Origin of the sequence: uncultured Campylobacter sp., assembly GCF_944323605.1 — a bacterium.
In the GTDB taxonomy this organism is placed as follows: Bacteria; Campylobacterota; Campylobacteria; order Campylobacterales; family Campylobacteraceae; genus Campylobacter_D.
Genome location: NZ_CALUTC010000001.1, coordinates 230,143 through 317,905, shown reverse-complemented (window position 1 = coordinate 317,905; position 87,763 = coordinate 230,143). Strand labels below are relative to the sequence as shown.

Here is an 87,763-nt window from a genome sequence, read left to right as displayed (position 1 = left end):
GTGTTTGAGAGTGTTTGAGAGTGTTTGAGAGTGTTTGAGAGTGTTTGAGAGTGTTTGAGAGTGTTTGAGAGTGTTTGAGAGCGAAAGGCTGTATTTGCTTTGAGTGTCCTAAGCTTTTGCGGGAGTGAAAGGCTTAAATCTCTTTTAAATGCGGTGGTGTTTTTAAACTTGTTTTGAAAAAACCTTTTGAAAGCAGTGTGAAAGCAGTGAAAGTAAGGCTTAAATCTCTTTTAAATGCGGTAGTGTTTTAAACTTGTTTTGAAAAAACCTTTTGAAAGCAGTGTGAAAGTGTGGAAAAAGATCTGTGATATAGTCTTGAAAATGCTTTTGCAAATGCTTGTCTATCTCGTTTTTTTGGGTTTCATTCTAAAAAGCTGTTTTCAAAAGCTTATTTCTAAAAAAAACTATTTAGCTATCGTTTTCAGGCGTAAAAAGATCTGTGATATAGTCTTGAAAATGCTTTTGCAAATGCTTGTCTATCTCGTTTTTTTGGGTTTCATTCTCAAAGGGTATTTCCAAAAAGCCCTCATTTTGACTATCTTGCAAAAATTTCTCAAGGCTCTTATCTTCTAAGTCGCTAATGTGTTCCTTGTTTTCAAGGATAAAATACTTAGGATTTTTAAGGTCCTTGTTTTTTTCACTCGCTCTAAAAGTTGCACCCACTGATGAACTCTCGATAAAGTGCTCACTCTTTGTTGTATCGTATATTTGCACTTCTACATCGTTTAAGATTTCGGTTTTTTCATATATAAGAACAAGCCCCATATCCTTATAAATATGCTTATAATATTTTTTTATCCTAAGCCCACCACTAAAAGTTTTTACCAAGTCTATCAGGCTTTTTGCATTTGGTATGAGAGTTAAAAGCCTTTCCTTGCTTATCTCATCGTAATCACACTTATTTAAGGTAAAAAAGTTATGATAGTATTTTAAATTTGGATTTACTTGATATGCTTGATCAATGTAGTAGGCATAACTGTGATTTGCTTTTATATCATCACTATAAAAAAAATGATAAGCCTTACTAATATTCCAAGGTTTATCATACATCGCACTTCTATCCGCCACAAAGCACTTATCAGAAAAAAACACACCCTCAAATACTCTAGTCATCGTATCCATATAAAACATAGCCTTTTCATCATCGCTAATTTTCGTATTCAAAAGATCTTTTAAGTCCTTATGCATCGTTAGATAAGGATTATCATCGTGCTTTATATCCACATCAGGCGTTTTAAAATGATGCATTTCTTGCGTAAAAAAGTCTCTCATTAACCCTTTTTGATAAGCCTTATTCTTGTCTAAAAAGTCAATATCGCATTTATTAGACTGAAAGGGCTTTATTGTCGCTTTATCTAAAAGCTTCCAAGTATTATCAAAGGTATTAGGATCGCCAACACCTAAGCCATATCCTTGTTCTAGTAGTTTTTGGTAGCCTTTTGAAGTCTTTATAACTCTTGATTTGTAGCACTCATCTATTATCAAGCCTTGCCTTTGCGTATCCATTCCACTTGCTAAAGGCAAATCGCTATTTAAGGTTGTGCTCATATATTGTATGTTTCCAGCATCTTTTTTTTGATACCTATTGTAGCTCATCTCTTCTGCTTCATTTTGTGCTTTATACTCACTATTAATGCCTTTCATCGCATCGTAAGGCTCTGTGTATCTAAAATTTGTGTTTTGTCCGCCTAGTTGATTGTCTTCATAAATAGCACCCTTTGGATAAATTTCATACGGTGCGTAAATCATTGTATTTGTTAGAGTATCTGATTTTGCCTTTGCAACTTCTGCACTTTCTATTGATTGCACTAATGAGCCACCTGCTATCTCGCCGTAAGCTGAAATGTTTTCGATTAAAAGCTTGTTTTGTCTGTGTGCTGAAGTGATTAAAGTCGCCGCATTTAAAGCTATATTTGTAGCCGTTAAAGCAGTTTGCGTAACAGCTAAAGATGTGCCTATCATGCTTGAAAGCCAATTTGCAAAAGATGCAGTGCTAACTACATTTAAACCGGGGATAGAACTTGCTACTATATAAACCGCTGCGATTATTACATTTACGGGATTTGTAATGATATTTACAATAGCACCCCAAAGCCCTCTTTGTGCCATTGCATACCCGTAATCCTCCGCTTCGCTATCAAATACATTAACATTTATTCTTAAATCGTATTCTTTTATGGTTTGTGCCCATTTTTCTAAGGCTTGTTTTTTGAATTTCTTAATCCTCTTTTTTAAAAGGCTCTTTTTTAAACCCATTTAAAATTCTTAAATTCTTGTAAAAGTATCGTCTTTATCATCAAAGATAGATCCTACCATATCAACATTTGCTTGTAAATTTTTCTTGTTTTCGTTGTATCTTTGATTTTCAAGTCTTGCTTGATCCTTTTGAAAGTTTAGATTATCCTTTGCTATATCTAAAGCCTTTTTGCCTGATCCAAAAGCTTGATCTAAAGCACCAAATAAACTTCCCGCTCCACCGATTAAGGTTCCAATTCCTGTTAAATCCATACCATCACCTTTCTTTAAGGTTCCAATTCCTGTTAAATCCATACCATCACCTTTCTTTTTAGCACACTACCACATTAAAAAGCTCTGTATTTTGTGCTTGATTTAAGCTTGCTGTGTATCTGTTATGCCAAACCGTTCTCCACCCTCTCAAACCTGCTATATACCTTTCTTTTTCTCGGTAGTGATAAGCGTGTTTAATCTCTATCTTAAAATAAGTATTTGCTGGTATATCAATATAAGCACTAAGTGTTCTTAAAGTCGTGTTTTTTTGCAAGTTATCCACCTCTTTACTACTTGTTAAAGGGATAAAATTTGCATTTTTGCTTAAGCTTAAAAAAAGTGCAGGATAAGTCCTTTCATTTACGCTTGTAAAATAAGTGCTATTGTAATACGCACTTGTGGGGCGGTATTCGTAGTAAATACGCACCGCCGTTGGAAATTTCATAGCTTGTGAAGTTTGCTTACTTTGCGTGTTTATGCTAAAATTTCCTGCTAGATAAGACATTTTTACCTCCTTAAGATCTGACAAGCCTTATAGCTCCATTTATAATGGCATATGAAAAAAGCTCCCAGCTTCCAAAGCCACTTTGTGCTATCCTAAAGTTAAAAGGGGCCCCAAAAGAAGTGATAAAATTCGCACCTTGTATATAAATAAGCCCCGTTTTGCCCTCGCACCCTTCAACAGAAACAGAACTTATCACTTTATTTGCAGTAGTTAAGGTAAGCTTAAAATTATTTGCTGTTCTAAAATCAATCGCCACCGCATTTGTAGCAAGACTTTTATAAGCATAATCGTGCTTAGTTGCAAGTGCGTTGATATTTGTTTGCAAGGTAGTGTTTTCGTTTGTATGCTTTAAATCAAGGGCTTGTAAATTCGCATTTAAATCCTTTTCAAGCTTCAAAATACGGTAATCCACCTTTTTAACTCTTACAAAAAGATCTTTAAGTAAAGAGTTATACCACCAAAAAGGCTTTATCTCTCTTTCTAAAAGCTCTTCATTTATCATTTCTTTATATTCTAAATTTATACCTTTTTTTGTGAAAATTAAAGGATTTTCATCATTTTCGCTCGTAAAATAAACACTTCCTAAATTTGCATCTTGCCTGTCTTCTTCTGTGCTTGTGTGTAAAAAGCTTGGCGTTTTAACATCTATTTCTTTCCATTCAAAGATAGAATTTGCTTCTGTGCTTTTTGGCAAAAATATAAATACCTTATCCTCTTTTTCTTTATACCAAATATCGTAAGCTCTAGCGTATTTTGTGCTTATTTCAAAGGTATCATTATCGTTAAAATGTGCGTTTTTCTTAAGATATGAAAGCCTTAACCACTTATCCTCGTAGTTTTGTGGCTTATAAGCATAAACCACGCCTTTATAAAAGCCGTCCTCGTTTTCATCATCGCTTTCATTTTTAAAGACTAAAACATTTTCTTTTAAAGGCTTAGGTTCCGTGCTTTGTTTGTATTTAGCCTCCTCTTTTGCAAGGCTTACTTTTTTGAAAAACTTGGTCCCGTTTTCGTCTAAACAAATGTAAATTTCACTTTCATCACATTTAAAATACAAATCCCGCATTAAAGCCTTGTTTGCCACGTCCTCACTTTCATCATTTGCTATTTCTGGAAAATCAGGTCCTTTAAACTTAGTGTAGTTAAAAACTTGTCCTAATTGTATCCATTCTTTTGTATCGCCTTCTTCTTTGCTAATGTTTGCGTAGATATAAAATAGATTATTTGTTGTATTTTGCCAAATATCATTTATCTCTATCACATTGCTTTCACTTGCAATAGGTTCGCTTTCTTGCTTAAATCTTACTAATTTTTGGTGAATTTGCACCCAAGATTTATTTTCAAGGTAATACACCTCAAAAGGTTGGCATTTAAACCAAATATCTCCTAAACTCGCTTCACTTAAATCAGGCTCGGCATTTTGCTTAAATTTAGCTTCCAAAGCCACCTCATTTACCTTTAAAAAGTCTAGGTTTAAATCCAAATCCTCTCGCAAACAAAAAAGCTCATTTAAGTCATTTACCCACAAATCGCTTCTTTTAGCCAAAAAGTCAGGATAAGTTGTGCCAAAATGTGAGAATAAAGGATTTTTCACAAAGGTTCTAAGTATGCCATTTTTGGTATCAAGCCAAATATCATTTAGCCTCGTTGCGTTATCTTGCGGCTCATCAGGGCTTAAATACTTTATGCTTGTGTATTTTTTATCAAAAGAATTTATCTTTTCATCTATCAAGCTTAAAGCCTCGTTTTGCTTGTTTTCAATATCGCTTTTTAAAAGGTTTAAATCCTCATTAATCTCGCTTTGCTTTTGCAAAAACTCATCTCTTGCCGTGTTTATTTCATTAAAAAAGCTTTCTTTTAGCTCGGTTGCCTTTTGCAAAGCCTCACTTGCTAGTGTTTTAAAGCTATTTATCGTTTCTTCTTTTTTGCTTTCAAAAAGTGCATTTATCTCATCTGTTTTAGAATTTATATCATCTAAAAGCCCCTCAATCTTTGGCAACTCCACTTCTGAAACTTGTTTTAAAAACTCTAGTTGAGTTTCAAACTCTAAGGCTTTTTTTGTTATTTCACGCAAAATCTCTTCACACTCTGTGCGTAAAGTTTTACTTTGTTCTAAATTTTGTGTGCTTAACTCGGTATTTTGTGTATTTTGCTCGTTTAAAAGCCTTGCATTTTCTAAAAGCGTTTTAAACTCGTTTAAATACTCATTTGCTTTTGCATCTAAAGAGCCCTTTTTACTTTCAAGCTCATTTAAAAGCGCGCCACACTCCTCAATCAAAAAGGCGTAATTCTCCTCTAAAAGCTTGTGGGAGTGCAAAATTTCATTTAAAGCCAAGAGGCTAAGCCTTATTTGCTCGGTAAAATTCGCATTTGTATTTAAGGCTACTTCTATCTTTTGCAAAAGACTTTCATTTGTTACTTCATCTTGTGCGTTATCTTGTGCTGTATCATTTACAGTATCCGCTAGGCTTGTGTTTTCTATCAAATGGATTGTATCTTTGCTCTTTTTCATCTCAAAACCTTTCTTTACTATTTTTTATCTTTTTGCAAAAGCTCACCAATTCTACGGAGGCCTTGCCCTTGCATTGAATTTGACTTAGCACCTTGCAAAATGGCATCAAACTCGCTTTGTTTGAAGTCTGATTTTTTGCTTTGCAAATACATGTGTGCATCGTAGTTTCTTTGGTATTCATTCACACTTGTGCCCATTCCTTGAAAGATTGCTTCAGGGGCATAACCCTTTGCAGCTAGATTGTTTAAGAGTATGTTTTGTCTTCTTATCATCTCTTTGCCTAAATCAGATGCCTTGTGCCTTGTATCCTCTGCATTCATCGCACCAAAATCAATCGCACGTGATATTTGGTTTCTTTCATTTACTGTGCCGCCGCTTCGTAAAGAAACAGCGTTTAAGTAGTTTGCTTTCAAGCTACTTTCCGCATTTGTCCTTAAAATGTTTTTCTCACTCGGTGTTAAAAAATTTCCCGTAAGATAGCCAAGCCCTCTATCGATTGCATTTATCGTCCCGCTTGTATCATCACTTAAGCTTATTATCGTGTTTAGGTTGCCAAGTGCGTTATTTACAGCTTTTAGCTCTTGAAATTCTTTATCGCCACTTAGTTTTTTAAGATTTAAACCCAAACTTGCTTCTTGTCCTTGAGAATACGCAAGTTCAGGGTATTTTTCATTAAAATACCCGTATTTTTTAGCGTGATAAATTTCAAAAGCACTCGCCTCTTTTTTTGAATTTTCTTGCAAGATATTTTCTTGTATTTTTTCTTGCTTGTTTTGGTTTTTTTCATCTAACTCCGCATAATTTTCTTTCATAAAGCTGGTTAAATCAAGCTCTTTGTTTTCTTGCGTAGGATCTTTAGAATTTGCGTTTTTTTCCAAAAGCAAACTTTTGCTTAATTCTTGCAGCATTTCGTTTTGATTATCTGTTTTGCTTAAGTTATTGTCTAAAAATTGATTATCTTGCATTTTTATACTACCTTAAATACTTTTTTTCGCTTTTTGTTTATGAAATTTGGCTTTTCTTGCGTTAGGCTTTCATCTTTTGAAAAATGCTTGTCTAGCTGCTTTGAAACTTCAGTTAAGGCGTTTGATAAAGATACGCTCATTAAGATTGCATTTGATATAAATTTATGCTTTTGCAAATAAACAGATGAAAAAAAGGCATCGCTTATCTTTGCATTCATTTGTAAAAGTATCTCTTCAATATCAGCCTTAAAAGTGCTTGTATTAACAAGAGTAACTATGCTTTGCAAGGCTATTTCTTTATAAGTTTTTTTAAAATCCTCATCTTTTAAAATATCCTCTTTCAAAAAATCAAGCTTAAAAGGCTTGAAAAGTTCTGCTTTATGTTCGTTTATATACTCTTTTACTATCTCTTTGCTTTGATCTTTTAGACTTTGCAAATAAAGTAAAAATCTCTCATCTATCTTTTTATCTAATTCTTTTAAATTTTTATTTATCTCTTTATCAAGTTCTAAAATGCCTTCTTGTGTTTTTTGGCTTAAAGCTTGTCTTTTTTCATTTAAAATCGCAAAAAATTCATCACCTTTTAAGGCTTGATTTAAAAGCTCTTTTAAATTTTCTAAATTTTCATCTAAAAAGCTTTGTGCGGTTTTTTGGCTTAAATCATCTAAATTTATACTACTTGCAATAAAGCTTTTTATTGCTTCTTTTTTGCTTTCAAAAAGCTCTAAAAAATTTGTTTTTATACTTTCGTTTAGAGTTTTGTTTAACTCATCTTTTATCTGTGCTTCTTTGCTTTGCAAAAACTCTTGCAACTGTGTTTTTGCTTCGTTTAATTCTGCGTTTATTTTGCTTTCTAAATTTTCTTGTGAAAAATCTGTTTGCAAAGCACTTAAAAGCTCTTTGCTTTGCTTTAATTTCTCTTCTATCGCATTTAAAGCCTCGTTCGTGTAATTCATCTTTGCCGCCTGTTTTAGTAAATAAGGCTTAAAAAAGCCTTATTCTTTTGAAGAAAAGATACCTATTACTGAAAAGTCTTGGTTATCATAAGGTGTCTTTTGTCCTTGTGGGCTTTGAAATCTAGCCTTAGAAATAGCCATTAATCTATCAACACCGCACACTATCTTTCTACCTGCATCTTGCGTATCATCTATGTAAAATTTAGTGCTTTCTGCACCTACCATTAGCAAAGAGGACGCACCGATCAAAAAACCTATGCTTAAAGGTTGTGTATCCGTGTAATAAGAAGGAGGCGTTATCTTACCACCAAAATTTACTTTCAAAATGTTGTTTTCGTAGTCTGCATCGCTTACTTCGCTATTTAAAAGCCCACTTTGCATCTTAGTCCAAACACCCATATCCAAAACAGGGCATTCATCTATTAAGCCGATTATACCCGTGAAAATGTTATTTTTATCGCCTCTTAATCCTACTTTTTGCATAGCTACCCATTCAGGGTCGTTTTTGAGTTGATTTGCTTGGTAAGAATCAAGAAGGATTATATAAGAGTAGTTTTGCAAGGTAACTCCACCAACTGTGTGGCTTGTAGCGCGTATCGGTTTTAAAGGAAAGGCTTCCTTGCCATTGTATTTAAGTCCCGTTCTTGCCATAAAAATAGCTCTTCTTAAAGCCTTTACATTACAAACATCACCCTTAACTACTTTTCTACTTGCACTTTGCACGCTTCTATCTGCTAAAGTATCTTTAAAGCCCGTTGTAGCATCGCAAACCACACAATTTGTAAGATCGTTGCTTAAAGCAGTTATAAAATATCTATCCCTTCTATCTACTATCCAATCTGTTAAAATAGGCGTTGCTTCCTTGATAAAATCAATCTGTGCTATTGCAGAGTATTGTTTAATAGGGCTTTTTAAAGAGTTGCCCACAACATCGGGATAAACTGTTTGACTTAGAATTTCCATATTGTCAAAATTTGTATCAAAGTCCGCATTTCCTTTTACGCCATCGCCTGTTAATTGTGCTTTCAGTCTCGGGCGGTAAGGTTGTGCCGTATCCACCTTATAGGTTCTAATCCCTCTATCGCTTCCGCTTCCGACAAGAGGTTCAAAAACGGATTTTTTCCAAGAGGCTTTTTCTATTACCTTGCCAATATTCACAGCAACATTAGGATCGTTTTTCCACTGGTTCATATCGATTAAATTAAGTTCGTTTAACATACTTACTCCTTGTTTTAGTATTCAGTTTTTATTAAAGATGGAAGAAAATAATGCACTCTTAAAACTACAATTCCATCGGCATTATCTAAACTTCTGCTAACGGTAACAAAGCTATTTTGTTTTGCTCTTGTAACAACCGCGCTTAATTCGCTTTTTTGCGTATCAAGTCCTAAACTTGCGATAAAAAAGCTCTTTTCATCATTTAAACCTACATCTAAGGTATTGCCTTGAGTATCTGCTTGTGTTATTTCAACACTTAAATGCAGTATCTCCGCACCTTTTGGCAAGGCGATAGCCTTAAAATTCTCTTTTTCTATCTCGTTTAATCTTATTTCCGCCCTTGTCAAATAAGAAACATTATTTACATATTGAACTGTTGCCATTTTCGCTCCTTAAATTCTTGTCATCGGTAAGTCTTCATTTGCATTAAATGCGCCTTTTTCTACGTCAGACCCATTAGCTTGTAATTGCTTTGGTAAGCCTTGCTTTTGCTCTGTTGCACCGCCTCTTGCACTTTGAAAAATCTGATATAAGTATTCAAAAAAGTCATTTGGCTGCAATTTACTTAACTCGTTTTTGTATTTGTTGCCAAGATCCTCATTGTAAAATTCTGTGAGTTCTTGCATATCTGCTTCAGGGTGTTTTTGCAAAAACTCTTCTTGTGCCTTTGCTATACCTTGTAAGCTTTCCTTGTCTCTTATGTTTTGCTCTAAGCTAACAAGTTCTTGTTGCTTATTGCCTACCTTTTCTTTGTAGTATTGATTTTGCATTTGCAAAATTTGAGTGAAAAAGGCTTTTTTGTCGTCAAAAAACAAATCCTCGCTTTTTTCATCTAAATTAGCCACTAAGTATTCTACAAAGTCGTTTTCTAAGCTTTGTTCTGCTTGTGCTAACTCATCTTTTAAAGCCTGTGCCCTTACCTTGTCTTGCGAAGTATCGTAAGGATTTGCGCTTAAATCCTCGTTGCTTTGAATGTCTTGCATTATTTTTCCTTTTTTTAAAAGTTTAAGGCTTATTTTAAAGACTTTAAAATTTAAAAAAAAGGGTTAAAATATTTTTAATTTTCTTGCAAGGCTTTAATTTTTTCAAGCTTCATTTGGCATTGTTTATAATGCAAAAAGAGGATAGAATAAGCATTGATTATATCTAAATCGCTTTTAACCTCTGGCTTTTCAAGCTTTTCAAGGCTTAGCAAGTCTTGCGGTATTTCTTGTTTTATCACTTTAGCTTCAGTTACCGTGTGTTTGCCACAGCCTAGAAAGCACATCATTAAAAAGCTTAGTGAGATTGTTTTCATTGCTTTTATAAACATATTCTTTTACCTTTATGATTTTTTCTTTTATCTTGTTTTCATCTTGCTTTAACTCGCTTAAAACCTGTAATTCCTTTTTATGCCTCTTGTTTTCCTCCTCTAAAGCTAAATTTAGGCTCTTGTTTGCGTTTATAACTTGCATTAATTCGCTTTGCAATCTTTCATTTTCGCTTTGCAAAAATCTTACATAAAAAAAGCAAGAAAGCAAGAGGCTAAAAAGCACAAAGGCTAAAATAACTTTTAGCTTCATTTTCAAAAACCTCCTTTTATCTTAAATCAATGCCCTTTTTTTGCATTGATTGATTTTTGCTTTCTTGACTAATATCGTGTGCTAAAAGCCCTTGTGCTGTGTATTTAGCTGCCTTTGCCTTTGTCTCATCGATTTGTGCTTTTTCCTTTTCTAAGGCTAGTTGAATTTGCATTTCTTGCAATTTTGCTTGAGTGCTATTTTGTGCTAATTCTTGTGCTTCTTTTGCCTTTGCATCTAGTAGTTTTTGCACTTCCAAAGCCACGGGCGAATCACTGTCTTTTAAAATGAGAGGTAAAAGCCCTGCTATTAAATCAGGTTGCGTATTTGCGATAACCTTCATCATTTCAGACCAATACATAAACCTCTCTTCGCTTCCTTGCATTTTTAGTTGGCTTTTGTATTCTAAGTCAAAACGCCCGATTTTTATGATATTATCCTCTTTTGTGTTTATCTCAAAATATCTTATATGTCTATCCTCATCTACTATCTTAAACACTTGCTCTTTTGTAAAATAATGTTGCATTAAATCAAGCACTTTTTTAAAAATCAGCTTATCCATATCATCAGCTCTGTTTAAAAAGTCTTGCAAGCCCATTAAGCCCGTTTCTCTACGGTGCGCTATGGCTTCAGCCGATAATCTTGAGTTACCAACTCCTAAAAATTCATCATTTAAACCGGCTAAAATCTTTGCTAATTGCCTTTTTTCGTTTGCTTTTTGTGAAAGGGCTTGAATATCAGCGTGATGTTGTATAACTTGTAGCTTTCCGTCCCTTAATGCTCCGGGCTTTACCTTTGTAATGCTGTTATCAAGTCCAAAACTTTCAATGAATTCATCAGCATTATCCACTGCATCGCTTTCAAAAAGGGCTTTAAATGATCCTAGCATATTTCCCATTTTGTTTTCTGCATAGTTTATATAATCTTGCATAGGCTTAATATCCCTAAAAAGCCCATACCAAATATTATTATCGTCGATTTGATACTTTGCGATTACAAAAGGGTGTTCTTTTGTTTTTAGTGGCGAAATTTCATAATCTAAAATGCTATTATCCTGCCAAAAGTAGCGGTTCCAAGTGCCGTCCTCTAAAAGCCAAGTTTCATAAATTATCGCTCTTGTATCGCTTAAGCCACTGCTATTTTCAAGCCTTTGAATTTCCTTGTCTTTGAAAATCTCTTTTGCTTGAAAATAATCCATATTAAGCTTTTTGTGAAAACGTCTCGCATCAGATGCGTTAAAATCTCTACTAAATTTATCTATCAAAAAGCTTGTTGTATCTAGGCTTTTAAAGTCAATGTATCTGTTTTGTTCCTCGTCCTCTTTGACCCAAAGCTCAACTACACTAAGTCCAAAAATCAGATCCCTATCTCTTTTCATTATCTCTTTATTATAAAAATCACTATGCGAAAAAACCTTTAGCAAGTCGTTTAAAAGATGTGCTAAAAGCTCATCTTGCTTTTGTCTCCCGCTCACTCGTATTTCACTTATGCTTTGTGCCTTGTATCCTAAAATTTTATTAATAATCATCTTATAAATATTTTCAATAACGGGGCTTTGTCCCCTTTCTAAAATAATGCTTAAGATATTTGATGCTAACTGATTTGCGTGATAGTAACTAACTGCTTCTTTATACTCTTTTAAAGCACTTGCATTAAAATTCAAATCGTTTTTATAAATTTCTTTCAAATAAGCTAAACTTTTCATTTCACGCTCTTATTTAAGTGGATTTATAGAAATTAATTTGCCATTTTTGCCTCGTTGTGTAATAAGCCCTGTTTGCATAAAATATTGTTCGTATCCTGGCAAACCACCCATTCCTGCGTTATAAATAGTTTCAACAGGGCTGTTCTTTACTAAGAATACGTTTTCTGCGTTTTGTATAGCATTTTGCATGTGTTGGCCTTGTTTCTGTTTTCTTATAAGTTCAGCTCTATTATAATTTAAATTAGTGCCTGACTTTGTGTTTTTTATATTTGCTTCAAGTTCTTCTTCATATAATGTTTTCTTATTAGGATCTATAGGATTTGCATTCTCATCTAAGCCATATTTTATTTCATTTTCTTTTTGAATTCTGAAATTTTGCAATTTTTGCTCTCTTGCGTTCTCTTTTGTAAGCTCTTTTTGCGCACCCATTAAATCCCTTTGACTTTGACTAGTCTTAAACTTATCATCAATCAAAGCGTAATTTATAATCCCCTCACCTAAAGACTTTAAATTATCACTTATTGCCTTGCTTCTTGTGTGATAGCTTTCTATTAAGGTTGTAGCCGCCGCATTTACGCCGTTTGAATTTCCTGTTCTTATATCTAAAATAGGCATTTTATCTCCTTCATTTGTCTTTTTCTTTTGCTAAAAGCTCTAAAATTTCGCTTTCGCTTAGTTTTTCAAACTCTAAACTTTCATCATTTAAGCTATTTAGTTTTAAATAACTTTCCTTTTCACTATAAAAACTCTTTTGCAAGTCTTGCAAAATGCTTACAAATTTTTCAGCACAAGCTATTATTACAGGATCGGATCTGTTTGCCTGTCTAAGCTCTATCATTCTTAAAAGCTCGTCTTTTGCTATCAACGCACCTAAAGCCATATTTTTTTGCAAAAAAGAAATTCCCATCGCCTTAAGCAAAAGCTCATCACTAACGCTATCAAGCGTGTTTTTTCTCACAATCTCACTCACATCGTATAAGCTTTCACCTAGATTATTTGCGATTTTTTCTTTTATTTTATTACTTGTAGCATCGATAACCGTGCCAAATTCTTTTTTCACAAGCTCTTTTTTAATATCGCTTTGCAAAATATCCTTAAGCCCCTTTGCTCTTTGCCATTTTTCTTTTTTGACCCAATTAAGCACCGTGCGGTATTGCAAATCAAACTCTTTGCTAAGCTCTTTTATGCCAATATCGTGTGTTTCATAAAAAAGCCTAACCTTTGCTTTAAAATCTTTATCAAACATTAAAAAAAGCCTCAAGCGAAATTTTAAGCTCCTTAAAATCTGCAAAAACATTTTTCAAGGAATATTTAAACAAGGCTTTATTCTCCTCCTCTAAAAGCGGATAAAGCAAAAAGACAAGGCCATAACAAAAGATTGCGAAAAGTGCAGATGCAAAAAGTAGCCAATAAACGCAAATTACCTTCATCATTCTTTTCATATCGCACCACCTTTTACATCAAGTCCAAGCCTTGTTCCGTATGCTTGTGTTACGGTGCTAAATTCATTCACACTTGATGCTAAAAGCTCATCTTTATCATTAAATAAAGAAATCTTAAAATAAGGCGTAAAATCTCTATTTTTTACATGAGTGTGCGGATTTACTCTTACTCCGCTGATTTGCACCGCATTTTCAAAGGTAAAATCAAAATCATACACCGCATTTGCAGTCGTAGCAGTTGAAAAATAAGATGAAGTTGTTTTAGTCGCATCGTTTTTAAAGCGATCAGTTAAAGCGTTTTCGATATTCCAATTTTTACCATTTGCGTGGTTTTTCAAAGGTGCTTTAATGCTAATAGCTACATTATTTAAATCTTTGTATCTTAGATCATCAAGTGCATTTACAAAGATTTCTTTACCATCTTGCAAAACAAGTCCTAAGCCTTGAAAAACGACCGGGTTCATATAGGTTTTGATGTTTTTTCTACCTAAACTTAATCTTATCTTTTTCACAAAATCCACAGGCAAAGCCGCCGCTGCCTCTTGTGCGTTATCTTGTGCGTTATCTTGTGCGTTATCTTGTGCTGTGTTTTCACTTGTGCTTTCGCCATTTGTTAAATCAGCAGGAGGCTTTGTGTTGCTTTGGTATTTTTCTAAAAGCTTTTTAAGCTCATCTAAAATTTCAGCCTTTAAATTTTGCTTGAAATTCTCTAACAATAAAGACAAATCAGGGGCTTTAAAAGGCTTTTCGTTTAAAGTGCTTAAAAAGTCCGTAACTTCTTTACTTTGCGTGTGCAAAAGGCTTAAGTCTTGCCATTTTGTGTAAATTTCTTGCAAATCCTCGCCACTTTGTGCCTTTGTTTTTAAGTCGTTTAACTCTTTTAAACTTAGCAAATTTAAAGCTCTTTGCTTTTGTGTTTGACTTAAAATTTCATTTGCAAAGCTTTGCAAGTCCTCTTTTTGCAAAATTAAAGCAAGTCCTTTAAGTGTGGGACTAAAACTCTCATCTTTTAAACAAAGATAAAGCTTAGCTTCGCTTTCAAGTGCAAAGGCATTAATCCTTTTTAAGCTTAAAATATCAAAATCAAGGTTTTGTAAAAGCTCCTCTTTTGCGGGAGTGTATTTTTGTGTAACATTTTCACTAACCACGGGGTTTTGCTCTATTTGCACTCTTTTTAAATTTAGCTCTTGCAACTGCTCATCGTTTAATTCATTCAAAAAAAACGCCTCATTATTGACAAAATACAAATCCTGCGTAAAAGTGAAGTTATTTACAGTATCTAAGTAATAATATTGCATTTTCTTCCTTTTTTATTTGCATAATACTTCAAAACAGCATTTTAAAAAAGGGTTAAATTTTCTTTAAAAGGCTACAAGCTAAATCTATTCTCTTTTTAAGGCTTCTTTTAATTCTGGCTTTTCTTTTAAAAGCTTAAAGCCCTTTGATACTGCTAGACTACCCGCACTGCCTCCCAAAAAGCCCAGTGCAAACTTTTGCGGATCAAAGCCTATTACATTTCCCTCTTCATCTGTTTCAAGCCCTGCAAGAGTGCCACTTGCTAAGCCTATGTGTTGGTTAGCTTGTAAATTTCTTTTAAATTTGCTATGATTAAAAGATAGTTTGTGTCAAGGGTGGAATAATGAGCCAAAAAGAACGCATTAAAGCCGAAATAGATGTGTTAAAAGCGTTAATATTAGCCTTTTTAACTGCTATCTTTGGAATTTTTGGCTTCACACTTATAAATTATCAAAAAATCAATTTATTACAAGGTATAGGCATTATTATCGGCTTATTCTTTCTTTTAGCTGTTTTATATCTTATTGCAAAGAGGATAATAAAAAATCTAAATAAACTTGAGGATTTACAATGATAGGAATGATTTGTGCAAGTTTTGCTTTAATCACTTTTTGTGCTGCGGGCTTTATGATTGTTAAAATGCTTGAAAACAACGATAAAAGCCTATCTTAATTTCAAGCACAAAGACAAATATCACACAAATTCACAGATTAAGACTTTGAAATTGCTTAAATACATAGTGTTTAAATAGTGGCTTGTATTTTGTTTATGCCTTTTTCAATTAAAATGGATAGGAATAATCTTTTTTGATAAGATCTAAATTTTGAAGTCTATGAAATACCGCCTGTTTGGAAACCTCAAATTTTGAAGAAATTAAAAGGATAGCTTCTTTGGCTGTTAATTTTGGATTGTCTTTCCTGCATTCTTGGATAAAATCCTCTAATGGCTTTAGTGGCATAAGTAACATTGCTGCAAATTGATTGGCTTTTGTTTCGATGCCACCATAAGCATTGCTTCTGTAAAGTGTTTCATACCTATCAATGATAGGGTCATCTAAGCTCGGTAAAATATCATTTGCCAAATGTCCTAATTCGTGTGCTAAAGTAAATCTTTGCCTCTCTTCGCTTTTTATCGGATTAATCCAAATAATAGGTTCTCCACTTTCATTAACACTTATTTGTCCCTCTGTATCTAGCTTATCATAATCTAATGTAGTTTCTACTCGGATATTTAATTTTCTTGCCACTTCAAAAGGATTAAAAGGTGCCTCTTTCATTTCAAGCATATCCAAAATTTCATAGGGAGTTTTGTTCTTAATTTCCTTATACATTGTCTAAACCTCCTATATTTGATTTTTCTTTCTTATCCTCTGTGGTCATATTTATTTTATTTCTTATATGTATATCGACCATCTTTTCAAACTCTTGAATAAAATTCCTATTTGCTAATATTTTATTAATTAAATCATTGCGTAAATTTTCATCTTTTGATATTTTATCTAAAAAGTTATTTGCACTTTCTTGGATAAGCTTTTTTCCGTCTCTATTAAAACGAATAGTAATCCATATTGTCATAGCAGCAAGAATAAGGGTTATCGCAGCGATAATTATGCTAGTATAGGTTAAATAGGTGCTCATCATAGAGATAAGATCTGCATTGCTCATTTTTTATATCCCTCTATAATGCTTTTTAAATTTTGTTTTAAATTTAGCAATTCTTGCTTTGCTAATACTAAAAAGGGATAAAAGATATTTTTAAACGATTATTATTAATCTCTATTGTTTTTGCTTTCATTTAAATCTTTCTAGAATAAAATCCCATTATAACAATTAAAAGTATCCGTGTCAATAACCTATCATTCTAAATCTTAGCCTTGCTTTTTTAGCAATGTATTTGTAGTAATTAAAATAGTTCATTTATCATCTCCTTTAAATAAAATATCTAGCTATCAAAATAAGCTTAACTTTTTTAAGTGTGTTTAGCTTTTTCTTTGTTGGAATGCCTGTTACTAAAAAGCCTAAAGCAAACTTTTGCGGATCAAAGCCTGTTATATTGCCATTTTCATCGGTTTCAATTCCGCTTATTGTTCCACTTGCTAAGCCTATGTGTTGGTTATATTGAATTTTGTAAAAAACTATGATAAAATAAAAGACAGCCTTTGCCTTTTCCGCCATAGTAGTAAAAGCCAACCTCCATTGTGGTGCTATGGTCAGGAGCCGTATTATTGTGTAATGGTTAGGTAATACGCAAGGCAAGGCTACTCCTTTAAATATGCCAATTCGTGCATTTTAATCATTTGTTTAAGTCTAGTATTAGAGGCTTCATAACTTGTTCTATACTCTATTTTCCCATTTTTATCTACTGAAATGCTTACTAAATGCTTAAAGCCTTTTTCGTCCTTAAAGGGTTTATAAAAATAATACGCCCCCTTTTTATCTTTTGTTACAAAAAGTGGATTATCTAAAATATGCGTTAAAGCTCCTGTGAGGTTAAATCGGTTTTCTTTGCCATTGCCATTTTTAAAAAAATGTGAGTAGGTATAACCCAAATTTATATTAATATCGCCTATGATAGTCTTATAACTCACTTTATTATTGCTTTGTGGCTTTGCATTACTACTTTGTAAAATGCTTTCTTTAAACGCACTAAATTTTAAAGCCTTAGGTAACGTAACAGCTTCGCTCTCCAAAGCCCTAAAATCAATCTCTCCTTTTTCATTCAAAAACTTAAATTCTAGCTTTAAGTTATAATGTGCTTGGCTACTCATTCCCTCTTTTTTGTAGGTATTATGATACCTCTCTAAAAAGTCTTTATCGTAGTTATCGATTATATCTATTAGAGCTTTTTTTGTTTTTTCATACACATTGCCCGTTGGTTTTCCATAGCCTCTTACGCTATCTTTAAGATATACTACAATCTTTGTTATAGCATCTACAATCTTTTCAAACACATTAAGTTTTTTTAGTTTATCTCTAAACTCTGGATTAGCTAATTCTGCGATAAATTCAAATTCATTTTTCATACCATAGTTCCGTGATACCGCACTGAATTTTGGAAATTTGGTTTTGATGTCTTTATAGATTGTTGTTATAGTATTTACCGCTTCTATTTGTTTAGGGTGTAATAGTGTTGTTTTGTCTAAATGTGTCCTAACATTAACTAACATTATGGCATTTGTTGTAACGCTATGGATAAGCTCGTGAAATAATGTTTGTGCCTTATACTCTGGGTGGTAATCATCTAAAATCTTTACTAAATAGTATTTATCGTATTCGCCTGAAGCCCCTCTTGGCAAATCATTAGTAAAATTTACTTTAATTTTGAAATGTTGCGCCTGTTCTAAAACCCGATTAAATAATTCTTTTGCCTCTTGTGTATCTGTGCTATGTGTATGAAAAAATGCTTTAAGCTCTTGCATATCATCTTTGTTTGATAAATCAAAAACTTTTTTAGTATTACCTGTGCCTAAGTGTTGGTTAGCTTGTAATTTTATAGAATTTGTGGTAGAATACTCTTGAACGTTGGAAGCTTTGTTTAAATTTTCATTTAAAGGCGTGGCGGGGTTAATAGATCCTTCCAAAAATCCCCGCTTTAAAACCTCTTCACTCTTTGCTATATCATTAATAACTTTTTTAATCTGTGTTGTTGGAATACCTGTTATGTAGATATTATCCTTATCTTGCGTTATGGCTATATAGTATAAGTCCTTATTTTCTCTGTGCTGAAAAGCCTTAATATATTCTTTTCTATCCTCGTTATTAACCTTAATATTTAGTTCTATATCGGGCTTTTGTTTTGTTATATCAAAAAGTTTTAAAAGCTCTTTTCTTTGAATTTCATCATTTTTACCTTTAAAATGCAGTTTTAAATTTTGTAAATCATTAGCTTTTATTTCTTGTGGCATAGGGCTTGGCACTATATCTTTTAGGCTTAAAATAGCTTCTTGCTTATCCTTGCTTAAAGCCTTAAATGCTTGTGTTTGTGCGTATCTATCTACGGCTTTAATGCTCCTTTCTTTTATAGTGCCTAATTCTTCTTTTTTTTCTAGCTTCTTTGAAATAATCTTTTGTGAAGTGGTATCGGAGGGTGCTATCTCTGCCACTTTTTTATTTATGTTTTCTTTAGGTAAGTCCTTTAAGATTTCATCGCTTGCTTTTGTATCCCTTAAAACTTCCTCATCTAAATTCTTAGAAAAATTTTCAACATCGTTTAAAAAATCCTTGCTAAGTTCTCTTGTTTTTGACAAAGAGGCGACATTTGTGGTAGAATACTCTTTATCAGATTTTACAATATTAGCGGGTTCAGGGTGCGTGGTTGCCGTCGATTGAGTATTATCTGCCGTCTTTGCTGATTTCGCACTAGGCTTTAAAAAGGCGGGTTTTAATTCTTGCAATCTTAAAAAATTCATTTTATTATTTGCGTGTTCTTTTTCAAAAACCTTTATAGTAGCTATTGCTTCTTTACCATTTATTTTTATATCTTTTTCAAAAGTATAAATAGACTTTATATTGTTTCCTTTAAGCTCACTTTCTTGCTTTTCTTTGAGCTTGGCATTTTTAAAAATATTTGTAATATTTTTAGCTACTTCAAAGTATTCTTCTCTTTTAAAGCCATTATCTACGCTTTTAAACACCTCTTTTGATGATGACATTGTTCTTAACTCATCGCTTGAAATTCTTGCTTTTATACCCGTTTGCTTATTTGTAAAATCTACATTTAAATTATCTTTAAGGCTTGTTTTTAAATCATCTCTTAAGCTTCTTATGTGTTTGTTTTCAGAATTAAAAGAAAAATTTAATTTTTCATCATCTAATTTTTCGTTTTCATACGCTCTTTGCTTTGCTCTTAATTCGTCTAAATTATTGTTTGTTAGGTTTGAATTGTTTTCAGCATTTCTTATATTTATAGCCCCTGCTTTTAGCTTTTGATATTTTTCACTTTTTGTAATTTGTTCTTTTAGCATAGTTTCTAAAATATCGTAATTATTTATCTTTACATCAGGTGCAAAGATATTAGCTGAAACATTATCATTTACAAATTTTGTAGCATTTTGCAAAAGATTGGCTAGATAATCGCTAGGATTTGTAAGCGTATCTCCATATCTTAAAATAAATCCTAAAATATCGCCTTGTAAGTCCTTATGTTTTTGTCCTACATCTGTTCCAAAATCTAAAGTAGGTAAGCTATACCTTTCTAAAATCTTGTAAATATCACTATTGCCTTTATACTCGCCTTCTTGTGCTAAACCCTCTATAGCTCTTGCAAAAAGATTTATAAAATCCTTTGTTTCATCGTGTAAAGCCTTGTTTTTGCTTAAAGCTTGTTTGAATTTTAAAAGCCTTATAGCATTATCATTTAGCATTTTTGAAAAGAAAACATCACCGCTATTTTTCTTTTCCCATTTTTTCACAGCTTCATTTGCATCTGGTATTAAAAAATCAATTAATGCTCTTTGTGCTTCGTAAATATCATTAGAGCCTAAATATCTCATTAAATCTTTTTCGTTATTAATCTGATAAATACTTTTATTTTCTACGATATTTTCTAATTTTTCTTTATATTTTGCACCTGCTGAATGAAATTTTTCAGCTTCTTCAAAAAGTCTGCCGTCATTTGAAAGCTTTGACAATCTTTCTATATTTTCATCTGTATTGTTTTCTAAAATTCTAACTATAAAGGCTTCATTTTCATTAAAACCCTTAAAAACATCATCTCCATAAATTTCTTTTGCCTTTGCTATATATTCTTTTTTAGCATTTTCATTAAGCTCTTTTAGTGCGGTGCTTCTGTGATTTCCTGCTATTACAAGTCCATCTTTTGTAAGCAAAGGTAAGCCGTCAAAGTTTGAACTTGGTTTAAAATGCTCTCTTGGATTAAAATTATTTTTAATATCATTTATAACGTTTAAATTTTCTTTATTTCTAAATTGTGTTTTTCCTCTTTGTAAATTTTGCTTGATAAAATCCTTGCTAACAACCGCTATACTTACATCTTCATCGACATTTAATAAATCATCTTTAATAAAGCTTTTTGAAAGAATTTTAATGTTTGGCTTACCTTGCTCTATTTGCTCTTTTGATAAATTTGTGCTAGAATTAGGCCTAACATCTCCCTCGCTATTCAACGCTTTAGCGGGTAATTCGGGCTTAGCGATTATTGGAAGCTCGGGGAGAGTGTTATAAACAAGTTCTCCGCCCTCGCTAATTTTATTTTTGATGTTGTTTAGCGTCTTTGGCGCATTGCTTGTAACCACCCATTCGCCGTTTTCGTTTCTAGTAACAGTGCTAAAATACTTCTTTTGCTTAAAATCTTTTATAAAAATATAAGCTCCATCGTTTTGCCTAAGAACTGCGTCAGGCTCTTGTAATGTCGGTTTGATTTTCTTTAAAAACTCTAATCTATCTCGTTCTTGTAATTTTATCAAGCTACCTAGCTTTAAATGAATACCACCTTCAAAAATATTTTCTATCTCTTTTGGCAACTTTGGAACAAACTCATCATCTACGCTTTTAAGATTAAATTCTTTTATCCATTGTTCTTGTAAGTCTTTGGGTAAGTCCTTTAAACTTTCATCACTTAGCTTTGTATCCTTTAAAACTTCATCATCTAAATTCTTAGAAAAATTTTCAACATCGTTTAAAAAATCCTTGCTAAGTTCTCTTGTTTTTGACAAAGAGGCGACATTTGTGGTAGAATTGTCTTTGTCCTTTGAAAGTGAAATATCACTATTCCGCCCATCTGCCTTATTGTAAGGGAGTGTGTCGAGGGTGGCGGTCTCGACCAAAGGGCTTTTTGTTTCTCTATTTTGCAAAGATTTTATTCTTTGTTGTGCTTTTGAAGTTTCTAGTATATGTCCTATATCGCCCGTGTTTTTACCTTGTGTTACTATGCCTAACTCTGCAAAATTATCTTTAATATAAGCTCCTACTAACTTCATATCAAGCCTATTATTATCAAAGAAAAAAGTAGGATTTTCTTTTATTTTATTTATAAGCCTTGCAACTGCTCCTTTATTTTCAAAAAGTTCAGGGTGTGTAGATTTTAATTTTTGTAAATCAGCTTTTAAAACATCGGTATCTAAATTTAATTTTGCTTGTAAATTCTCATCGATTTTAAACTCTGTTTTTGTAGGTATTTCTTTGCTTTCTTGCATAGTAAAATTAATTTCATCATCTAAGGACTTAGAAAATTTATCTACTTCATTTAAAAATTCTTTTGAAAGTTCCTTTGTTTTGGAGTTAAAAGTGCCTTTTTTTAGGCTTTGTCTTAGGGTGTTGTTAAATTCGCTTATAGTATCGCTTTTTTGCAGGGCTTTTTTAAGATGATACCTTAAAGCCGCTCCTTGTATGCTATCTTTAAAAGCACCAAAAAGCACATTTTGCCCTAAATTTCTAAAAACCAGATCAAAGCCGCTTTTAACAATCTTTTGCAAAACCGCACCCTTTGCGGAGGTTGCAAGGGCAGAGCCTTCTTTTTTAGCTGTAACAGGTGCTAGTTCAAGAGCTATTTTTGCGTCATTTTTAAAAAGCTTATCAAAGCCCTTTACAAGCTCGATAAACTCATTTGCTTCCTTGCTTTTAAAGGCATTATTTTGTAAGCTGCTAAGCTCATTTAAAAAGCTAGTGCTATCAAAAACCCTTAAGCTCTCATCGGTATTTGCAAGGCTTTTTTCATAAAGTCGGTTTAATAAATTCATCTCTAAAATGGCTATATCTTTTTCATCTAGCTTAGCCCTTAAAAAGTCAAGATTGTTTAGCCCATCTTTTCCTTGTCCTTTGGAGTATTTTATAAGCTCATCAAGTGCTTTAACTTGTGTTGTGCTTTCATTTCTAGCCTTTTTGTAAGCACTTGCTTTTAGTAATTCTTTCATCTGGGCGTATTCAGCTAAGGAAGTTTCATAAAGCTTACTTGCCTTTGCGTATAAATTTTTATCTTGCTTAAAGATTTCATTTATACCCTTTTTTATATCCTCTCTTAAAAAGCTCTCAACTGCGTTTTTGATGTGTTCTTTAAAGCCCGGGTTTGTGCTTTGCTTGTAAAAGGAGTTGATGTTTTTTAAGGCATTGTTTAGCTGAGTAAAAGTAACTCCCTTTGGATTATAAATAGTATTTTCTACATAGTTTAAAAACTTCATAGCCTCTTCATCTAAAAGCCCTTGCTCTTGTAAATTCTTACGGAAGGTGGTATAATTGTTTTTGGAGGTTGAGGGTGAAATGCCATTATTGGCACTACCTGCCTGCTGTCTAAAGCCCTCTATAATGTCAGCACCTTTTAAAATCTCATCTGCGTTTTGAAGTTCTTTATTTAGATATTTTAAATCCTTTGTTTTTAAATGAGTTATAAAGGTTTTATCCTTATCTTTTGTAACAAGCAAATAAAAATAAGGCTCTAAGCTATCATTTTCATTTTTAAATTTTTTTAATCTTTTATCCTTGCCATCTTTTAGCCATTTAAGCTGTGGCTCTTGCATCGTGGTATCTAGCAAAGAAAACAAAGTCATTCTTTCTTTTGCATCAGGTCTTGAATTTAGGTGTTTTTTAAGATTTTCTACATTATCAAATCTTTTTATTAGCTCTTCTATCTCTTTTGTGTTTAAATCCTTAGGAGCTGTGAAAGAGGGCATATTTTCTAGTAAGCCTTGTTCTTGTAAATTTTTTCTAAAGGTGGTATAATTGTTTTGCGCCGAGAAGCTAGGGGTGTCTCGGTCACCATTAAAAAAAGAGCCTTTATCGCCATTTACGCCCCTTTTGGTCGATGACAAGGGCTCTAAATTTTCTAATTCTAAGCTGTAAAATCTTTTTCCGTTTTCATTGTATTCTTTAAGCGTGAGTAAGGCTTTTGCCTCTTTATCATTAACATTTAAATCGCTTACATATCTATTTATGATTAAGTTATTATCGCTGTTTTTAACATCGCCTTTACTTATAAGTTTTTTAGAATTTCTAAACAACTCTTTTATATTTGCTACCGCTTCTAAATGCTCCATTTTAGAAAAGCCATTATCTACGCTTTTAGCTATGGCTTTATCACTGCTCATCTTTTTTATACCTGCATTACTTAAAATAGCACTTTCATTCGTGTAAGAGTTGATTACCTCGCCTTTATTTGCTTTTAAATCTTTTATTATTTTGTCTCTTTGCTTAAAAAAATCTTCATCTTTTAAATCAGTTTTTAGTTTTAAAATATTTCTTTCTCCTCTATCTATGTCTAAGCCTTGCTCTTGTAAATTCTTACGGAAGGTGGTATAATTGTTTTGGCTAGTAGGTATTTCACTACCGCTTGCGGAGCTTGGGGTGCCGTGAGGACGGTTTGAAGTATTACCACTTAAGCTCTCGCCCCTAGATTTTAGCTTATTTGGCACTAGCTCATCTAATTCTAAGCTATAAAGTTTTTTTCCGTTTTCATCATACTCTTTTAGAGTTATTAAAGCCTGTGCGTCTTTATCGTTTATATTAAAATCGCTTTTATAGCGGTATATTTTAAGCTTATCATCTACCTTATCGCTTTTTATTAAGCTTTTTTGTGAATTTTCAAAAAGAGTTTTTATATTTGCTACTGCTTGTAAATGCTCCATTTTAGAAAAGCCATTATCTACGCTTTTAGAAATAGCTTTATCGCTTAGCATTTTTTTAATGCCCTTGTTACTAAGCTGTGCGGTTTCATTAGTATTTTTATTTACAACTTCGCCTTTTTGTTCTGTTAAAAGCTCTTGTATTTTAAGTCTTTCATTAAAAAAATCCTCATCTTTAGCCTGTGTTTTTAAGTTTAAAATGTTATAATTTTGCTTAGAAGAGGCAAAAGAATTAGCGTCTGGCTTATAACCACGAAGTAGCGTTTGAGCCTCTTTATCGCTATATAATGGCACTTGGCTTCGGACTAAGGACGGATTTAGGACGTCTGCGTTGGATAGCGATTTTTCAGCCGAAGTGCTATCTAAGAAAACGCTTGGCTTTTGGCTAAGAGGTGTGATCGCTTCACCTTGTGGAGTTAGTATCTTCGGCTCTTGTGTTTTTGTCATAACGCTATCAAGATTATGGCTTGATGTCGCTTCGGGCGTAACGCTGCGGGACAAAACCACCTTAAATCTATCATCGTAAGTTTTGGCTAAAATTTCATTCATCACTTCATTATAGTCTTCTTTCGTGCCTTTTTCTAAGTCATCAAGTATGCCTTTAATATCGCCTTTGTTTAGATTAAGATTTTTAAGAGAGCTTTCAAGCCTTTGTGTGCTTAGATTTAGGATATTTTTGAGATTTTTAAAAGCCCTTACATCGTAAGAGGCGACTTCTTTTACATAAGGTAGCAAAAAGCCGCTTTCATCAGCTCTTATCGCTTCAAAAAGGGCGTTTTGCTTAGCTGAAAGCGAATTTAGATTTAAGATGTCGTTTAGCTTTTGTGTATTTTTGCTTATAAAACTATCCTCGCCAAATTTTACTTTAAAGGTATCAACCAAAGCATCAAGTGCCTTGCTATCGGCTAAATCACTCCTTCCGCCGTAAGCTTTGTAAAACTCGTCTAGCTCTTTTTGTGTGTTTAAATCCACGCTTTTTTCTACTAAATCCTGTGCGGCTTTGATATTTTGCGTAGGAAAGTTTTTGGTGGTGGAAACTAAAGGAGTATAATCAAGAGCTTTATTTGCCATTGCAAAAGGCTTTTTAAGTGCTTCTTTAACTCCATATCTTTCTATAAAATGCCCTGCTGTGCTTAAAGCTGTGCCAAAAGCTAAATCAAGTGTGCCCGAATTTATACTATAATCAAGCATATCCTTAAAATCTTTGTCTTTGTCATAAGATGATACTGCATAATCAGCCCCAGCTCCTACAGTAGCACCTAAAGCAGAACCAGCGATACCTCTTATTACCTTAGAGCGAGGATTTTTTCCGCTATTAAAGCCTTTTATACCTCCTGCTACTGAACTTGCTATCTCAAACTTTGAATTTTGCAAACTATCTAAGAAATTATCAAAAAAGCCCTCATTTACTTTGTAAGCTAATTCGCCTTTTTGCTTATCATCTTTTATCAAATAAAGCCCACCATTTTTATCCTGTGCTATATCATCAAAACCAGCAAATTTAGCTACTTCATAAACTGAATTTAAATAATCCTTTTGTAAAGCCTTGTTATCTTCATCGCTTACACTAGGATTTAAGATGGTAGTTGCTAAACGGTTTTTCTTGTGAAAGTGATTAATGGTGTTTAATTTATCTTGCAAGGACTTAAGGATAACGCCCTCGCTATTGTATTTTTCTTTAAATTCTTTATGATTTGCATCTTTTTCATTAAAAAAATTATTCCAAGTGCTATTTAAAAAGCCGTTTTCACTTTCTATTATCTTTTTTTCATCATCGCTTAAGTCTTTATAGTCTTTGTTTGCTATCTCGTGTCTTTTCTTTAAATCTTTAAAGCTTAAGCCTTTGTCTTTTAAAACTTTCTTTTGTGCTTCATCTAAGCTATTTTCATCTAAATTTTGGCTTATCTTTTCTTTAACCTCTCCTAAAATTCTTTGCTGATAATCCTTTTCTTTTTTTCTATCATCAGAGAATAAATCAACCATAAAAATATCATCTTTTACATCATCTATCACATCACCCCAAAAGCCTTGTTTTGCATAGTCTTTTTTATATTTTTCAAAGTCTTCATCTTTAGGCTCTATTTTTTCAGGCTCTGTTTTTATGTCTAAATTTTCTTTTTTCTTAAATTTCATATTGTTTGCATTGTATTTTAGGTAATCATACAAATCAAAATTTGTTTTATTTTTTTCATTAAAAGACTTAATCCCATTTTCTAGCCTTTCAAAATCATCATTTTCAAGTTCGTAAGAATTTTTTACATGCTGTAAAAAATGTTCTTTGTTTCCGCCTTTTGCTTCGTAAGCGTTAAAATCAAAATACATAAGACCCCTTTGAATTTAAAAATTATCCTTATTTTTTCAAAAGTGAAAAAAAAATAAAAGGCTTAAAAATTTTAAGCCTTTTAAAAAAAGTGAATTTTTGAGAATAATTTTGTTATGAATGAAGCAAAAAAAGAATTATTAACAAGAATTTTAGCAAGAAAGAATTTTTACTTTTTCTTAAAGCTTAAATGGCAAAGGTATAACAAGGCACCTTTTTTGGATAATTGGCATTTTGAGTATTTAGCAAAGTTGCTAAGCAATACCTTGCATACAAAGGCAAGTGATGACAAGCTTATAAAAAGGCTTATGCTAAATATGCCGCCTTCTTATGGCAAGACTGAAACTATCGCAAGAACATTTATAGCGTGGGCTTTAGGAAATGATAGGAGCAGAAAATTTATATACATTTCTTATAGTGATGAGCTTTGCAAAAAGATAAGTAATCAAGTAAGAGACTTGATAAAATCAAGCTTTTGGCAAAGCATTTTTAAACAAAAGGCAGAATTTTTACAAGATAACTCAAGCGAATTCATCTTTAAAGAGGGTGGCGGACTTTTTGTAACCACCTTAAAAAGTGCAATTACGGGCTTTCACGCTCACAGCATTTTAATAGATGATCCTATAAAAGTGAGTGAAATGTCTAGTCGCTCGGCTAGAAATTTGGTTAATCAAAATTTTAAAGAAAGCGTTTTAAGCCGTCTGCAAGATACAAACTCAAACATCACAATACTAATGCAAAGGCTAGGATATGAGGATTTATGCGGATTTTTGCTAGATGAAAGAAATTTTGACAAAGAAACAATCAAAAAATGGCAAATCGTAAAGCTAGAAGCTATCAATGAAAAGCCTATAACTTATGAATACGATGGTTTTAAATACGAAAGAAAGAAAAATGAGCCTTTATTTGCTTTAAAACACAGCTTAGAACAGCTAAAAGACTTGAAAAAACAAATGGGCGATGATGAATTTAGCACACAGTATCAACAAGAACCACAAGCAAGCGAGGCGGGCTTTTTTGAGGCGGTGTATTTTAAAGAGATAGCCTCTTTTGATATGAACGAACACAATGAATACATCTTTGTAGATAATGCTTTAAGCGTTGAAACAACCGCCGATAACCGTGCAATAATCGTTTTAGGCGTGGATAGAATGCAAGGCAATGAAAGATACATCGTTAAGGACTGCTTGTATGGGATTTGGGACGAGGAAAAAACTTGTTTAAATATCATTGAAAGCCTTTTAAGCTATCCAAAGGCAAAGCTTTTTATAGAAAATGACGGAGGCGGGATTTTGCTTTATCGTTTGCTTTTAAAAGAGATAGTTAGGGTAAATGAAAAGCTTAAAAAGCAAGGTAAAAGCATAATCACAAATGAGATAAAAACTTATAACGCAAACCGTAAAATAAGCAAGGTAGAAAAGATAAAAGCCATAAAACCCTACTACAACAGCGGTTTTTTAGTCTTTTTAAACAAGGCTAGAAATTTACATCAAATCAAAAAAGAGCTTCTAGCTTTTAATCCAGCAAAGCCCTTTAGAAAAGATGACTGCATAGACTGCATAGCTTCAGCCATAGCAATGAGCGAGGTTTATGCACCACAAAGCGAAGAAAACAAAGCAAAACAAAGGCAAAGAAACACAAGCCAAACAAAGATAAGCACAAGCAAGTGGAGAATTTAAAAAGCTTTTGTGATTGTATCTAAAGTTTAACATTCACTTAAAAAGATAAATTATTTATCTAATGTTTAAGGCGGCTGACTAAGGCTTTTAGCTAAAGATCGCTTTAACCGCACTAATCTTAGCCATCAAAAGCTAAGATGTGCTAAAGTTTAAAATCATTTAGAATTATAAACTCGTCCTACTTAGTCTAAACTTAAACAGAAAAATAAAAAATAAAAAGCCTTGGTTGTAGGACGACAAGGCTTTTAAGCACTTTCACAGTTAAGAATTAGTATAAATCCAAAATCGTTAAGGCTTCGGTTCGGTAGGGTTTGAAAAATCCCGCTCCCGTTTATCTTATGCAGGTTTTAGAATGGGCGAAAAAAGCAAGGCTTTATGATAAAAGAAGGCTAGAAAATGCTTAATTATAGTAAAAATTAAGATTTGCTCTTATGTAAGGCGTAGCTTTATCGCATATTTGTTTCAAAGAAAAGAAAGTATTTACAACGACCATACGATGCACTTGATAGTAAGGAGTTCTTGAGTTTAGTATGAATTTTAAATAAGAACTTGCAAGAAGAGAATTTTGTGCGTGAGCAGAATTTGTATGAGTTAGCTCTAGTCTAAGATGATAGCCATCATTGCTATAAATATAATACGCCGTGTTTTTATCTAGCATTCTCATCTCATTTGCATTATTTATCACAAAGCCGATTTTAAGCCAAGTATTGCCATCTCTATCGGGATTTAAAGGCAAATTTAAAAAAAGCTCACTTTCTAAAACTATCTCTTTATTTAGCGGCAAGAAGTCTAATTTTAAGTGATTAGCCGTGTAGTTTAGAAAGGAAATTTTATTTTCAAAACCTTCATAATAGCCATTATAATGCTTTACGCTGTAAGGAGTTTAAAAAAACAAAAGAATTTAAAAAATATTTCAAAAAGAATTTTTAAAAAAAAAAAAAAAAAACAAAAAGGGTTAAAAAGCGGGTTTTGATTTACAAAGCCTCCCACCTTGCAAAGAGGCTTTAAAAGTTTTTTAAATGTTTAAGTTTAGACTAAGCAAAGTGAGAATAGAATTTAAAAGATTTTAAATTTATTTTTTAGTCTCTTGTCTAGTTTTTAGAAACTAAGACAAGGACGATTAAAACAATCATAAAGATAATTATTTCAACCATCTTTGACCTCCTAAAAGCTTTAAAGCCTCTAGCAGTCGTCTTAAACATTAGAAAAATTATACTAATTCTTAACTGTGAAAGAACTTAAAATGAGAACTTAATTAAAATACACTTCAAAATCGCAAGAAAAATAGCTTGTGCTTTCATTATACATATTAACATATATGCTAGGATTACCATAATACACCCTATAAACGCCGTCAAGTCCGACTGTTGTTTTTGGAGTGTGAAAAAACTCATTTTTATACATAATAACACCAACACCTGGCATGCCACGCCACCAAGAAACTACATCTTTATAAGAAAAAAGGCTAAAGCGTCCAAAATGCTGGTCTCCAACCCAAACATTTGAACGAACCGTAAGCTTTAAGTAACATTCCTTATTTAAAGGGATTTGAGGATAATAAAATGCTTGTGTTAGTTGCATACACATCGCCTCTGTTTTGTGTAGATATTTTATAGCTTGCACCACTTAGCAAAAGCATTTTAAACCTTTTTTAAAAGGCATTTTTTCAAAAAAAAAAAAAAAACAAAAAGGGTTAAAAAATTAACCCTTTTATTTGCTTTTTAAAAAATGCTATCTTTCAAAGAAAAAAAGGCTTTAAATGAATTCACAAAACTTTTTTAAAAACTTAGAAACAGCACACGAGAGTTTGAAAGAATACAACTTGCTTGATGAGGAAAAATTAAAAGTTTCTATTGATATTGCCTTAAAGCTTGAAGAATTAGACTTAAAAAATAGACAAATGGCATTACAAGAAGAAGAAACAAGACAAAAGCTAGAGCTTACTTATTTAGAGTATAAAAACAAGCTAAATCACACCGCAGGAGAGATTTTAAAGTCCTTAATCCAAAGCCATACAATGCTTAAAAGCGTTTGGGATAATGCAAATATCAATAAAGCAAATGCTTTGGTTGGGCTTTTTAACTCTGTTATGAACGCACAAAATGTAAGCAATCTAAAATCTTGGGAAACCTTTTTCACAGAGATTAAAAACGCAGTGTTTGCAATCGGTGCAGATAGCGACAGCAAAAACAACACTAACGACTTGCTAAAAACTTACACACCATTGCTTAATGACTTGTTGAATGGATTGTCTGAACTAGGTTTTGAAAACAAAAACATTAAGCAAGTAAGTATTTTAGCGCCAAAACTTGAGTTAATAAAAGGAGAAAGTATGGTAATACGTGCGATTTGTGGCTTTCAAAGCGATGATTATGGTTTTGAATTTGAAGGTAATGTTTATAAAAGCTTTTCTTTCTTGTTTGAAGCAAGAGATGAGGGCACTTTTATCCTTAGTTTTTTTGCCTTAAATGACAAAGAAGAAAGGATAAAAGATGAGATACAAATAAAAGTTTTAAGTGAAAAAAGAAATCTCTTAAAATAACCCTGTTTTTGTGAGGATTAAGAGTAAGTCCATCTTGCCTTTTTACCTCTTGTATCTAAATGGACAAAACCCTTATAAGCATCGTTGTAATTATGCTTAATGGCTATGCCTAAGGCTCTATCGCCATATTTTTCTAAAATGTGCTTGTGTAAATCCGCTGTTTTTACGCCCTTTACTACAAAATCAACCGCAGAACCGATTGTGTGCTGTGAATTTTTAGCACCGCCAACCTTTGCATTGTGAGAAGGACAGCGATAAGCACTATTTATGCTTAAAGGGGCGTTAAAATGCTCTCTTATCTCGCAAAGCAAATCTACAAGCTCATCGCTTGGCACATTTTTAGGCAACTCACACTTGCCACACTTACACTTAAATTCATCTATTTTAAAGTATTTGTTTTCTTTCATTTTTTAGCCTTTTTTGTGATTTTATAAAATTAAACACAAAAAAACAAAAAGTTAAAAGGCTTAAAAAATAGGTAAAAATTTTAACCCTTTTTTATAAAAGCTTTTTTTACTACACTTTTAAAGTCCTTTCAGTATGGTCAAAACTTTACAGGAGCTTTTCTCCTTTGGCTCCTGTGTTTTTAAAAGGATTTCAGATGAAAAAATACTTTTTTTTGTTTAGATGGTTTTTAATCGGTAAATACCACTGTGATTTAAATTTTATAAGCAAAAAAACATTTATTTTTTTACATAAATTATTCTGGGGAGCGATAATTGTAAGCGTAGCTTTTAGCTCTGCTACTTTTATCAGTATTTTTTTATAAAGAGGCTTTAAAATGAATGATTTACTTTTAATGCTTGGATACCTTCCCTTAATCTTAGTTGGCTTTTTTATGGGGCTTTTTAAGGCTTTGCGTGCAGAGGTTTTAAGAGAGGATACAAATGATGCAACAGTAACTTCAAAAATGCAAGTTATAAAGATATTTTTTGTAGAAGGCATAAATGGTGCTATATTTTGTTTTCTAATCTATGGCTTACTTTCCTTAGCTGACTTACCTTACATTTTTAAAATTTGCGTTGGTGCTTTAATCGCATATTTAGGCGTTGATAAGGCTATGGAATTAGTAGAAAAAGTTTTAAATCTTAGAAAAAAGGGATAAAAAAATGATAGACAACAAAATACAAGTAGATAAATTGTCTTATTTTAGATACATTAGGCTTGCAATTATCGGCACTTTAATACTTTCAATCGCTCTTAATATAAAATTCTTTGCAGAAAATACGGCATTAAAACAAATGTTAAGCCAAGATTTAAATACCTCAAAAGAGGTAGTTGAGGATATGACAAAAGCAAAAATAATAGAATTTAAAAATTCAAACTAAACTTTTAAGCTTTTGTTTAAGCTCAACAATTAAAGAAAAATTAAAACTCATCTTAGCCTTTTTAAGCTCTTCATTTAAAGAGGCTTTTTTCAAACTCTTCAAACATTCTTTAAAAAGGCTTTCATCTGGCGTTAAAATGCTCTCATCTAGTAAGATTGCTTGTAAATTTTGACTTAAAATTTTATCATTTAAATACCCTTGAAAATCCTTGCTAAATTCTTTAAAATCCTCTTTGTGTAAATATTCTTTTGCTAAAAAAGCAAATTTTTCATTATCAACTATGCCTTTTAAAATGCTTTTTTCTAAAGAAAGAACGGGCTTTGTTTTGTTTAGGTTTTCATTTATGTTAAAAAGATGACTTTCGCACTTAAAATAAAGACAAGCCTCTTTTATAAGCTCACTTCTTAAAAAGAAATTTTGCGAGTTTATAAGCTCTTTGACCTCTTTAAAAAGCTCGTTTTCTTTTCTGCTGTCCTTATTTGCTCTTAGCAAATTTAGCTTTATGTAATACTCAAGCCCCGTGTAATCATGAAAAAAATCCTTGATATTTTCAGCATTTATTTCCTTTTTTAAAAGCAAATCCCCTAAATCCTTGCACCTGGTCTTTAAAACTCTTACCTTTAGTTTAAAAATACCTTCCTTAAAAAACATTTTTAAAGCTTTTAGATTTGCATTTTCTCCAGCATTATCCTTATCAAAAAAAAGTATATAGTTTATATCATCGCCAAGCTTTTTCAAAGCAGCCAAATGAGACAAAGTAAGAGCCGTGCCGCAAGTAGCGACACAGTTTTTAAAGGCAAATTTCACACAAGCAAAAACATCAAAAAAGCCCTCTACTATAAGCACTTCTTTTTCTTTTAGAATGCTTGTTTTTGCATTTACTAGATTGTATAAAAACTCTTGCTTTTTAAACAAAAAGCTTTCTTTGGAGTTTAGGTATTTTGCTTCCTCATTTAAACACTTGATAAATGAGGCTTTACGGCTTGAAAAGCCTATGATTTTGTAAGAAGTATCACGCAAGGCAAAGGTAAAGCGGTTTGAAAACACGCTGTAAAAGGCGTTGTTTAGCTTTCTTTGTCCTAAAAAGCCTAATTCACAAAGCTTTTTTATCTCATCTTTGCTTAAAATGCTTAAAAGTGGCGATAAATCCTTTAAAAAGCCGATTTCAAATTTTTCTATATCCTCATCGTTTAAACCTCTTTTGTAAAGCTCATCTAAAGCCTGTGTGTTTTGTTTTAAAGAGGCTTTTAAAAAGTCATTGATTTTTAAATAAACATCGGTATAAAAGCTCTTTTTTAGGTATTTTTCGCTTTCTTTTATATCTATATTGCAAATTCTTGCGACCTCCTTTACGGCTTCTGTAAAATCAAGGTGCTTATATTTTTGCACGAAGGAAAAAACATCGCCTTTTTCATTGCAACCAAAGCAATAAAAGTAATTATATTTTACATTTAATGTAAATGAGGGCGTTTTCTCTGTATGAAAAGGGCATAAGCCTTTAAAAAGCCCGTTGTGTTTTTGCAAGGGCATAAAATTTTCAACCACAGTTAAAATATCGGCTTTTTGCTTTATCTCCTCTACATTTTCAATCATCTAAAAATCCTTTATAATAGCCTTAAGCTCGTCAAATTTTTTAGCCTTTTCGTAATTATCAAGCCAAGATTTCACCCAGCTTGATTTTACTAAATTTCCTTGCTTCCAGTTCGTTACGCTCGTAGCTTCTAAGCCCGTTTTCTCCGCAAATTCCTTTTTAGAAAGCTTTAAGTTTTTAAGCCTTAAAGAAAATTCATCGTAACTCATCATCTTTTTTCCTTTTTATCTTAACTGTTAAGTAAAGCACTTGCACGGCTAAGATTAATATTAGTGTTGATTGTATTAAATCTGTCATTTTTTCTCCTTAAATATGCTATAATTATAAAAATTATTTTAAGAGGGCGTTTTTGCTCTTAACTTAGCTTTTATTTTTCGCTAAGATAATGGCTGTTATTAAAGAAACAACCGCCGTGAGAAAGTTTATTGTTTGTATTAAAACTTCCATTGTTTTAGCCTCCTTTCTACAAAACAATTTTTGCATTTGTTTTGTAGAAGCATTATAACATTTTTACTTTGTTTTGTCAAGTTTTTTTATAAAATTTATTCAAATTTTTAGCCTTTGCTTGCTTTTTTATCTTTAAAAATTTAGCTCTTAACTTTGCTATTTCCTCTTTGCTTTGCTCACAAAGCTCGTAACCTTGTAAATTGTAAGCTAGGGTGTTAAATTTCATCTGAAAATCAACAAATTTCATCATTTTGCCATTTTTTAAAATGACAATGCACTCGTGTAATTTTTTTTCTGCTTGTGCTAGTTTTGACAACATTTTTTCTCCTTAAAAAATATCTAAAAAGCTTAATTCGCTTTTGATTTCTTTCATATCTATGTAATTTTTTGGCTTTACATTCTCGCTTTTTAAGTCGCTAAAAGCTCTTTTTTGCGGATTAAAAGCAACTTCGCCTTTAAAATGCTTACCTGTTTGCTTGTTTTTTCTAAGTATTAAAATTCTTTTAAACTCGTCAAATTCATTGTTTTTTTGCGTGATGTCTTCTTTGCTTGGCTTGATTTTTTCAATACGCAAGATAATGCTTGCTTCGTGTGCTCCTTTTTTGCTACCCGTTGGGCTTGTAGTATCGCTTTTGCTGGTTTGCACTATCAAAAAAATGAAAATTTCCAAAGAATGACAAAGCTTTGCTAAGGTAGAAAATTTAAGGCTTTCTTTTTCCTCCATATTTAAGGCTTGTTTTGTCGTATTTGACACCTCTATACGCATTTGAGAGTCTACTAAAAAAAACTTCACGCCCTGTTTAGCCATCTTTTTAATGTTTTCTACGATTTGTCCTAATTCGTATCCCTCATTTATCAAAAAGAAATTCTCAAAACGGGTTTTTTTGTTTAGCTCCTTAAAAGACCTTAAATACTGCTCTACAGTAAATTCAAAAGAGAAAAAACAAACCTTAGTGCTTTTTGCTAATTCCTCTAAAATTTGCACGCAAAGCGTTGTTTTTCCGCTTTCCTCATCTCCGCTTACAAGCATAAGCTGAGCTAGTTCAAAGCCTCCTTCAAAGGCATTATCCAAAAAGGCTAAAGAGGTGGGGTATTTTCTCATACTTGGCTTTTTTTCGTAATACAAAAGCCATTTATTTAGGTCCAAAATGTCCTTGCTTTCAACCTCTAAATCCTTTGAAAGTAATTCCAAATCAAGCAAGGTATTAGCTTTGCTCGCCTCGCTTAAAGTATTTGCGATTTGCTCTTGTTGTTTTAGCTTGTATTCTTTTAGCAAAAATGGTGCGTATTGCAAAAACAAAGGGCTTTCATCAGCACTTAAGATAGATAAAAAATACTCGCTTTGCTGATGATTTTTATCTACATTTTGTAAAAAAACAGACAAAGAAAGTAAATTTTTATCCTTTAAATCGAGGATAATTTTAAGATAATACGCACTTTCTTTTGAAAAGCATTTTAACGGTGCTTTTTCTAAAAAATCATCTATTAAATGTGGGTAGGCAATGAATGACTTTAGTATCTCTTGCTCTAACATATCTTCCTTTCATATAAACCATTTAGGTAATTTTTCATATACTTTTTTTCTAAAAAACCTTTTTAAAAGCTCGTTTTCACTCAAAAAAAGCTTTGAGTTAAAATTCTTTATCCCAACTTCCTTTGCCTTTTTTTCAAGCTCGTTTTCTATCTCCTCTTTTAAAAGCAAGGAAATTTCTTTGAGATAAAAAAACTTGCATTTTAAAATCAAAGCAAAATAAACATTTTCAAAAAAATCACTATAAAAAGGCTCAATCTTATCTAAAAGCTCCAAAAAACACTTTCTTTCATCTTTGCTAAATTTGCAAAAATCAGAGCTTAAAATATTTGCTTTAAATTCATCTTTTTTCATCGTTTAACTCTTTTTCTAAAATTTCACTTACAAACAAATCGCTTTTTAAAAAGCTATCAAAATAAAGCTCTATGCCCTTGTGTAGTATCTTGTTTTTGGGCATAGCTTGTTCTTTGCTTGTTTTTTTTAGCTTTTTTAGAACCGTTTTGTGAAGCAAAAACTTTTTTCTTAATTTTGTTTTTGCACTTTTGAAATTCTTCATAAAATATCCTTTCATCAAAAAAACTTTTAAAAGAAAGACTTAAAATTAGCTCGATTAAAACAGAACGTGAAATATGCTGATATTTGGCTAATTTGCTTAATTTTTCTAAAAGCTCCTCTTCTATGTAAAAAGATGAAGAGTGAATTTTTACTCTTTGATTTTGCTTTTTGTAAAGATAAGCCATTAAAATACCTTAAATTCATCTTTGCTCTCATCGTAGCTAACTTTTTTGCCATTAAGGCTAACCTTGCTTAAATCGTAATCCTTACTAAAGTCAAAGCTAGGCTCTTGCTCTAAAACTAGCCTTAAAATTTCCTTTTGCTTTAGCTCATCTGCTTTTTTGTTTCTAAAGTCATTTTTAAGTGCGAAAAGTCCAGCCCAGCCGTTTCTTATGCTTTTGTCTATGATTAAGCCTATATTTTGTCCTTCTAGCTTAAAGCTTTTGCATTGATTTATGATTTTTTGTTTTGACATAAGCAAAAGCCTTTTTTTGCTTTTTTGCTTGTATTCAAAAAATTCATTTATCTTTGAAATTTCAAAATCATTTAAATTAGAAAAATCAAGCTTTAAAGGTTTTACATTTTTCTTTTCGTAGATAAAAAGACAAGCTTTGTCAAAGGTTTTAAAAAGATAGGTGTTTTTTGAAAAAAAGCCTTTTTTAAAATCTGTAAGGAATGAATTTTTACTTTGTAAAAATTCTTTATTTATTATGTCGGAACTAGGACCGCACGGCGGTTTTACTTCCGCATCTTTGAAGTCCTTAAAATCCGTATCTTTTAAAAGCTTTTCATCAAGTAAGCCGTTTAAATTCACGCTCTCATCTTTTTTATCCTCTTGTAAGTCTTGTTTATCCATATCTTTTATTTCTTTTATTTTTTGTGCTATCTTGCTTTTGTTTAGCTCATCTTTTACTTCTAAATCTATTTCATTTTGCAAAGTTAAATCGATTTCTTTGTTAAATTCCTCCTCGTCATTATTTACAAAAACATAGGTGCATTGCTTTAAAAATTTACCGCTTTTCTCATCTACTTGCTGCAATTTCTGCAAAAAGCCAAGATCTATAAGCTCTTTTATACAAGCTCTTATGTATCTTGTAGAGCAAGCATTTACCTTAGCTAAATGAGAAGAATTTACCTCCCAATTTGAAGGCAAAGAAAGCAAATAACAAGCAAGTCTAAAAGCCTTGTCGCTTAGCTCCTTGCAGTTTAAAAGCTCATTTGGAAGTATGGTGTAATTTTTAGTGTATTTTGGTTTGATTATCATTTTGTATCCTTTAAACTTTATTAACTTTTGAGTAAAAGACATTTTCCTCTTTTACTCTTGAATTTATATCTTTTAAGCTAGCTAATTCTTTTTTGTAAAGTGCTTCATAATAGGCTAGTTTTTGTAAAGACGCTTGTGAGTTTTCAGCTTGTAAAAGCGTCCTTAAACAACCATATAAAAGCAAATTTACAAATAAATCATTAGCAAAAAGCTCCTCATTTAAGTCATTGTGAAAAACACAAAGATTAGCCCAAAGCTCTAAAAGCCCTCTTGCTCTTTGCTTTGGCACAACGCCCACAACTTGCATATTTGCATAGCTTATCAAATGCAAAGAAGTATCAGCATTTGTGATGTGCTCTTTAAAATTCTTTAGCTTTAAAGCCTTATTATCTAGCTTTGAATGCACCACCTTAAGCATCACCTTAGGCAAACTTAGGGTATTATCTTCTTCATTTACTTCTTTGCTAAAATAATTCACATTCATATCAAACTCATAAATGATGATGTTTTGCTCTTGATTAAGCACGGCTAAAATCTCATCATCGCTGTATCTTTTGTAAGCACCTTCATCTTTTAGCCTCACTCTTACTCTTTTTATAAAATCCTCAACCCTCATTTCACCTCCTCATAAAGCTATCTTTTTGCAAGTCTTGCCATTCGTTTAGGCTTTGTAAGCTTTGCGTTTTTTCTTTTAGGCTAAAAAGCTCACTTTTAAGCCTTTCGTTCTCACTTATTAGATGATTTATAACGGCTTCTTTTCTTTCTAAAAGTCCCTTGTAAAACTCTAACATCTGCTTTTGTCTTTTGTTTTTATCTTTTTCTTGTATAAATATCATTTTAAGCCCTCCAATCCTTTTAAAAATGTTTCCAATTTCAAAAAAATATCTTCTCGCTCGCATTGTGCGTAATGTTTTATTTTCATTGTTTCAACTCTTTTTAAATAAGTGTTTCTAATTATCTTAAGTTCCTCTAATGTGTAAAATTTCTGCGATTTATTACCTTGTGTTTTACCTAAAGACTTAACATCTACTAAGGGTTTAATAAACTGTTTTAAAAAAGAAAGCTTATAATGTCCGCCAACTATACTACTTAAGGCATATCGTTTCATTAAATAAGTTCCTCCAGCTTCTTTTGTATATTTACCAGCTCCTCTGCTAGTGCTAAAATGTTTATTTGTTTGCAATTAACATCAAAAATCGTTTTAATAACTCTTTCATCATTCCATACACGCAACGTAAAGATAAGGCCTTTTTTATCGCTGTATATATCTTGTTTTGCTTGTGGCTTATTAGAATAGGCAAAAATTTTATTATTATCCAAAATATACGGCTTGTAATCTTTGTTTAAAACAGAGGCTATTGCGTTGTAAAACTCTTTTATATCGTCCTTTTTATATTTCAAAACAAGGCTATCATATAAAGCACATATCTTTTTAAAATCCTTTGTGTTTATATAGTCTTTCTTTTTATATTCCTTATTTAAAAACTTATCTATATATTTTTTAAAGTCTAGAATGTTAATATCGCTTCCTAATTCATTTAAGCTTATTCTGTAATTTCTCCTATCTGTAATGATTAAATGTATAGGCTCTTTTTCATCTACAACTTTAAAATCAATATCAATCGATATTCTGTCATCAAATATCCAGTTTGCTTTACAATCCTCTTTAAAATACTTCTTTAAGTAAGTGCAAAACTCCCTTTTTAACGCTTTGTCAAACTTAGTAAGCTCTTTTATTTTCATCTCCTATCCTCTCTTAAAAAATTTTTCACTATCACTTCAGCTTTTTCATCGCTAGTTATTAAAATATCCTCTAAAAACTCGCTTTCGCTATTTTGGCTTATCCTTGCGTAAGCTCTGATATTTGCAAGGACGTTTTCTGCAAAGACAAAAGCCATTCTCGTATCAATGCAAAGCAGCTTTATAAAGCTTTCTAGCAATTCATCGTGCATAAGTCTAAGCCCCTCTTTTTCATCGTTTATCACTCTCATAAAAAATCCTTTTCATCGATAAATCTAGCCCTTGTTTTCACGTCTTGCGGAATGTATTTCGCATAAGTTTTAAAAGTTTCATTTAGGTCGTTATGCCCTAGCATTTTGCAACCAACCCACATAGCCTCTTCGCCTTTTGAAAGCATAATACTTGCAAAGGTGTGGCGGGTATCATAAAGCCTCATTGCAGGTAAGTCAAGCCTTTTTAAAAGCTCTTTAAACTCGGCTCTTAATTTACTCACTTTTTTTCTAATCAAAAAATCATCATCTTTCAAGCCCTCACACATAAGCAAAAGCCTTTTTTTAAGAATTGGCAAAATGTCTATTTGTCTGTATGAATTTTTAGTTTTTGGTGTGCCTAGAGTGTTGTCATCGTGCTTTGTTTTTATAATGTTGATTAAATTTTTCTCAAAAAGTATGTCTTTTTTTTGCAAGGCTAAAATCTCTCCTGTCCTAGCCCCTGTGAAAAAGGCAATAAAAAGATAATCCTGCAAAACACCTGTGGCATTTTTAACCACAAAATTCATCTGCTCGTAGCTTAAATAAGTATTAATTTTTTTTTGCAATTCCTTTTCATCGATGCAGAATTTAGGCAATTTCTGCAAAGGATTTTCATTTATCAAGCCCCTTTCTTGTGCTATTGTTAGAACTTTGGCAAACATTGCTAATTTGTTTTTTATGGTTTTGTTGTTGTTTTTTTCTTTAAAAAAGTCGTAAAAACTTGCAATATCGTTTTTTTTGAAGCTTTGTATATCTAACTTTTTGCTTTTTAGAAATAGTTCAATGCTATTTAAAAGCACTTGAAACTTCTTTTTGCTATTTCGCTTTAAGTGAAAAGAGGATAAAATCTCATTTTTAATCTCATAAAAGTGCTTATCTTTCAAGGGCAAAGAAGTCTTATCTTTCTCCTCTTTCATAAGCTTTTTGCCAAATATTTCGTCCTCTAGCTCATAAAATTTAGCCTGTGCCTTTTTCTTGTCGCTCAAAAACAACTCATAGTTTGCCTTGACAAATTTTAAAGCTAAAGGGCTGTTTTTCAAGCCTGTTGCCAACCTCGTGCGTTTCTTGTTTTCTCTCATATCAAGGTAGATTTTTTTACCTCTTGTGAAAGTGTTTATAGTCATTTTTTGTCCTTTCATCCGCCTCATAAGCGGTTTTTTTAAAAAAATAGTTTTATTTTTTTTTAACAAAAATTACAAGGACACAATTTTTTTAAAAGCTTATTTGATAGGCTTTTGAAAGAAAAAAGCCCCAATTTTTAAATAAGCATAAAAAAGGGCGTTTGGGGCTTTTACCCCCCATGCTCTTGCCTCAAAAATCCTAAATACCACACCAAAACAACAAAAAAACACTTAACACAGACGGAGATGAAATTGCTCTTTTTGCTAGTAATAGCGGCAAAGGGTATCACGATGTATATAGTTTTATAAACTATACTAAAAACATAACAAACATACAAATGATAAAAAAGCAAGAAAAACCTACGATATATGAGACGATTCGCATTTTAATTGGTTCAGCAATTATATCTGCAGTGGTTTTCATAATATCTGCGATAATCTTAACTCTCATTTTTAACGATCTTGGATCTATAATAAGTGTTATATTAACAATAATACTATTTATATTACTATTTTTCGGAAAGAGATTTGCCATTATAGAAGAAAATAAAGAACATAACGAGCAAGTAAGTGTCTTTAAGGAAACAAAAGAAAAGCTTGAAAATAAAGACTTAAATTAAAATATATCAAGTAGAGCAAAACACCAAAATCAGTGTTTTGCTAAATATGTTGTATCAAAGGTATTATTTATAAAGTCTGGATTATCCATCATCTTTCTATGAAAGGTTCTAGTAGTCTTTATACCTCTTACTATAAGCTCATCTAAAGCTACTCTCATCTTTGATATAGCCATATTTCTATCTTCGCCCCAAACTACAAGCTTACCTATCATTGAATCATAATAAGGCGGAACAGAATAATCCTGATAGCAATGACTCTCCATACGCACATTTCTACCAGCAGGTGGCACATACTTTGTTATCTTTCCAGGATTTGGCATAAAACTTCTAGAATCTTCAGCCGTTATCCTGCATTCTATGGAATGTCCTCTTAACTGTATGCTTTCTTGAGGAGGCAAAGCATAACCCTCGGCAACCTTAATCATCTGTTCTATTATATCTATGCCACTTACCATTTCGCTTACACAGTGTTCAACTTGCAAACGCGTATTCATTTCTATGAAATAAAAATCCAAATTTTTATCTACAAGAAATTCAAAAGTGCCAGCACCCTCATAGCTTATAGCTTTAGCAGCTCTTATAGCAGTTTCGTGGAGCTTTTTCCTAGTTTTTTCATCAAGGAGTATTGCTGGACTTTCTTCTATTAGCTTTTGATGCCTTCTTTGCATAGAACAGTCACGTTCTCCTATATGTATAACATTGCCAAAACTATCTCCTAAAATTTGCACTTCTATATGACGAGGATTTAATATACATTTTTCTATATACATAGAGCCGTCACCAAAAGCAGTCATAGCTTCGCTTTCAGCTGACCAAAAAGCCTTTTCTATATCCTTTTCGCTTTCAACCACACGCATACCACGACCACCACCTCCAGCAGCAGCTTTTAGTATAACTGGATATCCTATCTCTTTAGCCATTTTTTTTGCAGCTTCTACATCTTTTAAAGCACCGTCACTGCCGGGTATAACAGGAATTCCAGCTCTTTTCATCACTTGTTTTGCTTTAGATTTATCGCTCATTAAAACCATAGACTCAACAGAAGGTCCTATGAATTTAATGTTATGCTTAGCACAAATTTCAACAAAATTTTGATTTTCACTTAAAAAACCATAGCCAGGAAATATAGCATCAGCCTCAGCTATTTCAGCAGCTGAAATTATAGATGGTATGTTTAAATAACTTTCAGAGCTTCTAGCTCCACCTATACAAATACTTGCGTCAGCATATCTTAGGTAAAGAGCATCTCTATCAGCTTTAGAATATACACATATAGCTTGTTTGCCCATCTCCTTTATGGTTCTTAAAGCTCTTAAAGCTATTTCTCCGCGATTTGCTATTAAAATTTTCTTAATTTCCATATTTTATAACTTCTCCACTACAAATAAAGGCATATCAAACTCAACAGGCTGACCATCATCAACTAAGACTTCTAAAATTTTGCAATCATACTCAGCTTGAATTTCATTCATTATTTTCATAGCTTCTATTATACCTATAGCATCACCTTTTTTAACATTCATACCAGCTCTTACAAAAGGTGCTGCACCGGGACTTGGAGCTTGATAAAAGGTTCCTACCATAGGGCTATTTAATGTTGGCTTATTACTTTTATGAGGAGTGGCTTCATTTACTACATTTACATTTATTGGTTGTGGTATGGGCTGTGGGCTTGGAGGACAGACTAAAGGTGCTTCTTGAACTTTTTCTCCTTTTAAATCTCTATGAAGTTCTATTTCAAAACCGTCTTTTTCTTTTATTTTTATCTTGCTTATATTTGCTTCTGCAAACATACCTATAAGCTCTTTTATGTCGTTTTTATTCATAAATTCTCCTAAATATTTTTAGCAAATAATCATTATACAAAGCAAAAAATTAAATTTTAATTAATTTTATGAGATATAATATCAAGGTAGATTTATTTAAGAAAGGAAGAAATTGGGTTTAAAGGCTGATAAATGGATTAGAAAAATGGCTTTAGAAAATGAAATGATAAGTCCATTTTGCGAAGCAAATATAGGAAAGGGTGTGGTTAGTTACGGTCTTTCAAGTTATGGATATGATATAAGAGTTGGTAGAGAATTTAAAATTTTTACAAATGTAAATTCAACAGTTGTAGATCCAAAAGCATTTGATGAAAAAAGTGTAGTGGATTTTATAGGAGATGTTTGCATAGTGCCAGCAAATTCATTTGCATTAGCAAGAACTGTTGAGTATTTTAAAATGCCAAGAGATGTTTTGGCTATTTGTCTTGGAAAAAGCACATATGCAAGATGTGGGATTATAGTAAATGTAACGCCATTTGAACCCGGATTTGAAGGACATATAACCATAGAAATTTCAAACACAACCCCACTTCCAGCCAAAATTTACGCAAACGAAGGCATAGCTCAAGTATTATTTTTACAAGGAGACGAAGCTTGTGATGTTAGCTATGCTGATAAAAACGGTAAATATCAAAAACAAGAAGGTATAACCTTGCCAAAAATTCTAAAATAAATTATTTTTAATATAAACTGGAATGATTTTTGCTTTTTTCACTTTAAGCAATGATTGAAAGGTTGATTTAGTGTTTAACAATAAAAATATACTCATAACCGGCGGAACAGGTTCTTTTGGAAAAACTTACACAAAAATGTTGCTAAAGTATTTTAAGCCTGAAAAAATAATAATATATTCAAGAGATGAATTAAAGCAAAGTGAAATGGCTATAACATACAATGAATCTTGTATGAGGTATTTTATAGGAGATGTTAGGGATTTTGATAGGCTAGATACAGCTATGAAAGGTGTTGATTTTGTAATACACGCTGCTGCTATGAAGCAAGTGCCAATAGCGGAATACAACCCTATGGAATGCATAAAGACAAACATAAACGGTGCTCAAAATGTAATAGACGCTTGTATAAAAAATGATATAAAAAAATGCATAGCACTTTCAACTGATAAAGCTTGCAATCCTGTAAATTTATATGGAGCTACGAAACTAGCAAGTGATAAGCTTTTTATAGCGGCAAATAATTTAGTTGGCAAAAAAGAAACTAGATTTAGCGTTACAAGATATGGAAATGTAGTTGGCTCAAGAGGCTCTGTCGTGCCACTTTTTAGAAAGCTTATAAAAAACGGTGCAAAAGAATTACCTATAACGGATGAAAGAATGACTAGATTTTGGATAAGTCTTGAAGATGGCGTTAAATTTGTATTTAGTAATTTTGAAAGAATGCACGGTGGAGAAATTTTTATACCAAAAATTCCATCTATGAAAATAATTGATCTAGCAAGAGTAATGGCATCTGACTTAAAAAGAAAGATAATTGGTATAAGAGCAGGAGAAAAACTCCACGAAATAATGATTTCAAGCGATGATAGTCATTTAACATATGAGTTTGATGATTACTATATAATAGCACCTAGTATCAAATTTTCAAATGTTGAGTTAAATTACGAAATAAATGCATTAAATGAAAGAGGCAAAAAAGTAAAAGACGGCTTTTCATATAGTTCTGACAATAATCCTTTATGGGCTAGTGATGAAGAAATAAAAAAAATTATATCTAGCACGGAGGAATTTTAATGCTTAGCTATTCTCATCAAAGCATAGATGAAAGCGATATACAAGTAGTTACAAAAGCTTTAAAATCAGATATACTAACAGGTGGCAAGGAAGTAGAAAATTTTGAGAATGCATTATGTGAATATGTAGGTGTAAAATACGCAGCCGTTTTAAATTCCGCAACATCAGCCTTGCATTTAGCTTTTGAAAGCCTAAATGTAAAAAATAAAACTGTTTTATGCCCTGCTATAAGCTTTGCAGCGACTTCAAATACGGCTTTAATGGCAGGAGCAAAGGTTGAATTTATAGATATAAAAAGCGATGGAAATATAGACGAGAAAAAACTAGAAGCAAGACTACAAAAAAAAAGCGATGATATAGCAGCAATTTGCGTCGTTGATTTTGCCGGAAATAGTGTAGAGATAGATACTATCTTAGAATTATCCAAAAAATACAACATACCCATACTTGATGACGCTTCTCACGCTTTAGGAGCAGAATTTAAAGGTAAAAAAGTAGGCTCTTTTGCTAAAACTTCGATACTATCGTTTCACCCAGTAAAACCTATAACCACCTTAGAAGGAGGTGCAGTGCTTAGCGACGATGAGGGTTTAATAGAAAATGTAAAGCTATTAAGATCTCACGGCATAATCAAAAAGAAACTTTGGGATAGCGATATGATAAAACTTGGCTACAACTACCGCTTAAGCGATGTGGCGTGTGTGCTAGGTATAAATCAACTTAAAAAAATCGATGAAATGCTGAAAAAAAGAGAGGAGATATGTTCTTTTTATGACGAACATTTAGCTAAAAATGACTTCTTTAGCATAATCAAAATAAAAGAATACAAAAAAAGCTCTAGGCATCTTTATCCTATACTTCTTTATCCAGAATTTTACTGCAAAAAAGAATTTATTTTTTCTAAACTCATAGAAAAAGGGATAGGAGTGCAAGTGCATTATAAACCAAGCTATGAATTTTCTTTCTACAAAGAAAATTTTGGTGAAATTTTTTTAGAAAATGCCGATAATTTTTATAAAGCAGAACTTAGCATACCAGCTCATCAATGTATGAGTTTAAAAGATGCAAATTTTGTAAAAGATAGCTTGTTTGAGGTATTTGAACTTGCAAAAAAGGATAATTGTGACAGAATTTGATTTCAGACATAAAGATTATGAAATCATCGGAAAAGATATGATGAAATTAGCACAAGAGCTTTTTCCTATATGCAGAAGTATAACAGGAGATGGTTTTAGAAAATCAATAAATATATTAGAAGCATTTTATAAAAATGACAAACGGGGGGGGGCATTTAATAAATATGAAATAAAAAGTGGAACCAAAGTATATGACTGGGAAGTGCCTGATGAATGGCACATAAAAGATGCTTACATAATAACTCCTGAAAATGAAAAAATTTGTGATTTTAAAAAACATAATCTTCACGTTTTAAACTACAGCACAGCAGTAAATGATGAAATAAGCTTGGAAGAATTGCAAAATCATCTATACTCAAATGAAAAAATGCCAGATTCTATACCTTATGTAACTTCTTATTATAAGAGAAGATGGGGTTTTTGCATAAGCCACAATGAAAGAAAAAAGCTTAAACAAGGCTTATACAAAGTATATATAGACGCAGAACATGATAAGAATGGTGTTTTAAACTATGCTGATTTCTTTATAAAAGCCGATAAAAAAAGTAAAGATGAGGTGTTAATCTCAAGCTATCTTTGTCATCCTTCTATGGCAAACAATGAGCTTAGTGGTCCGATTATACTTACATTTTTAGCCAAATGGCTAAAAGGTATTAAAAATAAAAAATATAATTATCGCTTTGTTTTAATACCAGAAACTATAGGTTCGATAGTATATATAAATAAAAATTTAAAAGAACTCAAAAAAAGAGTAAAAGCAGGTTTTGTCCTTTCTTGCTTGGGAGATGATGATAACTATTCTCTTATACACAGCCCAAAAGGAAACAGTTTAAGCGATAAAATAGCACTTCATACATACAAAAATAAAGAAAATTTTAAAGAATTTAGTTTTTTATTTAGAGGAAGTGATGAAAGACAGTTTAATAGCCCCTTGGTGAATTTAGGAGTGGTAGGAATTTGCAGGACTAGATACGCAGATTTTAAACAGTATCACACATCAGCTGATGATCTAAATTATATAAGTGCAAAAGGTTTGTTAAACTCACTAAAAAGCTTACAAGAGCTTATTTTGAATTTAGAATGCAACGATACATACAAAAGCACTGTTTTTTGTGAGCCAAATTTAGGCAAAAGAGGACTTTATCCTACATTAAATTTAGATAATAAAAAACCTATAATAAGTGATTTATTAGCTTTTTTAGATGGAGAAAGAGAATTGTTTGAAGTAGCAAATATCTTAGATATGCAAACCTATGAGCTTAAAGATCTTATTGACAGTTTATTAAAACACAAGCTTATAAAAAGAGTAAAAAATGAAAAATGAAGATTCTTTTAGCATAATTATAGGCTTTTTTATTTTCTCCTTGATGTGCGTATTGTTTTTTGTAAATGTAGAATTATTGAGCTTTTTTAATCTAAAAATATCTAGTTGGCAAAATTTTGATATAAAATCAGGATTTGAAAATTTTAGTTTTGTATCTTTTATATCAACATACATTCTTTTACTACTTTGTTTTTTAGTATCTGCCGTATTTTTAGGATATAAATTTAAGGACTTTTTTTACAGTTTTAGCATATTGTTTTTGTTGTTTTTCATTGTGCTTTTGTTAAGCAAGCATAATCTTATAAAAAATATGCAGCTTGAAAGCCCATTACTAGCTTTATTACTAGGTATAATAATAACTAACTTTTTTAAAATTCCAAGCTTTTTAAAAAACTGTCTTAGCACGGAACTTTACATAAAGACCGGTATAGTAGTTATGGGAGCTAATTTTACCTTGAATTTGTTATTACAAGCTTCTGGCATAGCTATTCTACAAGCTTGTATAGTAACAACTGTAACATTTTTTTCTATATATTTTTTTGCAACTAGAATTTTTAATCTTGAAAAACCATTTGGAGCAACTTTAGCAGGTGGAGGATCTATTTGTGGAGTAAGTGCTGCCATAGTCATAGGCAATGCTTGTAAAGCTAAAAAGGAGCAAATATCTGCGAGTATAAGCATAGTGGTATTTTTTGCTTTGATTATGGTATTTGCCTTGCCATTTTTATGTAAAGCCTTAAATTTAGATGCAGGTATAGCTGGAGCTTTCATAGGGACATCAGAATTTGCTGACGCAGCTGGATTAGCTGCAGCTTCCTCTTTGTCAGATGAAAGAGCTGTGGCTGCTTTTACTGTGGTTAAGGTTGTCGGTCGCGATATGTTTATAGGAATTTGGGCGTTATTAGTAACTTTTTTATCTGTTGCAGTTTGGGAAAAAACCGGAGAAAAAACAAGTGCAAAACTTATATTTCAAAGATTTCCAAAATTTATACTAGGCTTTTTCACTCTTTGCATTTTAAGCACATTATTCTTACATTTCTTAGCAGATGATTTAAAAATCTCATTTGAAAAAGAATTTTTAAGCACTATGAAAGATTTTAGAACTCATATTTTCACATTAAGCTTTTTGTGTATAGGCTTAAGCACGAATTTCAAGGAGCTTTTAAAATTATCATACAAGCCTTTCTTGGCGTTTTTTTTAGGAGTTTTAATAAATTTGCCGCTTGGATTTGTGCTATCAAATTATATTTTTGCAGAATTTTGGAAAAATTTTTTAATAAAATGAAAGGAAATAAATGTCTGATTATAAGATAAGTGATTTTGAAAATATAATAAAAGAAAATGTAGATGAAAAAACTGATATTGTTTTTATGGCTGGAAATTTCGCAAATTTGGGAATGTTTGATTCAAGAAATAAATTAGATTTATTAGATTCTGTTTCAGAAACAATTTTTAAAGCAAGTAAAGATAATGCTACGATTATGACACAAAGTATGAGTTTTCAAATATGCAACACAGATATACCATACGAAAGATACACCTGGGCGAATTTAGGGGCTTTTTCAAACTATTTGCTAAATAAAAAAAATAGCATTAGAAGCAATCACCCCTTTGCCTCTTACACAGCACTTGGAAAAAATGCTTATATTTGCGATACAAGCACCCCTTTTGCTTATGGTATAAAATCGCCTTATGATAATATGCTAAAATTTGATAATATTAAAATGTTTAGCGTAGGAATGCCCCCAAATACGACCTGCTCTATAATACATCACGCGGAATTTAATATGCACGTGCCATACAGATACATAAAAGAATTTTATCATCCGATAAAAATTGACGATAAAATAATTAGAAAAAATTTCTATCTTCATGTGCTTTATAAAGAATACATAGCTATGAAAAGAAATTTAAATATAAAATTTTTTAAATACTTTAAAGAAAAAGGAAATAATATAAAAGAGATAAATCTTGGAAAAAATAAAATTTATATTTATGATTATAAAAAATTTTACGAAAGTAGTATAGAATTGCTTTTAAAAGATATATATTCTTGGATGAGCGAAGAACCCAAAGAAAAACCATTTAGGAAATAAATATGGAAAAATTAACTTTTAAACTTAAAGGTAGTAGAGACTACATACAAGGTCCTGATGTTTATAATGAGATTGAGAAAATATTAAATAAAAAAAAGATAACTTATTTTGAACTCTCTTTTCACAACATTATGAAAAATAACATAATACTAAGCGATAAAAAACCAAATAAAGAACAAGATCTTTACTTTTTATGTAGATATATAGAAAATGATAACACAAAAGAACTTTACGGGATAAAAGATGAAAGCTCCAAACCTAATGAAAGTATAATTTATGAAGAAGAGCTAATAACGCAAAATGCTATATTTAATGAAAAAGATGAAAGTATCATTTTAAACAGTCCAAGCAAATTTACTCTTATGGAAGAAATAGTTGCCTTAAATAAATACTTAGTTCAACAAACTATACAAAAACAAAAAAAAGGAAAATGGTATTTTGCTAAATTTATTCATTCTAATCTCTTGCCAGAAAGAAGCTATCCTTTAGAAATAAGATTAAAAACAAATTTTAATTTTTTATTAAGCAAAAGTGAAATAATCTTATACAAAGAAGGTGTAGCAACGGGGGGGGGCATTGTATTTTTTGGTTCAAAGAAGGAGTGATATGCTAGGTATAACTAAAATTTCAAGCTACAAGGCTTCAAAAAACATAAACAATTATGAAAAAAAAGAGCTTTTTTCTATAAACGATGATTTTATAAAAAATAAAATAGGCTTTGAAAGCTTAAAAATAAAAGATGAAAACGAAAGCGTTATATCTATGTGCTTGAAAGCCTGTGAAAATTTAAATATAGATTTATCAAATATAGACTGCTTAGTTTTAGTCTCTCAAAATCAAGATATAAAGATACCTCACAGTTCAGCACTTTTACAAAGTGAATTAAATTTAAGCAAAAATTGTGCTTGTTATGATATAGCTCTTGCTTGTAGTGGCTATGTTTATGCACTTTCAAACATTATCTCTTTTATGAATTTTAATGGCTTGCAAAATGGCTTATTATTTACGTGCGATCCTTACAGTAAGATTATAGATAAAAATGACAAAAATACTGTTTTGTTATTTGGCGATGCAGCAACAGTTACATATATAAGTAAAGACTATAAAATAGAAGCTAAAAATTTTGCTTTTGGCACTGATGGGAGTGCGTATAAAAGTATATTTTGTGAAAAAGATATTTTAAGTATGAATGGACAAGCCGTGTTTAATTTCGCTGCAACAACTGTTGTCAAACACATAAATGATTTTTTATCTAAAAACAATCTAAATAAAGATGATATTGATTTGTTTTTATTTCACCAAGGAAGCAAATACATTATAGACACTTTAAGCAAAAGGTTAAATTTAAACCCAGATAAGGTGCCATTCTTAGCCGCATCATATGGCAACACGGTCTCATCATCAATACCTCTAATGCTTGAAAATTTTATAAAAGAAAAAAGATATGATAAAATTCTAATAACGGGCTTTGGGACGGGACTATCCTATGCTTCGGGCTTATTAAAATTTAAGGAGGATAAATGAAAGTTAAGGTAGAAGATATATTAGAACTCATAAAAGAAACCGGTGTTTTAATAGATGTAAATACTTTAAAAAGCGATAAAAGCTTAAGCGATCAAGGTATAGATTCTTTAGATATTGCAAATATATTTTTAAATATACAAGAAAAATATGATGTTGTAATACCTATAGAAAAAACTCAAGAACTAAATAGCATAGATAAGATATTAGACTATATAAATTAATACTATCTAAGGATAGATATGTCAAATATCTGCATGATAACGGCTCGTGGTGGTAGCAAAAGAATTCCTAAAAAAAATATAGTGGATTTTCACGGCAAACCACTAATAGCATATAGCATAGAAAATGCTCTTGATTCTGGAATTTTTGATGAGGTTATAGTTTCAAGCGATGATGAGGAAATTTTAAACATAGCATTAAAATTTAAGGCAAAAATTTTCAAAAGAGATAAATACGCAGACGATATAAGCTCTAGCACAAAGGCTGCTATATACACTTTAAAGTCTCTATTACAAAATGGAAAAAATGTAAAAAATCTTTGCTTACTTTACCCAACAGCCCCTCTTATAAACGCTAAAATTTTAAAAGAAGCCTACGATAAATTCATAAAGGATAAAAGTCTTTTTTTATTTGCTGCAACGGAATTTGAATACCCCATACAAAGATCGTTTAAGCTAGATGAAAATTCTAAAGTAAAGATGTTTGATGAAAAGTATTATTACAAAAGAAGTCAGGATTTAGAAAAAGCATATCACGACGCTGGGGCTTTTTATTTTGGCACTAAAAATGCTTGGCTTGAAAAAGATTTTTTATTTAAACAGTATTCTACTGTTTATATTTTACCTAGAAATTTAGTTTGCGATATAGATACAAAAGAGGATTTAGACTTTGCTAAAGCCTTGTTTGAAATAAATCTAAAGGCAAAAAACAAATGAAAGTTTTAATAAGAAGTGATAGCTCATCTACCATAGGACACGGACATATAAAAAGAGACCTTGTTTTAGCAAAACAATATGATGATGTAAGCTTTGCTTGTATGGAACTTCAAGGCTCGTTAATAGATGAAATTCCTTACACCGTTTATGAACTTTCAAGTGCTAGTATTTATGAGCTTATAAATTTGATAAAAAGGGAAAAATTTGACTTTTTAATCATAGATCACTACGATATAGATAAAGATGATGAAATGCTTATAAAGCTTGAAACCGGGGTAAAAATTCTATGCCTTGATGATATGTATAAAGAGCATTACTGTGATATACTTTTAAATGTAAATGCTTATGCAAAAATAGACGAATACAAAGACCTTGTCCCTAAATTTTGTGAGATTAGATGTGGATTTTCTTGTGCCTTGATTAGAGACGAATTTTACGAAGAGGCTAAGATACAAAGAGAGAAAAAATATGATTTTTTTATATGTATGGGTGGAGTTGATAGCAAAAACCTATCAGCCAACATAGCAAATGAAATATCAAAAGATAAAAAAATAATAATAGCAACAACAAGTGCGAATCTAAATTTAGATAAATTAAAAGAATTTGTAGCTTCAAAAAGTAATATAACGCTAGTAATAGACAGCGAAAATCTAGCTAAATTAATGAATGAAAGCAAAAAACTTATCATTTCGGCTAGTTCTTTAATAAATGAAGCCCTTATGCTAAAAGCAAATTTTAAGGCTATTTGCACAGCAAAAAATCAAGAAAACATAGCTACTTGGCTTGGTCAAAAAGGCTATGAAGTAGAAATGATGATATGATATTTAAAAATTTTACAGAATTAAGCCTAGATGAAAAAAAGCAAATTTTAGAAAAGAGAAATAGCCCAGAAGTAGCAAATTTTGCTATAAACAAGAATATAAGCTTAGATGAACACCTAGAATTCATAGAAAAGTTAAAATTTAGCAAAGACATTTATCTTGCACTCTTTGATGATGAGGAAATGATAGGGGTTATAAGCTTTACAAGAATTGATAATGATGAAGGTTTTTTTGGACTTTATAAGATAACTCAAAGAAAGGTTGGAGAAATTTTAATGAATAAAATGCTTGAATACGGTTTTAAAAATTTAAAACTAAAAAAAATAAAAGCTGAGGTTTTTGAACAGAATACAAAAGCCTTGAAACTTTATGAAAAATTTGGATTTAAAATCACAAAGAAACACGGTAATTTACTAAGTATAGAATTTGCTATGAGGGGGGGGGGCTTTAAATAATCTCATATACATTTTTGAGGTATCTGCATGAAAATAGCCATACTTACCTCAAAAAATCAATGGTTTTTAAGATATGCCAAACATCTAGCAAAAAAATTAGATGCTAAACTTTTTTACAGTAGTAGCGACATAAAAGAAAAATTCGACATATTATTCATACTTTCATATCATAAAATTTTAAACAAAAAAAGCCTTTCAAAAAATAAACATAACATAGTAATTCACAGCTCAAATTTACCAAAAGGCAAAGGATTTGCTCCACTTTTTCATCAAGTTTTAGAGGGTAAAAAAGAAATAATTTTTACTTTGTTTGAAGCAAATGAAAGTGCGGATAATGGAGAATTTTATATAAAAGAAAAACTTGTTTTAAATGGCTTAGAATTATATAATGAGCTAAGGGACAAGCAAGCTAAATTAGTCTACAAAATGGCTTTAAAATTTGTAAAAAACATAGATAAATTAAAAGCAAAAAAACAAAAAGGTAAAGAAAGCTTTTACAAAAGAAGATACCCTAAAGATAGCGAGTTAGATATAAACAAAAGCATAAAATCGCAATTTAATCTACTAAGAATTTGCTCAAATAAAGAATTTCCGGCATTTTTTTACATAGAAAAACAAAAATTTATACTAAAAATTTACAAAAAAAGTGATTAAAAATCACGAGAGATAAATGAGTGGTGGTTAGAGGCAGAATCGAACTGCCGACACGCAGATTTTCAGTCTGCTGCTCTACCGACTGAGCTATCCAACCACAACTAAAAGCGGTATTATAACAAGTTATTTTTAAAAAAAACTAAATTCATTATTTTTTGTTTTTTATAAAAATTTTGCTATACTTTTTGGTTTAATTTCTAAAAGTTTAGGAACTTATGAAACAAACACACTTAGACAGAAGAAGTATAAGAGTTTTATTTTTAGGATATGTTGGTATAGCTATTTTTGGTGCTTTTATACTAAGGCTTGATATAATGAGCAAAAGCGATATGAGTTTTATAGATGCTTTATTTACTTCTGCTTCTGCTATAAGTATGACAGGCTTAATAGTTAAAAACATAGCAACTGATTTTACCATATGGGGACAAATTTTTTTATTGTTTTTGATACAAATTGGCGGTCTTGGATATATGGGACTTGGCATATTCTTTTACCTACTCATACGCAAAAAAATAGGATTTAATGAAAGAAATATGCTAAAAGAATCCCTTATTTATCCACACATAGACGGGGTTATTGATTTTCTTAAAAAGATAGTAATATTTGTATTTATTACAGAATTTGTAGGTGCTGTGCTTTTAAGTCTTAGATTTGCACTTGAAATGAGTATGCCACAAGCTATTTGGAACGGTTTATTTTTGTCAATATCATCATTTAATAACGCTGGTTTTACATTATTTGAATACGGTCTTATGCCATACAGACAAGATTTTTGGATAAATTTTATAGTAACTACACTTATAATTATAGGTGGTATTGGGTATTTTGTCTTACTAGAGCTTTATTTATTTAAAAAGAAAAGACTAGGCACACTTAGCATACACACAAAGATTGTATTAAGCGGGACTGTGATACTTATAATACTAGCTACTGTAGTTGTATTTTTGTTTGAATACGCAAATAAAAATAGTATAGGCTCCTTTTCTTTATTTGACAAACTTCTTAGCTCTTATTTTATATCGGTAAATTACAGAACTTCAGGCTTTAATACCATAGATTTAAGCACACTAAAAGATGCATCTTTATTTTTTGGTTCTTTGTTTATGGTAATTGGAGGTGGTCCTGGTGGAACTTCAGGTGGTATAAAAATCACAACAGCTGCAGTTTTAATCATATATACTTACTGGGTTATAAAAAATGCAAGAGCTGCACATATTTTTCATTATGAAATACCAGAAGAAACCATACGAAAAGCTTTTGTTATAACGGTTGGTTCTATAATGTATGTTATAATATGCGTAATAATAGTAAGCTTGTTAGAACAGGAGTATAGGTTTATAAATATTCTCTTTGAAGTAAGTTCTGCATTTGCAACTGTAGGCGTATCAACAGGAGATGGCGGAACATTATCGCTTTCTGCATTGTTTAGCAATGAAAGTAAATTAATAATCATACTACTTATGATAACAGGTAGAATAGGAATTTTTGCATTTTTAATATCTATGTTTACTCAAGAAAAGGAAAAATTCTTAAGATATCCACAAGGAAAGGTATATCTATGAAAAGTAACACAACCTATGGTATTATAGGGCTTGGCAAATTTGGTTCTGTATTAGCCACAGAACTAATTAATGGCGGAGAAAATGTAGTCATAGCTGATATAGATGAAAATAACTTAAAAAAGCTGCAAGACAAAGTTAGTTACGCATATATATTAGACTCATCAAATCAATCAGCTTTAAAGGAAGCTGGATTTCAAGATGTGGATATAGTTATAGTTAGTATAGGTGAAAATATAGAAAAAAGCATACTTACTTTAATGGCATTAAAAGAAATAGGCGTTGAAACAGTTATAACAAAAGCTACCTCGCAAGTTCATGGGCAAATTTTGTCAAAGCTTGGCTCTTCTAAGGTAATTTATCCAGAAAAAGAAAGTGCAGTAAGACTTGCAAAAGAAATTTTATCTCATAGCAAATTTGAGGTAATAGACCTATCTGCAAATACTATAAGAGCTGTGAAAATCTTAGTAGATGACACTCTTGTTGGACATAGTCTAAAACAAATAGCCCAAAATATGAAAATACTAGCCTATAAAAAAGGCACTGATGATTGGTCTATGTTTCCAGAGCTTGAAACAACACTTGTTGATGTTGGAGATAATATAATTTTAGTAGGCACAGTAAAAGACCTTGAGAATTTTTCTTTAAGCTAAAAAATGCAGGAGTTTTTAAAGAGAATCTCAAGAAAAGTAAAATATAAAATAAACGATGTAAAAACTCTAAAAAATTTAGAAAATTTCGACATTGTTTTATATGAACTTTATGATGATAAAAGCATATCTTTAGATGAAATAAATAAAGTTCTTTCTATAAAAGAAGATGATTTTTTACACAATTTTGCTCATTTTAAAAAATTAGACTTTATAGACTTAAAAAAAGAAGAAATAGACTTATCATTGCTTGAAAAAATGCCTCCTTCTTTTATGGAAAATAGGGATTTGGTATTTTTTAAAGAGGACGATAAGTATATTTATGTAAGCACTTACAATAGCTTTAATGTATCTTTACTAGATAGAATAAGCTCTATATTCAAAGACAAAAAGGTTAAAATTTTCATATCAAGCAAGATACAAATTTCAAAAATTTTAGATGAATTTATTTTAGAAAAAGAATTAAAAGAGTTATTTAAAGAACTAAAATTTGAACTAAAAAGCAAAAGCGACAAGGAACAAAGTGCTGTTTCAAAACTTTTTAGACTTATAACATATGAAGCCATAAAACTAAATTCAAGCGATATACACTTTGAAATAAACGATAAAGATGCACTTATAAGATTTAGAGTAGATGGGATTATGTTTGTATTTATAAAACTAGAACAAGATATATACAACGCACTTATATTTTATATAAAAATACTAGCACATCTTAATGTAGCTGAAAAAAGAAAGGCTCAAGATGGAAGTTTTTCTATGGAATTTGAAGGCTTAGAATACGACTTTCGCTTCTCATCTTTGCCTATTATAAATGGAGAAACAATAGTGCTTAGAATTTTAAAAAGAAAGGCTGAAATTCTAAGCTTAGACGATCTTAAATTCGATGAAGTCGTGCTTCAAAAATATAAAAAAAGTATAAATTTGCCTCACGGACTTATACTCCTTACAGGTCCCACTGGAAGTGGTAAAAGCACCACCTTATATGCTTCTTTAAATGAGATAAAAAGCGAAAGCAAAAAAATTATATCAGCAGAAGATCCTATAGAATACAGAATTGATTTAGTGCAACAAATTTTACTGAACGAAAAAGCTGGACTTGACTTTAACAACGCATTAAGAGCTATGCTAAGACAAGATCCAGATGTTATAATGATAGGAGAAATTAGAGACGAACAAAGTCTTGACATAGCTATAAAAGCTTCATTAACAGGACATTTAGTTTTTTCTACACTTCACACAAATGATTCTATTTCTGCAATCTCTAGAATGCTTGATATGAAAGCAAAACCTTATCTCATATCGTGTGCACTTACTGTAGTGATAGCACAAAGATTACTTAGAAAATTATGTCCGTATTGCAAAAAAATATCTGATAAAAAATACAGTGAATTTGATGGAACTTTTTTTGAAGCTGCTTCTTGTAAAGAGTGCAATTATACAGGGTATTTAGGAAGAGAATTAGTAAGCGAATGTTTATTTATAGATGAAGAACTTAGCGAATTAATAAGAATAAATGCTTCAAAAGCACAAATTCTACAAAAAGCTAAGGAAAAAGGCTTTAAAACTATATTTGATAACGCATTGCAAAAGGCTAGATTAGGAATAAGTAGCATAGATGAAATTTATAGGGTTTTGCGTTGAGATATAGGGTTAAATTATATAATAGTGATAAAGAAATTATAATTTACGCAAAAAGCAAATTTCAAGCTCAAAAAATAGCCATTAATAAAGGTTTAAAAGTAGAAAATATCGAGGAAGCTAATAATATTTTTTTTAAAAAACGTCTAAAAGATTCAATTTTATTGATATTTTATAAAGAATTATCAATACTTTTAGACTCTAACATAAGCTTGCAAAATGCTATCAAAGAACTTGAAAAAAGTGCTAAATCCGACTTAAAGATATTTTTAAACAATATATCAAAGCTTTTAAATAGTGGTCAAAACTTAACATCTGCTTTTAAAAATAGCTCTTTTTATTTTAATAATACAGAGCTTACCTTACTAGAACTAGCAGAACATAGCGGAGAATTGGCTAAAATTTTTGCTAAATTATGCGAACTAAAAGAAAAAAAGATTGAAAATTTAAAGAAATTAAAAAAAGCCCTATCCTACCCTTGTTTTGTTTTTATCACTCTTATATTCGCATTTTGTGCCATTATACTGCTTATCTTGCCGCAATTTAAAAATTTATTTAACGAATTTAACATAGAATTGCCACTTATAACCAGAATGTTTTTAAATTTTTACGATTGTTTGAGTGAATTTTACTTAGTAATCATCTTTGCATTTGTAGCCTTTATATTTATTTTTATTTTGCTTTATAAGAACAGACAAGATTTTGCTTATATCGTGGATATGATAATAAGTAAAATTCCCATTGTATCAAGTTTGATTTTTTATTCTCAAAGTTCTCAATTTTTCTTTGTCTTATCTGTTTTAAGTGAGGCAAATATAGTAGCTTTAAAATCAGTAAAACTAGCATCTGCAAATTTTCAAAATAAATTTATAAAGCAAAAAATAAAAGAAATTCAAATACTAATGGAACAAGGCTTGAGCTTAGAATTAGCCTTTGATAAGGTTAAAATTTTTGATACTCTTGTAATAAGTATGTTAAACACTGCTATGAAAAGTGCGAAACTAGGCAAAATATGTGAAAACATATCAAGATATTATGAAGTCAAATTAGATGACAAGCTAAGCCTTATATTAAATTTAATAGAACCTCTTATGACTTTTGTAGTTGCTATAGGTGTGCTATTTTTGGCTTTAGGAATTTTTCTACCTATGTGGGAGCTTAATTCTATAAACAAATTTTAAAGATCATTTTTAATATAATAAGTTCCACCTCTTGGAACAAAAACCTTGCTCCAATACTCGGTATCAGGCATTAAATCAGCATTTCCTATGTAAAGTCTGCATTGATTGTTTGCTATTTTATACAGCACTTCTGCGAATTTTAATCTTGATTCGTAGTCAAAATATATCATCATATTTCTAGAAAATATCGCATCAAATTTGCCAAGCTCTAGAAATTTCTTATCAAAAACATTGCAAAGCTCAAATCTACAACGACAAAGCTCTTCCTTTTTTATCTTATAAAAATCGCCTTCCTTTGTAAAATATCTAATTTTTTCACTATCTGCTAAACGATGCAAACTCCTGCCTTGATAAACAGCATTCTTAGCTTTTTCTATCGCCTTGCTATTTATGTCTATACCAACTATATTTAAGTTTTCTTTAGAAAAATTTAACACTCCAAGCAGTGCTAAAGAATAAACCTCTTCTCCGCTAGAACAAGGTGCACAAAGCACATTTACCTTTTTATCTAAGGATTTAAGATAATACAACGCTTCTTTAAGCTGTGGTAATTCTCTATAAAAATAAGTTTCATTAACAGTTACAAAATCTATAGTTTCTTGTTTTAGTTTTTTATCATATTGTAAGCGAGTTAAAAATTCTTTAAAACTAGAAATTCCATTAAGTTCTTTTAAAAAACTTCTAAGTTTCACAGCCAAAGCACTCTTTTTTTCGCTTAGGTCATTTCCTGTGTATTCATTCATAATCTTTATAAATGAATACAATTCCTCTTCATTAAATCCTAAATCCTGCATATAAACCTTTCATTCTTGTGAATTTGTTGCAAATTTGATAATCTCATTTTTTATGCTAAACAAACTTATTTGCTCTAGTTTAGGATTTATCTCTTTTGCTCTTTTTGGCATACCATATACAACGCTATCTTCTTCATTTTCACAAAAGCATTTAACTCCACTTTTATATAAATCAAACAAACCCTGTGCTCCATCATCTCCCATACCGGTTAAAAGTATGGCTATTACTTCATTAGTTTTTGCTACATTTACAGCAGAAGTAAATAATAAATTTACATTTGGATTAAATATAGTGCTTTCATCGCTATAATGCAAACTTATATTAGTTGATCCTTGTAATACTGAATTTTTAGGCAAAATATAAATTTTTCCAATCTCCAATTTTTCTTTATCAGCAGCTAAAAGAACTTCGCTTTTTGCCTCTTGATTAAACTGCCTCACAAAAGACGGTATAAAAGAATGACTCATATGTTGAGCTATTACAACACAAGAATTTTCTATATACAAATCTTTTAAAAGAAATTTAAGCTGATTTGGACCTCCGGTTGAAGAGCCTATTAACACTATTTTCATCTATATTTACCTCAACTATGATGAATATAAAAAAGGTAATTTTATCATTTATTTATCAAAAAACAAAGATTATAAACTAAACTTTACTGTTTTTATACTTTAGTATGCTAAAATACGGCTTTAATTCAAAGAGGGTTAATGTTAAGAGACAAAATTTATATAGCAAGCGATCATGCTGGATACAGATTAAAAGAGGAATTATGTTCTTTTTTTAAAGAAAAATTTTTATCTTTTGAAGATCTTGGCACAAAAAGTGATGAAAGTTGCGATTACCCTGATTATGCTCATCTTTTAGCTTCAAAGATAGATGAGAATAGCTTTGGAATTTTAATATGTGGGTCTGGAATTGGCATAAGCATAAGTGCAAATAGACATAAGAATATAAGATGTGCTTTATGCAATGAAAGTTTTAGTGCGAAATTAGCTAGAAAACATAATAATGCTAATGTATTAGCACTAGGTGGCAGGTTGCTTGGGCTTGATTTGGCAAAGGATATAGTCTTAACTTTCATAAATACAAATTTTGACGGCGGAAGACACGAAACAAGAATTCAAAAAATAGAGGTATGGTGATGTTTGGCAACTGGTTAATTTTAACTTTTTTAATCTGTCTTTGTCTTTATCTTACAGTTATGCTTTTATACTATAAGACTCTTTTAAACAAAGAAAGAATTTCAAAAGATTTTATTAAAAACAATCTAGATGACACAGAAATAATAATAAGAAAGCTACAAGTGCAGTTACAAAGAAGTTTAGGAAATATCGATATATTAACAGAAGAATTAAGCAAGATAAAAAATGACCTAACATCTCTAAGAACTAGAAATTCACAGTATCGCTTAGAAAATGACAAACTAAGACGAAAGATAAAAGAGTTAGAAGCTAAAATAGAGGCATTATTATGAAAGAACTCTCACAAGAACAAAAAAATCGCTTAGCAGCTTCCATAAGAATCATAGAAGATTTTCCAAAAAAAGGTATAAAATTTAGGGACATAACAACACTTTTAAACAATAAAGAAATGCTATGTTTCTTGTTAGAACACCTATGCACTAGATATAAAGATGAAAATTTTGACTTTGTAGCTGGTATAGAAAGCAGAGGTTTTATATTTGCTTCTATGCTTTGTGCCAAACTACAGCTTCCTTTTGTGCCTATTAGAAAACCTAAAAAACTCCCTTATGAAACATTTTTTGAGGAGTATGATTTAGAATATGGAAAAGATAGGGTGGAAATTCACAAAGACGCTTTCTTGGGCAAAAAAGATGCAAAAATTTTACTAGTTGATGATTTGATAGCTACTGGCGGGACAGCAATAGCATCTTGCAATCTAATCAAACAAACTGGAGCAAGGTGTGTTGAAGCGTGTTTTTTGATAAATTTAAAAGATTTAGGTGGAGAAGAAAGGCTAAAAAAATTCACCTCAGTCTATAGTGTTTTAGAGTTTTAAAATGTTTGGTTTAGAAGAATTTTTAAAGGGCGTTTTATATGATTATCAGGATTTAGCCTACCCTATAATATTTGTCTGGTGTATGCTAGAAGGAGAATTAGCACTCATACTTGCTGGTATATTCGCACACGAAGGACATGTAAATTTAGCTCTTGTAATATTTGTAGCCGGACTTGGTGGCTTTGTTGGGGATCAAATTTATTTTTATATAGGAAGATATAATAAAAAATATATACAAAAAAAATTAAAAAAACAAAGAAGAAAATTTGCTGTAGCACATCTTTTGTTACAAAAATTTGGTTGGCCAATAATCTTTATACAAAGATATATGTATGGATTTAGAACGGTCATACCTATGAGTATTGGAGTTACGCGTTATAGTGCTAAAAAATTTGCCTTTGTAAATTTAATATCTGCTTGGATATGGGCTGCTATAACCATACTTTTAGCTTGGTATTTTGGAAAAGAAATTTGGCTTTTTGTATCTTGGGCTGGAGAGCATTGGTATTATGCTGCACTACTTATAATAAGCTTTTTATCGCTTATTATTTTTGCTTTTAAACAACTTGAAAAATCAATACTTAAAAAAAGGAATAATAAATGAAGCTTGAATTCAACACAAAAAAAATAGAACAAATCAAAGCTGATGTAGAAATAAGTTTTGTTTCGGAAAAAAACATAAAAAAAATTACTAAGGCAAAAGAACTTTTTACTTTGTATAATTTTAAAGGTGATGGGACTATTTTTGATGCACAAAATAAAATTTTGTATGTATCTATAAAAGAAATAGATTATGAAAGCATTAGATTAGCTTTCTTTACAGCACTAAAAACCATAAATAAATTAAATATAAAAACTGCAAAAAGTCCTTGTATTATATATGACTGTGTAGTAAAAAGTTTTGTAGCTATGGCTGAAGGAGCTATATTTTCTAGCTATGATTTTAACAAATACAAAAGTGAAAAAAAAGAAACAAAATTAGACAAACTTATAATATCAAGCACAGAAATAAATGATAAAAATTTCAGTGCAAACGAAGCTAAGATAGGTATTCAAAGAGGTGAAATTTTAGCTAAAACTTGCTCCTTTGTAAAAGATATAGTAAATGAAATTCCACAAACTTACACACCTTTAAAAATGGCACAAGATGCCCAAAATTTAGCTAAAAAAGATAAAAAAATAATATGCAAAATTTATGATGAAAAATTTTTAGAAAAAGAAAAAATGAATGCATTTTTAGCAGTTAATAGGGCTTCTATACATCCACCAAGATTGATTCATCTTAGTTATAAAAGCAAAAATGCAAAGCAAAGGATAGTTTTTGTTGGCAAAGGATTAACCTACGACAGCGGTGGTCTTAGCTTAAAACCAGCTGATTATATGCTTACTATGAAATATGATAAAAGCGGTGGTGCGGCTGTGCTTGGAATAATAAAAGCCATAAGTGAATTAGACTTAGACATAGAAGCACACGGCATAATAGGTGCTACAGAAAATATGATAGGAGGCAACGCCTACAAGCCAGATGATGTATTAATATCAAGGGAAGGAGTCAGTATAGAGGTTAGAAATACAGACGCTGAGGGGAGATTGGTTTTAGCTGACTGTTTATCTTATGCTCAAGACTTAAAGCCTGACATTATAATAGACCTTGCAACATTAACGGGAGCATGTGTAGTAGGGCTTGGAGAATACACAAGTGGAATAATGGGTAATAACGAAAAACTACAAAATGATTTTTACGAAGCTAGCAAAAGCAGTGGAGAATACACGACTGTTTTACACTTTAATCCACATTTAAGAGAGCTTGTAAAGTCAAACATAGCAGATATAAGCAATACAAGCTCTAGTAGATATGGAGGAGCTATTACAGCTGGTATATTTTTAGATAAATTTATAAGAAGTGAATTTAAAGACAAGTGGTTACATCTTGACATAGCAGGACCTGCATATGTAGAAAAATCTTGGTCTTATCATAGCTTTGGAGCTAGTGCTGCTGGACTTAGAATGTGTATGAGTTTTATATTTTCATTATTAAGGCATAAAAAATGAGTTTATCAGTTGGTATAGTTGGACTACCAAATGTAGGCAAATCAACAACATTTAATGCCTTAACAAGGGCACAAAACGCAGAAAGTGCAAATTATCCTTTTTGCACTATAGAGCCAAACAAAGCACTCGTGCCAGTCCCTGATATAAGGCTAAAAGAACTAGCTAAGATAGCAAAGTCGCAAAAAATTTTATATTCATTAATAGAATTTGTGGATATTGCAGGACTTGTAAAAGGTGCAAGTAAGGGCGAGGGACTTGGGAATAAATTTTTATCAAATATTAGAGAAACGGAACTAATATTACATATAGTGCGTTGTTTTGATGATGAGAATATTACTCACGTTGAAGGTAAGGTAGATCCGATTAGAGATGTAGAGATTATCAATACAGAGCTAATTTTAGCAGATATAGAACAACTTAGCAAAAAGATAGAAAAACTCACAAAAGAAGCAAAATCAAACGCAAAAGGCTCAAAAGAAAGTCTTGAAGTAGCAAAAAATTTACTAGCACACCTCAACCAAAATCTAAGTGCAAATTCCTTTGAAGACAAAGAAAATCCATACTACAAAAGCCTTATTAAAGAGCTTAGGTTATTATCTGCTAAAGAAGTTATCTACGGTGCAAATGTAGATGAAGCCCACCTTATAAAAGATAATGATTTTGTCCTAAAGTTAAGAGAATATGCTGCAAAAAATAAGCACGAAATCATAAAGCTTTGTGCTAAGATAGAAGAAGAAATGATAGCCTTAAGCGATGAGGACAGTAATGAACTTTTAAATTCTCTAGGTGCTAAAGATAGTGGTTTAGAACAAATAATAAAAGCATCTTTTTCAAAACTTGGTCTTATAAGCTACTTCACCGCCGGAGAAATAGAGGTTAGATCTTGGACTATAAAAAATGGCTGCAAAGCTCCACAAGCGGCTGGAGTAATACATAATGATTTTGAAAAAGGTTTTATAAAAGCTGAAGTAGTAAGCTATGAGGACTATATAAAATACGGCTCTAAAGCGAAAGAAGCTGGAAAAATGCGGCTTGAAGGCAAGGATTATGTAGTTAAAGATGGTGATGTTATGCATTTTAGGTTTAATGTTTAGGCTTTTTAATTTTGTTTAAAGAAAAAATAGTATAATAAAATTTTATCTAATTTCTAGGAGAAAATTTTGGAAAGAACATTATCTATAATAAAACCTGATGCTGTCAAAAAACAGGTAATAGGCAAAATTCTGGATAGATTTGAAAGCAATGGATTGAAAATAGCCGCTATGAAAAAACTACAACTTAGCAAAGAACAAGCAGAAAAATTTTATGAAGTTCATAAAGATAGACCTTTTTATGGAGATTTAGTAAAATTTATGATAAGCGGTCCTGTAGTTGTTTCTGTCTTAGAAGGCGATAATGCGGTCCTAAAAAATAGAGAACTAATGGGTGCTACAAATCCAAAAGAGGCTAAACCTGGAACAATTAGAGCTGATTTTGCTGAAAACATAGATGCTAATGCCGTTCATGGGAGTGATAGCCTAGAAAATGCTAAGATAGAAATTAATTTTTTCTTTAAGGATAGCGAGATAAGCTAAGATGCTTATTGATTTTTCAAGTTTAAATAAGTCTCCTTACGACTTGAATTTAAGTATAGGAAATGTCTGTTTTACCGGGCGTTGCACTAGAAAAACAAGTAAATTAGCAGAACTTGATATGAAGATGCAAGGTTTTATAGATAGCTTTTGTAATTCCTGTGGTGAGGACTTAAGAATAGATATAAATGAGGATATAAGGCTTATTTTAAGCACGGAAGAAGTAAGAGATAGCGGTGGTTCTATAAGCGATATCATCGAACTATATGGAGATAAGATAGATTTCTTAGAGATAGCAAATGCCGAGCTTGAAAGTTTTTTAAGCTCATATTTTTACTGCAAAAAATGCGAATAAATTTTGAAAGGAGTTTAAGATGGCAGTTCCTAAAAGAAGAGTGAGTAAAACTCGTGCAGCAAAGAGAAGAACTCACTACAAAATAACACTTGTAAGACCTGTTAGAGATAAAGATGGCTCATACAAAATGCCTCATAGAGCAAATCCTCTAACTAAGGAATACTAAATGATAAGCATTGCCATAGATGCAATGGGTGGAGATTATGGGGAAAAACCCATAATAGAAGGTCTTATACAAGCTTTAGAAACTAAAAAATTCAAGGCTGTATTAGTTGGAGATGAAAATTTACTTAGCCCACAAATACCAGAGCATCTGAGGCAATTTATAGAATATGAACAAAGTGATTTTGTTTTTCCTATGGAAGAAAGTGCTACTGAAGCTCTTAAATACAAGAATAGCACTATATACAAGTCTGTTGAATTACTAAGAATAAAAAAAGTTCAAGCCGTTGTTTCAGCAGGACACAGCGGTGCTACTATGTCCTTAGCTACTCTTAGAGTTGGTAGGCTAAAAAATGTTCTACGTCCAGCAATAGCTACATTAATGCCAAATACAAAAGATAAAACACTATTTTTAGACGTTGGAGCAAATACGGATTGCAAAAGTGAGCATTTATTTCAATTTGCGGTTATGGGCGAAGCTTATGCAAAAGAAATAATGGGCTTAAAAGAGCCTAGAATCGCACTTCTTTCAAATGGTGAAGAAGAAAGCAAAGGAAATGAACTCACAAAAGAAAGTCATAAATTGCTCAAAAAATTAAAAAATTTCGTAGGCAATGCAGAAGGCAAGGACATATTTAACAATAACATAGATGTTTTAGTTTGCGACGGTTTTAGCGGAAATGTTATTTTAAAAGCCTGTGAAGGTGTTGCTGGTGCTATATTCTCTATGTTAAAAGAAAGAACAAAAAAATCAAAAATGGCTATGCTAGGTGCTATGTTAATGAAGCCTGTATTTAAGGGCTTAAAAAAACACATAGACTGGCAAGAATATGGTGGAGCACCCTTGCTTGGGATAAATGGTTGTGTAATAGTTAGTCACGGAAAAAGCGACTCAAGAGCTATTAAAAATGCTATTTTTCAAGCTCTAAAATTTAGCGAATCAAACATTTATCAAGTTATAGAAAGTGAGCTAGCAAATTTTGAAAAATAAAGCCTCTATAAAAAGTATAGCTGCATATATACCAGAAAATATCTTAGATAATAAAGAGCTAGAAAAGATGATTGATACTGATGATGAATGGATAAGCAAAAGAACAGGTATCAAAGAAAGAAGAATAGCAAAAAATGATGAAAAAACAAGTGATCTTGGCACAAAGGCAGCCATTTTAGCTATAGAAAGAGCCGGCATACAAAAAGATGAAATAGATGCCATTGTGGTTGCTACCTTAAGCCCTGATTACTTCACTATGCCATCTACTGCCTGTAAAATAGCTGCGAATTTAGGGCTAAAAAATATAACAGCCTTTGATATATCAGCTGCTTGTTCTGGTTTTATTTATTTGCTAGAAGTAGCAAAATCTTTTATAGAAAGCGGTCTAAAGAAAAATGTTTTGATTATCGGGGCAGAAAAAACTAGTTCTGTTATGGATTATACAGATAGAAGCATTTGCATTCTTTTTGGTGACGGTGCTGGTGCTTGTGTGGTAAGCAAAGACGATAAATATCCCATAATAGACGTACATACTGCAAGCGATGGTGTTTATTCTGATTTGCTTATGATACAAAGGGCTGAAAAAAGTTCTATAAGCAAACCTTTAGCTATGAAAATGAAAGGAAATGAAGTTTTCAAAGTAGCAGTTCAAACACTACAAAACGACGCTGTTAATATGCTTAAAAACAATAATATAGACAAAAGTGAAATAGACCTTTTTATACCACACCAAGCAAATTTAAGGATTATTAAAGCTGTGCAAGATAAGCTTGAAATACCAGATGAAAAATGTATTTTAACTGTGCAAAAATTTGGCAATACCTCTGCAGCATCAATACCAATGGCTATGAATGAAGCCTATGAAAAAGGGCTTTTAAAACAAGGGCATACAATATTGCTTGATGCCTTTGGTGGTGGTTTCGTATGGGGTTCTGCCTTGCTAAAATTCGGTGGTAAGAATTACGAGGATTTATAAAAAATAAGAAAGAATAAAAATGGCAGCTGACGAACAAGAAAAAACCGAAGAAGCCACTTCCAAAAAAATAGAAGATGCTAGACGAGAGGGAAATGTTCCTAAGTCTCAAGACGCTGCAGCTGTTGTTACCTTGCTGGTTGGTTTTGTAGTTGTATTATTTTTAATAGGCTTTGTATCAGAAAGGATAATGAATTTATACAGGTATTATCAAGAGTTTATAGGCACAGAATTTGATATAAAAATTTTACAAACCATAACCATAAAAACTATAATGGAAGTTGTAATAATGATCTTACCGATAGTTTTAACCATAATGATTGCCGGTATTCTTGGAAATATAATGCAATTTGGCTTTATTTTTACAACAAAACCAATAACTCCAAACCTATCCAAAATAGATCCGATTAAAGGGCTTAAAAATCTTTTTTCTATGAAAAAACTTATAGAATCTGTAAAAATAGTATTAAAAGTTGGCATAGTTTTTGGGATAGCTTTTGTTTTCTTGCTTAAATTTATGACGGAATTACCAAAGGTAGAGCTTTATGATATGGCATCTCAGTTAATATGGCTAAGAGAAAAGGCTATAATATTAGCAGCCATAGTGATAATAGCTTTTATTTTTATAGGCATACTTGATGTGTTATTAGTTCGCTTTCAGTATTTTAAATCGCTTAGAATGAGCAAACAAGAAATAAAAGATGAATACAAACAAATGGAAGGTGATCCTCAAGTAAAGGGCAGAATTAGAAGAATGCAAATGGAAGCAGCAAGACGTAGAATGGTGCAAGATGTAGCTGGTGCAGATGTTGTAATAACAAATCCAACACACTATGCCGTAGCATTAAGATACGATTCAAGCAAAGAAGCTGCTCCTAGAATTCTAGCAAAAGGGGTTGATTTTTTAGCATTAAGAATCAAAGAAATAGCTTATGAAAATGGAGTTTTGGTATATGAAAATCCGCCATTAGCAAGAGAGCTTTACAAAGTTTGCGAAGTAAATGATATGATACCAAGAGAGCTATTTGAAGCTGTAGCACAAGTTTTAAGCTTTGTATATGCTTCAAATAAAAAGAAATTTCAAAACAGATAGTAAGTTAGCAAAAGTTTTGACTATCTAAATTTCTTACAAATCTTTAAACAAGCAAAACATTGCAAAAAGACAAAACTAGAAATTAAACAAGCTAACTTTAAGATGATTAATCAAATTTAGGTGCTAACTTAGAATTAACACCTAAACAATATGCTTAAATTAAGAATTCAAAAACTCAAGAGCCATCATAGCATCACCTTGCATTAAATTCTTTATATTCTTTGTATCCCAGCTAAAGTGAGGGCTGTGATGCAAGGTAGGGCTGTTAATATCCTTTGAAATCCCAACAAACACATATGCTCCCTTTCTAGCCCTAGTTAAAAAAGCAAAATCCTCAGCACCCATATCAGCTTTTGCTTTTGTGATTAAATTTTCCTCGCCTATAACCTTAGTAAAAGCATTTCTAGCTATATGAGCCATATTTTCATCATTTATCAAAGGTGGATATTCTCTTTTATAATTAAGTTTATAATCTCCTCCAAATTCTATCGCAACAGCTTTAGCGGTATCTTCTATGCTTTTTTGCAAGATTGCTTGGGTTTCATCATTTAAAAAACGCACAGTTCCTTTAAGTACTGATTTTTCAGGTATGATATTATAAGTTGTTCCAGCTTCTATCTTTCCAACTGTGATAACTCCAGCCTCTACAGGTTTTATACGTCTTGAAACAACTGCTTGAATATTATTTACAAACCTAGCAGCCATAAGCAAAGCATCTATTGTAGTATGCGGATGAGCTCCATGCCCTCCTTTACCTATAAATTCTAAATCAAAAATATCAACTCCAGCCATCATCTCGCCAGATATAATTTGTGCAGTATTTTCCACCATAGGTCCCCAAAGATGACAACCAAAAACCGCATCTACATTAGGATTTTCCAAAATTCCTTCATCTATCATAGGCTTTGCACCACCGCCATTTTCTTCAGCAGGCTGAAACATAATCTTTACAGTGCCACTAAATTCATCTCTTAATTCATTTAAAATAAGTGCGGCTCCAAGCAAGCCAGAAGTATGACCATCGTGTCCGCAAGCGTGCATTTTGCCTTTTACTTTGGAAGAATAAGATAAATTTGTATCCTCTTCAACAGGTAAGGCGTCCATATCGGCTCTTAATAGAACGCATTTTTTATCATTAGAAGCCTTTTTGCCCTCTATGATAGCTAAAATACCCGTCTTTGCTATCTGATTCTTATAAGGAATTTTATATTTATCAAGTAAAGCACAAACCTTTTTAGCTGTTTCGAATTCCTCAAAAGAAAGCTCTGGATATTCGTGCAAATGCTCCCTAAAAGCAGCCATTTCATCGTAATATTTATCACATAGTGTTCTTACCTTTTCTATCATTGTTTTTACCCCTCATTTCTTATCCATATAGTCGAATTTTTCATCACTTTTTGAAAGATTCATCTCCATTTTTTTGATTTCCTCTTCACCACTTCTAACAAGCTCTTTATCAGGCTCTCTTATGTCTTTGCTTTTACCTTTATAATCAACATTATTTAGGATATATCTAAAGACATTTAATCTAGCTTTTTTCTTATTATCTGAACTAATTATAGTCCAGGGGCATCTGGGGGTATTTGATGCTAAAAGCATAGAATACTTAGCTACAGTGTATTTATCCCAAAGCTTTTGTGATTTTTCATCAACGGGAGATAGTTTGTATTGCTTTAGAGGATCAGTTTTTCTGCTTTCAAATCTCTTTTTTTGCTCTTCTTTTGAAACTGAAAAATAAAATTTAAACATTATTATATTGCTATTTACTATCATTTCTTCAAATAAAGGGACCTCTTTTAAAAACTTCTTATGCTCATCTTGAGTGCAAAATCCCATAACAGGCTCGACCCCTGCTCTATTATACCAAGATCTATCAAAGATGACTATTTCTCCAGCTGCTGGGAGATGAGAAACATATCTTTGAAAATACCACTGTGTTTTTTCTACGTCACTTGGCTTTTCAAGAGCTACTACCCTACATCCTCTAGGATTTAAATGCTCGGTAAGTCTTTTTATAGAACCACCTTTGCCAGCGGCGTCTCTACCTTCTGTTAATATAAGAACCTTAAGACCCTTTTCTTTGACAAAATTTTGAAATTTTAATAGCTCTATTTGAAGTTTTCTAAGCTCTTTTTCGTATTTTATAGTGCTTTTTTTTACCTTTATTTCAACATATTCAGGTCCATTTTTTTTATCTTTTTTTTGTTCCTCAAGTTTTGAATCAGCCATTAAGATCTCCTCCAAAAATATATCTAAAAATTTACCATAAAATTTTATAATTTGTATAAAATATAAGTGATAAATGTAAGATTATGAGAATTTTTATAACTTTTTTTCTATTTTTAAACTTTTCTTTTGCATCAGTTTTGGGAATAAATGAAGCATTTAAACTAAACATAAATAGCGATGAAAATGCAGTTTATATGAATTTTGATATAGCAGATGATATTTACATATATCAAAATTCTATAAAAATAAAACTAAATGATAAAGATATAACAAGTCTATTAAATTTTCCAAACTATGTCTTGCTTAAAGGAGAAAAAAGATACTACAAAAACATCTCCTTATACATAACAAATTTTTTAATAAAAAATGAATTCAAAGAAAATAAAATACATAAATTAGAAGTAAATTATCAAGGTTGCTCTAACAGCGGCTACTGTTATAGACCTGTAAAAAAATTTTATGAATTAAGTTTAAATGAAAATGTCTATGATGTAGCAGAGATAAAAGAAGAGAAGCCTAAAAAAAACGAAAACAAGATTGAAACAAATTCGTTTTTTGATAACAAAAATTTCGTTCTAGTTATATTTAGCTTTTTTGTGTATGGGTTATTACTATGTCTTAGCCCTTGTTCTTTACCTATGATACCTATATTATCATCTTTAATCTTGGCTAATAAGCAAGAAAATATAAGCAAAAAAAGAGCATTTTTCCTATCTTTAGTATATGTTTTTTCTATGTCCTTAGCTTACGCTTTTGCAGGAGTTGTAACAAGTTTTTTAGGGCTTAGTTTGCAAGCATTGTTACAAAAACCTATAGTATTGATATCTTTTGCAATATTCTTTGTATTTTTAGCTTTTTGTTGCTTTGGATTTTTTTCTTTAAAAATGACTAATAAAATTCAAAATTTAATACACAAAAAAACAAAAGGTGGAAGTTTTTTAGCAGTAGCTATAATGGGCTTTTTATCTGTATTGATAATAGGTCCTTGTATGGTAGCTCCATTATCTGCAGCACTTCTTTACATAGCACATAGTGCAGATTTTATTTTAGGGGGCTTTGCATTATTTGCACTTGGTTTTGGCACAGGGATACCTTTGCTTTTTGTAGGACTTGGATTTAGCTTTATTAAACCAGGAGCTTGGCTGGAAAAAATAAATATTTTCTTTGGTTTTTTAATGCTTTATATGGCAATTTGGCTTTTATCAAATTTCATAAATCAAGCTTACTCTTTTATAGCTTATGGGGCATTAAGCGTATTTTTTGTAAGTTTTATGGGGCTTTTTGAGAGTGCTAAAAGCAATCTAAACAAAATTTTTAAGGCTATTTTAATCATAATACTAAGCTTGGGTTTGCTTGTATTTTTTAAAGGTTTATTTGAACTTTTTGATTTTAATCTACAAGTAAGCTCTAAAAAAGAAGATGGTTTGAATTTTAAATATATAAATTCTTTAAGCGAGATTGAAAAGGTGATACAAAATTCTAAAAAGCCTGTATTGCTTGATTTTACTGCAACTTGGTGCGTAAATTGCAAATTACTAGATAATACAACGTTCAAAGACGAGGCTGTAAAAGCAAGTTTAAAAGATTATGAATTAATAAAAATTGATGTGAGCGATACTTCAAAAGAGCAAGTAGAGATAATGAAAAAATTTGATGTCTTCGCACCGCCTGTTTTGATATTTTTTAATAATGGGGATAAAAAAGCCCAAATAATAGGATACACAAATTCTGACGATTTGCTAAAGACTATACAAGATATTTTTTAACTCTTTTAATGCCGCTAAATTCTCCTTAGTAAAAAACGGCTGTCTAAATAAAAACTCACATTTTTCTCCCAAAAGCAAAAAGCTGTGTTGTGGTTTATCAAAACTACCAAAGTCAAGCTTTAATACAAGAAAATCATCAGCCTCAAATATATCTTGCAAATGCAAGAAAAAATCATCTCCTTTAAATTTTATTCTTTTGAAATTCTTGGCTATATGATTAAGCTTATCTTTGCAAAAAGAAAGTTCATTTATATCAAAATCCTCTATTTTAAAAGCCGGGCTTTGCTCATCGCATACAGCTCTTACAGTATATATATCTTTTTCTTGTTTTAACCACCTATCTTCATATTTGCTTTTTATCTTTATATCCTCATTTTTGTGGTATTTTATTTCTTTAAAAAATGAAGATAAAATATTTAAAGAAAAGCTAAAATACTCCTCACTATCGGTTCTTAATTCAAAAATGCCATCTTTTTTTAAAATTCTAAAACAGTCCCTTGAAAAACTGCTACTTATAATACGTCTATGCTCTTGCTTATCCCAAGGCACAGGAAAATGTAAAAATATTTTATTTATAGAATTTGATGGCAAAAGAGAAAACAAAAGCCTAGCATCAGCTTTAAGCAAAAGCACATTTTGCAAATTTTGACTAAAAGCTAATTTTGCAACCTGCTCTATGGCTTTAGTATAAATTTCAATCCCTACTATAAGCGTATTTGTATTAGTTTTAGCTTGATACAATAAATGTCTCCCAGAGCCAAAACCTATCTCCAAAAACACTTTATCAAAACTGCTTATATTTGATATAAAATTTTGTATATCATCTTCTATGTATAAATCTTTTTTAAGCAATCTAGTCTTTTTTAAAGCATTTGCTTCGCTAAGAATATCCTCACAAAAAAGATTTTTAAACTCAAGCAAAGCCTTTTGTATGTAGCCTATCTTTGATATTCTGGTATCTTTATGAGACTTTATTAAAAAAGAATCTTTCTTTGGCAAAATTTGAAGAAAAAAACTTTCACCTTCAAAACTAGTATAAAGCAAAGATGAGTGATTATTTGTGCAAAGCCATTTAAAGCTTACCCCATTTATATCAACGGGCAAGCTTATATTATTAACTGTTTTACATTTGAAATTTGGCATTTTATTTAGATATAAAAACTCGTTTTGAAGGCAAGGACTGTATGCCAAATTCATCAACAGCTATAACTTCATAGCTATAACTTTGCCCAACTACTATGCTAGTATCATCAAAATTTTTTTGACTTATATCCTTAAATTCAACATCAGAGCCACCATATCTTTTTACTATGTAAGTTCTTGCTCTATTATCATTATCTACCCAAGAAAGCTGTATAGAATTTCCAGTAAAAGCACTAGAAACTATGCTAGGAGCAGCTGGAGCGTCTAAAGTTTTTCCTTTTACATAATCAGAAGGCATAATACTTTCAAGCCCGTCTTTATCGACAACAGTAACCTTATACTCTCTACTTGCACCAGCTTCATTTAAGACATCTTCATAGCTTGTATTTTGTGTTTTTGCTATATTTGAAAACGGAAACAATGAACTTCTTGCATAGATTTTATAATACGCTAAATCATTAAAATTTACCTTATCCCAAGTAAGCCTTACCCTAAATGGCAAATTTGTGCTTACTGATAAATTTGTTACTTGAGGTGGAAGGGGTTTGGTGCTTGAATTTATAATTTCACTAGATTCAGAATAAACTCCGTCAGAAGTTTTTGCAAAAATTCTATATTGAAAATTTTCATTTGGATTTAAATTATCATCTATGTATTCGGCACTAAGTCTATTTCTAACCTCAGCTAAGTGTTTAAAATCGGCATTGTTTTGAGATCTTTCTATAACATAAGATGAAACCCTTAAATCAGGGTGCGGTCTCCAAATGAGTTTTATTTTTCCAGGCAAACCACTAATAGCTTGAACAAAAGGCAAAGAAACAGGACTATTCATAGTTTTAACCTCTACGATAACACCTTCCCTTGATATATGTCCTTCTTTATTAAAGCTTTTCATAGCATAGTAATATTTAGTATTTGCTTCTAATCTTGTATCTACGAAATGGGTTTTGTATTTGTCTTTGATTGTTGCTATTAGTTCTAGGTTGGAATCATTAGCCCCGCCCCTATAAAGATAAAAACCTTCTATATCTTCATTATAAAAACTTTTCCATTCAAAAGCCACAGAACTCATATCGCTTATGTGCTTTAATTCGTCTATGACTGGCAAATTCTCATTTACTACAAGATTGTTTTGCTGAGAAAAATTCGCACAAGCATTAAGAAAAGGTATTAAAGCAAGACTCAATAAAAGCAAGAGAAGTTTTTTCATCTATATCCTTTTTTTTAATTTTTTCTAAAATTTGTATAAAATCATTATGCAATGGTGCTTTTACAAAAATTTGTTCATTTTTTCTTGGATGCATAAAATAAACAAAATAAGAATGCAACATTACCCTAGGATAATTCTTTTCTTTATATCCATACAAAACATCACCTAAAATATGCCTATTTAAGCTTTCTAAATGTGCTCTTATCTGGTGAGTTCTCCCTGTAAAAAGCTTGGCAGCTATCAAATTTACTCCATCTTGACTAAGCAAATTTACAAAAGCTGATTTAGCATCTTTCATACCATTTACATTAAGACCCTCTTTTAAGGCTATTTTCTTAAGTCTATTGGAATTAGAACGCACAAGTGCTTTTTCGACAATCATTTTATCATCTTTTAATGGCAAATCAATTAACGCTAAATAAAATCTACCCATACTTTTATCAAGAAGTTGTTTTGCTAAAAAATAATGCGTTTTATTGTTTTTAGCGATTACAATAGCTCCGCTAGTTCCTTTGTCTAATCTATGCAAAAGTCCTGCTCTTGTATCTCCGTTTAAATTTGATAAAGCGTATTTTTTTTCAATAAGCCAATCAACCAAAGTAGCCTCTTTTACAGTATCAGCACCATGAACAACCAAATTTGCAGGCTTGTTTAAAACCAAAATATCATCATCTTCATATATGATTTCTATATCAAAATTTACGGCAAATTTTGCAGAATTATTTTTTATTTCTGGTAGTTTTATATTTATTTTATCGTTTAGTTTCAATTTAAAAGAAGTCTTTTTTTGCAACACATCATTTACAAAAATTCCATTTTCTTTTATGAGTTTTTCCACCTGATTTCTACTAAAATTTAACTTTTTACTAATAAAAACATCAAGCCTGGAACATTCATCTACTATAAATTCGTTTTTCATTATTTTTTTTAATTTTTGAATTTTAATTAAATCTTTGTATAATAGCATATTTTATTTATTTTGGGGCGTCATTTTGAAATTTGAAAAAAGAATTTTAACACATTTTGATTTTGTGCAAGTTTTTTTAATATTACCTATAATCATTATATCCTTTATATTAACATTTGAGGCATCTTCATTTTTGTTTGAAAAACAAGTGGTTTATACTATCATCGGCTTAGCAGCTTTTATGCTCTTTTTCATTTTGCCTATTAGAAAACTGTATTGGCTTATACCTACTTTATACTGGATTAACATAGCATTGCTTTTAAGCACAAATTTATTTGGGGTAGTTAGACTTGGTGCAAGAAGGTGGATTGAAATTCCATTTACTCATTTTACTATACAACCTTCTGAATTATTTAAACCGTGTTTTATTTTGATGTTAGCATATCTTATATACACAAATCCGCCTCCAAAAGGCGGCTATAAACTTAAGCATTTTTTGTATATAAGCTTTTATATATTATTGCCGTTTTTTCTGATAGCTAGAGAACCGGATTTAGGAACTGCTACAGTTTTGCTTATAGTTGGTTTTGGAACGCTTTTTATAGTTGGTGTAAATTATAAAATTTGGCTTAGCATTTTTATATGTATAGCATTAGCTTCACCTATCATATATACACATTTTTTAAAGGATTATCAAAAACAAAGAATTCACGACTTTATATCAGAAAAACCTAGCTATCAAGTGCAACAATCAATAATAGCCATAGGAAATGGTGGTCTAACAGGAAAAAATGTAGAAGAAGCCACACAAACGCACTTTAAATTCCTGCCCATATCAACTAGTGATTTCATCTTTGCTTACACTGTAGAGAGATTTGGCTTTGTTGGAGGAGCCTTTGTTTTAATCTGCTATATGCTACTTATATTTCATCTTTTAAGCCTAAATCAGAAATTAAAAGAAGATTATTTTGCAAGAGTTGCTGTAAATTGCGTTGCTTTATTTATATTTATATATGTTGGAGTAAATGTGTGTATGACGGTTGATTTTGCACCAGTCGTTGGCATACCTATGCCATTTTTCAGTAACGGGGGTAGTTCTTTTACGACCTTTATGATATTTTTTGGGATACTACAAAATTTAATCACCTTTAGATATTTTTCAGTAGAAAAAGCTGTAAAAATATTTTAGTTAAGATACATTAAAGGAAATAAATTATATAATCTCGTCTTTATCAGCTGGATTTGTAGCTCAGTTGGTTAGAGCAACCGGCTCATAACCGGTTGGTCGCAGGTTCGAGTCCTGCCAAATCCACCAGAAAATTTAAACAATTTCTACCTTATCTATGCTATAAAGCTCCCTCTGTTTCAAGCAAAAATCTTTTTATGTCAAGTCCGCCCGTGTATCCACCTATACCGTTACTTGCAACAACTCTATGGCAGGGGACAAAGATAGCTAAGTCGTTCTTAGAATTTGCATTTCCAACCGCTCTATAAGCCCTATCTTTACCGATAAATTCGGCTATTTGTTTATATGTCCTAGTTTCACCGTAAGGAATTTCTAACAAGGCTTTATACACAGATTTTTCAAAATCACTTCCTTTTATATCAAGGGCTATACTAAATTTTTTGAGTTTTTTTGAAAAATACAAATCCAACTCACGTTTAGACTCTTCTAAAAATTCGCAGGAAAAATCGTTACCAATTTTACTTTCAAAACTTACTTTCAAAAGCTTTTCTCCGTCACTGTGTAAAGATAGGTAACATTGTTTTGTTTTATAGTAAATTTTAAACACTTATTATCCTTTAAAAGGTTAAAATACAGTTTATAAAATAATACCACAAGGAGATAAAATGTCTTTTAAAGAAGAATATAAAAAATTAGTTGATGAAAGAGCGGCACAAAACATACCTCCTCTACCATTAAACGCAGAACAAACAAAAGAGTTATGTGAGTTATTAAAAGACAGCGATGATAAAGAACTAGCACTGCTATTAGAAGAAAGAGTAAGTCCGGGCGTTGATGATGCTGCCTTAGTTAAGTGTGAATTCTTAAACAAAATATTAAAAGATGAAATAAAAAGCAAGTTAATAGACAAGAAAAAAGCTTTAGCTATGCTTGAAACTATGCTAGGTGGTTACAATGTAAAAGTTTTAATAGACGCATTAAAACGAAAAGATACAGCAAAAGATGCCGCAAATGTTCTTAAAAATATTATTTTTGTTCATGATAATTTTAATGAAATAGCAAAATTGGCTCAAAGCGATGAAAATGCTAAAGATATATTAAAAAGCTGGGCTGAAGCTGAATGGTTTCTTAAAAAAGAAAAGTTACCAGAAGTTATAAATTGTATAGTGTTTAAGGTAGCAGGAGAAACTAACACAGATGATTTAAGCCCTGCAGGAGATGCCTTTACAAGAAGTGATATACCTTTACACGCAAATGCTATGCTAAAAGTAAGACAACCAGGATCCTTAGAAAAAATCAAAGAATTGAAAAAAAGTGGTAGAGAAGTAGTTTATGTAGGCGATGTTGTAGGAACAGGCTCTAGCAGAAAATCAGCTATAAATTCTATACAGTGGCATTTAGGAAAAGATATAAAAGGAGTGCCAAACAAAAGAACAGGTGGCATAGTAATAGGCTCAACAATAGCTCCTATATTTTTTAACACAGCACAAGATAGTGGAGCATTACCTATAATTTGTGATGTTAGCAAACTTGAAATGGGAGATGAATTTGAAATTTATCCTTATAAAGGAGAAATAGTTAAAAAAGGCGAAGTGATAGCTACATTTAAGCTAAGTCCAAATACCATACTAGATGAAGTAAGAGCTGGAGGAAGAATTCCACTTATAATAGGTCGCGGACTTTGTGCTAAATCTAGAGAGGCACTAAAAATGCCTTCTGAAGATATATTTATCAAACCTAAACAACCAGAAAACAGCTCTGGAGGATATACATTAGCTCAAAAAATGCTAGGACGTGCTTGTGGAGTCGATGGGGTTCGTCCTGGAATGTATATAGAACCTAGAACACTTACAGTTGGCTCACAAGATACAACAGGACCTATGACTAGAGATGAGATAAAAGAGTTGGCAAGTCTTGGTTTTAACGCTGATTTTGTTATGCAAAGTTTCTGTCATACAGCAGCTTATCCTAAAGTAAGCGACTCAAATTTACATCAAACACTACCTGGCTTTATGACAAGTAGAGGAGGAGTTAGTCTTAAACCGGGTGATGGTGTAATACACTCTTGGCTAAACCGCTTTGTTTTACCTGATACAGTTGGAACTGGAGGAGATTCTCATACGAGATTTCCTATAGGTATATCTTTTCCTGCAGGCAGTGGATTAGTAGCATTTGCAGCTGTTACAGGCTCTATGCCTTTAAATGTTCCAGAAAGCGTATTGGTTAGGTTTAGTGGAGAATTACAACCAGGCGTAACACTAAGAGATTTGGTAAATGCTATACCTTACTATGCCATTAAAGAAGGGCAATTAACAGTTGAAAAGAAAAATAAAAAGAACATTTTTGCTGGTAAAATTTTAGAAATAGAAGGTTTACCAAATTTAAAAGTAGAACAAGCTTTTGAGCTAAGCGATGCAAGTGCTGAAAGAAGTGCTGCTGCTTGTAGCATAGATTTAAGTGTGGAAAGTGTTAGCGAATATATAAAATCAAACATATCTCTAATAGAAGCAATGATAAAATCTGGCTACGAAGATAAAGAAACATTAGCTAGAAGAGCTGATAAAATGAGAGAATGGCTAAAAAATCCTATATTGCTAAGAGCAGATAAAGATGCTAAATATGCTTACGTGCTTAACATAAATCTAAATGAAATAAAAGAACCTATCTTAGCTTGTCCTAATGATCCAGATGATGTGGCTACTTTGAGTGAAATTTTAGCAGATGATAAAAGAGCTAAGAATATAGATGAAGTTTTCATAGGCTCTTGTATGACAAATATAGGTCATTACAGAGCTTTGGGTGAAATTCTAAAAGACAAAGGTATGTTAAAAACTAGACTATGGATAGCACCTCCTACTAAAATGGATAAAGCTCAACTTACAAGCGAAGGATATTACGGTGTATTTGGTGCTGCTGGTGCTAGGATAGAAGTGCCTGGTTGCTCTTTGTGTATGGGAAATCAAGCTAGAGTAAATGATGGTGCGGTAGTATTCTCAACCTCAACTAGAAATTTTGACAATAGAATGGGTATGGGAGCAAAAGTATATCTTGGAAGTGCTGAATTAGGTGCTGTATGTGCTATACTTGGAAGACTGCCAAGCCCTAAAGAGTATTTAGATATAGTAAATGATAAGCTAGATGACTCTAAGAAAGCTAATATTTATAAATATTTGAATTTCAATGAAATTAAGGAATTTAAATTAGCTAATTAAAATTCGCTTTATTGTATTTTTGCTACAATAAAGCAAAAAAATATCAAGGATTTTAATTGAAAGCCTTAATACTACTTTGCTTTGCTTTAGCCTTGTCTATAGCAAACAACTCAAGCTGTGCTTATATAAAAGAGCACAGCTTAGACACAAACACTAATAAAGAGGAATTAGCAAGAGCAATAGAAAATTGTTCTTTATCTTTGCAAAATCAGGATTTTTCAAAAAAAATATATGAGATAACAAACAAAATACGCGGCTCAAACCTAGCTTGTGCTGGACTTTCATATATAGACAAATTAAGACAATTTCAAGTCAAACTAGCTCTTTTAATGCTAGAACCAAAGAATTATACAAAGCAAACAGATACAAAAAGAGATGAAATTTTAAAAAAATATTTTAGATATTGGGCATATCAAAGTATAGGAAATTACAGACTTTATATGAATTTTTGGAATGAGTATGGCAAAATTTTAGATCCTCTTAGAAAGTATGCAATCAAAAATGGTATAAATGCAAAAGAAAGTGAATTGTTTTCTATAGCTGCGGCTAACGAATTTTTGTATTGGGCTGTTGGGGAAACAAAAATTTTTAAAGATTTAGACGAATTTTCATTATTTATTCTTGATCAAAGAAATGACGCAAATCAAATAAAAGCTTATATATACACAAAACAACCAAACAAAGCAGAATTAATACAAGCGTTGCAAGTAGCTTTACTAGCTAAAAAATCAAATTCTGTTATAAAGGTATTTATAGATTTAGGATTAAATATAAACGAAGGATATGAAAGTGCCTTGTTTTACGCTCTTGAAAGTTATAGCAATGTAGATTTTCTACTTAAAAACAATGCAAATGTAAATTATGCAAATTCTTTTGGAAAAACCGCATTGTTCTATGCGGTAGAAGCAAATCAAAAAGATATAGCAAAGCTACTAATAGACAATAAAGCCAATGTCAATGCTAGATATATCTCTAATAATGAAAAATTAGCTATCATAAACAATTTAGGTGGAAATACACCATACTATATAACCTTTTGTGCTTTAGAACATACATCTAAAAATGTTTTGATGCACGCAGCTTCTTATGCTGATGTTGATATGTTGAAACTTCTTATAGAAAGCGGTGCAAATTTACACGATGTAGATGATCTTGGATTTAATGCACTCGATTTTGCCTTAAGTGCAAAAAAAATGGATAATGCAAAATATTTACAATCTCTTGGACTTAAGGCAAATGAAAATTTATATTATGGAGGCTCTTTAGAATGAAAACTGCACTAATTACTGGCGTTAGCTCAGGCTTTGGCAGGGCGTGTGCCAGGGCTTTAGCAAATGAGAATTTTAAAATTGTAGCCATAGCTAGAAGAAAAGAAAGATTAGAAGAACTAGAAAAAGAGTTTAAAGGCAAATTTCACTGCCTAGAGCTAGACGTAAGAGATGAAAAAGCTGTTTTTGAAAAAATATCTACTCTTCCAAACGAATTTAAAGACATTTCAGTGCTTATAAATAATGCTGGATTAGCCCTGGGACAAGAAGAATTTGATAAGATGAGTTTAGATGACATTAATACAATGGTAGATACAAACATAAAAGGGTTTTTGTATATAGCAAAAGCTGTTATACCTTTACTTAGAAAGCAAACAAGTGCTAATATATTTAATATAAGCTCGGTTGCAGCTAGAAATCCTTACTTTGGGGGCAATGTTTATTGTGGAACAAAAGCTTTTGTTTCGCAATTTTCTCTAGCTCTTAGAAACGACTTAAGAGGAAGCAATATAAAAGTTACCACAGTAGCACCTGGGCTTTGCAAAACTGAATTCAGTGAAGTTAGATTTAAAGGTGACAAGAAAAAAGCTGATAGCCTATATGAAGATACTAAATTTATAAGTGCTGAAGATATAGCAAAGGTTATATTAAGTATTTTAAATTTGCCAGAACACATAAACATAAATGAAATAGAATTGATGCCTGTTACTCAAACTTGGGCTGGTTTTCATATAGAAAAAGTATGAGTCTGTGCTTGAAAACTTTAAATGAAAAGATAGCATATATAAAAAAACTTTTTGAGGATTTTAAAGAAATACAAATTCAAAGCTTTTCTTCCCCAACAAAATCTTACAGAAATAAGGCTGAATTTGCTATATTCCATAAAGATGATGATATATTTTATGCTATGTTTGACGGAAAGAAAAAATATATCATAAAAGATTTTGAGATAGCAAATGATAAGATTAAAACGGCTATGCCTACTGTATTAAACGCTCTAAACTCAAACAAAAAATTAAAGGAAAAACTTTTTGCTATAGAATTTCTAAGCACGAAATTTGATATAAGCGTTACCCTACTCTATCACAAAAATATAGACCTTATAAAAAAAGAACTTGAAAATTTTAGTTTAGAACTTAAGCTAAAAATAATAGCAAGAAGTAAAGGAAAGAAGCTTGTATTTAATGGTGAAATTTTAAAACAAGAATTAGATATATTTGAAAAAAAATACTACTACCTTTACAGCAATGAATGCTTCATACAAGCAAACACCTTTATAAATGAAAAAATGATAGAATGGATTTTAACAGAGCTAAAAACGCAAGACAAAAAAGACTTACTAGAGCTTTACTGTGGATATGGGAATTTTACCATACCGCTTTCCTTTGTGTTTGATAATATCTTAGCCACAGAAGTATCTAAAAAAAATATAGAATTTGCTCTTGAAAATTGCAAATTAAACAATACAAAAAACATAAATTTTGCAAGACTATCAAGCGAAGAACTTAACAAGGCTATAAATAAAGAAAGAAGCTTTTTTAGGTTAAAAAATGTAAATTTAGATGATTTTTCTTTTTCTCATATCTTAGTAGATCCTCCAAGAGCTGGGCTTAGTAAAGATGTGGTAAATCTTGTAAAAAAATATGAAAATATAATATACGTATCTTGCAATCCAAAAAGCTTGAAAGATAATATAAAAGACATAGACACTCACGAGCTTAAAAAATTAGCTATTTTTGATCAATTTGCAAATACAGAACACATAGAATGTATAGCAATACTTAAAAAGAAAGGTTTTTAAAGTGAAAAATTTTATGAAAAATGTTAAAAACATAGCCATAATAGGCTTAAGTCCCGATGAAAACAAAGCCTCAAATATGGTCGCTAAATACTTGCAAAATGAAGGCTTTAAAATTATACCTATATACCCAAAAGAGGATATTATATTAAAAGAGAAAGTTTTTAGAACTATAGATGAGATAGATGAAAAGGTGGATCTGGTTGTAATGTTTAGAAAAGGAGAATTTGCCAATGAAATTTTCCCAAGTCTTTTAAAAAAAGGTATCAAAAAACTATGGCTACAACTTGGCATAAAAAACGAAGCTGTTAAGGCAAAATGCCTTGAAAACAACATAGCTTTCGTGCAAGATAAATGTATAATGCAAGAACTAAAGGCTTTAAAATGATAGAATTAAATAAAATCTACCAAGCAAAACAAAAAATAGCTGATTTTGCTCTTAAAACTCCTCTTTCGCATTCTCATTTTTTAAGTGATATTTGCAATGCAAAAATCTACCTTAAAAATGAAAATTTGCAAAGAACCGGTGCGTATAAGATACGAGGTGCGTATAATAAAATAGCAAATTTAAGCGAAAGCCAAAAGAAAAATGGGGTCATAGCAGCAAGTGCGGGCAATCACGCACAAGGAGTTGCCATAAGTGCTAAAAATTTTGGCATAAAAAGCACTATAGTAATGCCTGAATCAACTCCTCTTTTAAAGGTAAGTGCTACTAAGAATTTAGGTGCTGAAGTGATATTAAAGGGAGATAATTTTGATGAGTCTTATGATTTTGCGATAAAATATGCAAAAAAAAATAATATGAGCTTTATACACCCTTTTGAAGATGATTTGGTTATAGCCGGACAAGGCACTGTTATGCTTGAAATGCTAGATGATATAAATGACCTAGATGCTGTGCTTGTTCCAGTTGGAGGCGGAGGGCTTATAAGCGGTGTAGCAAGTGCTGCAAAACAGATAAATCCGGATATTAAGATAGTGGGAGTAAGTGCAAAAGGTGCTCCTGCAATGTATGAAAGCTATAAAAACAAAAAGATTAAAAATTCAAAGTCTGTCCGCACGATAGCCGACGGTATAGCTGTTAGAGACGTGAATGCTAAAAATCTTGATATTATATTAGAATGCGTTGATGATTTCGTCCAAGTAGATGATGAGGAAATAGCAGAAGCTGTATTGTTTTTGCTGGAAAAACATAAAATAATCGTTGAGGGTGCAGGAGCTGCCTCTGTAGCAGCACTGTTGCATAAAAAGATGAAATTTAAAAAAGATTCAAAGATAGCAGCCATTTTAAGTGGCGGAAATATAGATGTGCAAATGCTAAATATAATTATAGAAAAAGGGCTTTTCAAAGCTCACAGAAAAATGCAAATAATGGTTACGCTTATAGACAAACCCGGAGCTTTGCTAGACTTAACAGATAGCTTAAAAAAAGCTAATGCTAACATTGTAAAGATAGATTACGATAGATTTTCTACAAAGCTTGACTATGGAGATGCAATGATAAGCATAACCCTTGAAACAAAGGGCTTTGAACACCAAGAAGAACTTAGAAAAATTCTTAAAGAAAAAGCTTATAAATTTAGCGAAATTCTATAAACTCAAACCATCTTACTACATTTACAAAAACTAAGGCAAAAAGCCTTAGAAATTTAGTGCTTAAATGGAATATTTTTTGCTTGTAAATCTTAAATTATATACAGTGAGTTTAATATGCAAGTAAAAAATATAAATTTTTACTCTGGAGAGAGCATAAAAACAAGTCCTAAAAAAGAGCTATATGATGAAAGAGGCTTTCAATCTGTTTTAGACAAACAGATAAAAGATGTAAGTGAGGTAAAAAATGCCCTCACTTTAGAATCTTACACAGCATATATAGTCTCAAATTTAGATATAAGTAGCTATGAAAAAAGTAGTATAAATATGGCTATAGGCTCTGCTATAGGCGTTTTAGACCTTGTAAAAGCTTATGAGAGGGCTGGTAGAATTGATACTGAACGTTTTTTACAATATGCTGAAGAAGAACGTATAAACATCATGAAAGATAAAAGCAAAGAAGAATTAGGAGAGCTTATCATAGAAACAGCCTCTCTTTTACAAAGCGATGAGGTTTTATTAGGCAGGAGGATAAGAGGAGAAATCCCCCTAAGTAATGAACAATACAGAGCTCAAAAGCAAGACGGCGCAAATGTCTTAAAGGCTGTTTATAAGGAAATGTTTGGTGTTGAAGCTGTAGTGCCTAAATTTTCACACGATTTGTCAAGGCTTGATATAAGTGGCTTAAGAGATGATTCTTTTCTAAAATCTCTTGAAAAATCTAAGTCCTCCCTAAATCCTTTTGAATTTATGAATGGCGAAAGCAGTCTAACTCACACTCAAATACAAGAGATAAAAGAGATGATAAATAGTTATGAAAGACTAGATACTGAGGCATTAGCTAGCTTACTTGAAAAGATATAAATGGAATATTTTTTGCTTGTAATTTTATGCAACAGTAAGGAAGGTTAGAAAATATTTTATCCAAAAGGAGACAAAATGAAAAAGAAATTTTTTCTAACAGTTGCACTAGGTGCCTTGTGTTTAGTATTTCTTAATGCTAAGGATGTAGACCCTACTGAGGGTAAGGAAAAAATAAGTAGAGCTGGGCTGGATATGTATGTAAATCCTGATTCACCTTTAAAAGAAGGTTTTTTAAACGGGAAGTATGATAAAAGCTTGACACAGATAAAAGAACTCTTTGAAAAGGATAAGCAAAATCCTAGAGCTCCTGCCCCGCCTGTAAGTGGTGTTGGTATTTGGCTTGTAGCTTCTGAAAAAGGCGGAGAAGAGTTAATAGCCCCAGGACAAACTCAAACAAACAGAAATCACGGTGGTTCAACCATGTATGTATCCACAGTTGTAAAGGGATATGGTGGAATTTCTAGTGATTTTGCTAGTTATGGTGGTCCCGGTTTTATTCTTAATTATGTAGATAACATACCAATAGATTTTAATGGAGATAGAATTGTAGATGGTTGGCTCATATCTTGGGATTTATCAGGCAAAAGTCCGGGAGGACAGTTTTTATACACAGCAAGGTCTATGAATCCTGGTCCAACTATGCAAACTTATATAAACATAAGGTAGGGCTTTGCTATGAAAGTAGACAATGCAAGTATCTATACACAAAATTTAGCTGGGTCAAACTCAGCTAAAGACATAAAAGAAAGCGAACAAAGCTTTGATACTGTTTTAGAAAATGAAATTAAGACAAGTGGCATTAAAGCAGAGGATATAAAAGATTGGTCTGATTTATATACTTATATTGGAGATAGACAACAAGAAAAATTAGGACAAACATTTGCTAATGAAGAGGCTGCTAAAAAACACTTTTTAATTACTGCAGCTTCCTTTGTATCTAGAATACTTCTAATCAATCAGCAAAATCCAAATGGCTCACAAGAAGATTTTGGCTATTTTTTCAGTAGACCTGATCTTTGGCAGGAAGCGTCAAGCTATGGAAATACTGATGAGATAAAACAAGAGCTTATAAACACTATATCCTTACTTCAAAGTGATATAGGTCTTGCTTGGCTTCCAAGTAAAGAAAGCTATGAGGAATTTAAGGCTAGAAAGCAGGAGGGAGCAGATTTCTTAAAAGACATATACAAAGAGCTTTTCAATGAAGAGCCTATAGTGCCTAAATACGAAACGCTTATAGGCGGAGGTGCAAGTAGTATAGATATCAGTGCTGCTATAAAAGAATTTCTAAATAAGCCTTTTGAAAATGAGGAAGAAGATGAGCTCATAGAGCTTATAAAAGAGCTTTATAAAGAAAAACAAGAAGGCAAAGAGGAAAAAAGTGAAATTCAAGAAATCAAGTTAAAAGATACTAACTTAAAAGAAAGCTTTGACATAGAAAAACTTGCTTTAAGGGAAAGATTTACTAAAGAACAAGAAAGTCTTAGAACTTATTCTTTAAATGTTTTGCTTCAAAGTTTGTAAGCGGTGTAGGTTCAAAAATAAGTAAGAGAGTATAAAAAAAATTAAAGGAGTAAAGATGAAAAAGAAATTTTTTCTAACAGTTGCACTAGGTGCCTTTACTAAGGCTTTAAATTTAAAATTTAATAGCAAATGCTAAAGATAAGGATTTGCTATGAAAATAGACAATTCAAGTATATATACACAAAATTTAGCTGGGTTAAACTCAGCTAAAGCCACAAAAGAAAGCGAACAAAGCTTTGATACTGTTTTAGAAAATGAAACTAAGACAAGTGG

The 87,763-nt window shown here is 31.5% G+C and carries 94 protein-coding genes and 2 tRNA genes (1 of these 96 cut by a window edge); 49 read left to right on the top strand and 47 right to left on the bottom strand.

Features of this window, described 5'->3' with window-relative positions:
- Positions 1-408: 408 nt before the first annotated feature.
- The 16 genes from Q0J35_RS01720 to Q0J35_RS01645 form a co-directional block, all read right to left on the bottom strand.
- The gene (locus Q0J35_RS01720; protein WP_297192424.1) at positions 409-2,256 is read right to left on the bottom strand and encodes a hypothetical protein; all 1,848 of its coding nucleotides are present in this window, start codon (positions 2,254-2,256) and stop codon (positions 409-411) included.
- Positions 2,257-2,265: 9 nt separating this feature from the next.
- The gene (locus Q0J35_RS01715; RefSeq protein ID WP_297192422.1) at positions 2,266-2,550 is read right to left on the bottom strand and encodes a hypothetical protein; all 285 of its coding nucleotides are present in this window, start codon (positions 2,548-2,550) and stop codon (positions 2,266-2,268) included.
- Between the two features lie 16 nt (positions 2,551-2,566).
- Entirely contained in the window at positions 2,567-3,013 is a 447-nt protein-coding gene (locus Q0J35_RS01710; RefSeq protein ID WP_297192420.1) for a hypothetical protein, read from the bottom strand.
- 10 nt (positions 3,014-3,023) lie between these two features.
- A complete protein-coding gene (locus tag Q0J35_RS01705; RefSeq protein WP_297192418.1) occupies positions 3,024-5,525 on the bottom strand; it encodes a hypothetical protein in 2,502 nt (833 codons plus the stop codon).
- Positions 5,526-5,542: 17 nt separating this feature from the next.
- Positions 5,543-6,490 (bottom strand): hypothetical protein, encoded by a 948-nt coding sequence (locus Q0J35_RS01700; protein WP_297192416.1) that lies wholly within the window; start codon positions 6,488-6,490, stop codon positions 5,543-5,545.
- A gap of 2 nt (positions 6,491-6,492) precedes the next feature.
- On the bottom strand, positions 6,493-7,446 hold the full coding sequence (locus tag Q0J35_RS01695; RefSeq protein WP_297192414.1) for a hypothetical protein: 954 nt from the start codon (positions 7,444-7,446) through the stop codon (positions 6,493-6,495).
- 39 nt (positions 7,447-7,485) lie between these two features.
- Positions 7,486-8,664 carry a DUF4043 family protein gene (locus Q0J35_RS01690; protein ID WP_297192412.1) on the bottom strand — a complete coding sequence of 393 codons (1,179 nt, stop codon included), beginning with the start codon at positions 8,662-8,664 and terminating at the stop codon, positions 7,486-7,488.
- 14 nt (positions 8,665-8,678) lie between these two features.
- Positions 8,679-9,047 (bottom strand): hypothetical protein, encoded by a 369-nt coding sequence (locus Q0J35_RS01685; RefSeq protein ID WP_297192410.1) that lies wholly within the window; start codon positions 9,045-9,047, stop codon positions 8,679-8,681.
- Between the two features lie 9 nt (positions 9,048-9,056).
- Positions 9,057-9,647 (bottom strand): hypothetical protein, encoded by a 591-nt coding sequence (locus Q0J35_RS01680; protein ID WP_297192408.1) that lies wholly within the window; start codon positions 9,645-9,647, stop codon positions 9,057-9,059.
- Between the two features lie 74 nt (positions 9,648-9,721).
- Positions 9,722-9,886 (bottom strand): hypothetical protein, encoded by a 165-nt coding sequence (locus tag Q0J35_RS01675; RefSeq protein WP_297192406.1) that lies wholly within the window; start codon positions 9,884-9,886, stop codon positions 9,722-9,724.
- Positions 9,887-9,893: 7 nt separating this feature from the next.
- On the bottom strand, positions 9,894-10,232 hold the full coding sequence (locus Q0J35_RS01670; protein WP_297192404.1) for a DUF3087 family protein: 339 nt from the start codon (positions 10,230-10,232) through the stop codon (positions 9,894-9,896).
- Between the two features lie 10 nt (positions 10,233-10,242).
- Positions 10,243-11,928 (bottom strand): portal protein, encoded by a 1,686-nt coding sequence (locus tag Q0J35_RS01665; protein WP_297192402.1) that lies wholly within the window; start codon positions 11,926-11,928, stop codon positions 10,243-10,245.
- 9 nt (positions 11,929-11,937) lie between these two features.
- Positions 11,938-12,543 carry a hypothetical protein gene (locus tag Q0J35_RS01660; RefSeq protein WP_297192401.1) on the bottom strand — a complete coding sequence of 202 codons (606 nt, stop codon included), beginning with the start codon at positions 12,541-12,543 and terminating at the stop codon, positions 11,938-11,940.
- Between the two features lie 10 nt (positions 12,544-12,553).
- Positions 12,554-13,174 (bottom strand): hypothetical protein, encoded by a 621-nt coding sequence (locus Q0J35_RS01655; RefSeq protein ID WP_297192399.1) that lies wholly within the window; start codon positions 13,172-13,174, stop codon positions 12,554-12,556.
- Positions 13,167-13,370, bottom strand: coding sequence for a hypothetical protein (locus Q0J35_RS01650; protein ID WP_297192397.1), 204 nt, complete (start codon positions 13,368-13,370; stop codon positions 13,167-13,169). Before Q0J35_RS01650 ends, Q0J35_RS01655 begins: the two co-directional genes overlap by 8 nt.
- Positions 13,367-14,668: a hypothetical protein gene (locus Q0J35_RS01645; RefSeq protein WP_297192395.1), complete on the bottom strand. Its 1,302-nt coding sequence runs from the start codon at positions 14,666-14,668 to the stop codon at positions 13,367-13,369. Before Q0J35_RS01645 ends, Q0J35_RS01650 begins: the two co-directional genes overlap by 4 nt.
- A 341-nt stretch (positions 14,669-15,009) precedes the next feature.
- Here Q0J35_RS01645 and Q0J35_RS01640 point away from each other — a divergent pair, with 341 nt between their 5' ends.
- Positions 15,010-15,240: a hypothetical protein gene (locus tag Q0J35_RS01640; protein WP_297192393.1), complete on the top strand. Its 231-nt coding sequence runs from the start codon at positions 15,010-15,012 to the stop codon at positions 15,238-15,240.
- 207 nt (positions 15,241-15,447) lie between these two features.
- Here the strand turns inward: Q0J35_RS01640 and Q0J35_RS01635 are convergent, their stop codons facing one another.
- The 4 genes from Q0J35_RS01635 to Q0J35_RS01620 form a co-directional block, all read right to left on the bottom strand.
- The gene (locus tag Q0J35_RS01635) at positions 15,448-15,996 is read right to left on the bottom strand and encodes an ImmA/IrrE family metallo-endopeptidase (protein WP_297192390.1); all 549 of its coding nucleotides are present in this window, start codon (positions 15,994-15,996) and stop codon (positions 15,448-15,450) included.
- Complete coding sequence (locus tag Q0J35_RS01630) at positions 15,989-16,330, bottom strand: hypothetical protein (protein WP_297192387.1); 342 nt, start codon at positions 16,328-16,330, stop codon at positions 15,989-15,991. The genes Q0J35_RS01635 and Q0J35_RS01630 overlap by 8 nt, the downstream gene beginning before the upstream one ends.
- A 264-nt stretch (positions 16,331-16,594) precedes the next feature.
- Positions 16,595-16,840, bottom strand: coding sequence for a hypothetical protein (locus Q0J35_RS01625; protein WP_297192385.1), 246 nt, complete (start codon positions 16,838-16,840; stop codon positions 16,595-16,597).
- An 83-nt stretch (positions 16,841-16,923) separates the two neighbouring features.
- Complete coding sequence (locus Q0J35_RS01620; protein WP_297192377.1) at positions 16,924-26,559, bottom strand: PBECR2 nuclease fold domain-containing protein; 9,636 nt, start codon at positions 26,557-26,559, stop codon at positions 16,924-16,926.
- 114 nt (positions 26,560-26,673) lie between these two features.
- Here Q0J35_RS01620 and Q0J35_RS01615 point away from each other — a divergent pair, with 114 nt between their 5' ends.
- A complete protein-coding gene (locus tag Q0J35_RS01615; protein WP_297192375.1) occupies positions 26,674-28,236 on the top strand; it encodes a terminase family protein in 1,563 nt (520 codons plus the stop codon).
- 400 nt (positions 28,237-28,636) lie between these two features.
- Here Q0J35_RS01615 and Q0J35_RS01610 read toward each other — a convergent pair whose 3' ends face one another.
- Positions 28,637-29,020, bottom strand: a complete 384-nt coding sequence (locus Q0J35_RS01610) for a hypothetical protein (RefSeq protein ID WP_297192373.1) — start codon at positions 29,018-29,020, stop codon at positions 28,637-28,639.
- Positions 29,021-29,487: 467 nt separating this feature from the next.
- Positions 29,488-29,817 (bottom strand): hypothetical protein, encoded by a 330-nt coding sequence (locus tag Q0J35_RS01605; RefSeq protein WP_297192371.1) that lies wholly within the window; start codon positions 29,815-29,817, stop codon positions 29,488-29,490.
- A 178-nt stretch (positions 29,818-29,995) separates the two neighbouring features.
- Between Q0J35_RS01605 and Q0J35_RS01600 the strand changes: the two genes are divergently transcribed.
- Positions 29,996-30,778: a hypothetical protein gene (locus Q0J35_RS01600; RefSeq protein WP_297192369.1), complete on the top strand. Its 783-nt coding sequence runs from the start codon at positions 29,996-29,998 to the stop codon at positions 30,776-30,778.
- A gap of 17 nt (positions 30,779-30,795) precedes the next feature.
- On the opposite strand, the gene Q0J35_RS01595 is transcribed toward Q0J35_RS01600, so the two are convergent.
- Positions 30,796-31,185 (bottom strand): D-Ala-D-Ala carboxypeptidase family metallohydrolase, encoded by a 390-nt coding sequence (locus tag Q0J35_RS01595; RefSeq protein WP_297192367.1) that lies wholly within the window; start codon positions 31,183-31,185, stop codon positions 30,796-30,798.
- A 194-nt stretch (positions 31,186-31,379) separates the two neighbouring features.
- Here Q0J35_RS01595 and Q0J35_RS01590 point away from each other — a divergent pair, with 194 nt between their 5' ends.
- The 3 genes from Q0J35_RS01590 to Q0J35_RS01580 are packed head-to-tail and all read left to right on the top strand — an operon-like array spanning position 31,380 to position 32,106.
- Complete coding sequence (locus Q0J35_RS01590) at positions 31,380-31,547, top strand: hypothetical protein (protein WP_297192365.1); 168 nt, start codon at positions 31,380-31,382, stop codon at positions 31,545-31,547.
- A 12-nt stretch (positions 31,548-31,559) separates the two neighbouring features.
- Positions 31,560-31,883 (top strand): hypothetical protein, encoded by a 324-nt coding sequence (locus Q0J35_RS01585; protein ID WP_297192363.1) that lies wholly within the window; start codon positions 31,560-31,562, stop codon positions 31,881-31,883.
- Between the two features lie 4 nt (positions 31,884-31,887).
- The gene (locus Q0J35_RS01580) at positions 31,888-32,106 is read left to right on the top strand and encodes a hypothetical protein (protein WP_297192361.1); all 219 of its coding nucleotides are present in this window, start codon (positions 31,888-31,890) and stop codon (positions 32,104-32,106) included.
- Here Q0J35_RS01580 and dnaG read toward each other — a convergent pair.
- From dnaG to Q0J35_RS01515, 13 genes are all read right to left on the bottom strand, one after another.
- Entirely contained in the window at positions 32,098-33,699 is a 1,602-nt protein-coding gene (gene dnaG / locus Q0J35_RS01575; protein ID WP_297192359.1) for a DNA primase, read from the bottom strand. The genes Q0J35_RS01580 and dnaG overlap by 9 nt on opposite strands.
- A complete protein-coding gene (locus Q0J35_RS01570; RefSeq protein ID WP_297192357.1) occupies positions 33,700-33,906 on the bottom strand; it encodes a hypothetical protein in 207 nt (68 codons plus the stop codon).
- A 314-nt stretch (positions 33,907-34,220) separates the two neighbouring features.
- Positions 34,221-34,463: a hypothetical protein gene (locus tag Q0J35_RS01565; protein WP_297192355.1), complete on the bottom strand. Its 243-nt coding sequence runs from the start codon at positions 34,461-34,463 to the stop codon at positions 34,221-34,223.
- 9 nt (positions 34,464-34,472) lie between these two features.
- Entirely contained in the window at positions 34,473-35,678 is a 1,206-nt protein-coding gene (locus tag Q0J35_RS01560; protein ID WP_297192353.1) for an ATPase domain-containing protein, read from the bottom strand.
- Between the two features lie 9 nt (positions 35,679-35,687).
- Positions 35,688-36,029 (bottom strand): hypothetical protein, encoded by a 342-nt coding sequence (locus Q0J35_RS01555; protein ID WP_297192350.1) that lies wholly within the window; start codon positions 36,027-36,029, stop codon positions 35,688-35,690.
- Between the two features lie 56 nt (positions 36,030-36,085).
- Positions 36,086-36,415 carry a ribbon-helix-helix protein, CopG family gene (locus Q0J35_RS01550; protein ID WP_297192348.1) on the bottom strand — a complete coding sequence of 110 codons (330 nt, stop codon included), beginning with the start codon at positions 36,413-36,415 and terminating at the stop codon, positions 36,086-36,088.
- Positions 36,415-37,494 carry a hypothetical protein gene (locus Q0J35_RS01545; RefSeq protein WP_297192346.1) on the bottom strand — a complete coding sequence of 360 codons (1,080 nt, stop codon included), beginning with the start codon at positions 37,492-37,494 and terminating at the stop codon, positions 36,415-36,417. The genes Q0J35_RS01550 and Q0J35_RS01545 overlap by 1 nt, the downstream gene beginning before the upstream one ends.
- 10 nt (positions 37,495-37,504) lie before the next feature.
- Complete coding sequence (locus tag Q0J35_RS01540; RefSeq protein WP_297192344.1) at positions 37,505-38,110, bottom strand: hypothetical protein; 606 nt, start codon at positions 38,108-38,110, stop codon at positions 37,505-37,507.
- A gap of 1 nt (position 38,111) precedes the next feature.
- The gene (locus Q0J35_RS01535; RefSeq protein ID WP_297192342.1) at positions 38,112-38,330 is read right to left on the bottom strand and encodes a hypothetical protein; all 219 of its coding nucleotides are present in this window, start codon (positions 38,328-38,330) and stop codon (positions 38,112-38,114) included.
- The gene (locus Q0J35_RS01530) at positions 38,327-38,602 is read right to left on the bottom strand and encodes a hypothetical protein (protein ID WP_297192340.1); all 276 of its coding nucleotides are present in this window, start codon (positions 38,600-38,602) and stop codon (positions 38,327-38,329) included. Before Q0J35_RS01530 ends, Q0J35_RS01535 begins: the two co-directional genes overlap by 4 nt.
- On the bottom strand, positions 38,602-39,237 hold the full coding sequence (locus tag Q0J35_RS01525) for a hypothetical protein (RefSeq protein ID WP_297192338.1): 636 nt from the start codon (positions 39,235-39,237) through the stop codon (positions 38,602-38,604). Before Q0J35_RS01525 ends, Q0J35_RS01530 begins: the two co-directional genes overlap by 1 nt.
- Positions 39,234-39,485 (bottom strand): hypothetical protein, encoded by a 252-nt coding sequence (locus tag Q0J35_RS01520; protein ID WP_297192336.1) that lies wholly within the window; start codon positions 39,483-39,485, stop codon positions 39,234-39,236. The genes Q0J35_RS01525 and Q0J35_RS01520 overlap by 4 nt, the downstream gene beginning before the upstream one ends.
- On the bottom strand, positions 39,482-40,609 hold the full coding sequence (locus Q0J35_RS01515; RefSeq protein ID WP_297192334.1) for a site-specific integrase: 1,128 nt from the start codon (positions 40,607-40,609) through the stop codon (positions 39,482-39,484). The genes Q0J35_RS01520 and Q0J35_RS01515 overlap by 4 nt, the downstream gene beginning before the upstream one ends.
- A 410-nt stretch (positions 40,610-41,019) precedes the next feature.
- On the opposite strand from Q0J35_RS01515, the gene Q0J35_RS01510 reads away from it, so the two are divergent.
- Positions 41,020-41,226 carry a hypothetical protein gene (locus tag Q0J35_RS01510; protein ID WP_297192332.1) on the top strand — a complete coding sequence of 69 codons (207 nt, stop codon included), beginning with the start codon at positions 41,020-41,022 and terminating at the stop codon, positions 41,224-41,226.
- A 29-nt stretch (positions 41,227-41,255) separates the two neighbouring features.
- Here the strand turns inward: Q0J35_RS01510 and Q0J35_RS01505 are convergent, their stop codons facing one another.
- Together Q0J35_RS01505 and accB are read right to left on the bottom strand one after the other, a co-directional pair.
- Entirely contained in the window at positions 41,256-42,587 is a 1,332-nt protein-coding gene (locus Q0J35_RS01505; protein ID WP_297192330.1) for an acetyl-CoA carboxylase biotin carboxylase subunit, read from the bottom strand.
- 3 nt (positions 42,588-42,590) lie between these two features.
- On the bottom strand, positions 42,591-43,052 hold the full coding sequence (gene accB / locus Q0J35_RS01500) for an acetyl-CoA carboxylase biotin carboxyl carrier protein (protein WP_297192329.1): 462 nt from the start codon (positions 43,050-43,052) through the stop codon (positions 42,591-42,593).
- A 112-nt stretch (positions 43,053-43,164) separates the two neighbouring features.
- Here accB and dcd point away from each other — a divergent pair, with 112 nt between their 5' ends.
- From dcd to Q0J35_RS01435, 13 genes are all read left to right on the top strand, one after another.
- Positions 43,165-43,725, top strand: coding sequence for a dCTP deaminase (gene dcd / locus Q0J35_RS01495; RefSeq protein WP_297192327.1), 561 nt, complete (start codon positions 43,165-43,167; stop codon positions 43,723-43,725).
- Positions 43,726-43,795: 70 nt separating this feature from the next.
- Positions 43,796-44,800 (top strand): UDP-N-acetylglucosamine 4,6-dehydratase (inverting), encoded by a 1,005-nt coding sequence (gene pseB / locus Q0J35_RS01490; protein WP_297192325.1) that lies wholly within the window; start codon positions 43,796-43,798, stop codon positions 44,798-44,800.
- Positions 44,800-45,936 carry a UDP-4-amino-4,6-dideoxy-N-acetyl-beta-L-altrosamine transaminase gene (gene pseC, locus Q0J35_RS01485; protein ID WP_297192323.1) on the top strand — a complete coding sequence of 379 codons (1,137 nt, stop codon included), beginning with the start codon at positions 44,800-44,802 and terminating at the stop codon, positions 45,934-45,936. Before pseB ends, pseC begins: the two co-directional genes overlap by 1 nt.
- On the top strand, positions 45,899-47,260 hold the full coding sequence (locus Q0J35_RS01480; RefSeq protein WP_297192824.1) for a DUF4910 domain-containing protein: 1,362 nt from the start codon (positions 45,899-45,901) through the stop codon (positions 47,258-47,260). The genes pseC and Q0J35_RS01480 overlap by 38 nt, the downstream gene beginning before the upstream one ends.
- Positions 47,250-48,545: a putative sulfate exporter family transporter gene (locus Q0J35_RS01475; RefSeq protein ID WP_297192321.1), complete on the top strand. Its 1,296-nt coding sequence runs from the start codon at positions 47,250-47,252 to the stop codon at positions 48,543-48,545. The genes Q0J35_RS01480 and Q0J35_RS01475 overlap by 11 nt, the downstream gene beginning before the upstream one ends.
- A 10-nt stretch (positions 48,546-48,555) precedes the next feature.
- Positions 48,556-49,356, top strand: coding sequence for an AAC(3) family N-acetyltransferase (locus Q0J35_RS01470; RefSeq protein ID WP_297192319.1), 801 nt, complete (start codon positions 48,556-48,558; stop codon positions 49,354-49,356).
- A 2-nt stretch (positions 49,357-49,358) separates the two neighbouring features.
- Entirely contained in the window at positions 49,359-49,961 is a 603-nt protein-coding gene (locus Q0J35_RS01465; protein ID WP_297192317.1) for a hypothetical protein, read from the top strand.
- A gap of 1 nt (position 49,962) precedes the next feature.
- Positions 49,963-50,880 (top strand): ketoacyl-ACP synthase III, encoded by a 918-nt coding sequence (locus tag Q0J35_RS01460; RefSeq protein WP_297192315.1) that lies wholly within the window; start codon positions 49,963-49,965, stop codon positions 50,878-50,880.
- On the top strand, positions 50,877-51,101 hold the full coding sequence (locus tag Q0J35_RS01455; RefSeq protein WP_297192314.1) for an acyl carrier protein: 225 nt from the start codon (positions 50,877-50,879) through the stop codon (positions 51,099-51,101). The genes Q0J35_RS01460 and Q0J35_RS01455 overlap by 4 nt, the downstream gene beginning before the upstream one ends.
- 18 nt (positions 51,102-51,119) lie before the next feature.
- Positions 51,120-51,815, top strand: coding sequence for a pseudaminic acid cytidylyltransferase (gene pseF / locus Q0J35_RS01450; RefSeq protein ID WP_297192312.1), 696 nt, complete (start codon positions 51,120-51,122; stop codon positions 51,813-51,815).
- A complete protein-coding gene (gene pseG, locus Q0J35_RS01445) occupies positions 51,812-52,636 on the top strand; it encodes a UDP-2,4-diacetamido-2,4,6-trideoxy-beta-L-altropyranose hydrolase (RefSeq protein ID WP_297192310.1) in 825 nt (274 codons plus the stop codon). Before pseF ends, pseG begins: the two co-directional genes overlap by 4 nt.
- Complete coding sequence (pseH, locus tag Q0J35_RS01440) at positions 52,633-53,091, top strand: UDP-4-amino-4,6-dideoxy-N-acetyl-beta-L-altrosamine N-acetyltransferase (RefSeq protein ID WP_297192308.1); 459 nt, start codon at positions 52,633-52,635, stop codon at positions 53,089-53,091. The genes pseG and pseH overlap by 4 nt, the downstream gene beginning before the upstream one ends.
- A 27-nt stretch (positions 53,092-53,118) precedes the next feature.
- Positions 53,119-53,745, top strand: coding sequence for a formyltransferase family protein (locus Q0J35_RS01435; protein ID WP_297192306.1), 627 nt, complete (start codon positions 53,119-53,121; stop codon positions 53,743-53,745).
- Positions 53,746-53,766: 21 nt separating this feature from the next.
- Here Q0J35_RS01435 and Q0J35_RS01430 read toward each other — a convergent pair.
- Positions 53,767-53,842: transfer RNA gene (locus Q0J35_RS01430), tRNA-Phe, on the bottom strand.
- 118 nt (positions 53,843-53,960) lie between these two features.
- On the opposite strand from Q0J35_RS01430, the gene Q0J35_RS01425 reads away from it, so the two are divergent.
- The 4 genes from Q0J35_RS01425 to Q0J35_RS01410 are packed head-to-tail and all read left to right on the top strand — an operon-like array spanning position 53,961 to position 58,776.
- Positions 53,961-55,307 carry a TrkH family potassium uptake protein gene (locus Q0J35_RS01425; protein ID WP_297192304.1) on the top strand — a complete coding sequence of 449 codons (1,347 nt, stop codon included), beginning with the start codon at positions 53,961-53,963 and terminating at the stop codon, positions 55,305-55,307.
- Complete coding sequence (locus Q0J35_RS01420; RefSeq protein WP_297192302.1) at positions 55,304-55,957, top strand: TrkA family potassium uptake protein; 654 nt, start codon at positions 55,304-55,306, stop codon at positions 55,955-55,957. The genes Q0J35_RS01425 and Q0J35_RS01420 overlap by 4 nt, the downstream gene beginning before the upstream one ends.
- A 3-nt stretch (positions 55,958-55,960) precedes the next feature.
- Positions 55,961-57,598: a GspE/PulE family protein gene (locus Q0J35_RS01415; RefSeq protein ID WP_297192300.1), complete on the top strand. Its 1,638-nt coding sequence runs from the start codon at positions 55,961-55,963 to the stop codon at positions 57,596-57,598.
- A complete protein-coding gene (locus Q0J35_RS01410) occupies positions 57,595-58,776 on the top strand; it encodes a type II secretion system F family protein (RefSeq protein ID WP_297192298.1) in 1,182 nt (393 codons plus the stop codon). Before Q0J35_RS01415 ends, Q0J35_RS01410 begins: the two co-directional genes overlap by 4 nt.
- On the opposite strand, the gene Q0J35_RS01405 is transcribed toward Q0J35_RS01410, so the two are convergent.
- Positions 58,773-59,570 (bottom strand): CheR family methyltransferase, encoded by a 798-nt coding sequence (locus tag Q0J35_RS01405; RefSeq protein ID WP_297192296.1) that lies wholly within the window; start codon positions 59,568-59,570, stop codon positions 58,773-58,775. The genes Q0J35_RS01410 and Q0J35_RS01405 overlap by 4 nt on opposite strands.
- A gap of 9 nt (positions 59,571-59,579) precedes the next feature.
- Positions 59,580-60,143 (bottom strand): chemotaxis protein CheB, encoded by a 564-nt coding sequence (locus tag Q0J35_RS01400; protein ID WP_297192294.1) that lies wholly within the window; start codon positions 60,141-60,143, stop codon positions 59,580-59,582.
- Between the two features lie 138 nt (positions 60,144-60,281).
- On the opposite strand from Q0J35_RS01400, the gene rpiB reads away from it, so the two are divergent.
- The 12 genes from rpiB to flhB all read left to right on the top strand — a co-directional run bounded on the left by rpiB (position 60,282) and on the right by flhB (position 68,790).
- Positions 60,282-60,716 (top strand): ribose 5-phosphate isomerase B, encoded by a 435-nt coding sequence (rpiB, locus tag Q0J35_RS01395; protein ID WP_297192292.1) that lies wholly within the window; start codon positions 60,282-60,284, stop codon positions 60,714-60,716.
- Positions 60,716-61,048 (top strand): hypothetical protein, encoded by a 333-nt coding sequence (locus tag Q0J35_RS01390; RefSeq protein WP_297192290.1) that lies wholly within the window; start codon positions 60,716-60,718, stop codon positions 61,046-61,048. Before rpiB ends, Q0J35_RS01390 begins: the two co-directional genes overlap by 1 nt.
- Complete coding sequence (gene apt, locus Q0J35_RS01385) at positions 61,045-61,593, top strand: adenine phosphoribosyltransferase (RefSeq protein ID WP_297192288.1); 549 nt, start codon at positions 61,045-61,047, stop codon at positions 61,591-61,593. Before Q0J35_RS01390 ends, apt begins: the two co-directional genes overlap by 4 nt.
- Position 61,594: 1 nt before the next feature.
- Positions 61,595-62,197: a DedA family protein gene (locus tag Q0J35_RS01380; protein ID WP_297192286.1), complete on the top strand. Its 603-nt coding sequence runs from the start codon at positions 61,595-61,597 to the stop codon at positions 62,195-62,197.
- Positions 62,194-63,645 carry a leucyl aminopeptidase gene (locus Q0J35_RS01375; RefSeq protein WP_297192284.1) on the top strand — a complete coding sequence of 484 codons (1,452 nt, stop codon included), beginning with the start codon at positions 62,194-62,196 and terminating at the stop codon, positions 63,643-63,645. Before Q0J35_RS01380 ends, Q0J35_RS01375 begins: the two co-directional genes overlap by 4 nt.
- A complete protein-coding gene (gene ychF, locus Q0J35_RS01370; RefSeq protein WP_297192282.1) occupies positions 63,642-64,739 on the top strand; it encodes a redox-regulated ATPase YchF in 1,098 nt (365 codons plus the stop codon). The genes Q0J35_RS01375 and ychF overlap by 4 nt, the downstream gene beginning before the upstream one ends.
- Before the next feature lie 66 nt (positions 64,740-64,805).
- Complete coding sequence (gene ndk, locus Q0J35_RS01365) at positions 64,806-65,219, top strand: nucleoside-diphosphate kinase (protein ID WP_297192280.1); 414 nt, start codon at positions 64,806-64,808, stop codon at positions 65,217-65,219.
- A gap of 1 nt (position 65,220) precedes the next feature.
- Complete coding sequence (locus Q0J35_RS01360) at positions 65,221-65,571, top strand: hypothetical protein (protein ID WP_297192278.1); 351 nt, start codon at positions 65,221-65,223, stop codon at positions 65,569-65,571.
- Between the two features lie 19 nt (positions 65,572-65,590).
- A complete protein-coding gene (rpmF, locus tag Q0J35_RS01355; RefSeq protein WP_297192277.1) occupies positions 65,591-65,737 on the top strand; it encodes a 50S ribosomal protein L32 in 147 nt (48 codons plus the stop codon).
- Positions 65,738-66,724 carry a phosphate acyltransferase PlsX gene (gene plsX, locus Q0J35_RS01350; protein WP_297192275.1) on the top strand — a complete coding sequence of 329 codons (987 nt, stop codon included), beginning with the start codon at positions 65,738-65,740 and terminating at the stop codon, positions 66,722-66,724.
- Positions 66,714-67,700: a beta-ketoacyl-ACP synthase III gene (locus Q0J35_RS01345; RefSeq protein ID WP_297192273.1), complete on the top strand. Its 987-nt coding sequence runs from the start codon at positions 66,714-66,716 to the stop codon at positions 67,698-67,700. The genes plsX and Q0J35_RS01345 overlap by 11 nt, the downstream gene beginning before the upstream one ends.
- Positions 67,701-67,719: 19 nt before the next feature.
- Positions 67,720-68,790, top strand: a complete 1,071-nt coding sequence (gene flhB, locus Q0J35_RS01340; RefSeq protein ID WP_297192271.1) for a flagellar biosynthesis protein FlhB — start codon at positions 67,720-67,722, stop codon at positions 68,788-68,790.
- Between the two features lie 159 nt (positions 68,791-68,949).
- Here the strand turns inward: flhB and Q0J35_RS01335 are convergent, their stop codons facing one another.
- Positions 68,950-70,137: a M20 family metallopeptidase gene (locus Q0J35_RS01335; protein ID WP_297192269.1), complete on the bottom strand. Its 1,188-nt coding sequence runs from the start codon at positions 70,135-70,137 to the stop codon at positions 68,950-68,952.
- A 12-nt stretch (positions 70,138-70,149) separates the two neighbouring features.
- Positions 70,150-71,019 carry a polyphosphate kinase 2 gene (gene ppk2 / locus Q0J35_RS01330; protein ID WP_297192267.1) on the bottom strand — a complete coding sequence of 290 codons (870 nt, stop codon included), beginning with the start codon at positions 71,017-71,019 and terminating at the stop codon, positions 70,150-70,152.
- Positions 71,020-71,156: 137 nt separating this feature from the next.
- Between ppk2 and Q0J35_RS01325 the strand changes: the two genes are divergently transcribed.
- The gene (locus Q0J35_RS01325) at positions 71,157-72,785 is read left to right on the top strand and encodes a protein-disulfide reductase DsbD (RefSeq protein WP_297192266.1); all 1,629 of its coding nucleotides are present in this window, start codon (positions 71,157-71,159) and stop codon (positions 72,783-72,785) included.
- On the opposite strand, the gene trmB is transcribed toward Q0J35_RS01325, so the two are convergent.
- From trmB to Q0J35_RS01310, 3 genes are read right to left on the bottom strand one after another with little or no spacing between them, the layout of a single operon-like run.
- Complete coding sequence (gene trmB, locus Q0J35_RS01320) at positions 72,759-73,982, bottom strand: tRNA (guanosine(46)-N7)-methyltransferase TrmB (protein WP_297192264.1); 1,224 nt, start codon at positions 73,980-73,982, stop codon at positions 72,759-72,761. The genes Q0J35_RS01325 and trmB overlap by 27 nt on opposite strands.
- Entirely contained in the window at positions 73,930-75,138 is a 1,209-nt protein-coding gene (locus Q0J35_RS01315; protein WP_297192262.1) for a ferrous iron transporter A, read from the bottom strand. Before Q0J35_RS01315 ends, trmB begins: the two co-directional genes overlap by 53 nt.
- Positions 75,086-76,057: an RluA family pseudouridine synthase gene (locus tag Q0J35_RS01310; RefSeq protein ID WP_297192260.1), complete on the bottom strand. Its 972-nt coding sequence runs from the start codon at positions 76,055-76,057 to the stop codon at positions 75,086-75,088. The genes Q0J35_RS01315 and Q0J35_RS01310 overlap by 53 nt, the downstream gene beginning before the upstream one ends.
- Positions 76,058-76,127: 70 nt before the next feature.
- On the opposite strand from Q0J35_RS01310, the gene Q0J35_RS01305 reads away from it, so the two are divergent.
- Together Q0J35_RS01305 and Q0J35_RS01300 are read left to right on the top strand one after the other, a co-directional pair.
- The gene (locus Q0J35_RS01305; protein WP_297192823.1) at positions 76,128-77,234 is read left to right on the top strand and encodes an FtsW/RodA/SpoVE family cell cycle protein; all 1,107 of its coding nucleotides are present in this window, start codon (positions 76,128-76,130) and stop codon (positions 77,232-77,234) included.
- 49 nt (positions 77,235-77,283) lie between these two features.
- Positions 77,284-77,360 (top strand) — tRNA-Ile (locus Q0J35_RS01300).
- Positions 77,361-77,391: 31 nt separating this feature from the next.
- On the opposite strand, the gene Q0J35_RS01295 is transcribed toward Q0J35_RS01300, so the two are convergent.
- Positions 77,392-77,838 (bottom strand): methylated-DNA--[protein]-cysteine S-methyltransferase, encoded by a 447-nt coding sequence (locus tag Q0J35_RS01295; protein WP_297192258.1) that lies wholly within the window; start codon positions 77,836-77,838, stop codon positions 77,392-77,394.
- Between the two features lie 58 nt (positions 77,839-77,896).
- Between Q0J35_RS01295 and Q0J35_RS01290 the strand changes: the two genes are divergently transcribed.
- The 10 genes from Q0J35_RS01290 to Q0J35_RS01245 all read left to right on the top strand — a co-directional run.
- A complete protein-coding gene (locus tag Q0J35_RS01290) occupies positions 77,897-80,443 on the top strand; it encodes a bifunctional aconitate hydratase 2/2-methylisocitrate dehydratase (protein WP_297192256.1) in 2,547 nt (848 codons plus the stop codon).
- 56 nt (positions 80,444-80,499) lie between these two features.
- Complete coding sequence (locus Q0J35_RS01285) at positions 80,500-81,714, top strand: ankyrin repeat domain-containing protein (protein ID WP_297192255.1); 1,215 nt, start codon at positions 80,500-80,502, stop codon at positions 81,712-81,714.
- Entirely contained in the window at positions 81,711-82,457 is a 747-nt protein-coding gene (locus Q0J35_RS01280; protein ID WP_297192253.1) for an SDR family NAD(P)-dependent oxidoreductase, read from the top strand. Before Q0J35_RS01285 ends, Q0J35_RS01280 begins: the two co-directional genes overlap by 4 nt.
- A complete protein-coding gene (gene trmA / locus Q0J35_RS01275; RefSeq protein WP_297192251.1) occupies positions 82,454-83,512 on the top strand; it encodes a tRNA (uridine(54)-C5)-methyltransferase TrmA in 1,059 nt (352 codons plus the stop codon). The genes Q0J35_RS01280 and trmA overlap by 4 nt, the downstream gene beginning before the upstream one ends.
- A gap of 13 nt (positions 83,513-83,525) precedes the next feature.
- A complete protein-coding gene (locus Q0J35_RS01270; protein WP_297192822.1) occupies positions 83,526-83,897 on the top strand; it encodes a CoA-binding protein in 372 nt (123 codons plus the stop codon).
- Positions 83,894-85,105 (top strand): threonine ammonia-lyase, encoded by a 1,212-nt coding sequence (ilvA, locus tag Q0J35_RS01265; RefSeq protein ID WP_273403980.1) that lies wholly within the window; start codon positions 83,894-83,896, stop codon positions 85,103-85,105. Before Q0J35_RS01270 ends, ilvA begins: the two co-directional genes overlap by 4 nt.
- Before the next feature lie 114 nt (positions 85,106-85,219).
- On the top strand, positions 85,220-85,966 hold the full coding sequence (locus tag Q0J35_RS01260) for a hypothetical protein (RefSeq protein ID WP_297192248.1): 747 nt from the start codon (positions 85,220-85,222) through the stop codon (positions 85,964-85,966).
- 75 nt (positions 85,967-86,041) lie between these two features.
- Complete coding sequence (locus Q0J35_RS01255; RefSeq protein ID WP_297192246.1) at positions 86,042-86,632, top strand: DUF4879 domain-containing protein; 591 nt, start codon at positions 86,042-86,044, stop codon at positions 86,630-86,632.
- Positions 86,633-86,641: 9 nt separating this feature from the next.
- On the top strand, positions 86,642-87,490 hold the full coding sequence (locus Q0J35_RS01250) for a hypothetical protein (protein ID WP_297192244.1): 849 nt from the start codon (positions 86,642-86,644) through the stop codon (positions 87,488-87,490).
- A gap of 151 nt (positions 87,491-87,641) precedes the next feature.
- Positions 87,642-87,763, top strand: partial view of a hypothetical protein gene (locus Q0J35_RS01245; RefSeq protein WP_297192242.1) — the beginning only. Its footprint extends 613 nt past the window's final position; 122 of the gene's 735 nt are visible here — the first part of the coding sequence; its start codon is at positions 87,642-87,644; its stop codon lies off the right edge, out of view.

Excerpts from the sequence above, each read along its gene's own strand:
- apt (WP_297192288.1), top strand. The coding sequence starts at position 61,045 with ATGAAAGAACTCTCACAAGAACAAAAAAATCGCTTAGCAGCTTCCATA.
- Q0J35_RS01585 (WP_297192363.1), top strand. The coding sequence starts at position 31,560 with ATGAATGATTTACTTTTAATGCTTGGATACCTTCCCTTAATCTTAGTT.
- Q0J35_RS01720 (WP_297192424.1), bottom strand. The coding sequence starts at position 2,256 with ATGGGTTTAAAAAAGAGCCTTTTAAAAAAGAGGATTAAGAAATTCAAA.
- Q0J35_RS01310 (WP_297192260.1), bottom strand. The coding sequence starts at position 76,057 with ATGAAAAACGAATTTATAGTAGATGAATGTTCCAGGCTTGATGTTTTT.
- ychF (WP_297192282.1), top strand. The coding sequence starts at position 63,642 with ATGAGTTTATCAGTTGGTATAGTTGGACTACCAAATGTAGGCAAATCA.
- Q0J35_RS01630 (WP_297192387.1), bottom strand. The coding sequence starts at position 16,330 with ATGAGCAATGCAGATCTTATCTCTATGATGAGCACCTATTTAACCTAT.
- Q0J35_RS01260 (WP_297192248.1), top strand. The coding sequence starts at position 85,220 with ATGCAAGTAAAAAATATAAATTTTTACTCTGGAGAGAGCATAAAAACA.
- Q0J35_RS01545 (WP_297192346.1), bottom strand. The coding sequence starts at position 37,494 with ATGATAATCAAACCAAAATACACTAAAAATTACACCATACTTCCAAAT.
- Q0J35_RS01635 (WP_297192390.1), bottom strand. The coding sequence starts at position 15,996 with ATGTATAAGGAAATTAAGAACAAAACTCCCTATGAAATTTTGGATATG.
- Q0J35_RS01535 (WP_297192342.1), bottom strand. The coding sequence starts at position 38,330 with ATGATATTTATACAAGAAAAAGATAAAAACAAAAGACAAAAGCAGATG.
- Q0J35_RS01595 (WP_297192367.1), bottom strand. The coding sequence starts at position 31,185 with ATGAAAGAAAACAAATACTTTAAAATAGATGAATTTAAGTGTAAGTGT.
- Q0J35_RS01455 (WP_297192314.1), top strand. The coding sequence starts at position 50,877 with ATGAAAGTTAAGGTAGAAGATATATTAGAACTCATAAAAGAAACCGGT.
- Q0J35_RS01505 (WP_297192330.1), bottom strand. The coding sequence starts at position 42,587 with ATGGAAATTAAGAAAATTTTAATAGCAAATCGCGGAGAAATAGCTTTA.
- pseC (WP_297192323.1), top strand. The coding sequence starts at position 44,800 with ATGCTTAGCTATTCTCATCAAAGCATAGATGAAAGCGATATACAAGTA.
- Q0J35_RS01690 (WP_297192412.1), bottom strand. The coding sequence starts at position 8,664 with ATGTTAAACGAACTTAATTTAATCGATATGAACCAGTGGAAAAACGAT.
- Q0J35_RS01650 (WP_297192397.1), bottom strand. The coding sequence starts at position 13,370 with ATGAAAAGAATGATGAAGGTAATTTGCGTTTATTGGCTACTTTTTGCA.
- Q0J35_RS01335 (WP_297192269.1), bottom strand. The coding sequence starts at position 70,137 with ATGATAGAAAAGGTAAGAACACTATGTGATAAATATTACGATGAAATG.
- Q0J35_RS01270 (WP_297192822.1), top strand. The coding sequence starts at position 83,526 with ATGAAAAATGTTAAAAACATAGCCATAATAGGCTTAAGTCCCGATGAA.
- Q0J35_RS01710 (WP_297192420.1), bottom strand. The coding sequence starts at position 3,013 with ATGTCTTATCTAGCAGGAAATTTTAGCATAAACACGCAAAGTAAGCAA.
- Q0J35_RS01705 (WP_297192418.1), bottom strand. The coding sequence starts at position 5,525 with ATGAAAAAGAGCAAAGATACAATCCATTTGATAGAAAACACAAGCCTA.
- Q0J35_RS01470 (WP_297192319.1), top strand. The coding sequence starts at position 48,556 with ATGTCTGATTATAAGATAAGTGATTTTGAAAATATAATAAAAGAAAAT.
- Q0J35_RS01315 (WP_297192262.1), bottom strand. The coding sequence starts at position 75,138 with ATGAAAAAACTTCTCTTGCTTTTATTGAGTCTTGCTTTAATACCTTTT.
- Q0J35_RS01255 (WP_297192246.1), top strand. The coding sequence starts at position 86,042 with ATGAAAAAGAAATTTTTTCTAACAGTTGCACTAGGTGCCTTGTGTTTA.
- Q0J35_RS01700 (WP_297192416.1), bottom strand. The coding sequence starts at position 6,490 with ATGCAAGATAATCAATTTTTAGACAATAACTTAAGCAAAACAGATAAT.
- Q0J35_RS01540 (WP_297192344.1), bottom strand. The coding sequence starts at position 38,110 with ATGAGGGTTGAGGATTTTATAAAAAGAGTAAGAGTGAGGCTAAAAGAT.
- Q0J35_RS01715 (WP_297192422.1), bottom strand. The coding sequence starts at position 2,550 with ATGGATTTAACAGGAATTGGAACCTTAAAGAAAGGTGATGGTATGGAT.
- Q0J35_RS01565 (WP_297192355.1), bottom strand. The coding sequence starts at position 34,463 with ATGTTGTCAAAACTAGCACAAGCAGAAAAAAAATTACACGAGTGCATT.
- plsX (WP_297192275.1), top strand. The coding sequence starts at position 65,738 with ATGATAAGCATTGCCATAGATGCAATGGGTGGAGATTATGGGGAAAAA.
- Q0J35_RS01460 (WP_297192315.1), top strand. The coding sequence starts at position 49,963 with ATGCTAGGTATAACTAAAATTTCAAGCTACAAGGCTTCAAAAAACATA.
- ilvA (WP_273403980.1), top strand. The coding sequence starts at position 83,894 with ATGATAGAATTAAATAAAATCTACCAAGCAAAACAAAAAATAGCTGAT.
- Q0J35_RS01250 (WP_297192244.1), top strand. The coding sequence starts at position 86,642 with ATGAAAGTAGACAATGCAAGTATCTATACACAAAATTTAGCTGGGTCA.
- Q0J35_RS01405 (WP_297192296.1), bottom strand. The coding sequence starts at position 59,570 with ATGCAGGATTTAGGATTTAATGAAGAGGAATTGTATTCATTTATAAAG.
- Q0J35_RS01380 (WP_297192286.1), top strand. The coding sequence starts at position 61,595 with ATGTTTGGTTTAGAAGAATTTTTAAAGGGCGTTTTATATGATTATCAG.
- Q0J35_RS01600 (WP_297192369.1), top strand. The coding sequence starts at position 29,996 with ATGAATTCACAAAACTTTTTTAAAAACTTAGAAACAGCACACGAGAGT.
- pseF (WP_297192312.1), top strand. The coding sequence starts at position 51,120 with ATGTCAAATATCTGCATGATAACGGCTCGTGGTGGTAGCAAAAGAATT.
- pseG (WP_297192310.1), top strand. The coding sequence starts at position 51,812 with ATGAAAGTTTTAATAAGAAGTGATAGCTCATCTACCATAGGACACGGA.
- Q0J35_RS01655 (WP_297192399.1), bottom strand. The coding sequence starts at position 13,174 with ATGTTTGATAAAGATTTTAAAGCAAAGGTTAGGCTTTTTTATGAAACA.
- Q0J35_RS01605 (WP_297192371.1), bottom strand. The coding sequence starts at position 29,817 with ATGCAACTAACACAAGCATTTTATTATCCTCAAATCCCTTTAAATAAG.
- Q0J35_RS01435 (WP_297192306.1), top strand. The coding sequence starts at position 53,119 with ATGAAAATAGCCATACTTACCTCAAAAAATCAATGGTTTTTAAGATAT.
- Q0J35_RS01660 (WP_297192401.1), bottom strand. The coding sequence starts at position 12,543 with ATGCCTATTTTAGATATAAGAACAGGAAATTCAAACGGCGTAAATGCG.
- Q0J35_RS01280 (WP_297192253.1), top strand. The coding sequence starts at position 81,711 with ATGAAAACTGCACTAATTACTGGCGTTAGCTCAGGCTTTGGCAGGGCG.
- Q0J35_RS01615 (WP_297192375.1), top strand. The coding sequence starts at position 26,674 with ATGAATGAAGCAAAAAAAGAATTATTAACAAGAATTTTAGCAAGAAAG.
- Q0J35_RS01415 (WP_297192300.1), top strand. The coding sequence starts at position 55,961 with ATGCAGGAGTTTTTAAAGAGAATCTCAAGAAAAGTAAAATATAAAATA.
- Q0J35_RS01465 (WP_297192317.1), top strand. The coding sequence starts at position 49,359 with ATGGAAAAATTAACTTTTAAACTTAAAGGTAGTAGAGACTACATACAA.
- Q0J35_RS01525 (WP_297192338.1), bottom strand. The coding sequence starts at position 39,237 with ATGAAAATAAAAGAGCTTACTAAGTTTGACAAAGCGTTAAAAAGGGAG.
- Q0J35_RS01360 (WP_297192278.1), top strand. The coding sequence starts at position 65,221 with ATGCTTATTGATTTTTCAAGTTTAAATAAGTCTCCTTACGACTTGAAT.
- Q0J35_RS01620 (WP_297192377.1), bottom strand. The coding sequence starts at position 26,559 with ATGTATTTTGATTTTAACGCTTACGAAGCAAAAGGCGGAAACAAAGAA.
- Q0J35_RS01400 (WP_297192294.1), bottom strand. The coding sequence starts at position 60,143 with ATGAAAATAGTGTTAATAGGCTCTTCAACCGGAGGTCCAAATCAGCTT.
- flhB (WP_297192271.1), top strand. The coding sequence starts at position 67,720 with ATGGCAGCTGACGAACAAGAAAAAACCGAAGAAGCCACTTCCAAAAAA.
- Q0J35_RS01425 (WP_297192304.1), top strand. The coding sequence starts at position 53,961 with ATGAAACAAACACACTTAGACAGAAGAAGTATAAGAGTTTTATTTTTA.
- Q0J35_RS01375 (WP_297192284.1), top strand. The coding sequence starts at position 62,194 with ATGAAGCTTGAATTCAACACAAAAAAAATAGAACAAATCAAAGCTGAT.
- trmB (WP_297192264.1), bottom strand. The coding sequence starts at position 73,982 with ATGAATTTGGCATACAGTCCTTGCCTTCAAAACGAGTTTTTATATCTA.
- Q0J35_RS01420 (WP_297192302.1), top strand. The coding sequence starts at position 55,304 with ATGAAAAGTAACACAACCTATGGTATTATAGGGCTTGGCAAATTTGGT.
- Q0J35_RS01695 (WP_297192414.1), bottom strand. The coding sequence starts at position 7,446 with ATGAATTACACGAACGAGGCTTTAAATGCGATAGAAGAGAAATTAAAG.
- dnaG (WP_297192359.1), bottom strand. The coding sequence starts at position 33,699 with ATGATTGAAAATGTAGAGGAGATAAAGCAAAAAGCCGATATTTTAACT.
- Q0J35_RS01680 (WP_297192408.1), bottom strand. The coding sequence starts at position 9,647 with ATGCAAGACATTCAAAGCAACGAGGATTTAAGCGCAAATCCTTACGAT.
- Q0J35_RS01475 (WP_297192321.1), top strand. The coding sequence starts at position 47,250 with ATGAAAAATGAAGATTCTTTTAGCATAATTATAGGCTTTTTTATTTTC.
- trmA (WP_297192251.1), top strand. The coding sequence starts at position 82,454 with ATGAGTCTGTGCTTGAAAACTTTAAATGAAAAGATAGCATATATAAAA.
- Q0J35_RS01555 (WP_297192350.1), bottom strand. The coding sequence starts at position 36,029 with ATGAAAAAAGATGAATTTAAAGCAAATATTTTAAGCTCTGATTTTTGC.
- pseH (WP_297192308.1), top strand. The coding sequence starts at position 52,633 with ATGATATTTAAAAATTTTACAGAATTAAGCCTAGATGAAAAAAAGCAA.
- Q0J35_RS01645 (WP_297192395.1), bottom strand. The coding sequence starts at position 14,668 with ATGCAATATTATTACTTAGATACTGTAAATAACTTCACTTTTACGCAG.
- Q0J35_RS01550 (WP_297192348.1), bottom strand. The coding sequence starts at position 36,415 with ATGGCTTATCTTTACAAAAAGCAAAATCAAAGAGTAAAAATTCACTCT.
- Q0J35_RS01515 (WP_297192334.1), bottom strand. The coding sequence starts at position 40,609 with ATGACTATAAACACTTTCACAAGAGGTAAAAAAATCTACCTTGATATG.
- rpiB (WP_297192292.1), top strand. The coding sequence starts at position 60,282 with ATGTTAAGAGACAAAATTTATATAGCAAGCGATCATGCTGGATACAGA.
- Q0J35_RS01290 (WP_297192256.1), top strand. The coding sequence starts at position 77,897 with ATGTCTTTTAAAGAAGAATATAAAAAATTAGTTGATGAAAGAGCGGCA.
- ppk2 (WP_297192267.1), bottom strand. The coding sequence starts at position 71,019 with ATGGCTGATTCAAAACTTGAGGAACAAAAAAAAGATAAAAAAAATGGA.
- rpmF (WP_297192277.1), top strand. The coding sequence starts at position 65,591 with ATGGCAGTTCCTAAAAGAAGAGTGAGTAAAACTCGTGCAGCAAAGAGA.
- Q0J35_RS01625 (WP_297192385.1), bottom strand. The coding sequence starts at position 16,840 with ATGGCGGAAAAGGCAAAGGCTGTCTTTTATTTTATCATAGTTTTTTAC.
- accB (WP_297192329.1), bottom strand. The coding sequence starts at position 43,052 with ATGAATAAAAACGACATAAAAGAGCTTATAGGTATGTTTGCAGAAGCA.
- Q0J35_RS01520 (WP_297192336.1), bottom strand. The coding sequence starts at position 39,485 with ATGAGAGTGATAAACGATGAAAAAGAGGGGCTTAGACTTATGCACGAT.
- Q0J35_RS01570 (WP_297192357.1), bottom strand. The coding sequence starts at position 33,906 with ATGAGTTACGATGAATTTTCTTTAAGGCTTAAAAACTTAAAGCTTTCT.
- Q0J35_RS01560 (WP_297192353.1), bottom strand. The coding sequence starts at position 35,678 with ATGTTAGAGCAAGAGATACTAAAGTCATTCATTGCCTACCCACATTTA.
- Q0J35_RS01390 (WP_297192290.1), top strand. The coding sequence starts at position 60,716 with ATGTTTGGCAACTGGTTAATTTTAACTTTTTTAATCTGTCTTTGTCTT.
- Q0J35_RS01530 (WP_297192340.1), bottom strand. The coding sequence starts at position 38,602 with ATGAAACGATATGCCTTAAGTAGTATAGTTGGCGGACATTATAAGCTT.
- Q0J35_RS01665 (WP_297192402.1), bottom strand. The coding sequence starts at position 11,928 with ATGAAAAGTTTAGCTTATTTGAAAGAAATTTATAAAAACGATTTGAAT.
- Q0J35_RS01590 (WP_297192365.1), top strand. The coding sequence starts at position 31,380 with ATGAAAAAATACTTTTTTTTGTTTAGATGGTTTTTAATCGGTAAATAC.
- Q0J35_RS01685 (WP_297192410.1), bottom strand. The coding sequence starts at position 9,047 with ATGGCAACAGTTCAATATGTAAATAATGTTTCTTATTTGACAAGGGCG.
- Q0J35_RS01640 (WP_297192393.1), top strand. The coding sequence starts at position 15,010 with ATGAGCCAAAAAGAACGCATTAAAGCCGAAATAGATGTGTTAAAAGCG.
- Q0J35_RS01580 (WP_297192361.1), top strand. The coding sequence starts at position 31,888 with ATGATAGACAACAAAATACAAGTAGATAAATTGTCTTATTTTAGATAC.